Here is a 112863-nt window from a genome sequence, read left to right on the forward strand (position 1 = left end):
GCGGGTGCTCGCCAACGTTACTTGTGGAGACGCTTCAAACCCGCGTTTCCTCTTGCCTTTCATCCGGCGCTGAGCTTGGATGTGAACTCTGACTGGAGAAAAACCATGATCCGCCGAATCCTGCTGCTCGGCCTGCTCCTCAGCCTCGCAGCCTGCGAAACCACCCAGCTCGACCGCGACTTCGACAGCTCCCGCGACTTCGCCGCCTACCGTAGCTGGAGCTGGTCGCAACCCGCCTTCGAATACCGCCCCGACGACCCACGCATCAAGAGCGACCTCACCGAGCAACGCATCCGCGAAGCCGTCGCCCAGCAGCTCGACCAGCGCGGCCTGCGTCCGGCCCAGGGCAACGCCAGGGGCGACGTCACGGTGCGCGCCTACCTGATCGTCGACGATCGCCAGGACCAGATCACCACCAACTACGGCGGCGGTTACTGGGGCGGCTACTGGGGAGGATACTGGGGCGGCCCGGCGATGGCCGAGACGCGCACCGTGAATTACAAGGTTGCCACCCTCCAGGTCGACCTGTTCGACGGCAAGGACGGCAAACTGGTCTGGCGCGGCAGCGGCGAGCAGATCATGCGCACCAGCCCGCCGAGCCCGGCCGAGCGCGAGCAGGCGATCCGCGAGACGGTGCAGAAAGTCATGTCGCAATACCCGCCGCGCTGACATGCAGCTCAGCCACCGCCCGGCGGAGACCGGTGACCTGGAGACGGTCGCCGGCTTCCCCCAGGACCGCGACGAACTCTTCTATTGCTACCCCAAGGCGATCTGGCCGTTCAGCGTCGCCCAACTGGCCGCCGCCATCGCCGAACGTCGCGGCAGCACCGTGGCCGTGCACGACGGACAGGTGGTCGGCTTCGCCAACTTCTACCAGTGGCAGCACGGCGACTTCTGCGCCCTCGGCAACATGATGGTGGCGCCCGCCGCGCGCGGCCTGGGCGTGGCCCGCTACCTGATCGGGGTCATGGAAAACCTCGCCCGCGAACAGTACAAAGCGCGCCTGATGAAAATTTCCTGCTTCAACGCCAACGCCGCCGGACTGCTGCTCTATACCCAGCTCGGCTACCAGCCGCGCGCCATCGCCGAACGCCACGATCCGGACGGCCGGCGCGTGGCGCTGATCCAGATGGACAAGCCCCTTGAACCCTGACACCCACGCCCAGCGCGTCCTCATCATCGTCTCCAGCGGCCCGAGCACCCCGGCCCGCTGCGCCGCGCCCTTCCACACCGCCACCCTGCTGGCCTGCATGGACGCCGAGGTGACCCTGTTCCTCAGCGGCGAAGGCGTGCAGTTGGCCCGCCGCGCCGTCGCCGACCAGTTGCGCGCGCTGGACGGCGGCGAGCCGCTGCGCCACTTCATCCGCCAGGCCCGCGAGGCCGGCGCGCGCCTGCTGATGTGCCGCCAACCCGGGGTGAACATCGACGAAAGCGAACTGATCGAGGAACTCGACGAAATCTCCAGCGGCGGCGAACTGGCACGGCTGATCCTCGAATCCGAGCGGGTGCTGACCCTATGAGCGCGAACCTGCACGGCCTGGAATTCCCCGACGGGCTGTTCTACGCCCCGGACTACAACCTGTGGCTGCGCGAGGAAGTCGACGGCAGCCTGACCCTGGGCCTGAGCGCCTACGGCTGCGCGTTGTATGGCGAAATCTTCGCCTTCACCCCCAAGCGCGACGGCTGGCACATCGAACGCGACCGCAGCTTCGGCGTGGTCGAGTTCGCCAAGGCTGCCTCCTCGGCCCGCAGCCCGTTGGCCGGGACCCTGCTGGCGAGCAACCCGGCGGTGGTCAAGCGCCCGGCGCTGATCAACCGGGATTGCTACGGCGAGGGCTGGATGGTGCGGCTGCAACCGGACGACTGGGCCTCGGCGCGGGGAGCGTTTCTCCAGGGAGACGCGGCGCGGGAGGCATTCGCCGAGCGCATGCGCCTGGATGGGTTCGATCTGCAGCATCCAGGGGTGCAGGCGCTGGACTTCTGAGACTCCCGGGTTTTACCCGCACCCCGCTCGCGGAAGGCGGATAACGCCGCTGGCGTTATTCGCCCTACCCCAGCTCCCCATCGCCGCCAATCTCCCGCATATCCCCGGAGTCCGCCATGTCCTCACCCCAACCGCCCCGCTTCGACGGCCAACGCTGGAGCAACGCCGACGACGACCGCATCGAGGTGCTGCCCGCCGACCCCGCCTGGCCACAACGCTTCGCCGCCGAAGCCGAGGCCATCCGCACGGCACTGGCGCTGCCCGGGCTGGGCATCGAGCATGTCGGCAGCACCGCGGTGCCCGGGCTCGACGCCAAGCCGATCATCGACATCCTCCTGCTGCCGCCGCCCGGCCACGATCCGCAGCGGCTGGTAGCCCCGCTGGAGGGCCTCGGCTACCAGTTCTGGCGCGAGAACCCGAACACCCAGCGGATGTTCTTCGTCAAAGGCATGCCGCCCTTCGGCCATGGCCGCACCCACCATGTCCATGTCATGCCCCTGGCCCAGGCCGACCGCTACCTGCTGTTCCGCGACTGGCTGCGCAACCACCCCGACGACGCCCACCTCTACGCCGAAACCAAGCACGCCCTGGCCCGCCGCTACCCCACCGACCGCGAGGCCTATACCCGTGGCAAGGACGAGGTCGTCGCAAGGATTCTCGGCCGGGCGCTGGCGGCGACGCGGCACCCAATGATACAGAGTGGCCTGGTAAGGGGAGAACGCGAAATGCACGCCAGGGAACTGCGTGAAACGCTGGTCGCCGGCGCGGAATCGACGCCAGGCGGCCCCGCCGATACAGCCTATTTCGAGTTGCTGCGCAGCCGGGTAAGCAAGCCCCAGGACTGAGGCGGATAGCGTGCTTCGCTCACTACTGCGACTGTGCGAGCACGGCTTCCACCAACCTCTCGATCACCTCCCCCACCCTCCCCGGCTCGCCAACCTCCACCCAGCGCAAATGCGCGAACCGCGGATCCTCGCGCAGGCCGGTGTATTTGCGGCGGTTGCCTGCGAAGGTGGTCCATGACCAGAGCAGGATCGAATCCCTGGAGCAGAACGCCATCCGCAGCGATTCACGGTTGCCGTGGGACAGGCGGGTGCGCAGCAGGCCCCGGGCCAGGGTGCGGCGAAGGACCCGGGAGAACACCGTCCAGCGCCCGAAATTCAGCCATACCACATGGGTGGCGCGGCCCCAGAGCAACTCGCGGACGGCGCTGTAGTTGCCGTCGGCGACCCAGCGCGGCGCCGTCGTCGCCCGCTCCACTGCGTGCTCGAAGCGTTCGTGGGGCACGGCTTGCCAGCCGGGGCCCCAGTAGAGTCGGTCGAGTTCGACATGCGTACAACCCAGCCTGGCGGCCAGCGCGGCGGAGAAGGTCGACTTCCCGGCCCCGCTGGTGCCGACCACCACCACACGCAGCGGCGCGCCTCGCCCGGCCTCGACGCAGGTCATGCCTTGACCGCGACCAGCGTGTAGCACATCGGGATCGCCAGCGGTCCGTCCTCGTAGAGGTCGTAGAGTTCCTCGCGATTCGAGTGCGGGTACTCCTTGAAGTGACTCAGGCGCAGGCCGGCGCCGAGCAGCCCGCCGAGGATGTCGCCGAGCGGGTGGACGTACCAGTAGCTGGCGATGCCGGTATCGCTGCCGCTGCCTTCGTAGACGATGGCCTCCCGGGATACGTGGGGCGTGTCGGTGAAGTAGTCGTTGCGCAGTTCGAACGGTCGCTCCGACTCGGGTTCGAGCATCTCCAGGAACGGGTGGGTCTCATAGATCGCCAATTGCCCGCCCGGCTTCAGCAGGCCGCTCACCGAGGCGAAGAAGCGCGCGATGTCGGGCATCCAGTTGAGCACACCGATGGTGATCAGCAGCAGGTCGAACTGACCGTTCAGCTCGGCCGGCAGCTCGTAGGCATTGGCTTCGACGAAACGCGGCTGATGCGGCGAGCGCTCGGCCAGTTGCCGCGCCTGGGCGAGGAAGGCGGCGGACTGGTCGATCCCCACCGCCCGCGCGACGCCGAAGGCGTACAGCGAAAGCACTTCCCGGCCGTTGTTGCAGCCGACCTGGACCGCCGCCTTGCCGGCCAGGTCCAGATTGCGCAGCACGCCAGCCAGGGTCTCGTCCAGGCAACTGAAGCCGGTTTCCTGTACCGCCAGCGACAATTCCTGCCAGCCGCTGCCACGCAGGTGACTGTCGGCGGACGCGTCCCAGGCGCGTCGGTTGCTTTCCACCGCGTGTTCAAGATCCGTCATGCGAAAACCTCAGAAGTGTTCCCAGGAAGGCCAGCCGAGTCGCGAACCCGCAGCCCACTCAATCGCGGAATTGCAGCCCGATATGGGCTCGGCAGTCGCGTCGTTCCAGGCTGCCTTCCTGGAAAGCGCCGCAGGCGCGGTTTCTCAGAGGCAGCGTCTGTTCCACCACGGTCACCCGGCACCTCGTTCGCCGGTTGGCGCTGCTCGGCGGGTCGCGGCGCCTGACGCCGGCCGTTCAGGTTGTCGGCCCCGCCTGGCGGGATGCGCCGGCGCGTCGCGGCGATCCGCCTGCATGCTCAATAGAGACCGATGGCGCTGCCTCGCTCGAACAGCGGCACCTGGTTGGCCAGGATCATGTTGTAGCTGAGCATGAACGGCACCCCGCCGCCGCTTTCGGCGATCTGGCTTACCCAGCCGATGGGGTTGTTGAACAGCGATTCGTCGGGGCTGAGCACGCCGACGGCGGCGCTGTCCGGGTCGCCGTCCCAGATCACGTCGCCCCAGTGCCAGCCGAGGCCACGCACGTACTGCGCGCCGATCAGCGCGCCGAGGGCGAAGACCGCCTCGTCGTCGAGGCTGCGCCCCTGCTCCCTCGCATCGCGCACGTAGTCGGTGATGGCGGCGACGATCTGCGCCGGCGTCTCGTCCGCGGCGACGCCAAGCAAGGCGAGCCCCTGTGCCTGCAGCTCCGCCAGTTGCTGTTGCAGGTCCGTTGAAAGCGGATTGATCTCGGCCATCCCTGTTCTCCCGAGGCAAGCGTGCGCACCCGTCCGTCGGGCGCGCCATGAAGCGCGTTATCTTACGGCTTCGCGGCGATGAAAGCGCCCTCCCCAGCCAAACGTAGCGCAGCCGCTAATCGCCTCTTCCCGGAAATGCTGCCTTCGGCTCTACTGGCGAATTTGTGCCATCCATACCCGAGACAGCCCCATGACGCTGATCGCCGCCGCCCAGAGCTGCGCCCACCCCGCCGACCTGCCACGCAACCTCGACGACCACCTGCGCCTGATGCGTATCGCCCAGGCACGGGGCGTGCGCCTGCTGGTGTTTCCCGAACTGTCGCTCACCGGCTACGAACCCACCGCTGCCGCCGCCCTCGCCCAGCCGGCGGACACGCCCCTGCTGCAACCGCTGCGCCAGCTCGCCGAGCAGGCACGGATGACCACGGTGGTCGGCCTGCCGCTGCGCTCGCCGAAGCATGCCAAGCCGCTGATCGCCGCCCTGATCCTCGGCGCCGACGGCAGCCTCGGCGTCTATGCCAAGCAGCACCTGCACGCGGGCGAGGAACGCCACTTCTCAGCCGGCGACGGCGGCCCCCTGCTGGAGATCGACGGCCTGCCGATGGCGTTGGCGGTCTGCGCCGACTTCAGCCAACCCAGCCACCCGGCCCACGCCGCCCGTGCCGGCGCTCGCCTCTACATCGCCAGCGCGCTGATCGGAGAAAACGGCTACCCGGCCGACTCGGCCCTGCTGGCCGGTTATGCCCGCGAGCACGGAATGGGCGTGCTGCTGGCCAACCATGGCGGGCCGACGGGTGGCTGGAAGGCGGCGGGCAGGAGTGCGTTTTGGAATGAGCGGGGAGCGCTGGTCAGGGAGACGACGGGGACGGGTGAGACGCTGCTTCTGCTGGAACGGACCGAGATAGACGCTTGATCCTGTGAGACACGATGGCCGCCGAAAGCGAGCGGAGAATTGGCGGAAGGCAGTGGGAGTCGAACCCACCCAGGAACGGCTGCCGTCCCCCACCGGATTTGAAGTCCGGCCACGCCACCGGGCGTGATTGCCTTCCTCTTTGATTTGCAAGAGGTTTTCCTCGAGACGGGAGCTTATCAGGCCGGGGTCCGAAGAAGAAATGCCGGATGTCATGGAAAGTCGTTCGCACGGCCGGGCGAGCAGAGCGTAGCCCAGCCTCGGAGCACTTCACAGGCGTTTCAGGCAATGGCAGTAGACGAAGTGCTGGACCCGGCCGGCGGGAGTGACGTGGTGTTCGTCGCGGTGCTCGGTGAGCTGGAAGGCGGAGCCGAACTCGGCGTGCAGTTCGTCGGCGTCGTAGCGCATGACTGGCAGGCCGCTGCATTCGGTCGGGCCGTCGGCGGCGAAGGTGGCGACGATCACATGGCCGCCGTGGCGGACCGCCTTCATCACCTGGCGCACATAGGCGCGGCGGGCTTCGGCAGTGGTAAGGAAGTGGAACACGGCGCGGTCGTGCCAGACATCGTAGGTGGCTTCCGGCAGGTCGACGCCGGTGATGTCGCCGGCGATCCAGCGCACCTCTTCGCCGCGCGCGCCGAGGCGGTTGCGGGCGACGCGCAGGGCGGCGTCGGAAAGGTCGAGCACCGTCAGGTCGCCGAAGCCTTCGGCGAGCAGGCCGTCGACCAGGGTCGAGGCGCCGCCGCCGACATCGATGATCGCCGCCTCGCGGGGCGCGCCGATGCGTCGGATCAGGTCGAGGGACAGCGTCGCCTCGGCCTGGAACCAGCTCACCGCGTCGGACGGCTTGCTCTCGTATACCCGTTGCCAGTGCTCTCGTTCGGACATGACGACCTTCTCCGTGTTGCGCTGCGACCCATTACCCACCAAGGGCGTTAACGGCACATTAACGCCATAGGCGCTGTTGCGACAGGGCCGCTCCTCAACCGTAGGCACCGCGCAGCGACATCACGCCGCGCCTTCGCGCCGCCTGGCGGATCAGCAGTTCGCCCACGGCCAGGGCCAGCGCCACGCCGCCGACGATCTTGCCGGCGTAGGCCCAGTCCATCGGCGCGCCGGGGGTGACGACGAACAGGCCGATGCCGGCCAGCACATGCAGCGCGACGAACAGCGCCCAGAGACTGGCCAGGCGGTCGCCCAGCGGCATCCGGTAAGGCCGTGGGCGCGGGTCGGCGCGGCGCAGGCGGACGAAGGCCAGGCACATCAGCACGTAGGGCATCATGAAGACCATGGCGAAGATCGACAGCAGGGTCCAGAACAGTTCCTCGGCAGTGTGCGCCACCAGGCCGTAGAGCAGCAGCAGGACGATGCTCACCGCCGAGGCCAGCACCGCCGAGCCGATCGGCGTGCCGTGGCGCGAATGGACCACGCCGAACAGCGCCGGCAGCTCGCCGGCCTTGGCCGCTTCCACCGCGGCACGGTTGGTGCCCATGCTCCAGGTGACCATGTTGGTGAAGAGGGTGAACAGGACGAAGGCGCCGACCAGGTCGGCGAGCATCCCGCCGGCGCCGTCGTGGCCGTAGATGTTGTAGAGGGTGTGGGCGAATATCCGGGTGACGTCGGTTTCCTCGGCCGGTACCGCGGCCAGCACGCCGAGGGTGCCGAAGATGTTGAAGGCGCCGACGATCAGCCCGGAGATCAGCACCGCGCGCGGGATGTCGCGGCGCGCGTTGCGCATCTCCGCGGCGCTGCAACAGGCCAGCTCGGTCCCCATGATGCCGTAGACCATCACTCCCAGCGCGGCCATCTGGCCCGGCGAGGACGGGACGATGGAGTCCAGGCTGAAGTCGTTGGCGAAGCCATGGTTCCAGCCGAAGTGCAGGCCGCCGACGCCCAGGGCGAGCACCGCGAGCAGCTTGAGCAGCGCGCCGAGGTTCGGCAGCCACTTGCCCAGGCGCAGCGCGACCACGTTGAACGCCGCGGTGAGCAGCGCCAGGGCGATGCCGATGGCGATCTTGCCCCAGAGGCTCAGCTCGGGGAAATAGAAGGCGCCGAGCATGCTGCCGAACAAGGTGTAGACCGAAGGCATCCACAGTGCGTTGTTGACCCAGTACATCCATGACACCCGGGCCCCCCAGCGAAAGCCGAAGGCGCTACGCACCCAGTGGTAGACGCCGCCGTTGGCGGGGAAGGCGGTGCCCAGCTCGGAGGTCATCATGGCCATCGGCAGGAACAGCAGGAGCAGAACGTAGAGCCACCAGAACAGGCTCGACGGACCGAGGGAGGAAGCCAGGGCGATCTGGTCCATGAAGAGCATCGCCGAGACCGTGTAGAGCACCACATCGCGCAACCGCAGGACCTTGTTCTTGTTGTCGTCCATTGGGGTTCTCCTGAATGTTCGGGTGGGGCGCCGACGGCGCCCCGGCGCTTACCGGTGACCGGCGCGGACAAGGTCCTCCACGGTTTCCTCGATGCTCTCGCGCAGCACCCGGACCACGGTATCGACCTGTTCGCGGGTGAGGATCAGCGGCGGCGACATCACGTTCAGGTGGACGATCGGACGAACCAGCAGGCCGCGCTTCTGCGCCCGCAGGTGGACCCACTCGCCGATGTTCAGGCTTTCCGGAAACAGCGCCTTGCTGGCCTTGTCGGCGACGAACTCGACACAGGCCATGAAGCGCATCCCGCGCACGTCGCCGACGATGGGCAGGTCGCGGAGGCTTTGCAGGCGCTCCTCGAAGTAGCGGCCGACCTCGTCGGCGTGGGCGAGCAGGCCCTCGCGCTCGATGATCTCGATGTTCTTCAGCGCCGCCGCGCAGGCCACCGGGTGGCCGGAGTAGGTGAAACCATGGCTGAAGCAGCGGCCCTTGTCCGGCTCGGCGATCACCTCCCAGATGCGCCGGGAGAAGATGCACGCGCCCAGCGGCTGGTAGCCGGAGGTGAGGCCCTTGGCGGTGAGGATGATGTCCGGCTGTACGCCGAACACCGCCTGGCTGGCGAAGAAGTGGCCGAGGCGGCCGAAGGAGGTCACCACTTCGTCGGAGATGTACAGCACGTCGTAGCGCTGGCACAGCTCCCACATCCGCCGGTGGTAGCCTGCAGGCGGGACGATCACGCCGCCGGAGCCGAACACCGGCTCGGAGATGAACGCCCCCACCCGGTCGGCGCCCAGTTCGAGGATCTTGCGTTCGAACTCCTCCACCAGGCCGTCGAGGAACTCGGCTTCGCCCAGCCCTTCCGGAGCGCGGTAGTAGTAGGGACAGGCAAGGTGGTGGATGCGCTCGTCAAGGAAGTCGAACTCGGCCGGCCGGTCGGCGCTCTTGCCGCCCAGCGACATGCCGAGGAAGGTCGAGCCGTGGTAGGCGTTGATCCGCGTGATGACGTGCTTCTTGGCGCGCTTGCCGCGGCAGTTCTGATAGTAGTGCATGAGGCGGATCGCGGTGTCCACGGCGGTGGAACCGCCGGTGGTGAGGAACACGTGGTCGAGGTCGCCGGGGGCCAGCTCGGCGAGCTTGCGGCAGAGTTCGATGGCGCGCGGGTTGGCCATGTCGCAGAAGGGATTGGAATAGGCCAGCAGGCGGGTCTGCTCGGCCACGGTGCGAGCCATTTCCTCGCGCCCCAGGCCGATGTTGGTGCACCACATGCCGCCCACCGCGTCGAGGTAGCGGTTGCCGGCGGTGTCGTAGATATAGGCGCCGTCGCCGGCGGCGATGTTCAGCGAGCCGTTGACGCGGTGGTCATCGAACACGTGGTAGCCGTGCATGTAGTGGGCCTGGTCGGCACGGACCAGGTCGGCGTCGCCGAGGGGGGACGTGGCGTGCAGTCTTGCGTTCATCGGGCTGTCGCTCTTCTCGGATGGATGCTCCGAGGGTGCAAGAGCACCGCGCGGCGGGCCATACCCCATTTTGGGGTAAGCGCTGGGTGCGGCCGACGCGGCTTGCTATCCTGCGGCGACAACGACAAGAACGAGCCGTACCGTCCATGCAGGCCATCGCCCCGAACGCCCTCGACCGCTGGCACGAACACCTGGCGCTGGCGATCCGGCGCCTGCGCCAACCCGACTTCCTCGCCGCTCTGGTCGACGCCATCCACCAACTGGTGCCGATCGAGTCGAGCATGATCAGCCTGGAACGCAAGGGCCACGCGCCCACCCTGCTCTACGAGCGCGGCATCGCCGAGCGCTTCCGCGAGGCGATCATCCGCCGCTACTTCTCCCGCGGCTACCTGCTCGACCCTTTCTGCCTGGCGGTGGAGGAAGGCCTTCCGGAAGGCTTCTACACCCTCGGCGAGATCGCCCCCGACGACTTCTTCCAGAGCGCCTACTACCAGACCTACTACCTCGGCGCCGGAGCGGTGGAGGACGTCTACTACATCCTCGACCTCGGCCCCACCGAGAAGCTCTCGATCTGTCTCTACAACGGCCTTTCGGCGAGCCGCTACAGCGACGCCCAGGTCGCCGCCCTCGCCGGCCTGGCGCCGCCGGTGCTGGAGCTGGCCCGGCAGTTCTGCGCCGGGCGCGCCGACCTCTCGCCGAACCCGCAGGCCGACCTCGCCCCGCGCCTTCAGGAAGTGCTGCGCGGCTTCGGTCGCGGCGTGCTCACCGACCGCGAACGCGAGGCCTGCCACCTGCTGCTCAGCGGCCACTCGGCGAAATCCAGCGCGCGGCTGATGGACATCTCCCCGGAGACCGTGCGCATGCACCGGAAGAATCTCTACACCAAGCTGGAAGTCGGCTCGCAGTCGGAACTGTTCGCGCTGTTCATCGAGTGCCTGAGCCAGGGGCAGCGCGTCGGCCCCTGAGACTCAGGGCGAGACGCCGCCGAGCAACTGTTCGGCCAGCGCCGAGCCCTCGCGCAGGCGACGGTCGTTGCCGATGCGGCGGGTCAGGCCGATGCGGTCGAAGTGCTCGAGGATCTGGATGCTGCGCTTGCGGCCGATGCCCAGGCGGTCGCGGAATTCCGCCGGGCGGATCAGCCCGGCGGGGTCGCGGACCTGCACGGCGATCTCGGCCAATTGACGCAGGGTGGCTTCCGGGTAGAACAGGTCGCGCACCACCTGCTGCAACTGGCCCAGGCGCGCCAGCTTGCGCAGCAGGTTGCGCATGGCGGCTTCGTCCTGGCGCAGCTCGCGGGCCAGGTCGCGAACCCAGGGCGGGTCGTAGCGGCCGGCTTCGAGCAGCGGCCAGAGGCGCGCGCGCAGTTGCTCCTCGCTATCGCTCAGGCGCACTTCGTGGCCGGGCAGGTGCAGCCAGGGCCCGCTGCTGTGCACGTCGCCGCCGGCCAGGGCGGCCTCGAGCAAGGCGATGAACACCGGCCGCTCCAGCTGCGGCAGGGCGTAGCGACGCAGGCGGTCGCGGTCGGGACCGAGTTCGTCCGGTAGCTCTTCGTGGAAGCGCCGCAGGCCGGCGAGCAGTTGCTCGACCAGGGCGAACCAGCGCTCCCCGGCGAACAACCGGGGGCCGAGGCGGGTCTGCACCTCGACCACCTCTTCCGGCAGCCGCCAGTGCTCGCGCGGGCGGTTGAAGGATTGCACCAGGCGTTGCGGGTCTAGGCCGTTCTCGGCAGCGCCGAGCAAGGTCGGCAGCGCCTCCTCCAGGCTTTCCTGGCGCAGCGCCTGGAGCTGTGCCAGACGTGCCGGCGTTCGTCGGTTGCGCGCCGGCGCGGCGCCGTCGAGCACCCGCCCACCGCCAAGGGTGCGCTGCGCCGACTGGTCGCGCAGCACCAGGCGGTCGCCGTGCAGGGCCTGGATCGGCGCGTTCAGCACCAGTTGGGCGAAGGCGCGGTGGCCAGGCTCCAGTTGTTCGCCTTCGAGCAGGGCCAGGCGTCCGGTGACGTCCTGGGTGCCCAGGTGCAGGTGCACCGGGGTCCAGTGGGTGAAGTCGCGGAGTTCGTCGGGCAACAGGCGGAAGTCGATGTCGACCCGCGTGGTCGGCGCGTGCAGCGCTGCCTGCAGCAGCCAGTCGCCGCGCTGGATCTGTTCCAGCGCAAGGCGCTCGCCGGCGATGTTCAAGGCCACGCGCTGGCCGGCCCAGGCCTGTTGCGCGGGCCGGTTCTGCGCGTGCAGGCCGCGCACCCGCACCGGCCGTCCGGCGTTGCCGAGGAGCAGTTCGTCGCCCACCGCGACCTGTCCGGAGAAGGCCGTGCCGGTGACCACGATGCCGCTGCCGGCGACGCTGAAGGCCCGGTCCACCGCCAGGCGGAAGTATCCCTCGCGGCTACGCTCGCGGACTTCGCCGGCGAGCCCGCCGAGTGCTTCGCGCAACGCCGCGACGCCCTCCCCGGTGCTGCTGGAGAGCGGGAAGATCGGCGAGCGCGCCAGCGGGCCGGAGGCCAGCAGGTGTTCGACCTGGGTCCGCACCTGCTGCACCCGCTGCGGCTCGACCCGGTCGATCTTGGTCAGCGCCACCAGCGCCCGGCGGATACCGAGCAGTTCGACGATCGCCAGGTGCTCGCGGGTCTGCGGCATCAGGCCGTCGTCGGCGGCCACCACCAGCAGCACGCAATCGATGCCGCTGGCGCCGGCCAGCATGTTGTGGACGAAGCGCTCGTGACCGGGCACGTCGATGAAGCCGGTGGGGCTGCCGTCGCCAAGGTCGGCGTAGAGGTAGCCCAGGTCGATGGTGATCCCGCGTTGGCGCTCGGCCGGGCGGCGGTCGCCCTCGATGCCGGTGAGGGCACGCAGCAGCGAGGTCTTGCCGTGGTCGATGTGCCCGGCGGTGCCGACGATCACGACAGCTCGCTCCGCAGTCGCGGCAACTGGGCGAGGAACGCCGGCTCGTCGTCGAGCTGGCGCAGGTCGAGCCAGAGGGCGTCGTCGTCGAGCCGACCGATCACCGGCAGCGGCAGCCCGCGCAGGGCTTCCTCGAGGTTGCGCAGGGCGCGTCCGCGCAGGCGCCTGGGCTGCCGCGGACGCAGGCACAGCGCAGCGCTGGCCAGCCGCGCCACCGGCTGCGCGCCGCTGCCGATCATGCCCAGGGCGTCGACCGCGGCGACCTCCCAGCCCTCGCCGAGCGCCTCGCCCAGCGCCGGCGCCAGACGCTCGGCCTGGGCGCGGATCTCCGCCGCCGGGCGGCTGAGCAGGCGCAGGGTGGTCAGGCGTTCGGCGAGGCGGTCCGGATCGCGGTACAGGCCGAGCACCGCCTCGAGGGCGGCGAGGGTCAGCTTGTCGACGCGCAGGGCGCGCTTGAGCGGGTTCTTCTTGATCCGCCCGATCAGTTCGCGGTTGCCGAGGATCAGCCCGGCCTGGGGCCCGCCGAGCAATTTGTCGCCGCTGAAGGTAACGATGTCGGCGCCGTCGGCCAGGGCTTCCTGCACCGTCGGTTCCTTGGGCAGGCCCCAGCGGGTCAGGTCCACCAGGGTGCCGCTGCCGAGGTCTTCCAGCAGCGGCAGGCCGTGGCCATGGGCGATGGCCGCCAGTTGCGCGGTGGGCACGCTGGCGGTGAAGCCCTGGACGCTGTAGTTGCTGGTATGCACGCGCATCAGCAGGCCGCTGCGCGGGCCGATGGCGGCTTCGTAGTCCCTGGCGTGGGTGCGGTTGGTGGTGCCCACCTCGTGCAAGCGCACGCCGGCGCGGGCCATGATGTCGGGAATGCGGAAGGCGCCGCCGATCTCGATCAGCTCGCCGCGCGAGATGATCCCTTCCTTGCGCGCCCCCAGGCTGTTCAGCGCCAGCAGCACCGCTGCCGCGTTGTTGTTGACCACGGTGACCGCCTCGGCGCCAGTGAGTTCGCGGATCAGCCCGGCGATCAGGTCGTCGCGGTCGCCGCGCTTGCCGCTGGCCAGGTCGAACTCCAGGTTCAGCGGGTAGCGCGCGGCCAGGGTGATCGCCTCGATGGCTTCGTCCGGCAGCAGGGCGCGGCCGAGGTTGGTATGCAACACCGTGCCGGTCAGGTTGAACACCCGCCGTACGCGGCTGGCATGCTGCGCGGCGAGGCGTTCGCCGGCGCGCCCGGCGAGCACCGCCTCGCTCAGTTCGATCTCGGCGAGGGCACCGCGTCGGGCCGGCTCGCGCAGTTCGTCGAGCAGGTCGCGGAGGGTCGCCAGCAACGCCTCGCGGCCGTAGCGCTGGTGCAGGGGAGCGGCCGCCGCGCTGCGCAGCAGGCGGTCGACCGAAGGCAAGCGAACGGAACTCATGGAGAAACCTTATCCACAGGGTAGGGTCACCGACACGCCCATCATAGACGCGTCGGCGCATGCCCGCAGCGTCTTCGGCTATTCGCCGCCGGGGGCCAGCAACAGGTTCGGCGAACGCCGCAGGTAGCCGTCCTCGGCCAGGCGCATGTCCAGCGCCAGGCTGGCCAGGTCATCGGCAAGGGCATCGGCGTGGCGGTCGAACTCCAGGTAGAACTGCTTCAGGTAGCCCTGGCAACTGGGGCAGGTCTCGGCGCGCAGCACGGCCTTTTCCGCCGGCTGCCCGTCATGCTCCAGGGACAGGTAGGTCAGGTGCTTGCTTTCCTCGCAGTGGCTGCACTTGATTCGCACGTAGTGCCATTCGCAGGCGCACAGCGAGCAGCTCAGGTAGCGCAGACCGGTTTCCTTGCCGCCCTGGCGGATCATCCCGGCCATCGGCGGCGAGCCGCAGGCGGGGCACAAGGTCCGGCTCTCGGTCTCGACCACCGCGCCCTCCTCCAGTCCCAGCAGCCAATGGCTCCAGGCTACTTGCAGGGCGGCGCCGAGGAACGGCACCAGGGCCGCCGGCAGGAGGTCGAACTGACCGCTGAGCAAGGCGATGGCCCAGGCCTTGCGCTGGCCTTCGTCGGCTTCGCGCAATTGTTCGAGTGCCGCGCCGACGGCGGCGTTGGCCGGTGCCGGGTAGCCCGCGAGCAGGGCATCCAGCCAGGGCAGCCAGGCGCCTTCGCGCACCAGCAGGTCGTAGGCCAGCGGCGGCATGCCGTGCTCGCGGCTCTTGCGCAGGCGCTCGGGGTCGAGCGGGGCCAGCGCCGGCGGGTTGTCCAGCAGCGCCTGCTGGAGCCGGCAGAGACCGGCGACCAGGCGCAGGTAGTCGCCCATCGGGTGCCCCTCGGCCAGTTGCAGCAGGCGCTCGCCGCGGAGGGCGAACAGGTCGCGCGACGGCTGGTGCAGGTGCGGGGGAATGTTGGCGGCGGCTTCGATCTGCCCCGGCTGAAGAATGGTGCGTGACACGGGAACTCCTCGGGTCTGCGCCGGCGGGCCGGTGGGCCGCGCCGCAACGATCGGGCGCCCGGAGGGGCGCGGAATGAATGCAAAGGCCCCATCGCTGGGGCCTCCGGTCGGGCGATGGCGACACTATACGAGTCAGTGCTCCTCGCCCTTGCCGACTTCCTTCAGCCAGCCGTTATGGTGCTTGCGCGCCCAGGCGCGGCTGACCTTGCCGTAGAGCATCGCGCCCATCGAGCCCTTGACCCAGATGCCGGCGTAGATGTGCACGATGATGCTGGCGATCAGGACGAAGGCGGCGAAAGCGTGCAGGAGCGCCGACAGGCGTATCGCCTCGATGCCGAACCAGGCACTGAAGTACTGGCGCCAGATCACGATGCCGGTGACCAGCAGGGTCAGCATGCTCAGCAGCAGCACCCAGAACAGCAGCTTCTGCCCGGCGTTGTAGCGGCCGACTTCCGGGAGGTTCTCCTCGCGGTTGCTGACCACGTCGCGCCACTGCTTGAGCCACTGGATATCGCTCTTCTGCACCCGGTTGTGGTGAGCGAAGCGCACCACCAGGCCGAGGAAGAAGACGAACATCGCCAGCCCCAGGAAGGGGTGCAGGATACGCGTCCAGGGACCGCCGCCGAACAGGTTGGTCAGCCAGAACAGCGCCGGGTGGAACAGCGCCAGCCCGGACAGCCCGGCCATGAAGAACAGGATCGCCACGGCCCAGTGGTTGCTGCGCTCGTTGGCGTTGTAGCGCTGGATTTCATTTTTCATTTCCGACTCCTCGAGAGCGCCGCCGCTGCCGCCGGGTCGCGGAGGACCGGCGGCAACGCCCGCGCGCAGGCTCAACGACGCTCGTGCGGGTCAAAGGTGTGTACCGACGGATCGACCTGGTGCACCGGTGCCTCGGCTTGCCCGTGGTCTTCCTCGTCGTCCGCGCGGTTGGGACCGACGCGCACGTAGTGGAAGAACCCGGCGAGCACCGTGGCGCCCATGGCCAGCAGCGCCAGCGGCTTGGTCACGCCCTTCCACAGGCTGACCAGCGGGCTGACGCTCGGCTGTTCGGCCAGGCCGGCATAGAGCGACGGCTTGTCGGCGTGGTGCAGCACGTACATCACGTGGGTGCCGCCCACCCCTTCGGGGTCGTACAGGCCGGCGTTCTCGTAACCGCGGCTCTTCAGGTCGACGATGCGTTCGGCGGCGTGTTCCTTCATGTCCTCCTTGCTGCCGAAGACGATGGCGCCGGTCGGGCAGGTCTTCACGCAGGCCGGCTCCATGCCCACCGAGACGCGGTCGGAACACAGGCTGCACTTGTAGGCCTTGTGGTCCTTCTGCGAGATCCGTGGGATGTCGAACGGGCAACCGGTGATGCAATAGCCACAACCGATGCACTTGTCCTGGTTGAAGTCGACGATGCCGTTGGCGTATTTCACGATCGCCCCCGGGCTCGGGCAGGCCTTCAGGCAGCCCGGCTCGGCGCAGTGCATGCAGCCGTCCTTGCGGATCAGCCACTCGAGGTTGCCGGCCTCGTTCTCGTACTCGGTGAAACGCATCACCGTCCACGAGTCGGCCGTCAGGTCCATGGGGTTGTCGTAGGTGCCGTGGTTGTGGCCGACCTCGTCGCGCAGCTCGTTCCATTCCGAGCAGGCGACCTGGCAGGCCTTGCAACCGATGCACTTGGACACGTCGATCAGTTTCGCCACTTCCTCCTGGTTCCGCACCGAGGGCATCGGCGTGGTGGTCGCGGAGCGGGCGTGGATGTCCTGACTACTCATGTTTCACCTCACGCCTTTTCCACGTTGACCAGGAACGACTTGAACTCCGGCGTCTGGGTATTCCCGTCGCCCACGAAGGGGGTCAGGGTGTTGGCCAGGAAGCCGTTGCGCGCCATGCCGGCGAAGCCCCAGTGGATCGGGATGCCGACGTGGTGCACGGTCTTGCCATCCACCTGCAGCGGGCGGATGCGCTTGGTCACCACCGCCACCGCCTTGATGTAGCCGCGGTTGGAGGAGACCTTGACCTTGTCGCCGGCATTGATGCCCAGCTCCTTGGCCAGCGCCTCGCCGATCTCGACGAACTGCTCGGGCTGGGTGATCGCATTCAGCCGGCAGTGCTTGGTCCAGTAGTGGAAGTGCTCGGTGAGCCGGTAGGTGGTCGCCGCGTAGGGGAACTCGTCGGCCGTGCCGAACAGTTCCATGTCGTTCTTGAACACCCGTGCCGCCGGGTTGCTGATCGCCTTGCGGTTGTCGCGGTGCAAGGGGTTCACCCCGATCGGCGTTTCGAACGGCTCGTAGTGCTCGGGGAACGGGCCTTCGGCCATCTTGTCGACGGCGAACAGGCGGGCCACCCCTTCGGGGTTCATGATGAACGGGTTCATCCCGGCTTCCGGCGGTACGTCGGCCTTGTAGTCGGGCACGTCGGTGCCGCCCCAGGACTTGCCGTTCCACCACACCAGGCGCTTCTTCTCCGGGTCCCACGGCTTGCCGCTGACGTCGGCCGAGGCGCGGTTGTAGAGAATCCGCCGGTTCGCCGGCCAGGCCCAGGCCCAGCCGAGGGTCTGGCCCATGCCGTAGGGGTCGCTGTTGTCGCGGCGGCCCATCTGGTTGCCCTGCTGGGTCCAGGAGCCGGCGAAGATCCAGCAGCCGCTCGCCGTGCTGCCGTCGTCGCGCAGCAGGGCGAAGCCCGGCAACTGCTCGCCGGCCTTGGCCAGGATCATGCCGTTGGCCGGGTCGACCAGGTCGCTCAGGGCCTTGCCGTTGAACTCCCGGGCCAGTTCGTCCGGGCCCGGTTCGTCGGGCTTGAGGTAGGACCAGTCGAGACCGAGGATCGGCTCGGGGAAGGCCCCGCCGTCCTTGCGGTACATCTCGCGCAGGCGGTGGAACAGCCCGGCCATGATGGCGATGTCCGGACGCGCCTGGCCCGGCGGCTCGGCGCCCTTCCAGTGCCACTGCAACCAGCGGCCGCTGTTGACGATCGAGCCGTCTTCCTCGGCGAAGCAGGAGGTGGGCAGGCGGAACACCGTGGTCTTGATGCTGGCGGTGTCGACGTCGTTGTACTCGCCGACGTTGCGCCAGAACTCCGAGGTCTCGGTCACCAGCGGGTCCATCACCACCATCCACTTCAGGCGCGCCAGCGCGGCGCCGACCTTGGCCTTGTTGGGGAACGAGGCGATGGGGTTGAAGCCCTGGCAGAAGTAACCGTTGACCTTGCCCTGGTACATCATGTCGAAGTAGCGCAGCACGTCGTAGCCGGCGCCCGGCATGTCGAGCTTGGGCAGCCAGTCGTAGCACCAGTTGTTTTCCTTGGTCGCCGACTTGCCGAACCAGGCTTTCATCAGGCTGACGTGGAACTTGCCGTAGTTCTGCCAGTAGGACAGCTGTCCCGGGCGCAGCGGCTTGGCCGTGCGCTTGGCGATGTAGGCGTCGTAGTCCTGCTCGGCGTCCATCGCCAGGGTCAGGTAGCCCGGAAGCGAGTTGGACAGCAGGCCGAGGTCGGTCAGGCCCTGGATGTTGGAGTGGCCGCGCAGGGCGTTCATGCCGCCGCCGGGCATGCCGATGTTGCCCAGCAGCAGCTGGACCATCGCGCCGGTGCGGATCATCTGCGCGCCTACCGAGTGCTGGGTCCAGCCCAGGGCGTACATGATGGTCATGACCTTGCCCGGCTTGGAGGTCTCGGCGATTTCCGCCCAGACCTTGAGCATCATGTCCTTCGGCGTACCGCAGATGTTGCTCACCACGTCCGGGGTGTAGCGGCTGTAGTGCTGCTTGAGCAGGTTGAACACGCAGCGCGGGTGGGTCAGGGTCGGATCGACCTTGGCATAGCCGTCCTCACCGATCTCGTAGCCCCAGGAGGACTTGTCCGGGTAGGTCCGCTTCTCGGCGTCGTAGCCGTTGAACAGGCCGTCCTCGAAGCTGAAGCCTTCCTTCACGATAAACGAGACATCGGTGTAGTTGCGCACGTATTCGTGCTGGATCTTGTCGTTTTCCAGCAGGTAGTTGATCAGGCCGCCGAGGAAGGCGATGTCGGTGCCGGTCCGGATCGGCGCGTAGTAGTCGGCGACCGAGGCGGAACGGGTGAAACGCGGATCGACCACCAGCAGCCGCGCCTTGTTGTGCGCCTTGGCTTCGGTGACCCATTTGAATCCGCACGGGTGGGCTTCGGCGGCGTTGCCGCCCATGATCAGCACCAGATCGGCATTCTTGATGTCGGTCCAGTGGTTGGTCATGGCTCCACGGCCAAACGTCGGGGCAAGACTTGCCACCGTCGGGCCGTGTCAGACACGCGCCTGGTTGTCGAATCCCAGGATGCCGAGGGAGCGCATCACCTTGTGGGTGATGTAGCCGGCCTCGTTGGACGAGGCGGACGCGGCGAGGAAGCCGGTGGTCAACCAGCGGTTGACGGTCTGGCCCTGCTCGTTCTTCTCGACGAAGTTGGCGTCGCGGTCTTCCTTCATCAGCTTGGCGATGCGCTCGAGGGCTTCGTCCCACTCGATGCGCTTCCACTCGCTGGAGCCGGCCTCGCGCACTTCCGGATACTTCAGGCGGTTCGGGCTGTGGATGTAGTCCAGCAGGCCGGCGCCTTTCGGGCAGAGGGTGCCGCGGTTGACCGGATGGTCGGCGTCGCCCTCGATATGGATGATGTTCTGCGCGACGTTCTTGGCGCCGTCGCCCTGGCTGTACATGATCAGGCCGCAACCGACCGAACAGTAGGTACAGGTGTTGCGGGTCTCGACCGTGTGCGCCAGCTTGAAGTGGCGGACCTGGTCGGCGAAGGCCTCCGTGGGGGCCATCCCGAGCGCCGCAAGGCTCGATCCTCCAAGGCCTATACCGCAGACCTTGAAGAATTGCCGACGGTTCATATCCATCGTGCATCTCCTGCATCAGGCAAAGGACACCCGGGACATGGCCGGATGTCTCTGGTTAAAAGATAGCCAGCCTGGCGAGGTACGCCAGCCGGGCATGGCTACGGGGCAGCGAACCCTACACGAACGCTGGGTTTTTCTGCCTTGACCGGAGTCATTACACGGCGGCGCAAACCTTGTCCAGCAAGGTGCGCGGAATCGGGACAGGTCCGAACGCCGCGAGGCGCGCGAACAGGAGGTGATATCCAGGTGCCATTAGACCAAAGACTAATGCCGGGTCGCCTAGGGCTGCGGCGACCCGGCGAGCGGATCAGAGTCCGACGTTCCTGAGGCGATTGGCATGCTGCCGATAGACCTGGGTCGGGTCGCTCTCGAACAGGCTGACCAGGCCGAGCAACTGGTTGACTTCGTCCAGATGGTCCATCCGGTAGTTGTCCTTCACCACGCTGCCCAGGTGGCTGGAGCATTGGCCGACCAGACCGTCGTTGGCCTCGCCGAACAGCAGCCCGGTCACCGCCAGGCCGGCGGAGCTCGGGTCGAGCGCATTGGTCAGGGAGCCGGTGCCGCTCATCGAGTAGTAGCGCACCCCGGCTACCGTCTCCGCGCCCTGGCCACAGGCGCTGGCCGGGATCGCCTGCGGGAAGCGCTGGTTGAACCGCGCGGTGCCGGGAGTGTTGAGACTGTTCAGGGCAGCCAGCGCGTCGCCCTTGACCCACTCGCCGCCGTCGACGATGTCGACCACCGAGAACAGCGCCTCCACCGCCGAGGCGATCACCTCGGTGCCGATCGGCCCGAGGAACTCGCTGAAGCCGGTCACCGCGTCGGCTACCGGCGTGCCCTTGTGCGGCGTGCCCATGGTGGTGACCGAGGCCACCAGTTGCGGCGCCACCCCGGCGACGTAGCGCACGGTCATGCCGCCCTGGCTGTGGCCGATCAGGTTGACTTTCTCCGCGCCGGTCAGGGCCAGGACTTCCTCCACCTGCGCCAGTAGCTGTTCGCCGCGCACCTCGTTGCTGTTCACCGGCGACTGCGAGGTGGCGAAGACCTTCGCGCCGTCCTTCTCCAGGGCCGGCACGATAGCGTGCCAGTAGTCCACCGGGCCGACGCTCTTGAAGCCGAACAGACCGTGGGACAGCACGATGGGATAGCGCGTGCGGGTGTAGTCGGTCGCAGCGTGCACGGGAAGGCTGGCGGCCAGCGCTACCAGCGCCGCCGCGAGGAACGTCTTGTTCTTGTTCATCGTCGAGACTCCGTTCGGATTGGACAGGCAGTTGGCAAGGCACGTGCTGAGCGGGCCGGAACCCCAGCCTGACAGCGCCGCCAAAGGCGTCGAGCCGTGCTTAAGTTGGGCTCCCGGCGCACGCCATTACCCCGGGTAACAGCGCCGCCGTTCCCATTCCGCCCGCCGCGCCGCAAGTGCTGTCGGAGAGCTTTCGACGCCTGTCACCCGGGGCCACAGCGGTGCAGCGCAGCGAGCACCTATCCGATCAGCCAGTCCGCCGGCTTGACCGAAATGCCTGGCGGTTCCGGCAAGCGGGCCGCATTCGGCGGCGGCGCAACTTCCTATGGTGAAGCGTCCCTGGCTACCGGAACCGCGCCATGCGCAACCCCTACCCGCCGCTCGCCGCCGCGCCCTATCCGCACCTGCTGGCCCCGCTGGACCTGGGCTTCACCCGTCTGCGCAACCGCGTGGTGATGGGTTCGATGCACACCGGGCTGGAGGATCGTCTGTGGGACTTCGGCAAGCTCGCTGCCTACTACCGCGAGCGCGCCCGGGGCGGCGTCGGGCTGATCGTCACCGGCGGCTTCGCGCCCTGCCGCGAAGGTTGGCTGCTGCCCTTCGGCAGCAGCCTCACCAGCGCCCTGGAGGTGCCCGCCCATCGTCGCCTGACCCAGGCGGTGCATGCCGAGGGCGGCAAGATCCTGCTGCAGATCCTCCACGCCGGGCGCTATGGCTACCACCCGATGGCGGTGTCCGCCTCGCCGTTGAAGTCGCCGATCAGTTGGTTCACCCCGCGCGAACTCTCCGAGCGCGGCATCCGCAAGACCATCCGCGCCTTCGTCCGTTGCGCGCGGCTGGCCAAGGCCGCCGCCTACGACGGCGTGGAAGTGATGGGCAGCGAAGGCTACCTGCTCAACCAGTTCCTCTGCCCGCGCACCAACCGCCGCGACGACCAGTGGGGTGGCCCGCTGGAAAACCGCATGCGCCTGGCGCTGGAGATCGTCCGCGGCATCCGGCGGATCGTCGGCCAACGCTTCATCCTCTGCTATCGCCTGTCGCTGCTCGACCTGGTCGAGGGCGGCAATACCTGGGACGAAGTACGGCGCATCGCCCTGGCCCTGGAGGAAGCCGGAATCACCCTGCTCAACACCGGCATCGGCTGGCACGAGTCGCGCGTGCCGACCATCGTCACCTCGGTGCCGCGCGCGGCCTTCGCCGAGGTCAGCGCACGGCTGCGCCACGAGCTGAAGGTGCCGGTGATCGCCAGTAACCGGATCAACACCCCCGAGGTCGCCGAATCCCTGCTCGCCACCGGCAAGGCCGACCTGGTGTCGATGGCCCGGCCGCTGCTGGCCGACCCGCAGTTCGTGGCCAAGGCCGGCGCCGGCCGGGCCGAGGAGATCAACACCTGCATCGCCTGCAATCAGGCCTGCCTCGATCATGCCTTCGCCAACCGCCGCGCCACCTGCCTGGTCAACCCGCGGGCGGCCTTCGAGACCGAATTGCGCTACCGCAAGGCGCGCACGCAGAAGCGCATCGCGGTGATCGGCGCCGGCCCCGCCGGGCTCTCCGCCGCCTGCGTGGCCGCCGAGCGCGGGCATCGGGTCAGCCTGTTCGAGGCGAGCGGGGAAATCGGCGGGCAGTTCAACCTGGCCAAGCGGATTCCCGGCAAGGAAGAGTTCCGCGAAACCCTGCGCTACTTCCGCGTGCGCCTGGAACGCCTCGGCGTCGACCTGCGCCTCGGCCACCGGGTGCGTCAGGGCGAGCTGGACGGTCAGTTCGACGACGTGGTGGTGGCCACCGGCATCCAGCCACGCCGGCCAAGGATCGACGGCATCGGCGGACCGACCGTACTCAGCTACGTGGACGTGCTGCGCGGCGCGCCGGTGGGCGCGCGGGTCGCCATCGTCGGCGCCGGCGGCATCGGCTTCGACGTCGCCGCCTTCCTCGTCGCCGCACCCAGCGACGGCCAGCCGCGGGCGCTCGGCGAATGGCTCGCGGAATGGGGCGTGGACCTCGACAACAGCCAGCCCGGCGGCCTCCGCGAACCCGCTCCGACGCAGCCGGCGCGCCAGGTCTGGCTGCTCCAGCGCAAGCCCGGCGCCCCCGGCGCGCAGCTCGGCAAGACCAGCGGCTGGGTGCACCGCGCGCACCTCAGGCACAACGCCGTGCGCATGCTCGGCGGGGTGGAGTACCTGAAGATCGACGAACGCGGCTTGTTGATCCGCGTCGACGGCGAGGAACGCTGGCTGGAGGTGGACAACGTGGTGATCTGCGCCGGCCAGGATCCGCTGCGCGAGTTGCAGATCAGCCAGGCGGCGGAAAGCCTGCGCTTCCACCTGATCGGCGGGGCGCGAGTGGCGGGGGAACTGGATGCCAAGCGGGCGATTCGCGAGGGGGCCATGCTGGCGGCGCGCTTGTAGGGGGATAACGCCGTTGGCGGCATGGCGGCCGTAGGGCGAACAACCGCTCGCGATTACCCGCCGGGCGGAATCCGAGGGCGTGCGATGAGGCCCCGCGTTTTCCTCCCCCGCCCCCGCCTGGTGCATACTGTGCGACTCCCCGTACCACTCCGGCCCGTCCCTCGCCATGCGCGGGACGCGCTCGCCGTCATCGTTCCAGGAGTCTTGCATGCCCACTCCCCCCTGGTGGCTGTTCGTCCTGCCCCTGCTCGCCGGCGCCTGCCTGCCGCTGCAGGCGGGGATCAACGGCCAGTTGGCCAAGCAGGTGTCCAGCGTCCTCGCCGCGGCACTGATCTCGTTCTTCGTCGGCACCCTCGGGTTGCTCGCCCTGACCCTCTCGCAGCGCGAGTTTCCCGGCCTGGCGGCATTGCGCGGGCTGAGCTGGTGGCACTGGTGCGGCGGTTTCCTCGGCATGTTCTTCATCTTCATCGCCGCCTTCGCCGCGCCGCGCATCGGCGCGCTGATGTTCATGGTGCTGGTGCTCGCCGGCCAGTTGGGCATGGCCGTGAGCCTCGACCACTTCGGTTGGGCCGGCTTCCGCGAGGCACCGATCAGCGCGCTGAAACTGGGCGGGTTGGCACTGATCGGCGCCGGCATCTGGATGATCCGCAAGGGCTGAGTGCGTCTTGCCGCGGACGCGTCGGCCGGCCTATAGTCGGCCTCGGCGTTCTCCACGCCTCCCGTCCGCGGAAAGGGCAGCGCCCAGGCGATCCACCCCACGCATCGCGCATGCGACTCCAGGCCTGCTGGCGGACAAGGCTGCAGAGGAGATCGTATGTCCTTTTCCCGCACTCTCGGCGACGGCCGGATCAATCTCGAACAGCAACGCAAGCGCGCCAAGGAGCTGTTGCGCCAGTGGCGCCGCGACCCGGCCAGCCGTACAGGGCTTCCGGGGCAGGAGCCGCGCCTGGCCGACGCCCAGTGGCAGGTGGCGCGCGAACTGGGCTTCGCCAGTTGGCCGCGACTCAAGGCGCATGTCGACGCCATCGCCTTCGCCAGCCGCCACCCCGATCTGGTCGGCGGCGATGAGGCCGCGACCCTGCACCTGCGCTGCGGCAACGACATCGCCCACGGCCTGAAGCTCGCCGGCTTTCGCGGCGACTTCCGGATGTTCGCCGACCCGCTGACCATGGGACCGGTGCCGAACCTGCCGTTGCCCGAGTTCCTCGCCCTGCGCAGCGACTACCTGAGCCGCGCCTTCGACCTCGACCCGGCCGACGCCCAGGCCCGCCAGCGCCAGGAATACGCTGGGCTCGAGCGGCTCGGCGAATACTCGCGGGTGGCCCTCTGGTGCGAGGCGGACGCCTACGACCAGTTGTTCCTGGTCCGGGTGCTGGCCGGGATGCAGACGCCGCCGGAGCACCTGGAACTGATCGAGATCGACCGCGTGCCAGGCGTCGAGCGCTTCGTCGGCATCGGCCAACTGGCGCCTGAGCTGCTCGCCTGGCTATGGACTCGGCGTCGCCCGCTGGACGCCGAAGCCCTGACGCTGGCCCGCGCGGCCTGGGAAGCCTACCGCGATCCGGCGCCACTGCGCTGGGCGCAACTGGCCGCAGCGCCGACCCCGGCGCTACCGTTGCTGGGGCCGGCGCTGCGTCGGCAACTGCATGAACTGCCGGCCCTGCGCGACGGCCTGTCGCTGAGCGAACGGCTGACCCTGGAGATCGTCCGCGACGGCGGGCGGCCGAGCGCCGGCCAGGTCTTCGCCGAGCTGACCGCACGGCGCGAGCCGCTGCCCTATCTCGGCGACCTGATGTTCCGCGTCCTGCTCCGCGCGCTGCTGGAAGAGCCCGGTGCGCTGCTGCGCACGCCGGCGCCGGAACTGCCCTGGGAACGCCAGCCGCTGGCGCTGACCGCTGCGGGCCGCGAGGTCCTGGCCGGGCGGCGCTACCGCCTCGACCTCGGCGCCCCCGAACGCTGGGTCGGCGGCGTACGCCTGCGCGCCGGCACCGCGCACTGGGCTCTGGACGAGCAGGACCGGCCGGTATGGCGGGAGGACCCACGGCACTGACGCTCATCGCCCGGACGAGCGCAACGGGCGCGCAGCCACTATCATTGCGCGCCCGTTTTCCCCGCCCCCGCCCGCCGATGAAGAAGATCCCGCTCGCCGCCGCCGACCCCGACCGCCTGGATACCTGGGTGAAATACCGCGAAGGCCTGTGCGGCGAGTGCAACGCGACCTGCTGCACGCTGCCGGTGGAAGTGCGCATCGACGACCTGATCCGCATGCGACTGGTCGACGAGTTCGAGCGCGAGGAGCCGGCCAAGCGAATCGCCAAGCGACTGGAAAAGGATGGCGTGATCGAGCACTTCAACCACAAGCGCGAGATCTTCACCCTTACCCGCATGGCCAACGGCGTCTGCCTGTACCTCGACCGCAAGACCCGCCTGTGCACCATCTATGCCCGCCGCCCGGACACCTGCCGCAACCACCCGCGCATCGGCCCGCGTCCCGGCCACTGCGCCTACCGGCCGAAGTAGCCTCAGCCAGGCGGCGCGACGCCCTGGCATAGCTGGTACTGTCCCACCGGCGGCCGGCAGCGCAAGCGCTGGCGCACCTCGTCGGGCAAGGCGCCGAACGAACGCGAGCGGATCGCCAGCAGGGCGTCGCGACGCAACCAGCCGGCCAGTTCGCTGTCCTCCGCCCGTTGTGCCCGCCCGCCGCTGTAGAACACTGCCGAGTACGGCCGCTTCGGCCAGAACACCAGCGGCCGCTCGCGCCAGCCGGCGTCGCTGGCCAGCAGCGCGGCGGTGGACTTCTGCTCGGCGCGCGAGCCCAGCAGCAGGGAGCCGAGGAACAGCGCGAACAGCAATGGGGTCAGCGCCAGGCAGGCCAGCCCGCCACGCCGCAGCCAGGCGCTGCGCGCCAGCGGCGCGCGCAACAGGTCGGCGGCGAGCAACGCCAGGGCCGGCAGGCCGGGCAGCACGTAGGTCCAGAGGACGTTGCCGGCGAAGGTGAAGAACAGGCACGGCGCCAGTCCCCAGAACAGCCAGTAGCGCCTGCGCGAGGCGACGCCATCGACCACCTCCCCGCGCTGGCGCCAGCCCAGCCAGAGCAGCAGCGGCAACCAGAGGCTCCAGGGAAACGCGGCGGCCAGCAGGAACAGCCAGACGCTGCCGTAGGGATAGGCGTGGGCATTGCCGTAGCGGTCGCCGTCCCAGCCGGCGGTGACGAAGCGCTGCCAATGCTCGCCGAGCAGGAAGTACTCGAGGAAGCCCGGCGTCTTCAACTCCGCCAGCAGGTACCAGGGCGCCGCCACCAGGAGCATCAGCAGGCTTCCGCGGATCCATGGCAGGCCCCGCCAGAGCGCGCGCCAGCGCCACTCCAGCAAGGCCCACAGGCCGATCGGCAGTCCGGCGAGGATCAGCGTCAGCGGCCCTTTCGCCAGCAGCCCGAGGCCGAGGCCGAGGAACATCAGCCAGCCCTCGCGGCGCCGGATTCCCTCCGCGCCATGCAGGCCCAGCCAGAAGCCGCGCATGGTCAGGACCAGGGCCAGGGCCAGGGCCATGTCGGTCATCACCGCCCCGGAGGCGACGAAGAACAGCGCCGAACTGCCCAGCAGGACGCAGGCGATCCGCGCCTGCCGACGATCTTCGCGGGCCTGCCAGTCCCATACCAGCCACAGCACCAGTACGCCCAGCAGCCAGTGCGGCAGGCGGCTGGCGAACTCGTTGGCACCGAGCAGAAGCTGGCCGCCGGCGCTGAGCCAGAAGGCCAGCGGCGGCTTGCCCCAGAACGGCACGCCGACGTCGTACCAGGGCGTGATCCAGTCACCCAGTTCGGCCATCTTCCGCGCCACCTCGCCATAGCGGGCCTCGGTGGTGTCCATCAGCGGATAGCTGCCCAGGCTCAGCAGGCGGATGGCGAAGGCCAGGGCGAGCAGGAACCAGGCCAGCGGCCAGCCGCGCAGCGCCCTCACGGATTGGCCCCGCCGACCTGCGCCGGCAGGTAGCGGTCGATCAGGTAGAGCGGGCGGCGCCGCGCTTCCATGGTCATCCGCCCGAGGTATTCGCTGCACACGCCGATGGCCAGCAGTTGCAGGCCGCCGATCAGGAACAGCGCGGCGATCACCGGCCAGTGTTCGTGGATCTCCTGCTGGCCGAAGATCCCGGCGAGCAGGGTCGCCAGGGCCGCCAACAGGCTGAGCAGGCCGAGGTAGCCGGCGACCTTCAGCGGCGCGGTGGAAAACCCGGTGATGCCCTCCAGGGCGAAGTTCCACAGCCGCCAGTAGCGCCACTTGCTGTGGCCGGCGACGCGAGCGGCGCGGCTATAGGCGATATCGACCTGGCGGAAACCGACCCAGGCGAACAGTCCCTTCATGAAGCGATTGCCTTCCGGCAGCTCGCAAAGGGCATCGACCACCCGCCGGTCGAGCAGGCGGAAGTCGCCGACGTCGCGCGGGATCGGCACCTCGCTGAGGCGGTTGATCAGCCGGTAGAAGGCGCTCGCCGAGGCGCGCTTCAGCCAGCTTTCGCCGGCCCGGCTGCGGCGGCGCATGTTGACCATTTCGGCGCCGCCGATCCAGGCGTCGAGCATCTGCGGGATCAGTTCCGGGGGATCCTGCAGGTCGGCATCGATGACGATCACCGCGGCGCCGCGCGACAGCTTGAGCCCGGCGCTCATCGCCTGTTCCTTGCCGAAGTTGCGGGTGAAGCGGGCCACGCCCACCCGGCGGTCGGCGGCCTGTAGCTGGGCGAGGATCGTCGCGCTGCGGTCGGTGCTGCCGTCGTCGACATAGAGCACCTCGCAATCGTCGCCAAGGTCGCCGAGCACGGCGCCGAGGCGCTGGTGGAAGGCCGGCAGCACCGCCTCCTCGTTGAACACCGGCACTACCACGCTGAGCAGGCAGGGGGCCTCGAGCTTCGACGCCAGGGAAGGTTCGATCATCATGAGAAGGTCCAGAGTCGATGAAGGTGATAGGTCGCCAACAGCAGTGCGCCGGTCGCGGCGAGCTGGGCCAGGCGGTAGTCGAGTCCGGCGAGGTCGCCGAGCAGCAACACCAGGACGGCGTTGCCGAGTACGCAAAGCAGGCTGACGGCGAAGAAGCGCGGCAGCGAACGGAACACCGGGCCACGGTGGCGGAAAGTCTTCCGGCGATGCCCCAGGTAGGCAGCCAGAGCCCCGCAGCTTGCTCCCGTCGCGGCGGCCACGGCGGCGCCAACGGCGAAGCCCTCGACCAGGAGGGTCAGCACCAGGTAATGAACGGCGGTGGCACCGGCGCCGACCGAGACGAAACGCCCCAGGAGCATGCATGGCTTCCTCTGGAAACAACCGACGCCGGCATTCTAGGAAGGTGCGCAAAGCCCCGCGGTTAGCGCTGCGCAAGCTTCCTGACAGGTTTTCGCAGGGTTCCCCGCGGCAGGCCTGGAAGCCGCGTCGGACAAGGAATACACGGCAGGCAGAGGTCTGTTACCGGATATGAAAAACGGGTTTTCCGCAGGCCTCGCCGCCGTCGCTATACTGCCCGGCCGAACCGGAGGACCCCATGAGCCTGTTGCGCGATGCCTGGCGCCACGCCCCGACCCACCACAGGGTCTGGGCGCTGGCCGGGCCGATGATTCTGTCGAACGTTTCCGTTCCCCTGGTGCACCTGGTGGACAGCACGGTGGTCGGCCACCTGCCGCACGCCTACCAGCTCGGCGCGGTAGCCGTGGGCGGCAGCCTGTACACCCTGATGGTCGGCGTGCTCGGCTTCCTGCGCATGGGCACCACCGGCTTCGCCGCCCAGGCCGCCGGCCGCGACGATGGCGGCGCGCTGCGCCTGATCCTCGCCCAGGGCCTGGGCATGGCGCTGCTCCTGGCCCTGCTGCTCGGCGCGCTGGCCCTGCCCCTGAGCGGCTGGGCCCTGCAACTGATGCAACCGTCGGCGGAACTGACCGGCGAGGCCCGCGCCTTCTTCCATACCCGCCTGCTCGGCCTGCCGGCGGCCCTGGCCAGCTACGCACTGGTCGGCTGGTTCCTCGGCACGCAGAACGCACGGGCGCCATTGGCGATCCTGTTGACCACCAACCTGAGCAACATCGCCCTGGTGCTCTGGTTCGTCCACGGCCTCGACTGGGGCGTGCAAGGCGCGGCCCGCGCCTCGGTGCTGGCGGAATGGAGCGGCGCCCTGCTCGGCCTGGCCCTGACCCGCCGCGACCTGGCCCGGCGCCCCGGGCGGGCGCAGTGGCAACGCCTGCGCCACTGGCTGTCCTGGCTACCGCTGCTGATGGTCAACCGGGATATCTTCATCCGCAGCCTGGCCCTGCAACTGGTGTTCTTCCTGCTCACCGTACAGGGCACCCGCCTCGGCGACGCCACGGTAGCCGCCAACGCCCTGCTGCTCAACGGCCTGCTCCTGACGTCCTACGCCCTCGACGGTCTCGCCCACGCGGTGGAGGCGCTCTGCGGCCACGCCATCGGCGCCCGCGACCGAACCGCCCTGCGCCGCGCGCTGGTGGTGGCCGGTGGTTGGTCGCTGCTGGCAAGCCTGGCGTTCGCCGCGCTGTTCGCCCTGTTCGGCCACCTGTTCATCGACCTGCAGAGCGACATCGCCGGCGTCCGCGAAGTCGCCTACGCCTATCTGCCGTACCTGGCCTGCCTGCCGCTGCTGGGGATGTGGAGCTATCTGCTCGACGGCCTGTTCATCGGCGCCACCCGCGCCCGCGAGATGCGTAACGCGATGCTCGTCGCGGTGGCCGCCAGCCTGCCCCTCGGCTGGCTGTTGCAGGGGCTGGGCAACCACGGGCTATGGCTGGCGTTCCTCGCCTTCATGCTGCTGCGCGGGCTGGTCCTGGCCGCCTACGGCTGGCGCCTGACCCGCCGCGATGGCTGGTTCGCCGCTCAGGGCGCCGACAGCGGGCGATAGGCGAGCATCAGCGGGACGTCGCCAGCGTGCGCGACCTGTACCAGTTCGCTGGCCAGGCGCCCGCCGGGAAACACCAGCACCAGGTCCGGCGCGGCATCGCCGAGGACGGCCTCGCCATACTCGCGCAGGGCGTTGTCGCTGCCACTGCGCTCCGGATAATCGTAGGCGCGCGAATCCGCGCCACGCTCGCGGCACCAGCGCTCGGCCTCGTCCGGCAGGCCGCTGCCGGCATGCAGCAGGTGGCCGAGCAGCGCCACCGGTTGCAGGCCGTGGCACTGGTCGAGCGCCAGGCGCAGGCGTTCGGCGTCCTTGAAATGGCGTCCGGCGCAGATCAGGAGGCGCATGCCGATCCCTCCCCTTGCCCTGGCTCGTCCGGCCGCTTCGCCATCGGATCGATGCCGCTGCGTTCGAGCAGCGGATAGGCCAGGGCGGTGACATGATGGTGGATGCGTCGGTAGTCGCGGAGAATGCGCTGGAACACGTCACCGGACTCCACCCAGGCACCGCGATCGTCGCGCAGGCGACGGAAGCGCTCGCGACTGGCATCGGCCTCCAGTCGCTGCAGCAACTTCTTGCGCGCCACCAGGCGCAGCGCGGCGTCCAGGTCTTCGCGAAGGAACGCGCTGATCGCCAGGTGCAGGCTCTCCTCGATCGCCGCCTGCAACGGCAGCATGCGGCCCAGCTCGAACTCGCTGCCGGCGCGACTGCGCCCGGCCCAGCGCATCGCCAGGGGCAGCAGGCTGTTGGCGACGAGATCGCCGATGTGCTCGATGTTGATGGCGAACAGGAGGATTTCCTGGGCACGATCGGCGTCGCTGTCGCCGAGGCCGTCCTGGCCGAGGTCTGCCAGGTAGGCGCGGATCGCCGCACTCAACTGGTCGAGGGCCTGGTCCTGGCGACGGATTTCCGCCGCCACCTTCGCCTCCGGTCGCTGCAACAGGCCGCTGGTGGCGCGCAGCATCAGACTGGCCATGTCGGCCAGCCGCAGGACTTCGCGAGTAGCGTTGGCCAGGCCGATGTTGGCCACCTCCAGCCCGGCTTCGTCGAGGTAGCGCGGCATGCCCGGCTCGTCGGACTGTGCCTCTTCCGGCAACAGGCGCGCGAGCAGCGCCGCAAGCGGTCCGGTGAAACCGATCGCCAGCAGTGCCAAGGCCAGGTTGAAAGCACTGTGGAACCAGACCGCCGCCGCACCGCCGAGTGCGTTGGCCGGTTGCGCCAGCGCCGTCAGCCAGGGCAGCACCAGCAGGCAACCGAGCAGGCGCACCAGCAGGTTGCCCAACGGCAAGCGCCGCGCCACCCGGCTACCGGCCACCCCTAGCGCCGGCAAGGCGCCGCCGAGGTTGGCACCGAGCACCAGGGCCAGGGCGATGGGCAACGAGACCAGTCCGGCCTGGGCCAGGGACGCCACCAGCAGTACCACCGCGACACTGGAATGACAGGCCCAGGTCAGCAGCGCGGCGAGCAGCAGGGCGATCAGCGGATCGCCTTCGAGGCCGTGGATCACCGCGACAAAGGCTGGCGAGGCCTCGATCTGCTGCAGGGAATGGCCGAGCAACGCCAGCGCCAGAAGCATCAGACCGAGTCCGATCAGGCACTGGCCAAGGCTCTCCAGGCGCGGACCGTCGCCCAGGCGGAACAGCAGCAGGCCGGACAGCAGGGCCAGCGGCGCCAGCAACGAGGTGTCGAAGCTGAGCAGTTGCACCACCAGAGTGGTGCCGACGTTGGCGCCGAGCATCACTGCCAGCGCCGGCGCCAGGCCCAGGGTGCCACTGGCGGTGAAGGACGCTGCCATCAGACTGGTGGCGGTGCTGCTCTGCAGCAGGCCGGTGATGCCGAGCCCGGCGAGCAGGGCCAGCCAGCGGTTGCCCAGGTGGCGGCCGAGCCAGTTGCGCAGCGCAGTGCCGAAACCGCGCAGCACGCCGCTGGAGACCATGTGCGTGCCCCACAACAGGAGGGCCACGGCACCGGCCAGGTTGATCAGGAGGATGGTTCCCAGCATGGCGGAACTCCCGGTTCGGAATGGATCGTGAAGGGAACGGGCTCATTGACCCATGGCCAGCCTGAGCGAGGCACGGTTGAGCGCGCTCGAGCAGTCCAGCAGGTATTTCACTTCGACCTGGCTCAGGCGGCCGCTGGCGTATGCGCGCACGCTGATCACCATCAGCAGGTGCGCGGCCTTCGCCAGCAGCCGTGCTGCCAGGCCACAGAGCGCGCGGCGAGACGCGCCCAGGCATTTGCGTACGACGTTCATGGCTGCTTCCTCGGTGGAGGAGCGCGCCGCAGCGCGGCACGCCCTTGGGCTCAGAAACGCAAGGTCGCTCCCGAGACCAGCCATCGCTCGCGCTCGCCGCGCAGGTGGCCGCCGACCAGCAGGTCGAGGTCCAGCCGTTCGCCCAGGTGCAGCCTCGGTCCGGCCTGCCAGCCGCTGTCGCCGGCCGACTCGCCGAAGCGTTCGGCGATCAGGGTCAACGGCTGGCCGACGCGGTATTCCATGCCCATACCCCAGTTCCAGCGATGCCGGCGCTCGCCCTCGGCGTAGGCATGCCCCAGGCCGACCCCGGCGTTCAGGCGCAGGGCCTCGAACGGCTGGTAGCTCAGCGGCAGGTTGAAGCCGGCGCCTTCGAAGGCGTGCCGGCGGTCCAGGTAGAGATCCGCCGAGAGCGCCAGGGCCAACGCCAGGCCGAGGTCGTCGCGGGCCAGCAGCGGTGTCTTCAGCTCGGGGCTGAGGCGGCTGTGCCGATCGCCCGCGTCGCCCTCGCGCACCAGCGCCGCGCCGAGCTGCACCGATGGTAGGGCGGAGAAGGTGCAGGCGGGCGACAGCACCGACTGGTAGCGGTTGCCGTGGTGCCGTTCGCGCTGGTGCCAGGCGTCCAGGTTGCATTCGCCGACGGGGTCGATCTCGCCGTCGTCGACCCGGTAGGCGCCGCCCGCGGCGCGAGCCTCGGACAGCAGCGCCAGCAGCAGGACGCAGGCGAGCGCGGCGGCGACGAAGCCCAGGCGCCAGGACAGGGCGCGTCGCAGCGCGGCCGGCAGCGGTTGGAAAAGGGGCGCCCGCGGGCGCCGGTCGTGCAGGGTCATGATGCGTCTCTCCATGCGTGGGTCCGGTGTGCGTTGCGCGGCGCGGCGAGGCTTGCCGACGCGCCGGGAAAGGCCGGGACGAAGCCCGGCCGATCGCTCAGAACCACTGGCCGAAGCGGCGGATGTAGAGGGTCTTCATGGTCTGCGCGGTGACGCAGTAGCAGAGCAGCGTGCCCACCAGCCAGGGGAAGTACTCCCACGGCAGCGGCTGCAGGCCGACCATCGCTCCCAGCGGCGAGAACGGCACGTAGATGCCCAGCGCCATCACCAGCCCGGTCATCAGCATCACCGGCAGCGCCGCGGTGCTCTGGATGAAGGGAATCTTCTGGGTACGCAGCATGTGCACCACCAGGGTCTGCGAGAGCAGGCCCTCGATGAACCAGCCGGACTGGAACAGCGACTGCATTTCCGGGCTGTTGGCGGCGAACACGAACCACATCAGCGCGTAGGTGGTGATGTCGAAGATCGACGAGGTCGGGCCGATCCAGACCATGAAGCGGCCGATGTTCTTCGAGTCCCACTTGCGCGGCTTGGCGAGGAACTCCTTGTCCATCTTGTCCCACGGCAGCGACAGCTGGGAGATGTCGTACATCAGGTTCTGCAGCAGCAGGTGGATCGCCAGCATCGGCAGGAAGGGGATGAAGGCGCTGGCCACCAGTACCGAGAACACGTTGCCGAAGTTGGAGCTGGCAGTCATGTTCAGGTACTTCATGATGTTGCCGAAGGTCTCGCGGCCCTTGATAACGCCCTCCTCCAGGACCATCAGGCTTTTTTCCAGGAGGATGATGTCGGCCGATTCCTTGGCGATGTCGGTGCCGCTGTCCACCGAGATGCCGACATCGGCATCTCGCAGCGCGGGGGCGTCGTTGATGCCGTCGCCGAGGAAGCCGACGGTGTGTCCGTTGCCCTGCAGGGCCTTGAGCACCCGCGACTTCTGCAGCGGCGTCAGCTTGGCGAACACCGTGCGCTCCTCGGCCAGGCGTTGCAGGGTGGCATCGTCCATCAGGTCGATGTCGCGACCGAGCAGCGGCTCGCCGACGTCCAGGCCGACCTCGCGGCAGATCTTCGCGCTGACCACCGGGTTGTCACCGGTGAGCACCTTCACCGCCACGCCGTTCTCGCGCAACGCGGCGATGGCCGGGCCGGCGGTTTCCTTCGGCGGATCGAGGAAGGTCAGCAGGCCGGCGATCACCAGATCGCGCTCGTCGCTGGCGCCGTACTGGGCCTGGGACTCCGTGCGCGAGAGGCTGCGGGTGCCGAGCAGGAGCACGCGGAAGCCGTCGCGGTTGTATTGCTCGGCCAGCGCCAGCAGGGCCCGGCGGCGTTCCTCGTCGAGCGGCAGGTCGACGCCGTCCTGGTGCACGCGGGTGGCGATCTCGAGCATTTCCTCGACCGCGCCCTTGCACACCAGCAGGTGTTCGCCGTCCTTGCCCTCGAGGATCACCGAGAGACGCCGACGGACGAAATCGAAGGGCAGTTCGTCGACCTTGCGCCAGGCATCCGACGGCGTGATGCGCGGGTTCTGTTCGACGAAGGCGACCACCGCGCGGTCCATCAGGTTCTTCATCCCGGACTGGTGGAAGCTGTTCAGCCAGGCCATTTGCAGGACCCGGTCGCAGCGCCGGCCGGCAACGTCGACGTGATGCTCGAGGATGATCCGGTCCTGGGTCAGGGTGCCGGTCTTGTCGGTGCAGAGTACGTCCATGGCGCCGAAGTTCTGGATCGCGTTAAGGCGCTTGACCACCACCTTGCGCCGCGACATCGCCACCGCGCCCTTGGCCAGGTTGGCGCTGACGATCATCGGCAGCATTTCCGGGGTCAGGCCGACCGCCACGGCGAGAGCGAACATGAACGCCTCGGTCCAGTCGCCCTTGGTGAAGCCGTTGATCAGCAGCACGATCGGCACCATCACCAGCATGAAGCGGATCAGCAGCCAACTGACGCTGTTCACCCCACGGTCGAAGGCGGTCTGCGCCCGCGAACCGACGATGGAACGGGCCAGCGAACCGAAATAGGTGCGCGCACCGGTGGCGACCACCACCGCGGTGGCCGTGCCGCTGACCACGTTGGTGCCCATGAAGCAGATGTTCGGCAGTTCGAGCAGGTCCTGCTGGTCGGCGGCGATCCGCTTGGCGGACTTCTCGCGGACCGCGCCGAGGGTGTCGTATTTCTCCACCGGCAGCGCCTCGCCGGTGAGTACGGCCTGGCTGATGAACAGGTCGCGCGATTCGATCAGGCGGATGTCGGCGGGGATCATGTCGCCGGCGGACAGGCGCACGATGTCGCCGACCACCAGTTCGCCCATGGGGATTTCCCGCAGCTCGCCGCGCATCCCGCGCTCGTCGCGGCGCAGCACGGTGGCGGTGTTCCGCACCATGGCCTTGAGCGCCTCGGCGGCCTTGCCCGAGCGGTATTCCTGCCAGAAGCGCATCAGGCCGCTGACCAGGACCATGCAGAGGACGATGATGACGCCGGTGAGATCGGTTTCCTCACCGTCCTGCAGCGGCAGCCAGAAGTCGGTGAAGAAGCTGATCGCGGAGAGCGTCATCAGCACGTAGATGAAGGGGTTGTTGAACGCTTGCAGCAGTTGCACCAGGACGTGTGGCGGACGGTCGTGGGCCACTTCGTTGGGGCCGTCGGCGTGCAGCCGGGCGGCGGCCTCGGCCTGGTCGAGGCCGTCCTGGCGACCGCGGACGTTGGTGAGGGTGGTTTCCAGGCTGTTCTGCGCTTCGCGGGCGGCGCGCATGGACAGTCGGTCGTTGCGGCGCTCGGTATCGAGCTGGGTATTGCGTTGGGTCGCTACGCTCATGACTCGGTCTCCTGTCGCGAGCTGCGCGACGGCGACACGAGTCGGTTGCCGGTCAGGTGACAGGCAAAGGCGTGCCGGGTCGCGATGTTCGCGATCGGTGGGAAGAATGTTCGGCTTGTCCGGGTGAGGCCCACTGCGCGCGGCCGCTCAGGCGGCACGCAGCAGGCCGACTTGGTGGTTCGTCCATGGCAGGCTCCTTGTGCGAAGGGTTAGGCAGGAGAAAGCGTCAGCCGCGCATCGGGCGGCGTCCGCTCACAGGGTTCTCTTCGACCTGCGTCTCCAGGCGGCGATACTCCAGGCGACCGCCGGCCGGGTCGACACGCCAGGCGAGGCTCGCGGGATGGCCGTGGCCGGGAAGGATCGCGCCGGGGGATTGCGCGGCGCGCACGCGCATCTTCGCCACGAAGGCGGATACGCCGGGGGATACCGAATTCTCGAAGTTCATGACTCACCTGTACCCGGCGTGCCGGACACGGGTGAGAAGCAGTGGGTCAGCCCAGGATGCCGCTCAACCGACCGACCCGTTGCGGGTTCCGTCGTGCGTTGGTTTGGGTCATCGCACCAGCCGGCATCTGCTGGGCCGGGCGACGACTACTGGGAATACTGTCCATGGCTCTCTTCGTAGGGGGAAAGAAAGTGCCCGGCTCTGCGGGCGGGGGTTTTATAGACCTCTTGCCAGACGAGGTCAACCGAAAAAGCCGTTTCGTTCAGGCTTCTATGGAACATCGGAAAATTCCCGCAGGAGTCCGGCGAAAAGACATCGGCCAAAAGCGCTCAGGCGGAGATCAGTCCCGCCAGCCGTCGCGCCAGCGCCGGCACTTCGGAGGCCGGGTCGAGGCGCAGGCGAAAACGGGTCTGCAGGATGTCCAGCAGTTCCTCGACGTCGCGCAGTTGGCGCTGCAGCGTCTCGCCGTTGCCGGCGCGCTGGCCGAACAGCCCGTCGGCCAGGGTCAGGCGCAGGTCGCCCTCGGTTATGGCGGCCTTCAGGCCCTGGCGGAACACGCTGTGCGGGTGGGTAGAGGTGTACCAGTTGCGCGGGATGTAATCGATCCACAACTGCGGGCGCAGGTCGAAGCGGTACAGCGGCAGCCAGCCGCTGCGACCGCGCACGGCGCTTTCGTAGAGACCGGCGTGCGGGTCGACCAGGCGCACGCAATGCACCTGTCCGGCGTCCGCCTCGTCGCCCGGCAAAGGCAGTGCTCGCGGCGGATTGGCCGAGCCGAAGCCGACATCCACCAGGAACTCGCCCTCCGCCAGGTACAGACGCAGCATCAGATGCGATTGCTGGGTCAGCGGCGCGTCCTCCGGGAGCCCCCAGCGTACCCGTGCCACCAGCAGTTCCAGCTCGTAGCCGAGGGCCAGCAGCAGGCGGGCGAACAGCGAGTTGAGTTCGAAGCAATAACCGCCGCGGCTGCCCTCGACGACCTTGGCGAAAACCTTGTCGGCGTCGATCTCGATGGGGCGGTCGAGCAGCACGTCGAGGTTCTCGAAGGCGACCCGGCGCAGATGCGCGTCGATCAGTCGGTCGAGATTCGCCAGGCTCGGCGGACCGGGATCGTCGATGCCGATATGGTGCAGGTAGGCATGGGTCTGCTCGGGCGTCAGCGGGGTCATGGCGGGCTCCGGAAAATGGCCAGCTCGATTCTAGACGCATTCTCGGGGAATACCGGAAGCGCCGTCAGGCACATTGGCCCGGGGTCTGCTTGACTGTGCCCATCCCACCCCGAGGAACGCCGCCATGGCCCAGGCAATCGTCGCCTACCTGCACTACCTGTCGATCTTCCTGCTGTTCGCCCTGCTGGTGTTGCAGCACCGCCTGCTGCGCCTGCCGCTGGACCTGGAGCGCGCCCGCAGCCTGGCGGCGATCGACCGCGGCTACGGCCTCTGCGCCCTGGCGGTACTGGCCAGCGGGCTGGCGCGGGTGCTGTGGTACGGCAAGGGTGTCGACTACTACCTGCACAATGGCCTGTTCCACGCCAAGGTCGGGCTATTCGTCCTCGCTGCCCTGGTCTCGCTGTTGCCGACCGTTACCTTCCTTGGCTGGCGCGGCGCCCTCAAGGCCGGCGAAGTGCCGGCGGTGACGCCGGCCCGGGGCCGGCGGGTGGTCCTGGCGGTGCGCCTGCAACTGCTCCTGCTGCTGGTCATTCCGTTGCTGGCTACGCTGATGGCGCGCGGCTTCGGCATGCGCGGCTGAGCCCTCAGTTCTGCATGGCCCGGCCATGCACGTCCATCGCCGCCTGGCGCAGCGCCTCGGAGCGGGTCGGATGCGGATGGCAGGTCAGCGCGAGGTCCTCCGCCGAGGCGCTGAACTCCATGGCCACGCAGGCTTCGCCGATCATCTCGCTGACGCCCGGCCCGATCATGTGCACGCCGAGCACCTGGTCGCTGCGGGCATCGGAAAGGATCTTGATGAAGCCTTCGCTCTCGTGGTTGATCTTCGCCCGGCTGTTGGCGCTGAACGGGAAGCGTCCGACCTTGTACTCGCGCCTCGCCGCCTGCAACTGCTCCTCGCCGAGGCCGACGCTGGCCACTTCCGGCTGGGTGTAGATGACCGACGGAATCACCTCGGCGTTCATCTCCGCCGCATGCCCGGCGATCCGCTCGATGCAGACGATCGCCTCTTCCTCGGCCTTGTGCGCCAGCATCGGTCCCGAGGTCACGTCGCCGATCACCCAGACGCCCGGCGCCGCGCTGCGCTGTCCCTGGTTCTCCAGCATGCCACGACGATCGCTGGCCAGGCCGACCGTCTCCAGCCCCAGTCCTTCGGTATAGGGGCGCCGGCCGATGGCCACCAGCACGTAGTCCGCCTGCAGCGATTCCGTAGCGCCGCCGGCGGCCGGTTGCAGGTCGAGTTCGACGCCCTGCTCGCCACTGCGCGCGGCGACCACGCGGGTGCCGAGGCGAAACCGCATGCCCTGGCGGGTCAGGGCGCGCTGCAGGGTCCTTGCGGTTTCCCCATCCAGCCCCGGGCAGATCCGCTCGAGGTACTCCAGCACCGTGACCTGTGCGCCCAGCCGGCGCCAGACCGAACCAAGCTCCAGGCCGATCACGCCGGCGCCGATCACCACCAGGTGGCGAGGCACTTCGGCCAACTCCAGGGCGCCGGTGGAGTCGAGGATGCGCTGGTTGTCCACCGGCACGCCGGGCAGCGGCGCCGGTTCCGAACCGGTGGCGATGACGATATCGCGCGCCTCCAGTTGCGCGTGGCCGCCGTCGGCAAGGGCCACGCCGACCCGGCCCTCGCCTTGCAAGCGCGCCCAGCCCTTGATCCACTGCACCTTGTGCTTGCGGAAGAGGAATTCGACGCCACGGGTCAGGGCGGCGACGCTCTCGTCCTTCTGCTTCATCATCTGCGCCAGGTCCAGTTCCGGGCTGACCCGGATGCCGAGCCGGGCGAACTCGCCGCCGCTCGCCGCGGCGTATAGCTCCGAGGCGTGCAGCAGGGCCTTGGACGGCATGCAGCCGACGTTCAGGCAAGTCCCGCCGAGGGTTTCGCGACCCTCCACGCAGGCCACCTTCAGGCCTAGCTGGCCGGCGCGAATGGCAGCGTTGTAGCCCCCCGGACCGGCGCCAATCACGATCACGTCATAGCTTTCCATCATCCTGCTCCTCGGTTGTCCCGCCACGGCCCCCTCAGCGTAGGCGACGCCGGCGCAAATAGAGGAAACGCCGCGTAGAGGGACCGAAAGCGATTGTATTTCACTCTTCATACAAAGCTTATATGATGGCCGTAATTTTCCTGCAACCCTTTCCCACCACGACAGGAGCACCACCATGGAACAGCCCAGCCGCGAAGACCGCCTGAACGCCTGGATCGCCACCGAGCGGGCCGCCCGCGCCCGCCTCGGCGCCAGCGGAACCCTGGAGCTGGCGCAAGTCGCCGCGCTCTCCCCGCAGGAGTTCTTCGACCGCATCGGCAGCGGCGAGCTGCCCTGCCCGCCCTACGGCGAACTGGTCGACTTCGTTCCCATCGAGTGGTCCGAAGGGCGCTTCCTGTTCCAGGGCACCCCGGACCGCCGCCACTACAATCCGCTGGGTAGCGTGCACGGCGGCTACGCCGCGTCGCTGCTGGATTCCTGCATGGGCTGCGCGATCCATACCCGGCTCCAGGCCGGCCAGGGCTATACCACCACCGACCTGCGGATCAGCTACCTGCGCGCGCTGACCGACAAGGTCGGTCCGGTACGCGCCGAAGGCCGGGTGGTGCACCTCGGCCGCTCGACGGCGGTCGCCGAGGGCCGGTTGTACGATGTCGACGACCGTCTCTACGCCGTCGGCTCGACCACCTGCCTGGTCCTGCACATGGCCGGATGAACGCGGCTTCGCCAGGGAAGGCCGCCAGGCGTTAAGATGACGACCTGCATTCCAAGGTATCGAAGCCATGCGTTATCCCGAAGACCACAAGCAGAAGACCCGCCGGCGTATCGTCGAGGAGGCTGCCCGGCTGTTCCGCCAGGACGGCGTCGGCGCCACCGGGCTGCAACCGCTGATGAAGGCCCTGGGCCTGACCCATGGCGGCTTCTACGCGCACTTCAAGTCCAAGGACGACCTGGTGGAAACCGCGTTGCGGCATTCCGCGGCGCAACTCGACGAAATCACCGCGCCCCTGGCGGAGGCGGAACGACCGCTGGCGCTGCTGATAGAGCAGTACCTGTCGCCGCGTCACCGCGATAACCCCGGCGCCGGCTGCCCGTTGCCGACCCTGTCGGCGGAACTCGGCCAGCGCGGCACGCCGAGCCCGACCACCGACAGCATCGTGCGCAAGCGCCTGGCGATGATCGAAGCGGCCCTGGAGGGCGAGGACGCAGGCGAGCGCGCCGTGCTGCTGCTCGCTTCGCTGGTCGGCGCGCTGCAACTGTCGCGCAGCGTGCAGGATGAGGCGCTGTCGCAACGGATACTGGAAGCGACGCGCAAGAAGCTGCTGGAGCAGATGGAGCGCTAGGGCCTCAGCCGAGGTAGCGCTCGGCCGGCCGCTGCCGCGACAGATTGGGCGCGAGCCTGGCCCGCGCCGTCATCAGCGCCTGCCAATCGGCCGCATCCGGCAACGACGGGATGGTCACCGCTTCACGCCGATCGAAACCGACCAGCGCCGCCTCCACCAGGTCCTCGACCTCCATCACCATCTCCGCGGGAATCCCGGCGATTCCGGTGCCGCTGCGCTCCCAGATCTCGGTACGGGTGACGCCGGGCAGCACCGCCTGGACGTAAACGCCGCTGCCGGCCAGCTCGTGCTGCAGCGACTGGCTCAGGCTCAGCACGTAGGCCTTGGTCGCGCTATAGACGGCATTGAACAACTCCGGCGCCAGCGCCACCACCGAACCAAGGTTGACGATGGCGCCGCCGCCACGCCGGCGGAACCCCTCCGCCGCGCCGGCAGCCAGGCGGGTCAGGGCCACCACGTTGAGGGCGATCATCCGCTCCGCCCGGTCCATGTCGGCATCGGCCAGCGGACCGTTCATCGCCACGCCGGCGTTGTTCACCAGCAACGCGATCGAGGCGTCGTCGCGCAACCGTCGCTCGACCCGCAACCTATCGTCGCGCTCGGACAGGTCGGCGCGCAGGATCTCCACCCTGACCCCGTGGGCTTGGCGAAGTCGATCCGCCAGGGCTTCCAGGCGTTGCCGGTCGCGCGCCACCAGCAACAGGTCGTGGCCACGGCGGGCCAAGTGCTCGGCGTAGGTCGCGCCGATTCCGGAAGAGGCGCCGGTGACCAGGGCGACGCCATTGCCAATCTGTTCGTTCATGTGGGTTCTCGCTGGAAAAAAGCCTGACCGCTGACAGCGGCTGTTTATATTACACACTTAATATTATGACCATAATTAAAACCGTCAAGCCTTTATCCGTTCCAACGAGCAGGGAGGGATGAGGAAAACCTTCATGCAACCGTCACGGAAAACGCCAATAAAAGGTCAGGACCCACACCACCCCGACATGCCCTACCATGGCGTTGTCCATCGCGGGAGGATCATGCGTCATGTATCACGGTGAAAGACTCAATGCCTGGACCCACCTGATCGGTGCGGTCGCCGCCTGTACCGGCGCCGTATGGCTGACGGTCCAGGCGAGCCTCAACGGCAGTCCGTGGAAGATCGTCGGGGTCGGCGTCTACGGCGTCACCCTGACGCTGCTCTACAGCATCTCGACCGCCTACCACAGCGTGCGCGGGCGAGCGAAGGTGGTGATGCGCAAGCTCGACCACCTGTCCATCTACCTGCTGATCGCCGGCAGCTACACGCCTTTCTGCCTGGTCACGCTGCGCGGTCCCTGGGGCTGGACGCTGTTCGGCATCGTCTGGGGCCTGGCGGTACTCGGCATGCTCCAGGAGATCAAGCCACGCTCCGAGGCGCGAGTGCTGTCGGTGGTGATCTACGCGGTGATGGGCTGGATCGTGCTGATCGCGGTGAAACCGCTGCTCGCCGCCCTCGGCAGCGCCGGCTTCACCTGGCTGGCGGCCGGCGGCGTGCTCTATACCGTAGGGATCGTCTTCTATGCCTATGACCACCGCTTCCGCCACTGGCATGGCATCTGGCACCTGTTCGTGATCGCCGGCAGCCTCCTCCACTTCGTGGCGATCTGGCGCTACGTACTCTAGGCGCGGTCCGGCGCGAAGCAGCGGGAGCTGGTCGCGCCGGAGGCTCAGCCCTTCTTCGTCCGCGACAGCGCGATGCACGCCACCACGATCAGCACGCCGCCGGCGATGGTCAGCGCGTCCGGCACCTCGCTCCAGAACAGCCAGCCCCAGCCGGCGTTGAAGACGATGCCGATATAGCGGGTCACCGCAACGATGGTCGCGCTCTCGTGACTGAAGGCGCGGGTTAGGAACACCTGGCCGAGTAGCGATACCACCCCGATGGCCAGCAGCAGCCCCCACTCGCGCAGCGTCGCCGGCACCACGAAGTCGTTCCACATCAGCGGGATGGCCACCAGGGTGGCCACCGCCAGGAAGTAGAAGACGATCTCGTAGGTATGGTGCCGCGCGCTCAGTTGGCGGATCGCCACCGAGGCACCGGCGGCGAACACCGCACTGAGCAGGCCGACCACGGCGTATACCGAGTAGCTGGAATAGCTGAACGGCTTGACGATCATCAGCGCGCCGAGCACCACCACCAGCAACAGCCAATAGACCGCCCGGGGAATCCGCTCGCCGAGGAACAGCGCGGAGAAGAGGATGACGAAGAACGGCGACATGTGCGCCAGGATGCTCGCGTCCGCCAGCGGGATATGGGCGATGGCGTAGAAATAGCAGACCAGGTACAGCGCCCCCATCACCCCGCGCACCAGCAGCATCGGCACGCCCTGGCGCGACAGGGCGACACCGGCCTGGCGCATCAGCAGGTAGATCAGCAGGGTACCGATGGCGCTGCGGAAGAACACGATCTCGGCAGCCGGCAGGGTGGCGCTGGCTTCCTTGACCAGGGCGTTCATCACGCTGAAGGTGAAGGACGCCAGCACCGCCAGCAGCACCCCGCTCTTCAGCAGGTCGAGCACCATTGGCGATAGATGGCGTCCGCCGCCGGACGGCTGTCGATCGGATACAGGCTTGGATGGCACTGGCTCGCTCCTTGGCAATCGATGAATCGGGACACGGCGTTCTCGTAGCTCGCCAACAGGCTGCGCGCCTGCGGCATGGCCAGGTCGAAGTGGGCGGCCAGCGCGACGATCAGCGCCAGCTTGCGATAGTCCTCCAGCGGCACCCGCGGGAGCCGCCAGAGTCCATCCTCGTCGCGACTGACGCGGCGGAACGGCACGGCGGAAAAGTCGAAGTGGCGACCCTGCTCGTCGGCCGGAGAGAACGGATCGACCAGCAACGCCGCGTAGCGCACGAACAGCAGGTATTCCTGGCGCTCGGCGCCGGCCTCGGCGAAGCCGTCGATGGCCGCGCGCGGCAGCATCGTCTCGTGCACCGGGTAGTTGTCGTCGTTGAGGAACCGCAGCAGGTTCAACGGCTCGGCGCCCATCCGCCGCAACAGTTCGCTCAGCTCGCACCACAGCCGCCGCATGGCGCCAATGGCCCCGGGGGTGATAGGTCCCTCCGGGTAGAGCTTGTACATGAAACCGGGCGGCCCCTGCTCGGAAAGTATCCGGGCGAGGGCGAACTCGCCGAGAAAGAACGGACTGTGCACGTAGGTGGTGACGTTGCGGCCCTCCGCCGCTTCCGGCGTCGCCAGGGGTACCACCTCCACCCCGCTGCCGGCCAGGACTCGCCGCCAGGTCTCCCGCGCCGGGCAGTCCGGCCGGCTGGAACCCAGGTAGACCCTGCGCTTGACCGCCTTGGTCAGGGCCCGCAGCGGTTGTGTCTCGTCGATCACCTTGGTCGCCGCGTAGTAGCTGGACAGGCTCAGCACGGTCGCCTGGCACCCCGCCGGCAGGGCGCTGCGCACCAGCAGGTTGGCGCCGATGAAGGCGGACACCAGCAGCAGCGTGCGCACCCCGCCGAGTCGCTCCCAGGGCAACCCGCGGACCACGTCCAGGTAACTGTCGGCCGGCACGCAGAGCACCAGGGTCTGCCAATCGTCGCGAAGCTCAGCGGGGTCCTGGTGGAAGACGTCCAGCGCGGCGTTGCCGGACAGCCAGCGATGCTGCCCCTGCCCTTCCAGTTGCAGGCAGGCGCCGCGCGCCAGGGCCTCGGCGATCCGCTGGCTGCGCCGGCCGGGATGGTTCAGCGCGCCGAGGCGACCGGCACCGTGGCGGCGCAGGTCCAGCGCGACCTGGATCGCCACCGCGCCCAGACCGACCAGCAGGACGTTGCCCAGGCTCTCATCAGCGGCGTTCATCGACCGGCCTTCTCCAGGATCAGGGTGTCGTACAGCGGCTGGCTGACCCGCTCCGCGCAAACCCGCCAGCCCTCCAGTTCGGCCGGCTCAACCGGGTAGTTGAACAGTCCCTTGATGCCGCTGCCGTGACGCAGCAGGACCTTGGCGTCGGCGCGCATGACCTGGCGGATCTGCGCCAGTACCGCGCTTTTCTGCTGCACCAGCGAAGCGATCAGGAAATGCGTGGCATCGCGGGAAAACGCCAGTTCCGCCGGCGGCAGCGAGGAAAACTGCATGCGCGCCTCCAGCCCCTGGCAGCGGGCGATCTCGCGGGCATAGCCCAGGGCCTCCTCGTCGATGTCCAGGCAGCACAAATGTGCGCCGACCTCCCGCGCCAGCACCAGGGCCGAGGTCGGCAGGGCACCGGAGCCGACGAACAGGACCCGTGCATCAGCATCTATCCCGGCGCTGTCGAGTTCGCCGCGGATGGATTCCAGCAGGCTACCCAGGTAGCGGCCCATCTCGCCGGGTTCATGCAGCACGCCCTGGCAAAGGTGCTTCTCCAGTTCGCAGAGGGCCTGCACCGCCGCGTCGCGCAGGCGCAGGCCGAGCGCCTGCAACGCAGGGTCGTCCGAATCGGCCTGCCACTGCGCCCGGCTGCAATCCTCCCCGATCAGTCCGCTCAGACGGTCGAGCTTGCGCCTGAGGATCTCGTAGCAGCCGCAACACTCGCGGGCATAGACGGTGAGCAGGCGAATCTCGCATTCCAGTTCGCGGAGGGTTTCCAGCAGCGGTGTGCGTCCTTGCATGGCATGGCTTCCTGGCGGCGGTAGAGGGCTCAGTAGTTCAGGGTCAGGCTCATGGTCAGGTTGCGCGGCTCGCCGGGGGCGACCCAGACGTTGTTATAGGAACGCTCGTAGTAGCGACGATCGAAGAGGTTGTTGACGTTCACCCCGAGGGTCGCATTGCTCGCCAGCGGATAGTGCGCGAGCAGGTCGACGGTGGTGTAGGCCGGCAGTTCGAAGCCGCTGTCGCTGCTGTCGCCGGCGCGCTCGCCGACATAGTTGACCGCCGCGCCGGCGTCAGCGCCGTGCAGCCAGCCTTCGCGGAACTCGTAGACGCCCATCAGGCTGCCGCTGTGCTTCGGCACGTTGAGCAGGCGGCTGCCACGGGCGATGTTCTCGTCCTTGGTCACTTCGGCGTCGATATAGGCGTAGGCGCCGATCAGCCGCAACTGCTCGGTGAGTTGGCCGCTGAACTGCAGGTCGAAGCCCTGGCTGCGCGCCTCGCCGGCGGTCTGCTGGTAACCGGGATTGCTCGGGTCGGCGGTGAGCACGTTCTTCTTTTTCAGGTGGAACGCGGCGAGGGTCAAGCCCAGCCGGCCATCGAGCAGGTCGAGCTTCACCCCCGCCTCGTAGCCGCGCCCCTCCTCCGGGTCGAAGGCCTTGCCGGCCATGTCGGTACCGCCATTGGGCTTGAAGGATTTCGAGGCGTTGGCGAACAGGCCGACCTCCGGGGTCGCCTGGTACAGCACGCCGATGCGCGGGGTGGCGGCACGCTGGGTCTGCTGCGAGCTGGTGTCGCGGAAGCGGCCATTGTTCAGGCGCGTGGCGTTCATGTCCTGGCGGTAGCGGTCGAAGCGCACGCCGAGCAGGCCGCGCCATTTCTCGTTGAACTCGATCTGGTCCTGCAGGTTGAGGGCCATCGCGTCGACTTCCTCGTGGTTGCGGTCGTCGCGTCCGAAGGGTGGTTTCGGCTGGCCGTAGACCGGCCGGCGGATGTCGATGGCATAGGGGTTGCGCGACGGGATGCTACGCAGGATCAGTTCGTCGTTGTGGTAGCGCTCGTACTCCAGGCCCATCAGCAACTGGTGGCGGATCGAGCCGGTATGGAGATCGCCGAGCAGGTCGAGCTGGGTGATGCTGTCGTGCCACTCGAAGTCGCGGTAGCGGTACTCCCGGCGCAGGGTGTAGCCGTCGGCGGCGAGGCTGGAGTTCTCCGAGGCGTAGCCGTCCAGGTGGCCATGCTTGTAGTGGCTGGCCAGGCGCAGGCTCCACTGCTCGTTGAAGTGATGGCGCAGGGTGGCCTGGAGGGTTTCGTTGTTGTTGTCGATCTTGCCGTCGTCCGGTTCGCCGAAGAACCGCGAGCGCGGCAGGCTGCCCAGGTGGTTGTGCGGCGCCACGGTGCCGCGGTCGAAGACCTGGCGGTTGCGCACCACCTCGGCTTCCACCAGCAACGAGGTGTCCGGGTCCAGTTGCCAGCTGAACGATGGCGCCACCAGCAGGCGCTGGCCGTCGGCGTAGTCGCGGAAGCCCTTGCTGTCCTCCACCGCCAGGTTCATCCGGTAGAGCAGGTCGCCCTCTTCGTCCAGCGGCGTGTTCAGGTCCAGGGTCGAGCGGTAGCGGTCCCAACTGCCGGCGCTGGCATGCAAGCGGGCGAAGCGCTCGGCCTGGGGCTTCTTGGTCACCAGGTTCACCGTGCCGCCGGGATCGCCGCGCCCGTACAGGCTGGAGGCCGGTCCCTTGAGGATTTCCACGCGCTCGATGGTGGCGCTGTCCGGGGCGTTCATATAGCCGCGGTTGGCGCTGAAGCCGTCGCGGTAGAACTCCGAAGTGGTGAAGCCACGGACGTTGTACTCGAACATCGTCAGGCCGCCGAAGTTGTTCTGCCGCGAGACCCCGCCGGCGAAGTCCAGCGCCCGTTCGATACGAGCGCTGTCAAGGTCGTCGAGCACCTGGCGCGGCACCACGCTGATGGCTTGCGGGATGTCCTCGATACGGGTGTCGGTGCGCGTCGCGCTGGCCGACCGATTGGCCCGGTAGCCCTGCACCGGGCCCGCCGCGCGCTCCGCTTCGGCGGTGACAGTGAGGACCTCAAGCTCCGCGGGACTTTCCGTTTCCGCCCAGAGCGCCGGGCTGCTGCAACCGAGGCCGACACCGAGGACAAGCGACACACTGACTCTCATGGGAAATCGCACCAGAAAAGAAATGATATACTATAACGCTACCAGTTCGATTCCGGCCTCGCAATACAATGCCCGGCTCTATCTCGCGTCTCGCCGCCAGGCTGTGATACTCATCCCTCTTTTCCGACGACCAGCCCAGCCATGCCCAACTCCATCTCCAATTCCTCCCGCCTGCACAGCATCGACGCCCTGCGCGGCCTGGTGATGCTGTTCATGCTGCTCGACCATGTCCGCGAGACCTTTTTCCTGCACCGCCAGGTCGGCGACCCGATGGACGTCGCCAGCACCGAGCCGGCGCTGTTCCTCAGCCGCACCCTGGCGCACCTGTGCGCGCCGGTGTTCGTCTTCCTCACCGGCCTGTCGGCATTCCTCTACGGCGAGAAGCACCAGGGACGCCGGGCGGTCTCGGCGTTCCTGTTCAAGCGCGGGTTGTTCCTGGTGGCGCTGGAACTGACCCTGGTGAACTTCGCCTGGACCTTCCAGTTGCCGCCGACGGTGATCTACCTCCAGGTGATCTGGGCGATCGGCCTGAGCATGCTCGCCCTGGCCGCCCTGCTCTGGTTGCCGCGCCCTCTGCTCGCGGCGCTCGGCGTGCTGCTGGTGGCCGGCCACAACCTGCTCGATCCGCTGCATTTCGCTCCCGGCTCGGCCTGGCACCTGCCGTGGGCGGTGCTCCACGACCGCGGCTGGATCGAAGCGGGCGACGCCCTGCGCCTGCGCACCTCCTACCCCCTGCTGCCGTGGATCGGTGTGATCGCCCTGGGCTATGCCGCAGGCAACTGGTTCAGCGGCGCCACGCCGGCAACCACGCGCCGACGCTACCTGCTGGCGGGCGGTGGCGGGCTGCTGCTCGGCTTCATCCTGCTGCGCCTGCTCAACGGCTATGGCGAGAAACCCTGGGCCTTCGGCGAGACGCCGGCGATCACCCTGATGGGCTTCTTCAACGTCACCAAGTATCCGCCGTCGCTGCTGTTCCTCGCCCTCACCCTGGGAATCGGCCTGCTGCTCCTGGCCTGGTTCGAACGCCTGGACTGGAGCGGTCGCGGCAAGGCCCTGGTGGCGTTCGGCGGAGCGCCGATGTTCTTCTACCTGCTGCATCTCTACCTACTGAAGCTGCTGTACCTGCTGGCGCTGGCGATCTGGGGCGCCAATCGGGGCGACTACTTCGGTTTCTCCTCGGTGCCTGCGCTATGGCTGTGCAGCATCCTGCTGGCCGTGGCGCTGTACCCGGCGGTGCACTGGTTCGCTGGTTTCAAGGCGCGGCGGCGGGATATCGCCTGGTTGAAGTACTTCTGAGGCGCGGAGCATCCAGGAGCCGCTGGAAACGTCCGGCCCTTCCCCCCCCACGGGTAGGACGAATGATGCGGAGCGTTATCCGCCGGACACAGCAGGCAACCACGCCGACGTCCACCGCCGGCAGGGAAGTAGAAATGAAGGGTTGCGCGGAACTCCCAGATAACGGAAACGAAACGGCCGGCGGGCGCCTCGCGCCCGCCGGCCATTGCCTGGTTCGCTTCCCGTCGCCGACGGGCTAGCCAGTCAGGACAGGTACGCCGAGCGGGTCAGCCCCAGGCGCAGCGCATCCAGGTACTGGTTGCGCTCGCGGGCGGTGAGCTTGGCCCCGGCGACCTTGTCGCGGTAGAGGGTCATCAGTTCCTCCGGCGACAGGTGCACGTAGCGCAGCATGTCCTCGATGGTGTCGTGGGTCTCGATGCCGGCGTGATAGATGCCGCCGTCTGCGCGCTGGTAGACGTTCACCGAGTCGGTGTCGCCGAACAGGTTGTGCATGTCGCCGAGGATCTCCTGGTAGGCGCCGACCAGGAACACCCCGATCAGGTAGTCCTCGCCCTCCTTCACCTCGTGCACCGGCAGGCTGGTCTCGATGCTCTGCTCGTCGACGTACTGGGTGATCTTGCCGTCGGAGTCGCAGGTCAGGTCCTGCAGTACCGCGCGCCGATCCGGCTCCTCGCCCAGGCGGTGCAGCGGCAGGATCGGCAGCACCTGGCCGATGGCCCAGGTATCCGGCAGGCTCTGGAACACCGAGAAGTTGCAGATGTACTTGTCGGCGAGCTTGTCGTTGAGTTCGTCGAGGACCTGCCGGTGGGAGCGCTGGCGGGCCTTGAGCTGGTTGTGCAGGCGCCGGCAGATAGCGAAGTAGCACTGCTCGGCGAGGGCTTTCTGCGCCAGGCTGATCTTGCCGTCGGCATACTGCGCGGCGGCGTCGCCGATGTAGTGGGTGGCGCGCCAGTAGGTCTCGGTGACCATCTCGGCATCGGTCGGGCCGAGCAGTTCGGCCAGCCAGCGGACGATCTCCGGCTGCTCGTCGAGATCGACGATCTTCGGCACGTCGTCGTTGTGCCGCTCGACGTCGGTGACCTGGGTGATCAGCACCGCATGGTGCGCGGTCAGCGCCCGGCCGCTCTCCGAGAAGATGTGCGGATGCGGCAGGCCCTGGGCGTCGCAGAACTCCTTGAGCATGCCGACCACCACGCCGGCATAGTCATCGATGTCGTAGTTGATCGAGCTGGCGTTGCGCGAATGGGTGCCGTCGTAGTCGACGCCAAGGCCACCGCCGACGTCGATGTGATCCACCGGCAGGCCGAGCGCGCGCAGCTCGCCGTAGTAGCGGATGGCTTCCTTGAAGCCGTGCTGGTAGTCGGCCAGGTTGGCGATCTGCGAGCCCATGTGGAAATGCAGCAGGCGCACGCCCTGGTCGAGACCGGCCTGGCGGAAGCGCTCGACCACCGACAGCAGCTGGGCGGCGGAAAGGCCGAACTTGGCCTTCTCGCCACCGGTGTCTGCCCACTTCGACGAAGCCAGCGAGGACAGCCGCACACGCAGGCCGACCTGGGGCTGCACGCCGACGTTGGCGGCCTCCTCGATCACCAGCTGCACCTCGGATTCCTTCTCGATCACGATGAACACGTTGTGCCCGAGCTTCTGCCCCATCAGCGCCAGCTTGATGAACTCGCGGTCCTTGTAGCCGTTGCAGACGATGGTGCCGCCCTTCGGGGCCAGCGCCAGCACCGCCATGAGTTCCGGCTTGGAGCCTGCCTCCAGGCCGATGGAGACGTTCTCGGTGGCGATGATGTTCTCCACCACCGCTTCCTGCTGGTTGACCTTGATCGGATACAGCGCGGTATAGCGGCTCTGGTATTCGAGGCGCTCGATGTTCGCGTCGAAGGCGCCGGTGAGCTTGCGCACGCGGTCCTGCAGGATATCCGGGAAGCGCACCAGCAGCGGCAGGCTCAGGCCCGCCTCGCGCAACTGGCCGACCAGCTCGTAGAGATCGATGGGCGTCGAGTCGGCGCCCTGCGGACGCACTTCGACATTGCCGCCATCGTTGATGGCGAAATAACCCGCACCCCAGTGGCGGATGCCGTATACGCCGCGGCTGTCGGCCACGGTCCAGTTGCTGCCATCGTCTTTGCGAGTCCGTCGAGCGGCCATGCGCGGTGATCTCCTCAATGTTCGGGGTCGGGCGGGCGCCGGGATCTCCGGATGGCCCTGGGCCGGCACGCCTGTGGTGGAGGCTAGCCGGAGGATGTGACGTTGCCGTGTTGACCGCCACACTGGGCGGTAGTTTAGGAAAGCCGAGGAAATCCGCTCATGCGGGTATCCGCAGTCTCCCATCTAGGGAAAGGGCTGGCGCGGCCTTCGCGGTGCCGGACCTGCCCGCTCTCTGCAGGGGAGAACGCGGTCAGCCGCCGGACTTCTTCGCCTTGAAACCGCGCTTGAGGAGTTCGTCGATCAGCAGTTCGACATGCTCGCCCTGGATCTCCACCACGCCGTCCTTGAGACTGCCGCCGGTGCCGCAGCGCCGCTTCAGCGCGCTGGCCAGCTCCTTGAGCGCATCGCCGGCGAGCGGCAGGCCACTGATGGTGGTCACCGTCTTGCCGCCGCGGCCCTTGGTCTCGCGGCGCACGCGCGCGATCCCGTCGCCGACAGGCGCTACGGCCTGCCCGCAGATGCAGGCGTCTTTGGGTTGCTGGCAGTCCGGGCAATGCCGGCCGCCATCCGTGGAATACACCAGCCCGCCGAGGGCGGACAGGGACGAAGCTTTTTTGACCACCGGGCGTTTCCCCCAGAATGGCCTCGACGGGCCAGGTCAATAACGATGGCCGGCGGGAGCCGACCGCGACGCCCCACTCAGGCAGGGGCTGCGCAGGGGCGGCATGGGGACCGCCCGAAAAGGTCGCGCAATTTAGCAGCATTGCGAGCAAATGCTAAGAGCGAAAATGCGCCATTGATCGGTGAAATGGCGACATCCGCGGCTCAGGCATCCAGGTACAGGCGCAACGCCTGCAGGGAATCGGGGCAGTACGGCAGGCTGCGAGCCTCTTCCAGCGCCAGTTCGGGACGGATGAAGCGTGCTTCGGAGATTTCCTCCGCCTGCAGGCGCAAGGGCGCATCGGAGACAGCGGAAAACACCGCGCACCAGAGCCGGTTGCCCGGTTCGTCGAAGAAGAAGCGGCCATGTTCGCGCAGAACCGCGTCGCGGATTCCCAGCTCTTCCTCCAGTTCGCGGGCGGCGGAGTCGGCGTAGGGCTCGCCGGCCTGGACCATGCCGCCGGCGGCGAGGTCCCAGTACCCCGGATAGACCGCCTTGCTCAGGGTCCGGCGCTGCACGCACAGCTCGCCGGCGGAGTTGAACAGCAGGATGAAGGTGCCGCGACCGATCAGCCCGCGCTCGCGCAGCTCCGCGCGCGGCAGGCTACCGAGCGGGCGGTCCTGCTCGTCGACCCAGGCGATGAGTTCGGCGTCGGAGGCGGCCCGGTGGGCCACCTCTTCGGCGCTGATCGGCGCGGCCATGGGTCAGCCCTGGGAAAGCAGCTGGCGCAGGTCGATCACCGCGGCGTTGGCGCGGGAAATGTAGTTGGCCATCACCAGCGAGTGGTTGGCCAGGATGCCGTAGCCGCTGCCGTTCAGCACCATCGGGCTCCACAACGGCTCCTGCGCGGCCTCCAGCTCGCGGATGATCTGCCGCACGCTGACCGTGGCGTTCTTCTTCGCCAGCACGTCGGCGAAGTCGACCTCGATGGCGCGCAGCAGGTGCGACAGCGCCCAGGCCTGGCCACGGGCCTCGTAGAAGACGTTGTCGATCTGCAGCCAGGGGGTTTCCTGGACCACTTCCTCGACCTTGGGCGCCTCGCCCGGCTGTACTTCTTCGGGGTTCTTGATGTTGGTGTTCAGCTTGACCCGGCCGACACTCGCCGACAGGCGCTGGGACAGCGAGCCCAGGCGGGTGGCGACGTCGCCCAGCCAGTTGTTCAGGTTGTCGGCGCGGGCATAGAACTGCGCGTTGGGCTGGTTCGGGTCGGACAGGCGGGCCAGGTAGCGGTCCAGCGACTTGATGCCTTCCTGGTACTCCGACTCGGACGCCGGCAGCGCCCAGCTCTTGTTGTCGAAGTTGAAGCGCGGCTCGGCGCGAGCCAGGTCGGCGTCCTCGGTGGACTGCGACTGCGAACGGGCGAAGTCCTTGCGCAGCGCCCGGCTGATGTCACGCACCTGGACCAGCACGCCATACTCCCAGCTGGGCATGTTGTCCATCCAGATGCCCGGCGGGAAGATGTCGTTGGAGATGTAGCCGCCCGGCTTGGTCAGCAGGGTGTCGACCACTTCCTTGAGGGTCTCCACCGTGGTGTAGCCGGTGACCATCTGCCGCCCGGCGCGCTCGGCGGCGGCCTGGGCGTCCTGCTGCACGGGGAACAGGTCGGGTTCCTGGCTCCAGTACCAGCCGACCAGCATCGCCACCAGCAGGTAGACGCCCAGCAGGCCTCCCACCACGCGCACCAGCCAGGGGCCGCCGAAGTAGGTACGCACATCATCCACGGAATTGTCCACGCGATCGCGCATGGTCCCACGACGCTTCTTCCAGTCCAGCATGGCAAGGGTCCTTAAAACAGCTCGATAGATGGGGGATTGGACCATGGCGAACGCGTTCCGTGCCAAGCGCCAACCCTTCCAGGACGCCGAAAACCTCGGCATCGTCGGCTTTCAGCGTAGTGGAAGCCGGTTTTGTGCCGGAATGCTCAGTGAGAATTTTCCGAAACAGGCATAAGCATGCCGTAGTCCGTCGCACAAAGGCACCCACCAACAGGTGGGGATGACATTTGGAAAAGAAAAGGCTCCTCTCGTCAGCCGCCCAACGGCCGCTGGCTTTCATGGCGATAGGTGATAGCATAGAGCCATCATTCGCAGCGACGCTCTGCCGCGAAGACCACGAAAGAAGCGCGTCATGATGACCGAGCACGATGACCCGACCCTGGACCGCCTGAAGCACCACTTCGCCCAGCGAGTGATCAACCAGGCGCGCCAGGTTCTGGAGGTCTGGCAACGCCTGACCCGCGCGGAGTGGAACAGCGACGGCATGGAAGAACTGGCCGACGCCACCCTGCGCCTGCAGCGCTACGCCGAACGCTTCGAGCAAGCCGAGCATGCCCAGCTGGCCGGTGCCATCGACCGTACCCTGGACGTCGTCGAGGCCAACCGCGGCCGGCTTTCCAGCGAGTCGATCAGCGAACTCAACCAGTTGATGCAGCGCCTGTCGCGCACCGGCCTGCGGCATGGCGACCAGCTCGAGCACACCGTCCTGCCGCCATTGCGCAAACCGGTCTACCTGGCACTGAAGGACCGCGAACGCGCCGAGCGCCTGGCCCAGCAACTGGAGTTCTTCGGTCTGCAGGCGCTGAGCTGCGAGACCGCCGACGCCTTCCGCGCCAGCATGCGCGAACGCTACCCGGCGGCGATCGTCATGGAAGTCGACTTCGCCGGCCCCGACATGGGCCTGCGACTGGCCAGCGAGGCCCAGGCCGGCCTCGAACACAAGCTGCCGGTGCTGTTCTTCAGCGACAGCGAGACCGACACCCCGACCCGCCTGGCCGCAGCCCGCGCCGGCGGCCAGGAATTCTTCACCGGCACCCTGGACGCCTCCAGCGTGCTGGAAAAGATCGAGACCCTCAGCCGCCTGAGCTTCTACGAACCCTACCGGGTACTGATCGTCGACGACTCCCGGGCCCAGGCGCTGCACACCGAGATGGTCCTCAACAGCGCCGGGATCATCACCCGCGCGCTCACCGAGCCGCTGTCGGTGATGGCTGAGCTGAGCGACTTCCAGCCCGACCTGATCATCCTCGACATGTACATGCCCGAGTGCCTGGGCACCGAGTTGGCCAAGGTGATCCGCCAGCACGAACGCCACGTCAGCGTGCCGATCATCTACCTGTCCGCCGAGGACGACCTGGACAAGCAGCTGGACGCCATGAGCGAAGGCGGCGACGACTTCCTCACCAAGCCGATCCGCCCGCGCCACCTGATCGCCACCGTGCGCACCCGCGCCAGCCGCGCGCGCAGCCTGAAGGCGCGGATGGTGCGCGACAGCCTGACCGGCCTGTACAACCACACCCATACCCTGCAACTGCTCGAGGACGCCCGCCTGCGCGCGCGTCGCGATGGCCGTCCGCTGAGCTTCGCGATGCTCGACATCGACCACTTCAAGCAGGTCAACGACCGTTTCGGCCACCCCATGGGCGACCGGGTGATCAAGGGCCTGGCGCTGTTTCTCAAGCAGCGCCTGCGCAAGACCGACCACATCGGCCGCTATGGCGGCGAGGAGTTCGCCGTGGTCCTTCCGGACACCGATCTGGACGCCGCGCGCCTGGTGCTCGACGAGATTCGCCAGCGCTTCGCCGAGATCCACTACCCGGCGCAACCGACCGACCTGCGCTGCACCTTCAGTTGCGGCATCGCCGAGCTGACCCCGGACCTCGATATCAAGAGCATGGCCAAGCAGGCCGACGAAGCGCTGTACCGGGCCAAGCACGGCGGACGCAACCGGATCGAGGTATATCGTCCCGACGCCCGGTAATGGCTCTTTGTCATCACCTGGTAACCAAACGGAAATAACCTGCGGTCTCGCCGCTCCGTAGTCGGACGAGACCCGCCATGCGCCTCAAGCAACTCACCAATCTCAACACCCTGCTCCTGCTCACCGTCTGCCTCGCCCTGGGAATCACCCTGTGGTGGTCGCAACGCGCCATGGAGCGCCCGTTCCAGTTGCTCGACCAGTACCTGGAGCTGTCGCAGCGCTTCGACGAACAGGTCGCGCGCAACGTCCGCCAGTACCTCGGCAGCGGCGACGCCGTACGCCAGCAGGCCGCGCTGCAGGCCCTGGAAAGCCTCGCCGAGGCCTTGCCGGAGCTACCGCCGGACCTCGCCAGGACCCTCGCGCCAAGCCTCGCGGAGTTGCGCGAATTCAGCGCCGGCGACCTGCTCGCCGCCGGCAAGCTCGCCGGCGACCCGCAGGGCCTGCTGCTACAGGCCGAGCGCGACCTCGCCGGCAACCTGGAACAATGGTCCGCCTACCTGGATGCCGCGACGGAGCAGCCCCAGGCCGGCGCCTACCGCACCCCGCTGCTGCTCGCCAGCCTGCACCTGACCCGCCTCAGCCTGGCCCGCGCCAAGCTGGTGGAAAGCGCCAACCCGGCCCTGGCCGGCGACGTCGAGCGCGAACTGGCCAACCTGCGCGAGCAGGCCGGGCGGATCGAGGCCTTGCCGTTGCTCGGCGTGCTCGACGAACAGCGCTCGGCCAGCGACGACTTCGCCGCCATGATGGGGCTGGCCGGCGACGCCGAGGCTGGCGCCGGCAATGCCGAAGACCGCGGCGTGGCGCTGCGGCGCGAACTCGCCAGCCTGCTGCAACGCTATCCGGACGAGTTGCGCCGCACCCGCGACCTGATCGAGCGTCGCCAGCAACTGTCCGCCGACACCGGCGCCAAACTGGACGCGGTGCGCCAGGCCCTGGCCACCCTGGAACCGCAGGTGCGCGGCGAGCGCCAGCGCCTGCAAAGCCAGGTACGCCTGATCCAGGGTGGGATGATCGCCCTGATCCTGCTCATCGCCCTCGCCATCGACAGCCTGCAAAGGCGCCTGGCACGGGTCCTCGGGCAACTGGTGCCGGCGCTCTCGGCCTGGGCCGACGGCGACTTCTCACGCCCCATATCCCTGCGTACCCGCACCGAGGACCTGCGCAACCTGGAGGATTCGCTGAACCGCCTGCGCAGCTTCCTCGCCGAGCTGGTCGGCGCGATCCACCGCCGCGCCGAACAGGTCGCCGGCAGCAGCCAGACCCTGGCCGAGGTCAGCAGCGGCCTGCATGCCGGGGTCGAGCGCCAGGCCGGCGATACCGGGCAGATCCGCGACGCCCTCGGCGACATGGAAGCGGCGATCCAGCAGGTCGCCGGAGACGCCAGCCAGACCGCCGACGCCAGTCGCAGCGCAGGCCAGGCAGTGGAGCACGGCCAGCGGGTGATCGGCGAGAGCCTGGGCGGCCTGCGCGAGCTGGTCGACGAGGTGCAGGGCAACGCCCAGTCGATCGAGCGCCTGGCCGAGGAGTCGGCGACCATTGGCAGCGTGCTGACGGTGATCCGCTCGATCGCCGAACAGACCAACCTGCTCGCCCTCAATGCCGCCATCGAGGCCGCCCGCGCCGGCGACCAGGGCCGCGGCTTCGCCGTGGTCGCCGAGGAAGTCCGCTCGCTGGCCCAGCGCACCGCCGGCGCCACCGAGGAGATCCAGCAGCTCATCGGCCGCCTGCAACAGGCCGCGCGGCAATCGGTGGAGGCCATGCGCAGCCAGGTCGAGCATGCCGAACGCACCGCCGAACAGGCCGGCGCGGCGGAGGGCGCACTGGACGAAGTGGTCGCCGCGATCCATACCATCGGCGTGATGGCCGAACGCATCGCCGAAGGCTCGACCCAGCAGAGCCAGGCGGTCGGCGAGATTCGCTCGCACAGCGAACGCATCCACGCTCTGGGCGGGGAAAATCTGCGGCTGATCGGCCATAGCCGCGAACAGGGCGAGCAACTGCGGCAACTGGGCGGCGACCTGCGCACCACGGTGCAGGCCTTCCGCCTGTGACCCTGCGGCGACGTGCCGCAAGGCGCCAGAGGAACCGTCTGGCTTCGCACCGGTCGGATACCGCTCAGCGGAACCGGGGCAGGACCTGATCAGCCGCACGGGGCTCGATCGGGCCCGGCTTTCCGCTATCATTCCGGCTTTTGATCCGACGAGATATCCATGCGCCGCCTGCTGACCCTGATCCTCCTGCTGGTCGCCCTGCCCGCCGGCGCGGGCCTGTTCGACAGCCGTCCCGGCGCCTCCCTCGGCGGCGGCCTCGATGGCGGCGACTTCCTCAAGGTCGACCAGGCGTTCAAGCCCAGCGTCGAGCGCAGCGACGCGCAGCACGTGCTGCTGCGCTTCGTCAACGCCGAGGGCTACTACCTCTACCGCCACCGCTTCCAGTTCAAGGTCGAGCCAGCCCAGGTCAGCCTCGGCCAGGTGCAACTGCCGGCGGGCAAGCAGCACCACGACGAGTACTTCGGCGATACCGAGGTCTACTACAACATCGTCGACCTGGAGATTCCCCTGAACAACCCGGCCCGGCAGCCCTATACCCTGGTGGTGACCTACCAGGGCTGCGCCGACAAGGGCCTCTGCTACCCCCCGGAAACCAGGCGCTTCGACATCGACGGCGGTGCCGCGACGCCAGCCGCGAGCGACGCGGCCGGCAAGGGCCCGCTCGAGCACAAGGGCAAGCGCAGCCTGCTGTTCTTCTTCCTCGCCGGCCTGACCCTGACCTTCACCCCCTGCGTGCTGCCGATGCTGCCGATCCTCTCCGGAGTGGTCCTGCGCGGCCGGCCGGGCGGTGGTCGCGGCTTCGTCCTGTCGCTCGCCTACGTGCTGCCGATGGCGCTCTGCTTCGCCCTGCTCGGCGCGCTGATGGGCATGTTCGGCGCCAGCCTCAATCTCCAGGCGCAATTGCAGTCGCCCTGGGTACTGGTGCCATTCGCGGCGTTCTTCGCGCTGTTCGCCGTGGCCATGTTCGGCTTCTTCGAGCTGCGCCTGCCCGGCTTCATCCGCGAACCGCTCGACCGCCTGGCCGGCGATGCGCGCGGCGGCTCGATCCTCGGCGCGGCCACCCTCGGCGTGCTTTCCAGCCTGCTGGTCTCGCCCTGCGTCTCCGCCCCGCTGGCCGCCTCGCTGCTCTATATCAGCGCCAGCGGCGATGCCTGGGGGGGCGGCCTGCAACTGTTCGCCCTCGGCCTGGGCATGGGTACGCCGCTGGTGGTCTTCGGCGCCGGCGGCGGCGCCCTGCTGCCCAAGAGCGGAGCCTGGATGAACGGCGTGCGCAACGCCTTCGGCGTGCTGTTGCTGGCGGTCGCCGTGTGGCTGCTGGAGCGGGTGGTGTCCGGCCCGGTGGCGCTGATGCTCTGGGGCATGCTCGCCGGCGGCGCCGGCCTGGCCCTGGGCGCCCTCGAATTCACCCCGAAGAGCGCCGCACGCCGCCTGCTGCAACTGCTTGGCCTGATGTTCCTGACCTACGCGGTGGCCGCCTGGATCGGCGCCCTGCAGGGCGAGTCGGACCCGATCCATCCGCTGGGCCGCTCGGTGCCGTCGATCCACGCCGGGCCACCGAGCACGCCCGGCGAATGGCAGAACCTGACCACCCCGGCGCAGCTGGACGCCGCCCTGGCCGAGGCACGCCAGGCCGGCAAGCCGGTGCTGCTGGACTGGTATGCGGACTGGTGCATCAGTTGCAAGGTCATCGAGCGCCAGGTTCTCACCGATCCCACGGTGCAGGCACGACTGCCGGCCTACCGCCTGCTGCGCTTCGACATCACCGAAAGCAACCCGGCCCAGCGCGGCCTGCTGGACCGCTACAACCTGTTCGGTCCGCCGGCGATCCTGTTCTTCGCCCCGGGCGGTGACGAATGGAGCGACTTGCGCGTCATCGGAGAGATCGACGCCGCCGGGCTCGCCGAACGACTGCGCCGGGCCGCTACCCGGCAGTGACATGCGCTGACATACTTCTGCCGCAATTGCCGGTCAACATGCGGCGATCTACTGCAATCTAACAGTGACTGGACAGTCATACGGAAATTCCGGCATAGTGCCCGCTTGCCGTTTGCAGCCTGTACAGGACAATCAACAAGACAATGGCGACCCTCCTCGTATTGCACGGGCCGAATCTGAACCTGCTGGGCACCCGCGAGCCCGGCACCTACGGTTCGACCACCCTCGGGCAGATCAACCAGGACCTCGAGCGCCGCGCCCGCGAAGCCGGCCACCACCTGCTGCATCTGCAAAGCAACGCCGAATACGAACTGATCGACCGGATCCATGCCGCGCGCGACGAAGGCGTGGACTTCATCATCATCAATCCGGCGGCATTCACCCATACCAGCGTCGCGTTACGTGACGCGCTGCTTGCGGTGAGCATCCCATTCATCGAAGTGCACCTGTCGAACGTGCACAAACGTGAACCTTTCCGGCATCACTCCTACTTCTCCGACGTGGCGGTAGGGGTGATCTGCGGTCTCGGCGCCACAGGCTACCGCCTGGCCCTGGAATCCGCCCTTGAACAACTTCAACGCCCCTGACCTCACTGGGAGTGCTAGCGCTAATGGACATTCGTAAAGTCAAGAAACTGATCGAGCTGCTGGAAGAGTCCGGTATCGACGAGCTGGAAATCCGCGAAGGCGAAGAGTCGGTACGCATCAGCCGCCACAGCAAGACCGCCGCCCAGCCGGTGTACGCACAGGCTCCGGCCTTCGCCGCTCCGGTCGCCGCGCCGGCGCCGGCAGCCGCCGCTCCGGCCGCCGCTGCCGCGGAAAGCGCCCCGGCCGCTCCGAAGCTGAACGGCAACGTGGTTCGCTCGCCGATGGTCGGCACCTTCTACCGCGCCGCCTCGCCGACCTCGGCCAACTTCGTCGAAGTCGGCCAGAGCGTGAAGAAAGGCGACATCCTGTGCATCGTCGAAGCCATGAAGATGATGAACCACATCGAAGCCGAAATTAGCGGCACCATCGAGTCGATCCTGGTGGAGAACGGCCAGCCGGTTGAGTTCGACCAGCCGCTATTCACCATCGTCTAAGCCGCGGGGAACCTGCGATGTTGGAAAAAGTGCTGATCGCCAACCGCGGCGAAATCGCCTTGCGCATCCTTCGCGCATGCAAGGAGCTGGGGATCAAGACGGTGGCGGTACACTCCACCGCCGACCGCGAGTTGATGCACCTGTCGCTCGCCGACGAATCGGTGTGCATCGGTCCGGCCCCGGCCACCCAGTCGTACCTGCAGATCCCGGCGATCATCGCCGCGGCCGAGGTCACCGGCGCCACCGCGATCCACCCCGGCTACGGCTTCCTCGCCGAGAACGCCGACTTCGCCGAGCAGATCGAACGCTCCGGCTTCACCTTCGTCGGCCCGACCGCCGAGGTGATCCGCCTGATGGGCGACAAGGTCTCGGCCAAGGACGCCATGAAGCGCGCCGGCGTCCCCACCGTGCCGGGCTCCGACGGCCCGCTGCCGGAAGATGAAGAGACCGCCCTGGCGATCGCCCGCGAGGTCGGCTACCCGGTGATCATCAAGGCCGCCGGCGGCGGCGGTGGGCGCGGCATGCGCGTGGTCTACGACGAATCCGAGCTGATCAAGTCGGCCAAGCTGACCCGCACCGAGGCCGGCGCGGCGTTCGGCAACCCGATGGTCTACCTGGAGAAGTTCCTGACCAACCCGCGCCACGTGGAAGTCCAGGTGCTTTCCGACGGCCAGGGCAACGCCATCCACCTCGGCGACCGCGACTGCTCCCTGCAGCGCCGCCACCAGAAGGTAATCGAAGAGGCGCCGGCCCCCGGCATCGACGAGAAGGCCCGCCAGGAAGTCTTCGCCCGCTGCGTCCAGGCCTGCATCGAGATCGGCTACCGCGGCGCCGGCACCTTCGAGTTCCTCTACGAGAACGGCCGCTTCTACTTCATCGAGATGAACACTCGCGTGCAGGTGGAGCACCCGGTATCGGAGATGGTCACCGGTGTCGACATCGTCAAGGAGATGCTGCGCATCGCCTCCGGCGAGAAGCTCTCGATCCGCCAGGAGGACGTGGTCATCCGCGGCCATGCGCTGGAATGCCGGATCAACGCCGAAGACCCGAAGACCTTCATGCCCAGCCCGGGCAAGGTCAAGCACTTCCACGCCCCCGGCGGCAACGGCGTGCGCGTCGACTCGCACCTCTACAGCGGCTACAGCGTACCGCCGAACTACGACTCGCTGGTCGGCAAGGTCATCACCTACGGTGCCGACCGCGACGAGGCGCTGGCGCGGATGCGCAATGCCCTGGACGAGTTGATCGTCGACGGTATCAAGACCAATACCGAACTGCACAAGGACCTGGTGCGCGACGCCGCCTTCTGCAAGGGCGGGGTGAACATCCACTACCTGGAGAAGAAACTGGGTATGGACAAGCACTGATCCGTCAGTCGCTGCGCACAAGGGCTGCCTCCGGGCGGCCCTTGTCGTTTCCGCCTGCCGGCCGCCCCAACGGTGCTATCCTCGTCGCCCCTCCACCACCGGACTCCTGCATGGAACGCATCCGCCGCTGGTACCGCCAATCGCTGGCCGCCGCGACCGAGGCCGCGACCTGCTTCGCCCTGGGCTTCAGGGAAAGCCTGCAACCCGCCGCACTCTTCCGCTCCGCGAGCCTGTGCATTCTCGTCAGCGTGCTGTGCACCTGGCTGTTCGTGCATTTCTTCGAACCGATCATCCGCCTCTGCGGCTGGGCCGCGCTGTACACGGCATTCAGCGTGGCCAACTTCGCCCTGATCCCCAGCGGCTCGCTGATCGAGGCCGGCAGCGGTGGCCCGTACTTCGATCCGCTGGCGGCCTTCAACGGCCTGGCAGGACTGGCGCAACTGGCGTTCTATTTCGTCGGCTATGCCGCGCTGTTCTTCGTCGCCCTGTACGCCGCCAGCATCGTCTTCGGCATCCGCCTGGGCCTGCGCATCGGCCTGCTCGGACAACTGAAGGAACAGGTCCGCCAACGCTACCCGCGACTGGCACCTGCCTCCGGCGAAAGGATCTCGCTGTGGCGTGCCGCCGGCTTCCGCCTAGCACCCTGGCTGGGCGTTTCCGGATCGATCCTGGTCGGCCTGCTGGTTCCGCTCTACAACGGTGTACTCCTGCTGCTGGCGCTGGCCTACCTGAACATCCGCTTCCTGCTGCCCGCCACGCTGGCCGGGCTGGCCGATGCCGGCGAGCAGCTCGCCGTGCTTCGTGCTCGCCGCGGCAGCCTGTTGCTGTTCGGCCTGCTGATACTGCTCCTGGCGCTGGTGCCGCTGCTCAACCTGCTGCTGCCGGCGGTGCTCGGCGGCGGTACCTGCCACCTGGCCAATCGCGGCCTGGCGCAACTGCGCGGCGAGGCCACGGCAGAGAGTGGCAGCGCCGGCTAGCCTCAAGTAAGCTTGCGCGGTGGAAAACGGGTCGCCCCTGGGCGGCCCGTTTCGTTTACAGCCGCAACAGAGGTCGCCCCATGCCCTGGTTACAAGTTCGCCTGGCCATCACCCCGGAACAGGCCGAAACCTACGAAGACGCCCTGCTCGAAGTCGGCGCCGTCTCCGTGACCTTCATGGACGCCGAAGACCAGCCGATCTTCGAGCCGGACCTCGGCACCACCCCGCTGTGGTCGCGCACCCACCTGCTGGCGCTGTTCGAAGCGGACACCGACGAGACCGCCCTGCTCGCCCACCTCGCCTTGCTTACCGGCGGCGACCTGCCCGAGCACCATGTCGAGGAAATCGCCGACCAGGATTGGGAACGCAGCTGGATGGACAACTTCCAGCCGATGCGTTTCGGCCGCCGCCTGTGGATCGTGCCGAGCTGGCACGCCGCCCCCGAGCCGGACGCGGTCAACCTGCTGCTCGATCCGGGCCTGGCCTTCGGCACCGGCACCCACCCGACCACCGCGCTGTGCCTGGAATGGCTCGACGGCCAGGAACTGGCCGGCCGGCAGGTGCTCGACTTCGGTTGCGGCTCGGGAATCCTCGCCATCGCCGCGCTGCTGCTCGGCGCCGAACGGGCGGTCGGCAGCGACATCGATCCACAGGCCCTGGAAGCCTCGCGCGACAATGCCTCGCGCAACGGTATCGAGCCCGCGCGGTTCCCTGTCTACCTGCCGGCGGACCTGCCGCAGCGACAGGCCGACGTGCTGGTCGCCAATATCCTCGCCGGCCCGCTGGTTTCCCTCGCCCCGCAACTGACCGGCCTGGTACGTCCCGGCGGCCTGCTGGCGCTGTCCGGCATCCTCGCCGAGCAGGCCGAGGAGGTCCGCGCGGCCTACTCCGCACACTTCGATCTCGACCCGACCGCCGAGCGCGAAGGCTGGATCCGCATCAGCGGCCGCCGCCGCGCCGATTGATGGCGCACCGCCAGCCACCACTGATCCCGCCCCACTGCCTTCGTGCAAGAAGCTTGGGGTAGACTAGCCGCCGGATTTTTCCTACGGATCGCCGCATGAGCGAAAGCGTCATCACCCAATGTCCCCATTGCAGCACCAGTTTCCGCGTCAACGACGCGCAACTGGGCGCCGCCAATGGCGCGGTCCGCTGCGGCACCTGCCTGAAAGTCTTCAACGCCCTGCAACACCAGGTCGGTGGCGCGCCGCGCGCGAACGCTCCTTCGGCAGCCGAAGCGAAGCCGGCCGCCGCTCCGCCACCCGCGCCCAGCGTCGCGGCCGCCACCTCGGCCGCGCCCCCGGCAGCGCGCCCGCGCGACGAAACCCTGTGGATCCATGACGACCTCGATCTGGACAGCCTCAACCTCGACGAGGAACTGGCCAAGCTCGACGAATTCGAGCTGAACCAGGAGTTCTCCAGCATCGAGAAGGCCCCGCGACCGGCGGAGAGCCTGCTGGCGCGCCGCGACGACGAACGCGATCCACACGACGAACGCTGGGCCGAGGCGCTGATCGCCGATGCCGAACCAGCCCAGCCGGCGCGCGGCAATCCGCGCCAGGAACCGAGCCTCGGCGAACCGCTGGCGGAAGAGCGGGTATCCTTCGTGCCGCTGCGCCGCGCCGAGGATCCGCCGGAACTTCGCCTCAGCCTCGATGACGACGATGACGACGAGCCCCGCCTCGGCAAGCGCCGCCACGGACTGAGCGCCCTGGATGAAGACGACGAGGAAAGCGCCGAGGAACAGTCCGTCGCGCCCCTGGGCAGCGCCCGCAAGCCGGACGAGGCGCCGGTCGAGAGTCTCGACCAGTTGCGCGACGAGCCGCTGCAACTGGCCTGGGAGAAGCCCCGGCGCCAATGGCCGCGGCGTCTCGGTTGGCTGCTGCTGATCCTGCTGGCGCTGGGTGGTCTCGCCGCTCAGTACGTCGCCTACCATTTCGACGAGCTGGCGCGCCAGGACGCCTATCGCCCCTGGTTCGCCCAGCTCTGCCCGGAAATCGGCTGCACCCTTCCCTCCAAGGTCGACGTGGAGCAGATCAGGAGCAGCAACCTGGTGGTCCGCAGCCATCCCGAATTCAGCGGCGCGCTGGTGGTCGACGCGATCATCTACAACCGCGCCAGCTTCTCGCAGCCGTTCCCGCTGCTGGAACTGCGCTTCGCCGACCTCAACGGCCACCTCATCGCCAATCGCCGCTTCAAGCCCGGCGAGTACCTCGGCGGCGAGCTGGCCGGACGAACGGAAATGCCACCGCAGGTACCGATCCACGTGTCGCTGGACATCCTCGACCCGGGTCCGAAGGCGGTGAACTACAGCCTGAGCTTCCATTCCCCGGAGTGACCGGAAAGACCTCGCCGGTCGCCGCCGGGCCGCTACGCCCACCCGCTCGCGCGGAGCGCCAGGCGCAAGTGCCGCTCGTCTTCCAACTGTAAGAACTAAGGAATCGGCTGTTCAGAATTTATCCAAAACAGCCTTTATCCGGTCATCCAGAGCGGGTATCATGCCCTCCCTTTTTTCGCAGCACCGCAAGACAGGGAAGCCCCATGTCGGTGGTACGCATCGGCCCATATACACTGCCCAACAGACTGATCCTCGCGCCGATGGCCGGGGTGACCGATCGTCCGTTCCGTCAGCTTTGCCGTCGCCTTGGCGCCGGGATGGTGGTATCGGAGATGGTGACCAGCGACGTCCGCCTGTGGAACAGCCGCAAGTCGCGCCTGCGCCTGATCCACGATGGCGAGGACGAGCCGCGCTCTGTGCAGATCGCCGGCGGCGATCCGGCCATGCTGGCCGAGGCCGCGCAGCGCAATGTGGAACTCGGTGCGCAGATCATCGACATCAACATGGGCTGCCCGGCGAAGAAGGTATGCAACAAGGCAGCGGGGTCCGCCCTGCTGCGGGACGAGGCGCTGGTCGCCGAGATCCTCGATGCCGTGGTCAGGGCGGTCGACGTACCGGTCACCCTGAAGATCCGGACCGGCTGGGACCGGGACAACCGTAACGGCGTCAGCGTCGCGAGGCTCGCCGAACAGGCGGGGATCCAGGCTCTTGCGGTACATGGCCGGACCCGCGCCGACCTGTACACCGGGGAGGCGGAGTACGAGACCATCGCGGCGATCAAGCAGGCCGTGTCGATACCGGTGTTCGCCAATGGCGACATCGATTCGCCGGAGAAGGCCAGGAAAGTCATCGAGCAGACCGGGGTGGATGCCCTGCTGATCGGTCGGGCCGCCCAGGGAAGACCGTGGATTTTCCGCGAGATCGACCATTACCTGCGGACCGGCGAGCACCTGCCGGCGGCGCCGCTTCCCGAAGTGCAGAGCATCCTGCTCGAACACCTCGCGGAGCTGCACCTTTTTTATGGGGAAGAAATGGGTGTGCGGATCGCCCGCAAGCATGTGGGGTGGTATCTCGCGACTCTGCCGGGCGCAAGGGAATTCCGCGCCCAGTTCAATCGTTTGCAGGACACGGATGCGCAGTGCGCCAGCGTCAGGCAGTTCTTCGCCGAGCGCCAGAACAACGGAACAGGGGTGGCCGCATGACAACGATGACGACCGAGACTTTAGTGAGTGGAACAACGCCCGTGAGCGACAACGCCAACCTGAAACAGCACCTCACCACGCCGACGCAAGAAGGGCAGACCCTGCGCGACAGCGTGGAGAAGGCATTGCACAACTACTTCGCCCACCTCGAAGGGCAGCCGGTCACGGACGTTTACAACATGGTGCTCTGCGAAGTCGAAGCGCCGCTGCTGGAAACCGTCATGAACCACGTCAAGGGGAACCAGACCAAGGCCTCCGAGCTGCTCGGCCTGAACCGCGGGACCCTGCGCAAGAAACTCAAGCAATACGACCTTCTTTAAGAGCGGCGGCGGGCTCCGGCCAAGGGCGCGCGTCCCGGCCGGCACCCGCGGCCGGAAGCCAGCCCTCAGGACCCTTGCAATGACCGACCAAACCACCCGCCTGCCCATCCGCCGCGCGCTGATCAGCGTTTCCGACAAGACCGGCGTCGTCGACTTCGCCCGTGAGCTGGTCGCCCTCGGCGTGGAAATCCTTTCCACCGGCGGCACCTACAAGCTGCTCCGGGACAACGGCATCTCTGCCGTGGAAGTGGCCGACTACACCGGCTTCCCGGAAATGATGGACGGTCGGGTGAAGACCCTGCACCCGAAGGTGCACGGCGGTATCCTCGGTCGCCGCGACCTGGACGGCGCGGTCATGGAGCAGCACGGCATCAAGCCGATCGACCTGGTGGCGGTCAACCTGTATCCCTTCGAGGCCACGGTGGCCAGGCCCGACTGCGACCTGCCTACCGCCATCGAGAACATCGATATCGGCGGGCCGACCATGGTCCGTTCGGCGGCGAAGAACCACAAGGATGTCGCCATCGTGGTCAATGCCGGCGACTACGCCGCCGTGATCGAATCCCTCAAGGCCGGCGGCCTGACCTACGCCCAGCGTTTCGACCTGGCCCTCAAGGCGTTCGAGCACACCTCCGCCTACGACGGCATGATCGCCAACTACCTGGGTACCATCGACCAGACCCGCGATACCCTAGGCACCGCCGACCGCGGCGCCTTCCCGCGCACCTTCAACAGCCAGTTCGTCAAGGCCCAGGAAATGCGCTACGGCGAGAACCCGCACCAGAGCGCGGCGTTCTACGTCGAGGCGAAGAAGGGCGAGGCCAGCGTCTCCACCGCCATCCAGTTGCAGGGCAAGGAACTGTCGTTCAACAACGTCGCCGACACCGACGCCGCCCTGGAATGCGTGAAGAGCTTCCTCAAGCCGGCCTGCGTGATCGTCAAGCATGCCAACCCCTGCGGCGTCGCCGTGGTGCCGGAAGACGAAGGCGGCATCCGCAAGGCCTACGACCTGGCCTACGCCACCGATAGCGAATCGGCGTTCGGCGGCATCATCGCCTTCAACCGCGAGCTGGACGGCGAAACCGCCAAGGCCATCGTCGAGCGCCAGTTCGTCGAGGTGATCATCGCACCGAAGATTTCCGCCGCCGCCCGCGAGGTGGTCGCCGCCAAGGCCAACGTACGCCTGCTCGAATGCGGCGAATGGCCAGCCGAGCGCGCCCCGGGCTGGGACTTCAAGCGGGTCAACGGCGGCCTGCTGGTACAGAGCCGCGACATCGGCATGATCAAGGCCGAGGACCTGAAGATCGTCACTCGCCGCGCGCCCACCGAGCAGGAGATCCACGACCTGATCTTCGCCTGGAAGGTGGCCAAGTTCGTCAAGTCCAACGCCATCGTCTACGCCAGGAACCGCCAGACCGTCGGCGTCGGCGCCGGCCAGATGAGCCGGGTCAACTCCGCACGGATCGCCGCGATCAAGGCCGAGCACGCCGGCCTGGAAGTGAAAGGCGCGGTGATGGCCTCGGACGCCTTCTTCCCGTTCCGCGACGGCATCGACAACGCGGCCAAGGCCGGCATCACCGCGGTGATCCAGCCGGGCGGCTCGATGCGCGACAACGAAGTGATCGCGGCGGCCGACGAGGCGGATATCGCGATGGTGTTCACTGGCATGCGCCATTTCCGCCATTGAGTATCACGGCGGCTGAGCGCGATGCGGTCAGCCGCCCTACCCACGAATTTCACGCAGGGCGGATAACGCGGCGCGTTACCCGCCGTTGCGCCAGGAGAACCCCATGAACGTACTCATCATCGGCAGCGGCGGTCGTGAACATGCCCTGGCCTGGAAAGTCGCCCAGGACCCGCGCGTGGCGAAGGTCTTCGTCGCCCCGGGCAACGCCGGCACCGCCACCGAAGCCAAGTGCGAGAACGTCGCCATCGACGTGCTGGCCCTGGAGCAACTGGCCGACTTCGCCGCGAAGAACGTCCAGTTGACCATCGTCGGCCCCGAGGCGCCGCTGGTGGCAGGCGTGGTCGACCTGTTCCGCGAGCGCGGCCTGGATATCTTCGGCCCGACCGCCGGCGCCGCCCAGCTGGAAGGCTCGAAGGCCTTCACCAAGGACTTCCTCGCCCGCCACCGGATCCCCACCGCCGCCTATCGCAACTTCACCGAGGTCGAGCCGGCCCTGGCCTACCTGCGCGAGCAGGGCGCGCCCATCGTCATCAAGGCCGATGGCCTGGCCGCGGGCAAGGGCGTGATCGTCGCCATGAACCTGGACGAAGCCGAAGCCGCCGTGCGCGACATGCTCGCCGGCAATGCCTTCGGCGACGCCGGCTCGCGCGTGGTGATCGAGGAGTTCCTCGATGGCGAGGAGGCCAGCTTCATCGTCATGGTCGACGGCCAGAACGTGCTGCCGATGGCCACCAGCCAGGACCACAAGCGCGTCGGCGATGGCGACAGCGGGCCGAACACCGGCGGCATGGGCGCCTACTCGCCGGCCCCGGTGGTCACCGCCGAGGTCCACCAGCGGGTGCTGGACGAAGTGATCTACCCGACGGTGCGCGGCATGGCCGAGGAAGGCAACGTCTATACCGGCTTCCTCTATGCCGGCCTGATGATCGACAAGAGCGGCGCGCCCAAGGTCATCGAATTCAACTGCCGCTTCGGCGATCCGGAAACCCAGCCGATCATGGTCCGCCTGGAGTCCTCCCTGGTCCTGCTGGTCGAGGCCGCCCTGGCCAAGGCGCTGGACAAGGTCGAGGCGACCTGGGACCCGCGTCCGACCGTTGGCGTGGTACTGGCCGCCGGCGGCTATCCGGGCGACTACGCCAAGGGCGAGGTCATCGAAGGCCTGGCCGAGGCCGCCGCGCTGGACGGCAAGGTGTTCCACGCCGGCACCGCGCTGAAGGATGGCCAGGTGGTCACCTCCGGCGGCCGCGTGCTCTGCGCCACCGCCATCGGCGAGAGCGTGTCCGCCGCCCAGCAACAGGCCTATCGCCTGGCCGAGAAGATCCGCTGGAACGGCTGCTTCTACCGCAAGGACATCGGCTACCGTGCCATCGCCCGCGAGCGCGGCGAGTCCTGACCGGGCCCGAGGCCGCGGGCGCCGCACGGCGCTTCCGCGGCCTATGCCGTTGCCACGGCCACTTGGCTATAATCCGGCCATTCACCTTCGAAGGGACTTCGCCGTGGTACGGCTTCGGATCGCCATAGGACTACTCGTCAGCTTCCTGCTGCTTCTGCTCGGTCCGATGTCGCCGGCGGTCGCGGACGACGCCGGCGTTTCCAGCGTTCCCCTGCAAACCACCGCCACTACTCCCAGCGCCAACCAGAACTGGCGCCTGCTGCGCGACGAGAGCGCGCAACTGCGGATCGCCGACGTCCTCCAGCGCAAGGAGCAGTTCCGCCCGCTGGCCAAGCGCTCCTTCATCTTCCCCGCCAGCCCCCAGGCGGTCTGGCTGCAGGTCCAGCTTCCCGCGCAGAAGGTGCCGAGCTGGCTGTGGATCTTCGCCCCGCGGGTGCAGTATCTGGACTACTACCTGGTGCAGGACGGCCAACTGGTGCGGGACCAGCACACCGGCGAGTCGCGACCGTTCCAGGAGCGCCCGCTGCCCTCGCGCTCCTACCTGTTCTCGCTGCCGGTCGACGGCAAGCCGATGACCCTGTACGTGCGGATGACCTCCAACCATCCACTGATGGCCTGGTTCGACCAGATCGACGAAGCCGGCCTGGTCGGCCTGGAGAAGCCCGCCTACGCCTTCGGCATGCTGCTCGGCGGCATGCTCCTGCTGCTGATGTACAACCTGATCCGCTTCGCCTACTCGCGCAGCGCCAGCAGCCTGTGGCTGGCGGCGGTGCACGCGGCGCTGGCGGTCTGCGCCGCGGCGAACCTGGGGCTGGTGGCGTTCTGGCTGCCGGGACTCAAGTTCAACCAGTCGCTGACCGCCGACCTCGGCGCCCTCGGCGCCGCGGTGAGCCTGCTGTGGTTCGCCTGCAGCTTCTTCCGCGGCACTGCGGAAAGCCGCCTGAACCGCCTCCTGCAAGGCGAGGCGCTGTTGATCCTGGCGGTCGGCGCGATCATCGCCTTCACCCAGCAACTCTGGTTCAGCTGGCTGATCTACCTGCTGGTGATCCTCAGTTCGCTCAGCGTCCCGCTGGTCGCGGCCTGGCACTGGTATCGCGGCTACCAGCCGGCGCGCCTGATCGTTGCCGGGATGATCGTGTTCAACGCCGGCTTCATGGTGTTCCTGCCGGTGCTGTTCGGCACCAAGCAACTCGATCCGGGCTGGCTGGTGCTCGGCGTGTTCAGCTTCGCCACCCTCGCCGGGCTGGTCCTGAGCGTCTCGCTCACCGAACGCCAGCGGCTGATCCAGCAGCTCAACCTGCAACAGCGCACCAGCGAGGCGGCGCACACCGCGGAATTGCAGACCAAGGCCGAGTTCCTGGCCAAGATCAGCCACGAGATCCGCACGCCCATGAACGGCGTGCTGGGGATGACCGAACTGCTCCTCGGCACCCCGTTGTCGGCGAAGCAGCGCGACTACGTGCAGACCATCCACAGCGCCGGCAACGAGCTGCTCACGCTGATCAACGAGATCCTCGACATCTCCAAGCTGGAGTCCGGACAGATCGAGCTGGACGAAGTGCAGTTCGACCTCAACGCGCTGATCGAGGACTGCCTGGATATCTTCCGGGTCAAGGCCGAGCAGCAGCGCATCGAGCTGATCAGCTTCACCCAGCCGCAGGTGCCGCGGGTCATCGGCGGCGATCCGACGCGCCTGCGCCAGGTGGTCCTGAGCCTGCTGGACAACGCGTTCAAGCAGACCGAGGAAGGCGAGATCCTGCTGGTGGTGGCCCTCGACGACCAGGGCGAGACACCGCGCCTGCGCATCGCCGTGCAGGACAGCGGCCACCCGTTCGACGCCAAGGAGCGCGAGGCGCTGCTCACCGCCGAGCTGCACAGCGGCGACTTCCTTTCCGCCAGCAAGCTCGGCAGCCACCTCGGCCTGATCATCGCCCGCCAACTGGTGCGGCTGATGGGCGGGGAGTTCGGCATCCAGTCCGGCAGCAGCCAGGGCACCACCCTGTCGCTGACCCTGCCGCTCGACCCGCAGCAGTTGGAGAACCCCACCGCCGACCTCGACGGCCCGCTGCAGGGCGCCCGGCTGCTGGTGGTGGACGACAACGAAACCTGCCGCAAGGTGCTGGTGCAGCAGTGCAGCGGCTGGGGCCTGAACGTCAGCGCGGTGTCGTCCGGCAAGGAGGCGCTGGCCCAGTTGCGCACCAAGGCGCACCTGCGCGAGTACTTCGACGTGGTCCTGCTCGACCAGGACATGCCCGGCATGACCGGCATGCAACTGGCGGCGAAGATCAAGGAAGACCCCAACCTCAACCACGACATCCTGCTGATCATGCTCACCGGGATCAGCAACGCGCCGAGCAAGATCATCGCCCGCAACGCCGGGATCAAGCGCATCCTGGCCAAGCCGGTGGCCGGCTACACGCTGAAGGCGACCCTCGCCGACGAACTCGCCCAGCGCGGCGTCAGCGGCGTCACCAACTACCTGCAACCGGCCAAGGAAGCGCAGGCGCCGAGCCTGCCGAGCGATTTCCGGATCCTCGTCGCCGAGGACAACAGCATCTCCACCAAGGTCATCCGCGGCATGTTGAACAAGCTCAACCTCCAGCCGGACACCGCCAGCAACGGCCAGGAGGCGCTCAGCGCGATGAAGGCGACCCAGTACGACCTGGTGCTGATGGACTGCGAGATGCCGGTTCTGGACGGCTTCTCCGCCACCGAGCAGCTCCGCGCCTGGGAAGCCCACGAACAGCGCCCGCATACCCCGGTGGTGGCGCTCACCGCGCACATCCTCAGCGAACACAAGGAACGCGCGCGGCTGGTCGGCATGGACGGGCACATGGCCAAGCCGGTGGAGCTGTCGCAATTGCGTGAGCTGATCGCCTACTGGGTCGGCGAACGCGATCGCCGCCGCCAGGGCGACGCCCTGCCCTCCTGAGGGCAGCGACGTGCTCCGGCGCTGCACCCGGCCTCCGCCACGGCGGATAACCGCACGCGGTTATTCGCCCTACGCCCCGGTGGCCCCAACTCCCGCAGGGCGCATGACGCCAACGGCGTTATCCGCCGACACAGCCACTTCCGCCACGGCGGATAACCGCACGCGGTTATTCGCCCTACGCCCCGGTGGTCCCGACTCCCGTAGGGCGCATGACGCCAACGGCGTTATCCGCCGACACCCGGCCTCGTTGTCACATGCCACGCGAACCGGCATATTGCCAACCCGCCGGACATCGCGCCGGCCCGTCGCACGCTATGCTCATGCCCACCCCCGGACCGGAAGCGCCTCCATGCATTTGCTGTTCAGCGTCTACCTGAAGATGCTGGTGCTCTATAGCCCCTTCTTCGTGCTGTCCTGCTTCATCAGCCTCAGCCGCGGCTTCGGCCCGCGCGACCGCAAGCGCATGGCCTGGCGGGTGGCCCTGGCGGCGCTGATCGCCAGCGTCGCGCTGTACCTGTTCGGCCGCTACATCTTCATCCTCTTCGGTATCACCGCCGACGCCTTCCGCATCGGCGCCGGCAGCGTGCTATTCATCTCCGCGCTGGGCATGGCCCAGGGCCGCGCGGCGGTGCAGAGCGACAACGTGCAGCAGGACGTGACCATCGTCCCACTGACCATTCCTCTCACCGTCGGCCCCGGCACCATCGGCGCGCTGCTGGTGATGGGCGTCGGCCAGGGCTGGGAGGCCAAGCTGATCTCCCTGGTGGCGATCTTCCTCGCCTGCCTGACCCTCGGCACCACGCTCTATCTTTCCGACCGCATCGAACGCCTGCTTGGCGACCAGGGCCTGCAGATCGTCAGTCGCCTGATGGGGCTGTTCGTCTGCGCGCTGGCGGCGCAGATCATCGTCACCGGCCTGAAGGGTTCGCTGTTCCCAGGCTGAGCGCACCAGCCTGAGGCGGACACCCTGGATGCCGCGCCCTGACGCACCGCAGTGGTGCCCGGGCGAAGCGGCGGCGCTCCCATGGACGCGCCGCCGGCGGTAGGGAGGGAGGTCAGCGCGACGCCTCCCCATCCGGAGCCCACGACCCCTTCTCCGTCGATATCCGGCGAAAACCCGCTGAAAACGCCGCCTTCACCGGCATAGCCAGGCCTGCTTGGCATGCTTCCCCGGCGACTCGCGGCGCCTTTTCGCCGACCGATACCGGCCAGCGCCAAGAAGAGGCACAGCCTTTGCTCTGGAGCCTCGACGAAGAGATCCAGGCCGCAGTGCGCACCCCGCCGTCCACCGGACGGATGCCCGACGACAAGCACGACGCCTCCTGAAAACTGCCGCCCCGACCGCTGGTGAATGGAGAACAACACCAATGAAACGTCGCAGTCTGCTCAAGGCCTTCACGCTGTCCGCGTCCATCGCTTCCATGGGCCTGTCCTGGTCCATCCAGGCCGCCGAAACCATCAAGGTCGGCATCCTTCACTCGCTGTCCGGGACCATGGCGATCTCCGAGACCTCGCTGAAGGACATGGTCCTGATGACCATCGACGAGATCAACGCCAAGGGCGGGGTCAACGGCAGGAAGCTGGAGGCGGTGGTGGTCGATCCCGCGTCGAACTGGCCGCTGTTCGCGGAAAAGGCCCGCCAGTTGCTGACCCAGGACAAGGTCGCGGTGGTCTTCGGTTGCTGGACCTCGGTGTCGCGCAAATCGGTGTTGCCGGTGTTCGAGGAACTCAACGGATTGCTGTTCTACCCGGTCCAGTACGAGGGCGAGGAACTCTCGCCGAACGTCTTCTATACCGGCGCGGCGCCGAACCAGCAGGCGATCCCGGCGGTGGAGTACCTGATGAGCGAGGACGGCGGCGGTGCCAGGCGCTTCTTCCTGCTCGGCACCGACTATGTCTACCCGCGCACCACCAACAAGATCCTGCGCGCCTTCCTGCACAGCAAGGGCGTGGACGACAAGGACATCCAGGAGGTCTACACGCCATTCGGCCACAGCGACTACCAGACCATCGTCGCCGACATCAAGAAGTTCGCCGCAGGCGGCAAGACCGCGGTGGTCTCCACCGTCAACGGCGACTCCAACGTGCCCTTCTACAAGGAACTGGCCAACCAGGGCCTGGAAGCCACCGAGGTGCCGGTGGTGGCCTTCTCCGTAGGCGAGGAAGAACTGCGCGGCATCGACACCAAGCCGCTGGTCGGCAACCTGGCGGCATGGAACTACTTCGAGTCGGTGAGCAATCCGGTCAACGAGAAGTTCGTCGCCGACTGGAAAGCCTACGCCAAGGCGAAGAACCTGCCGAACTACGCCACCGCGGTGACCAACGACCCCATGGAAGCCACCTACGTCGGCATCCATATGTGGGCGCAGGCCGTGGAAAAGGCCGGCAGCACCGAGGTCGACAAGGTTCGCGAGGCGATGGCCGGGCAAAGCTTCAAGGCGCCATCCGGCTACACGCTGGTCATGGACAAGAGCAACCACCACCTGCACAAGCCGGTGATGATCGGCGAGATCCAGGACGACGGCCAGTTCGAAGTGGTCTGGAAGACCCCCGAACCGCTTCGCGCGCAACCCTGGAGCCCGTTCATCCCGGGCAACGAGAAGAAGCCGGAGCATGCGCTGAAGAGCAACTGAGTTCTGCCGTGAAGAACCCTGCCCCCCTGACCAGGCGTTCCCCTGAACGGAACGGGAACGCCCCGGTCGCGCGCCGAACGGCCCCCTCGCCCTTCAGGGAGAGGGCGGGGGAGAGGGGCAACGACCGGCCACACTGCACGTCGCCCAGGAACCCCAGCATGCCCCTTGCCCTCCTCACCCGCCCGCTCCAGGCCTGTGTCCTGGTCCTGGCCGCCCTTCTCGCGGTGACGGCCTACGCCGGACCGGCGCAGGACTTCGCCGCTGCCGACAACGGCGGTCGCGCCCACCTGCTCGAACACTGGGCGGCGACGCCCGACGCCGATCGCCTGGCCTTTCTCGAAGCACTGCGCCACAACCGCATTGCGCTGGACAGCCGCCAGCAGCCATTCATCCTCGGCGCCGACCAGCGTTTCCAGGCCGCCGAAGGCGACGCCCTGCCGGACGGCGAGCCGAAGCCGCTGCGCCTGAACAATCGCCTGCGCGGCCTGCTCAACACCGCCCTGGCCAGCCACCAGTTGGTGGCCAACGAAGTGCCGCTGCGGCTGGCCGCCGCGCAGCAGTTGCAGAAAACCGCCAAGGCCGCGCAACGGCCGCTGCTCGAAGCGCGCCTGCGGATCGAGAGCGACGCTGGCGTGAAGGAAGCCCTCGGCCTGGCCCTGGCCAACCTGCAACTCGGCGATCCCGACCCGGCGCTACGCCTTTCCGCCGTGCGCCTGCTCGGCGAGTCCGGCGATCCGCTGGCGCGAACCCGTCTGGAGAACCTGCTCGACCCGACGGTAGAACCGGAGGAAGGCGTGCGCATCGCCGCCGCCACCAGCCTGGCCCAGGTCAAGCGCCGGCTGCTGGTCGGCGACCTGCTCGGCCAGGCCTTCAGCGGCCTGTCGCTGGGCTCGATCCTGCTGCTCGCGGCGCTCGGCCTGGCGATCACCTACGGCCTGCTCGGGGTGATCAACATGGCCCACGGCGAAATGCTCATGCTCGGCGCCTATTCCACCTACGTGGTGCAACTGCTGTTCCAGCGCCTGGCGCCGGAATGGCTAGCGCTCTACCCGTTGCTGGCGCTACCGGTGGCGTTCTGCGTCAGCGCCGCCATCGGCATGGCCCTGGAGCGCACGGTGATCCGCCATCTCTACGGCCGGCCGCTGGAAACCCTGCTCGCCACCTGGGGCATCAGCCTGGTGCTGATCCAGCTGGTGCGGATGCTGTTCGGCGCGCAGAACGTCGAGGTAGCCAACCCGGCCTGGCTGTCCGGCGGCATCCAGGTGCTGCCGAACCTGGTGCTGCCGTGGAACCGCATCGTCATCATCGGCTTCGCCCTGTTCGTGCTGCTCCTCACCTGGCTGCTGCTGAACCGCACGCGGCTCGGCCTGAACGTCCGCGCGGTGACCCAGAACCGCAACATGGCGGCCTGCTGCGGGGTGCCCACAGGGCGCGTGGACATGCTCGCCTTCGGTCTCGGCTCGGGCATCGCCGGGCTCGGCGGGGTAGCCCTGTCGCAGGTCGGCAACGTCGGCCCGGACCTCGGCCAGGGCTACATCATCGACTCCTTCCTGGTGGTGGTGCTCGGCGGCGTCGGCCAGCTCGCCGGCAGCGTCCTCGCCGCCTTCGGCCTCGGCGTGGCGAACAAGATCCTCGAACCGCAGATCGGCGCGGTGCTGGGCAAGATCCTGATCCTCGCGCTGATCGTCCTGTTCATCCAGAAACGCCCGCAGGGACTGTTCGCCCTGAAAGGGAGGGTCATCGATTGAACCAGCCACTCACCGTCACCCTCGCCCGCCGGGCCGGCGGCCGCGTCACCGCTATCGCGCTCGGCGCAGCCTTCGCCACGCTGCTGGCCATGCCGCTGCTGCACCTGCTGCCGGCGGACAGCGCGCTGCACCTCTCGGCCTACAGCCTGACCCTGACCGGCAAGATCCTCTGCTACGCCATCGTCGCCCTCGCCCTCGACCTGGTCTGGGGCTACGCCGGCCTGCTGTCCCTCGGCCACGGGCTGTTCTTCGCCCTCGGCGGCTACGCCATGGGCATGTACCTGATGCGCCAGGCCTCCGGCGACAGCCTGCCGGCGTTCATGACCTTCCTTTCCTGGAACGAACTGCCCTGGTACTGGGCCGGCACCCAGCACTTCCTCTGGGCGCTGTGCCTGGTGGTGCTGGTGCCCGGCGCGCTGGCCTTCGCCTTCGGCTACTTCGCCTTCCGCTCGCGGATCCGCGGCGTGTACTTCTCGATCATGACCCAGGCCCTGACCTTCGCCGGCATGCTGCTGTTCTTCCGCAACGAGACCGGTTTCGGCGGCAACAACGGCTTCACCGACTTCCGCAGCATTCTCGGCTTCCCGATCACCGCGCCGGGCACCCGCGCCGCCCTGTTCCTCGCCACCGTCGCGCTGCTCGCGGCCAGCCTGCTGCTCGGCTGGCGCCTGGCGCGGAGCAAGTTCGGCCGGGTCCTCACCGCGCTGCGCGACGCCGAGAACCGCCTGATGTTCTGCGGCTACGACCCGCGCGGCTACAAACTCTTCGTCTGGACCCTGAGCGCGGTGCTCTGCGGCCTCGCCGGCGCGCTGTTCGTGCCGCAGGTGGGGATCATCAACCCCAGCGAGATGTCGCCGACCAACTCCATCGAAGCCGCCGTCTGGGTCGCCCTCGGCGGACGCGGCACCCTGCTCGGCCCGCTGCTCGGCGCCGGCGTGGTGAACGGCGCGAAGAGCTGGTTCACCGTGGCCTTCCCGGAATACTGGCTGTTCTTCCTCGGCGCGCTGTTCATCGTCGTCACCCTGTACCTGCCGCGCGGCCTGCTCGGCCTGCTGCGCAAGGAGAAGGAGCAATGAGGACCACCCCGCACCTGATGCTCGAACCGGCCTTCCACCCCGGCCTCGATACCGCCGGCAGCGGCCGCGACGCCATCGGCCTGGGCGCCGCCACCAGCGGCCGACTGGACGCGCGCCACGGCACCATCCTCAGCCTGGAAGACATCAACGTCAGCTTCGACGGCTTCAAGGCCCTGCGCGACCTGACCCTGTACATCGGCGTCGGCGAATTGCGCTGCATCATCGGCCCCAACGGCGCCGGCAAGACCACCCTGATGGACGTGATCACCGGCAAGACCCGCCCGCAGAGCGGTACCGCGTATTTCGGCGACACCCTCGACCTGACCCGCATGAGCGAGGTGCAGATCGCCCAGGCCGGGATCGGCCGCAAGTTCCAGAAGCCCACGGTGTTCGAGGCCCTGAGCGTGTTCGAGAACCTCGAACTGGCGCAGAGGGCCGACAAGTCGGTGTGGGCCAGCCTGCGCGCGCGGCTCGACGGCACGCAGAGGGAACGCATCGAGGAGGTGCTCGCCACCATCCGCCTGCTGGAGTCGCGGCAGCGTCCGGCGGGTTTGCTGTCCCACGGCCAGAAGCAGTTCCTCGAGATCGGCATGCTGCTGGTGCAGGAACCGCAGTTGCTGCTGCTCGACGAGCCGGTGGCGGGCATGACCGATGCCGAGACCGAATTCACCGCCGAGCTGTTCAAGTCCCTGGCGCGCAAGCACTCGCTGATGGTGGTGGAGCACGACATGGGTTTCGTCGGCAGCATCGCCGACCATGTCACCGTGCTGCACCAGGGCCACGTGCTGGCCGAAGGCTCGCTGGCGGAGGTACAGGCCGACGAACAGGTGATCGAGGTCTACCTCGGTCGCTGACGCCAGCCATCCGCTCGGCGGGTAGCGCCTGCCAAGTGGCGCCCGTCGCGTAGGGCGAATGACCGCTCGCGGTTATCCGCCGAGCGAGGCTGGGGAATCGCAGTGAAGAACCATCACGGGACAAATGGAAGAGAACCATGCTGCAAGTCGACAAGCTGCACCAGTACTACGGCGGTAGCCATATCCTCCGTGGCCTGAGCTTCGAGGCGAAGGTGGGCGAGGTGACCTGCCTGCTCGGTCGCAACGGGGTGGGCAAGACCACCCTGCTGCGCTGCCTGATGGGCCTGGTCCCTGCCCGCGAGGGCCAGGTCGCCTGGGAAGGCCGTTCGCTCACCGGACTCAGGCCGCACCAGCGGGTCCGCGCCGGGATCGCCTACGTGCCGCAGGGACGGGAAATCTTCCCCCGGCTGACGGTGGAAGAGAACCTGCTGATGGGACTGTCCCGTTTCAGCGCCAGGGACGCCCGGACGGTGCCGGACTTCATCTACGAGCTGTTCCCGGTCCTGCGCGAAATGAAACAGCGCCGCGGCGGCGACCTCTCCGGCGGCCAGCAGCAGCAACTGGCGATCGGCCGCGCCCTGGCCAGCCAGCCGCGACTGCTGATCCTCGACGAACCCACGGAAGGCATCCAGCCTTCGGTGATCAAGGAGATCGGCACGGTCGTCCGCAGCCTGGCGGCGCGCGGCGACATGGCGATCCTGCTGGTCGAGCAGTTCTACGACTTCGCCGCCGAACTGGCCGACCAATACCTGGTGATGGCGCGCGGCGAGATCGTCCAGCAGGGCCGCGGCCGCGACATGGAGAGCGAGGGCGTGCGCGGGCTGGTGGCGATTTGAACGGACTGGGACACACTGCCGCTGGCGCAACCGGGGCCTGCGCTGGCAATCTCTATGCCCTCGTCTTTCCGCAGGAGGTCGAAATGACCGTCACTCTGCGCCCGGCCGTCCAGGCCGACGCGGGCTTCGCCGCGCTCTGCGTCGCCGCCGCCTATGCCCCGTGGATCGCGGTGATCGGCCGCAAGCCCTGGCCGATGACCCAGGACTACCACGAGGTGATCGCCAGCGACCGGGTCCTCATCGCCGAGCACGACGGCCAGCCGGTCGGCCTGCTGGTGACCCGGGAAACCGCCGACGGCTTCCTCGTCGACAACCTCGCCGTGCTTCCCGAATGCAAGGGCCAGGGCATCGGCCGACAGCTGCTGGAACGCGCCGAGCGCGACGCGACGAGCCTCGGCTACCGCTCGCTGTACCTCTACACCAACGAGCGGATGACGGAAAACATCGCGCTCTACGCCAGGGTCGGCTACCTCGAATACGAACGCCGCCAGGAAGAGGGATTCCGCCGCGTGTTCATGCGCAAGGCCCTGGCCTGACCCGACCGATGACCGCCGCCCTCCCCGACCTGAGCTTCCACCCCGCCTGGCACGCCCAGCTGGAGCTGGCCTACGCCCGCGCCGGCGACGCCACACGCCCGGTGACGCGGCGCCACGCCGGACCGCTGCGGGTGCAGAAGCACCTCTACGCCGAAGGCCCGGAAGTCTGCCAGCACATCCTCGTGCATCCGCCCGGCGGCATCGCCGGCGGCGACAGCCTGGCCTTCGACGTGCGCCTCGGCGAACGCGCCTGGGCCCAGCTCACCAGCCCCGGCGCGGCCAAGTGGTACCGCGCCGCCTGCCCGTCGCGGCAGACCCTGGAGATCCACCTGGAGCCCGGCGCCACCCTGGAATGGCTGCCGCAGGAAAGCATCGTCTTCGCCGGCGCCCAGGCCGAACTGGAAACCCGTATCCAACTGCGCGGCGACGCCCGCCTGTTCTACTGGGACATGGTCGCCCTCGGCCGCCCGGCCAGCGGCGAGCGCTTCGCCAGCGGCCATTTCGTCGCGGCCCTGGACATCCGCCGCGACGACCGCCTGCTCTGGCACGAGCGCCAGCGCATCGACGGCGGCGACCGCCTGCTCGACTCGCCGATCGGCCTCGCCGGGCACCCGGTGCTGGCGACCCTGGTCGCCAGCGGCGAGATCGACACCGACCTGCTGCAACGCTGCCGCGCGCTCCCCTGCGCCGGCCGCGGCAACCTCAGCCAGTTGCCCGGCGGCCTGCTGGTGGCGCGCTGCCTGGCCGACGAGGCGCTGCACGCGCGAGCCTGGCTGATCGAACTCTGGCGCCTGCTGCGGCCGGCGCTGCTCGGCCGCGAGGCCGTTCCCCCACGCATCTGGAGTACCTGAGATGGACTTGTCCCCCCGCGAGAAAGACAAGCTGCTGATCTTCACCGCCGGCCTGCTCGCCGAGCGCCGGCTGGCACGCGGTCTCAAGCTGAACTACCCGGAGGCGGTGGCGCTGATCTCCGCCGCCCTGCTGGAGGGCGCGCGCGACGGCCGCAGCGTCGCCGAACTGATGCACTACGGCACCACCCTGCTGAGCCGCGAGCAGGTGATGGAGGGCGTGCCGGAGATGATCCCGGACATCCAGGTGGAGGCCACCTTCCCCGACGGCACCAAGCTGGTGACCGTCCACCAGCCCATCGCCTGAGGCCGCCCATGAGCGCTTCGATCCGCGACGCCGGCGTCGCCGACCTGCCCGGCATCCTCGCCATCTACAACGACGCCGTGGGCAATACCACGGCGATCTGGAACGAAACCCCGGTGGACCTGGCCAACCGCCAGGCCTGGTTCGACACCCGCGCCCGCCAGGGCTACCCGATCCTGGTGGCGAGCGACGCCGCCGGCGAAGTGCTCGGCTACGCCGCCTACGGCGACTGGCGACCCTTCGAGGGCTTCCGCGGCACCGTCGAGCACTCCGTCTACGTGCGCGACGACCAGCGCGGCAAAGGCCTCGGCGTGCAACTGCTACAGGCGCTGATCGAACGTGCGCGGGCCCAGGGACTGCACGTCATGGTGGCCGCCATCGAAAGCGGCAATGCCGCCTCGATCGGCCTGCACCGGCGTCTCGGCTTCGAGATCAGCGGGCAGATGCCGCAGGTGGGCCAGAAGTTCGGCCGCTGGCTCGACCTGACCTTCATGCAACTGAACCTCGACCCGACGCGCAGCGCGCCCTGAGCCCCAAGGAGCCCCCATGATCCCCGGTGAATACGACATCCAGCCCGGCGATATCGAACTCAACGCCGGCCGCCGCACCCTCGCCCTGAGCGTGGCGAACACCGGTGACCGGCCGATCCAGGTCGGCTCGCACTACCACTTCTTCGAGGTCAACGACGCCCTCGCCTTCGACCGTCCGGCCACCCGTGGCATGCGCCTGAACATCGCCGCCGGCACCGCGGTGCGCTTCGAACCGGGGCAGAGCCGCGAGGTGGAGCTGGTGGAAATCGGCGGCGGACGGCGGGTATACGGCTTCGCCGGGCGGGTGATGGGGGACCTCTAGGGCCCATTCCCAACTGGCCAGGTCCGAGGAAAGACAGCGAACACCGACGATCGCCAAAGGAGCGTTCGATGAAAATCAGCAGACAAGCCTACGCCGACATGTTCGGCCCCACCGTCGGCGACCGCGTGCGCCTGGCCGACACCGACCTGTGGCTCGAGGTGGAACGGGACTTCACCGTCTATGGCGAGGAAGTGAAGTTCGGCGGCGGCAAGGTCATCCGCGACGGCATGGGCCAGAGCCAGCTGGGCGCGGCGCAGGTGGTCGACACGGTGATCACCAACGCGCTGATCCTCGACCACTGGGGCGTAGTCAAGGCCGACGTCGGTCTCAAGGACGGGCGCATCCAGGCCATCGGCAAGGCCGGCAACCCGGACATCCAGCCCGGGGTGAACATCGCCATCGGCGCCGGCACCGAGGTGATCGCCGGCGAGGGCATGATCCTCACCGCCGGCGGCATCGACACGCACATCCACTTCATCTGCCCGCAGCAGATCGAAGAGGCGCTGATGAGCGGCGTCACCACCATGATCGGCGGCGGCACCGGCCCCGCCGCCGGGACCAACGCCACCACCTGCACCTCCGGTCCCTGGCACATGGCGCGGATGCTCCAGGCCGCCGACGCCTTCCCGATGAACATCGGCTTCACCGGCAAGGGCAACGCCAGCCTGCCGCTGCCGCTGGAGGAGCAGGTACTCGCCGGCGCCATCGGCCTGAAGCTGCACGAGGACTGGGGCAGCACCCCGGCGGCGATCGACAACTGCCTGGAGGTGGCCGAGCGCCACGACATCCAGGTGGCGATCCACACCGACACCCTCAACGAATCCGGCTTCGTCGAGACCACCCTCGGCGCCTTCAAGGGCCGCACCATCCACACCTACCACACCGAGGGCGCCGGCGGCGGCCACGCACCGGACATCATCAAGGCCTGCGGCTTCGCCAACGTGCTGCCCAGCTCGACCAACCCGACACGGCCGTTCACCCGCAATACCATCGACGAGCACCTGGACATGCTGATGGTCTGCCACCACCTCGACCCGGCCATCGCCGAGGACGTGGCCTTCGCCGAGTCGCGCATCCGCCGCGAGACCATCGCCGCCGAGGACATCCTCCACGACCTCGGCGCGTTCAGCATGATCAGCTCCGACAGCCAGGCCATGGGCCCGGGTCGGCGAAGTGATCACGCGCACCTGGCAGACCGCCGACAAGATGAAGCGCCAGCGCGGCCGCCTCGACGGCGACGGTGCGCGCAACGACAACTTCCGCGCCAGGCGCTACATCGCCAAGTACACCATCAACCCGGCGATCACCCACGGCATCAGCCATGAAGTGGGCTCCGTCGAAGCCGGCAAGTGGGCCGACCTGGTGCTCTGGCGCCCGGCCTTCTTCGGCGTCAAGCCGAGCCTGATCCTCAAGGGCGGGGCCATCGCCGCCAGCCTGATGGGCGACATCAACGGCTCGATCCCCACGCCGCAGCCGGTGCACTACCGGCCGATGTTCGCCAGCTACGCCGGCAGCCGTCACGCGACCAGCCTGACCTTCGTCAGCCAGGCCGCCTTCGCCGCCGGCGTACCGCAGCAGCTCGGCCTGCGCAAGGCCATCGGCGTGGTCAGCGGCTGTCGTGGTGTGCAGAAGACCGACCTGATCCACAACGGCTACCTGCCGACCATCGAGGTCGACGCACAGAACTACCAGGTACGCGCCGACGGCCAGTTGCTCTGGTGCGAACCGGCGGACGTGCTGCCGATGGCACAGCGCTATTTCCTGTTCTGATTCCCACGCGACGGGGCCCGGCGCCACGCCGGGACGTCGACCGCTCCGTTCGGACAGCTTGGCTTGCCGGCGCTAGCGGCGACAATGGCGCCTCCCCGCAGCCGCCGGCAGTCCGTCCATGTCCTCCCGCCAATCGTCCCGCAACGCTTCCACCCCGTATCTGGCCAAGGCCTTCCAGGCGACGGCCATCGTCGTGGTCAGCTACTTCCTCTACTGGACCTACCAGCTCTACCAGTACGGCGAGATTCCCATCAGCAAGAAGGACGTGATGCTGCGCCAAGCCATCCTCGCGCGCTTTCCGGCGGACTACGAGGTGGAGATCAAGGGCGCCGACCTGCTCGGCTTCGGCGAGAAATTCCTGGTCGCCTACGGCAATCGGCGCTTCGTCGGCAAGGCCTTCGCCATGGACGACCAGGTCATCGAGCGCCTGGAGCGGAACCAGGGACGGACCAACCTGCCGCTGGTGAAGGTGTTCTACATCGCCGAACCCGGCCTCCTCTCCTCGCTGCTCAACCTCTCCCCGTTCCTGGATATCCAGAAGAACATGGTCGAGCTGAGCCTCCGGGAATACCGGAAGATCCAGTTGGTCCCCTTCGATCCGGACGCGAAGCGGAAACCGCGCGAGCAGTTCGAAACCGATTATGCCTTCCCCCAGCTGTTCAGCCTCAGCCAACTGGAAGTCGCCGACTACGACGGCGACGGCCGCGACGAACTGCACCTGGGCTACCTGTCCTACGCCGGCGGTTCGGGAGGGACGCGCTGGTCGGTGATCTACGACCTGAAGGACGGCGCGCTGACCGCCCATTCCGGCTATCCGGAAATGCTCGACATCGACGTCGCCCGGTTCATCCAGGCGGTCAACCTGTACGCCGGCCTCGACGGCACCCTGCCGCGCGACCAGCGTCAGCTGGAAGACGTGGTCGGCCGAGGCAGCGAGCGCTTCGCGCTGACCGCCGCGGAGCGCCAGGCACTGGTCGCCGACCCGCCGCAGCGGGACGACTACGCCAGGGTCCTGATGAGCCTTTCGCCGCGCTCGCCCTACGCCCCCGATCGCTTCATCGACCTCGGCGATGGCAGCCGACTGAGCCTGGCCCCGCGCCATACCGACGATTACTCGACCTTCCTCGACATCGGCGGGAAGAAAATCTTCGTCGAAGCCTTCTACGTCGACGACGACGCCTGCCACTGGTGCGAGCATCGCTGGCGAGTGATGGCTTTCCATTACGACGACGGTCGCTGGATCTCGGACCGCACCATCAACGGTGACAGCTTCAACGGGCAGTGGCTGCGCAACGCGGAGCCGCTGGGCCTCAACGACGTTTTCGGCACCTACCGCGACCAGGGCCCGGCGGGCCTGGCCTGGTCCTTCATCGACCCGCGCTGGACCGCCTCCAGCCAGCATGACATGGACGATCCGCTGGGCGTGGGGATGCGCACCCTGTCGCCGGTGGAGCAATGGGTGAAGGAACGCTATCGGGAAAACTGAGGCAGGCCTTCAGCGCAACTGGCTGTCCTTGCTGCCGCGGCGGTTGTAGCCGCTGAACTTCGCCTGTTCCCTGTCGTGCTCGGCCTGGCAGTTGACGCACAGGCGCACGCCGGGAATCGCCCGGCGCCGCGCCTCGGGGATCGCCGCGTCGCACTCTTCGCAATGGGTCAGGCTCTCGCCACGGGGCAACTGGCTGCGCGCACGAGCGATGGCATCCTCGATCGTGCTGTCGATCTGTTCCTGCACCGCACCGTCGTTCGCCCACCCGCTGGCCATGACTGACTCCTCTGGCTGAAACCCTGGAACCTCCAGATATGGGCGTTCGCCCGCGGCTTTGCAAGGGCGGCGCGACCATCGGCCTGGCGTGGCACAATCGCCAGCCAAGCCTGAAGGTACACCGCATGATGGGACCGTTCCGCCGCCTCGCCCACCTGATCGACCAGGGCCGCCAGCTCGACGCCGCGCTCGCCGGCGATCCGTTCGCCCTGCCGGCGCCGGAGGACCGCTATAGCGTCCGGCAACTGCACGGCCTGTATCCGCGCCGTCATCCCGGTCTCTACGCACCGCTGCTCGGCAGCCTGGCGCTGCTGCTCGGTGCCGCGCCGCTGGGTCTTGCCGCGCTGCGCCTGGCATTGCCGGAGGCTCCTTTGCGGCCGCTGGGCTGGCTCTCCGCCCTGCCGCTGCTGGCGGCCTGGCTGTGGCTGATCGCCCTGCTCTCCCGCGGCGCCAGCCTCGGCCCGCGCCTGGCCCGCGACGCCAGCCTGCTGCTGGTCGGCGCCGGGCTCCTGCTGCGCCTGGCCAGCGGCGAGACGTCGGGCCTGGTGGCGCTCGGCGGCGGCGCCTGTGCCTGGCTGCTGTTCAACAGCCGCGCGATGCAACGCTACATGGAACTGGTCTACGCCCAGCGCCTGTACCGCGCCCAGTCGGCCAACCGCCCCGGTTCGGCGCAGCGGCGCCTGGCCAACCAGGCCGCCTACCGCGAACGCAAGCGACGCGAGCGCTCCGGGCGATCCTGAACCAGACTGTCGCCCTGCGACCTTCTGCGCATTGGCGGGCGCCGCCACCAGCGCGTAGGGTAACGCGCTCTCTCTCCTCGGCCTCAAGGACGACCCGGACATGAAGATCGACTCAGCCTCCAGCTCTCCGAGCCTGGCCCAGCGGCAGCTGATGACCCGCACTCCCGACCAGGATTTCCAGCGCGACTTCCAGGCCGCCTACGCGCGCCTCGCGGTCGCCGCCGAAGGCAGCGCGGAGCAGGCCGGGGCGCTGGCCGACACCCTCGGCGCCACCCAGCTGGAATACAGCCGGGTGCGCGGCGTCAGCCTGGAAGACCAGTTGCGCTTCGCCCATGTGCTCAACCGCGCCTGCGAAAACGGCGCGCAACTGGACGCCCGCGGCTTCCTCGCCCGCCTGGGCGCCGACGACCTGCAGGCGCTGCAGCGCAACATGGGCCTGGCCGAGCCGATCCGGGTCGAGGCGCTGAGCGAGGAAGGCGCGCGCAACCTGCTGCTGCCGGAAGGCTACAGCGTCGACCTGGACGGCGACGGCATCACCGAGGTGGGCGCCGCGAAGATCCGCCACTTCCCCCCGCGCGACGCACCGCAGGCCTTCCTCGACCAGTGGCTGGCGCTCACCGCCGGCATGGACGGCGCCGCCTATTCGAACGCCCGCGACGGGTTGCAATGGGCTTTCGACATCCGCGCCATGGCCGGCCAGCCCCTGGCCACCGACCAGTTGGCCAGCTACCACACGGCGGTGGACGACTACCTGGGCATGCTCGCCGAGCACCGCCACGCCCTGGTTCCCGGCCAGTATGAACGCGACCTGCCGCTGTACCAGGCGCTGCGCCAGCGCCTGGCCTGAGGTCGCCTACTCTTTGACTTCCATGTAGTCGCGGGCCCAGGCCTGGTACTCCTCGGGGAAGGTGTACTTCTTCGACAACTCCGAGGCGGTCAGGTCCGAGGCCACCGCCCCGCGCTCCTCGCGCAGGCAGTCGTAGGTCGCCTTGATCGCGGCGAAATAGGCGGCGTGGCCGTTGACCACGACACGCACACCGAGCCGCGCCAGGCGGGCGTCGTCGCGCAGTTGCGGATTACCGTAGGTGACCAGCATCAGCGGGATGTGCAGGTGCTCGGCGATCGCCTCGAGGTGGGCGAAGTCGCGCACGCCGACCAGGCAGATGCCATCGGCGCCGGCTTCCTGGTAGGCCAGGGTGCGCTGGATCACCGCATCGACGTCGATCAGTTCGGCGTTGGTCCGGGCAATGATGGTCAACGCCGGGTCGACCCTCGCCTCCAGGGCCGCGCGAATCTTGCCGACGCCTTCCTCGACGCAGATCAGGTCGGTGGACTTGCGCCCGAACTGCGCCGGCAGCAGGGTGTCCTCGATGGTCAGCGCAGCGATTCCGGCGCGCTCCAGTTCGACCACCGTACGCATTACGTTCAGCGCGTTGCCGTAGCCGTGGTCGGCGTCGGCGATCACCGGCAGGCGCGCCACCCGGCCGATGCGGGTGGCCTGCTCGACGAATTCGCTGAGGGTGATCAGGGCGAAGTCCGGCGCCGCCAGGACCTGCAGGGAAGCCACCGAACCGCCGAGGATGCCGCACTCGAAGCCGAGGTCGGCGGCGATGCGCGCCGACATGGGATCGAACACGGAAGCGGTGTGGTAGCAACGGGAGGAGTCCAACAGCGCGCGAAACATCGCACGCAACTCATGGTGTGAGGCTCTATGCATGACGAAATCCAGGACAACACGGCAAGACGGAGTGGGAAAGCAGCGCCAACATAGCACCATGCGCGGGCCCCTTGGCAAATCCGTATACAAAGGTCGGGGCGGCCCGCACGGACGTACCAGGACGCTTCCTGCCGATCGCCGGCGGTGAAATCCGCGACGCTCTCGCATACACTGCGCGGCCGTTTTTTTCCCGGACCGTTTCGCGCCATGAACCCGAGCACCGCCGCCCGCGCCCTGGGCATCGATTTTGGCACCTCCAACTCCACCGTCGGCTGGTGGCGGCCGGAGGTCGAACCGCTGATCGAGCTGGAGGACGGCAAGATCACCCTGCCCTCGGTGGTGTTCTTCAACGTCGAGGAGCGCCGCCCGGTCTACGGCCGCCAGGCGCTCGGCGAGTACCTGGAGGGCTACGAGGGCCGGCTGATGCGCTCGCTGAAGAGCCTGCTGGGCTCCAAGCTGCTGAAGAGCGAGACCACCGTGCTCGGCAGCGCCCTGCCGTTCAAGGACCTGCTCGGCCTGTTCATCGGCCAGCTCAAGGCGCGCGGCGAGGCCGCCGCCGGGCAAGCCTTCGACGCGGTGGTGCTGGGTCGCCCGGTGTTCTTCGTCGACGACGACCCGGAGGCCGACCGCGAGGCCCAGGACACCCTGGTGCAGGTGGCCAACAAGCTCGGCTTCAAGGAGGTTTCCTTCCAGTACGAACCGATCGCCGCGGCCTTCGACTACGAGCGCGGCATCCAGCGCGAGGAACTGGTCCTGATCGTCGACATCGGCGGCGGCACCTCGGACTTCTCCCTGGTGCGCCTGGCGCCGGAGCGGCGCAACCTGGCCGAGCGCCAGGACGACATCCTGGCCACCGGCGGCGTGCACATCGGCGGTACCGACTTCGACAAGCAGCTCAGCCTGGAAGGCGTGATGCCGCTGTTCGGCTACGGCAGCCGGATGAAGAGCGACGCCTTCATGCCCACCAGCTACCACCTGAACCTGGCCACTTGGCACACCATCAACGCGGTGTACGCGCAGAAGTCGCAATTGGCGCTGAAGAACATGCGCTACGACATCGTCGACAGCACCGGCATCGACCGCCTCTTCAGGCTCATCGAGGAACGCGCCGGGCACTGGCTGGCGATGCAGGTGGAAGACAGCAAGATCCGCCTGACCGAAACCGAGCGCCTGCACCTCTCGCTGGAGCGCATCGAGGCCGGGCTCGGCGTGGAGCTGACCCGTGGGCTGTTCGAGAACGCCGTCGACGGACTGCTGGAGCGCGTGCGCAACAGCGTCGCGCAACTGCTGGCCTCGGCCGGGGTCGACCCGGACCGGGTCGACACGGTGTTCTTCACCGGCGGTTCGAGCGGCATTCCGGCGCTGCGCCGGAGCGTCTCGGCGATGCTGCCCAACGCCCGTCATGTCGAGGGCAACCTGTTCGGCAGCATCGGCAGCGGCCTGGCCATCGAGGCGAAGAAGCGCTATGGCTGAGCCGCCCTGGTCGTGCCCCTGCCCTATAGGGGGATAAGGTCACACCGGGCCCGCCATGGCGGATAACCGCGAGCGGTTATCCGCCCTACGCCAGGACCACGCCACACCCGTCCGCAGGGCGGATAACGCCACAGGCGTTATCCGCCGCCACACCGAGCCCGACGAGGGTGGGGCTCACTTCTTCAGGCAGGTGCTCATGAACGCCTTGCGTTCGTCGCCCTTGAGCGCCTTGGCGGTGGCGTCGGCGTTGCAGGTCTTCATCTTCTCCTGCTGGGTCGCCGCCTTGGCGCTGCCGCCGGCCTTCAGGCAACTGCTCATGAATGCCTTGCGCTCGTCGCCTTTGAGCGACTTGGCGCTGGCGTCGGCGTTGCAGCTCTTCATCTTCTCCTGCTGCGCGGTGGCCTTGCCGCCGGCAGGCGCGCCGGCCTTCAGGCAGCCGCTCATGAACGCCTTGCGTTCGTCGCCCTTGAGCGCCTTGGTGGTGGCCTCGGCGTTGCAGGCGGTCATCTTCTCCTGCTGCGCGGTGGCAGCGAAACCATGGGCCGAGACGGCCATGGCCAATACGAACATCGGGATACGCAGGATATTCATCGAACTCTCCTTGAAGGGCTGCACGTTCGCATGCAGGTGCGCTGAAGTCTAGCGACTGCGGCGGGCTTTGCAGGGGCTGGGAACGCGTCCTGTGCGCTTGCGACAAGCGTCATGTTTCGCGGCTAGACTGACGCTTCGCACGAGGAGGAGTTCCATGCAACAGGTCATCGCGGTGAGCCTCTGCGCCACCCACGCGTTCAGCAAGCAAGTGCGTCCCGCCATCCGCCTCCTGAAAGGCCTCGGCGTCGAGGGCGACGCCCACCACGGCGTCACCGTGAAGCACCGCTCGCGGGTGCGGCAGGACCCGACCCAGCCGAACCTACGCCAGGTCCACCTGATCCACGAGGAACTGCACGACGAGCTACGCGCCAGCGGCTTCGCCATCGGCCCAGGGACCATGGGCGAGAACATCACCACCCGTGGCGTCGACCTGCTCGGCCTGCCCACCGGCACCCGCCTGCGCCTGGGGGAAAGCGCCCTGGTCGAGCTGACCGGCCTGCGCAATCCCTGCTCGCAGCTGGACAACTACCAGCCCGGACTGACCGCCGCCGTGCTCGGCCGCGACGAACAGGGCAACCTGATTCGCAAGGCCGGGGTGATGGCGATCGTCCTGGAGGACGGCGAGGTTCGCCCCGGCGACGCCATCGATATCCAGCTGCCACCCTTGCCGCACCGGGCCCTGGAGAAGGTCTGAGGCAATCCGCCGCGATTCCGGGCGAACTCTGCGCGAGGGCCTGCGTTCCAATGTTGGCAAGCACCGCTCAACCACAAGGAGTCACAGCATGTACAAGCAGTCACTGGCGGCACTGTTCGTGATGGCAACCCTGGCCGGCTGCGCGTCGACCAAGGTGCAGAACCCGGTCAACTACATCACCTTCCGCAACGAACCGCTGGTCAAGGATGTCGAGAAAGGCATGAGCCAGCAGGAAGTCCTGCGCATCGGCGGCACGCCTTCCGGCACCCAGAAGCGCCTGATGAAACCGGGGAGCTGCAACAGCTACATCCTCAACAAGGACGGCCAGCAGCAGCCGTTCTACGTCAGTTTCGACGGCAGCGGCAAGGTCGACGGCTCGGGCTTCCTGAGCTGCTCCGAGCTGGACCGCCACGAGCGCGACGCCCGCCCCTGACGGCTCGACGCCCCGCTTCCTTACGGAGGCGGGGCGTCTGCGTTCAGGCCCGGGACAGGGCCTCGATCAGTTCGGCCTTGCGCATCGTCGAACGACCGCGGATGTCGCGCTTGCGCGCCAGCTGCATCAATTCCTCGCGGGTCATCTCGCTCACCGAGGTGCTGCCCTGACGTTTGCCACGGCTCGCCGAGCCGCGGTTGGCCGGTCTCCCTGAGCGGGCCTGGGCGGCGCGATGGGCCGAGTCCTTGCGGTCGGCGCGCTTGGCCGTCTCGCTCTTGGCGCGGCCGGAACCGCCCTTGCGCTCGCCGCCGCCGGACTGCTTGTTCACCGTCGCCCAGGCGCGCGCCTCGGCTTCCGATTCGCTCACACCCTTGGCCTTGTAGCTCTCCTCGATGTGCTCGGCCTTGCGCTGCTGCTTGTCGCTGTACTTGCTCTTGTCGCCACGGGGCATGGGGATATCTCCCTTTGCGATGGGTTCACTGTTGGGACCGGGAGGCGACGGCGGACGTTCAGAGAAAGTGCACACCGGCACAAACCCCTTGACCTTGCCCCAGGGGCAATCCGTAGTCTGCCGCTATCCCGCAGCAGGAACCGGAAATGCTCACCATCGGCCAACTGGCGCGAATCTTCGAGATCTCCACCAAGACGCTTCGCCACTACGATGCCATCGGACTGTTCGTCCCCGCGCGCACCGGTAGCGACAACGGCTACCGCTACTACCAGCCGGAACAGATCGAGCAGCTCTCGCGCATACTCGCGCTGCGCCGGCTGGACGTTCCGCTGGAAGCCATCGACCGCCTGAAACGCGATGGCGCGCTGGACGACCCGCAACGCCTGCGGCATTTCCTGCAACGACACCAGCACACCCTGCGCGAAGAGATCAGCGCCCGCCAGCGCCTGCTGGCGGAACTCGACCGAACCCTGGCGACGCTCGCCCACTGGAGGATCCGCAACATGCATGCACGAATCGTCGAACGTCCCGCCTTCAGCGTGGTGGGCATGGAATACTTCGGCAGCGCCCCCGGCGACACCATCGGCCAGCTCTGGGAACGCTTCATCCCGCGCGAGCACGAGATCGCTGGCAAGCACGATCCCGAGGTCTCCTATGGCATCTGCGCGCAGCAGCCCAACGGTGAATTCCACTACGTCGCCGGCTTCGAGGTGCAGGAAGGCTGGCCGGTGCCGGAGGGCATGGTGCGCTTCCAGGTGCCGGCGCAGAAGTACGCGGTGTTCACCCACAAGGGCACGGCGCCGCAGATCGCCGAGAGCTTCCAGGCGATCTACAGCCACCTGCTCGCCGAACGCGGCCTGGAGCCCAAGGCGGGGGTCGACTTCGAATACTACGACCAGCGTTTCCGCGGACCGCTGGATCCGAACTCGCAAGTCGACCTGTATATCCCCATCTACTGACTCAGCGCTTGCCGGCCGGCGCCTTGGCCGGCTGGCGCATGCGTTGCAGCAGGGCGGTGCACTGGTTGTCGTCGCTCTTGCTCGGCGCCACCAGAGCCAGCAGGCTGGCCGCCGGGCCCACCGCCACGCCGAGGGCGATCATTCCCGCGCCGCGCGCCACCAGCGGCCCAGCGTGGACCCCGGCGTCGGGCTTGGCGAAGGTGCCGCGCACGTACAGCGGCGAGCGCAGCGAGAAGATCCGCAGGCCCTTGCTGTGCGGGGTGACATCGAGGTCGAGCTTCTCGTTGGCGAAGTTCACCGTGCCGTCGACGTTGACCAGCGCGTTCTCGGTGTCGAAGACGAACAGCCGGCTGGTCATCAGGCCCTTCTGCAGGCCGAAGTCGGCGGCCGCGCAGTTGATCTTCACCTCGTCGTCGCCGAACAGCTTGGTCACCAGGTAGTTTCCGACATTGAGGCCGGCGATTTCGGTCAGGCCCTTGCTGATCGCGCCGTCGTTGATCAGCATCTTCAATTCGCCATCGGCGCCGCCGAGGATCTTCGCCACCGAATTGCCATTGCCGCTGAGACTGGCGTCGCCGTTCAGCTCGCCGAAGCTGGTCTGCATCGGCGCGAAGCCGGGGAACAACTGCTTCAGCTTGAAGCCCCGCGCGCTCATCTTCACTCGGCTCTGCATCGGCTGCTTGCCGCCGTCCAGGCGGATGTCCGACTCCAGCTTGCCGCCGGCCACGCCGAAGCGCAGGGGCTCCAGGCGCAGCAGGCCGTCGTTGAGCACCAGATGGGTATAGAGGTCGCTGATCGGCAACTGGTCGCTGTGGACGATACGCTTGCCGGTGAATTCCACGTCGGCGTCCATGTCGCGCCAGCGCTCGGTACGGAATTCCTCCACCGGCAGCACCTTGTCGCCCGGCTGGCGGCTGGTCTGCCCGCGCTTCTGTTTCTCGGCATTGCTGTCGGCGCCGATCAGCGGGCCGAGGTCGGCGAAGCGCAGTTGCTCGGAGGTCAGCTTTCCGGACAGCTTCGGCCTAGGCTGGCGAGCGACGAAGGTCAGGCTGCCGTGCAGGTCGCTGGCGCCGACCTTGCCGTTGAAGTTCTCGTAGCGGAACAGTGCGCCGCCCTCCTCCTTGAGCCGCGCCAGCAGGTGTCCGTCGGTGGAGTAGGCCGGAGTGTCCGGCAGGGTGATGCCGGTCAGCGGATAGAGATTGGCCATGCTGGTCCCGGACAGCTTCAGGCGCAGGTCGAGGGCGCCGAGGTTGAGCGGGTCGGTCAGGGTGCCGACCACCGCGGCACGGGTGCTGCCGGCACTGACCTCGGCCTGTAGCGGGAAGGGCTTGCTCGCATCCTGCAACGCCAGCATCCCGCCGACCTTGCCCGAGCCGGCCAGAGCCTGGCCCTTGTAGGTGCCCTTGACCTTCCAGCCGAACACATAGTCCTGGGCGTTCGCCGCATCGCCCGTGGCCAGCGCCTTGCCGGCCAACTGGCCGAACGGCACCGGCTTGCCGAGCGGGTCGACCAGCACTTCCAGGCGGGTCTTCAAACGCTGGTCGTCGAGGCTGACGCTACCCTTGTCGAAACCGATCTCGCGGATGTCCAGTTGCCAGGCGGACGGCTCGTCGCTGTCGCTGGCAGGCAGGTCGAAATCCCAGTTGGCGCGGCCGTCGGCCAGGCGCAGGAGGTCGGCGCGCGGCTGGGTCAGCTTGATCTGTGGAATGCGGATGGTCTGCCAGAGCAACGGCAACGGCGCGAGGCGGAATTCGATGCGTTCCAGGCTGGCGAACTCGCTCGCCTTGGTCTTGCCCGCCGTCCACTCCGGGTTGCCGAGGGTGATGTCCTCGGCGCTGAAGCGCGGCCAGGGGATCCAGGCGCGCCAGCCTTCCTCGCCCTCCTCGCGGCGCCAGGCCACGGCGAGGTTGCCGTTGATGGCGAACGGGCGGTTCAGCGCCGCCGAGACCTTTTCGTTGAGGGTGGGCTTGATCAGGTTCCAGTCGAAGGTGGCGATGAACACCACCAACGCCGCCAGCAGCAGGACCAGGCTGGCGAGGCTCCAGGTCAGGATCTTTCGGCCGCGCGTCATGCACAACTCCTTTTCGCCGCGTCGGTTGTCGGGCAGGCGCGGCAGCGCGCCTCGCTCAGCCCGTCAGTGTGCAGGCTGGCCCATGGACTCGCCAGCGCGAATACGCCGGCCCGTTCCGTTAGGACCGGCGAAACGCCGGCATTGCTCCCCGTCCCACGCATTTCAGGCAAAAGGCCAGTTCGGCGGCGGGTCGATAAAACTTTTTCGACCGCGCGGGACTCACACCTTAGGTAAGCAGAAAAAGCCGGCCGCAGAGCCGGCCCTTTTCACCGGATCAGCCTCAAGGAGAAAACCGATGACCACCGTTCAACTGACGGACGTCCAGACCCTTCGCGACCGTGCCCGCAAGAACATCCAGGAAGGCGCGGTCACCGAAGGCTATTCGGCCGATCGCCAGACCGTCCTGCGCCTGCTCAACGAAGCGCTCGCCACCGAGCTGGTCTGCTTCCTGCGCTACAAGCGCCACTACTTCATGGCCACCGGCCTTAAGGCGAGCATCGCCGCCGCCGAGTTCCTCGAGCACGCCAACCAGGAAATGCAGCATGCCGACCAGTTGGCCGAGCGCATCATGCAACTGGGCGGCGAGCCGGACTTCAATCCGCGCGGCCTGGAGGAGCGCTCCCATGCCGAATACGTCGAAGGCAAGACCCTGAAGGACATGGTCACCGAGAACCTGATCGCCGAGCGCATCGCCATCGACAGCTATCGCGAGATCATCACCTACCTCGGTAACGACGACCCCACCACCCGACGCATTTTCGAGGAAATCCTGGCCCAGGAAGAAGAACACGCGGACGACATGGCCGACATCCTCGACGACCTCGCCTGACTCCAGAGCAAGACCCGTCCGAGAGCCGGCGCCCGCAGCGCCGGCTTTTCTTTTCGCCTTATTTATCCAATTTATCGATTAAATAGAGAAAAGCTAACTATCCTTTACGAAATCTTCGACATCACAAAAATAATAAACTAACTTACTGATAAGTAATAAGAAAACACATAATCACCCATGTCGATAGACACTATCATCGCACTTCGTTTTTAAATCGATTTATCCGAACTGAAAATGACTCCAACGCAATCGACAACCCACTCGGAGTCACCGTCATGAAAGCTTCCCTGATCCTCGGCCTCGCCCTCGCCACCCTGACCGCCAACGCCGCCTTCGCCGCCGATGGCTCCAGCCGCACCATCGACCGGCTGCACCAGGACATGTCCAGCGTCGAACTGCGCATCGCCGACAACGGCAGCGAGCAGACCATCGACCGCCTGCACAAGGACATGACCAAGGCCGAAGCCCGCCTGGCCGACAACGGCAGCGAACAGACCGTGGACCGCCTGCATCGCAGCATGAGCCGTTTCGACCTGCGCACCGCCTGACCGCTCGTTACGCCGCAAGGCGCGAGAAAAGCCCGGCTCGATGCGGGGCTTTCCTATTTTCCCATCCCTGTCGCGCTGGGCGCATGGCCCGAGGCAAGCCGCACTCTCCCGCCTCAGACTCCGCTGAACCAGTTGTAGCCCTGGTCCTCCCAGTAACCTCCGGGATTGCTGTTGCTGACGAAGATCTCCACCACGTGCTTGGCGTTCTTGAAGCCGAGCTTGGTGGGAATCCGCAGGCGCAGCGGATAGCCGTTCTCCTCCGGCAGCGCCTGCCCGGACATCTCCAGCGCCAGCAGGGTCTGCGGATGCAGCGCGCTGGGCATGTCGAGGCTGGAGTAGTAGCGGTCGGCGCACTTGAAGCCGACGTACTTCGCCGAGGTGTCGGCGCCGACCAGCTCCAGAAAGGTGCGCAGCGGCACTCCGCTCCACTGGCCGATCGCGCTCCAGCCCTCGATGCAGATCAGTTGCGTGACCTGGCTGGCCTGCGGCAGCCGGCGCAGTTGCTCCAGGCTCCAGGGGCGCTTGTCGCGGACCCGCCCGGAAACCTGCAGGCGGTATTCCGGCAGGTCGATCTCCGGCACGTTGTAGGCCGGGTAGAACGCGTTGAAGGGGAACGGCGAGGCCACCTGCGACGGATCGAAGGTCGGCGCCAGCCGCGTACGGCTGAACAGCCAGGCCTGGACCCGGTCGTTCCAGCGCGACATGGCCCAGAGTACCTTGTCGACCGAATCGCCATCCTGTAGCCGGCACCCCGAGAGCATCGCCAGGGCGCCCAGGGACAGGCCGCCGCGCAACAGCAGGCGGCGTTGCAAATCGACCATCTGCCGCTCGCTGGGCGGGTCGATCGCGATCTTCGCGCGCTTCTTCTCCGGCCCCTTCATCCTCCGCTCCTCCGTCCGCGCCGCCACTCGCGTCCGATGATCATCGGCACCAGGGTGCGCGGCACCAACAGCACCAGCAGCAGGTGCACGACGACGAACCCGACGACCCCGGCCATGGCCAGGAAATGCACCCAGCGCGCCCCCTGGAAGCCACCGAACAGCGCGGTCAGCCCGTGCAGTTGCACCGGTTTCCAGATCGCCAGCCCGGACAGCACCAGCAGCGCACCGAGCCCCAGGACCAGCCAGTACAGCAGGCGCTGCACCGCGTTGTAGCGGCCCGGCTCATGCACCAGGCGCAGGCCGAGGGCGAGGCGCAGGTCGCGCCAGACGCCGGCCGCGCTCAAAGGCAGGAAGTCGCGACGAAAATGCCCGCTGGACAGTCCGTAGGCGAGGTAGCACAGGCCGTTGCCGAGCAGCAGCCACATGGCGGCGAGATGCCAGGCGATGGAACCGCCGAGCCAGCCGCCGAGGGTAGCCCAGGCGGGAAAACGGAAATCCAGCAGCGGCGAAGCGTTGTAGATGCCCCAGCCGCTGCCGATCAGGCAGGCCATGGCATAGGCATTGAGCCAGTGGCAGAGTCTCACCGGCCAGGCGTGCAACGCACGGTTCATGGCTTTTCTCCCAGGAAACCCGGCCGGGACGGACGCGCCGTCCCGGCGAAACCTCACATCGGCGGGGTCACGCCGTCCTTGCCGACCGAGATGGCCAGGGCGGTGAGGCTGCCGTCGGCGCCCTTCTGCGGGAACAGCACGACCTTGGCGCCAGGCTTGAGCAGGCTGCGCTCGCCCGGCTCCAGGCTGACGATGGGCACGTCGTCCGGCACCACCACAGTCTTCTCACCATCGCCGTATTTCACCGTCATGCGCCGGCCCTGGCTGACCACCAGGTTGCCGACCGTACCGTTGGTCATGGTCGAGGCGCTGCCATCGGCGTTCTCCCAGGGCCGGTGGCCTTCGCCGCTGCCGCGCAGGCTGGGGGCGAAGACATGCACCTCGAGGGCCTTCAGGGTGCCGTCGGGCTGCGGCACGGCGGCGGTACCGATGAAGCTGTCGGGCTGGATGTCCTCCGGCTTCGCCAGCGACACGGCGCGGATCGCGGTCTTGTCGGTGAGCCTGACCGTCAGTTGCTGGCCGTTGCGGGCCTTCAGTTGCAGGTGGTCGTCGGCGGCCTGCTGGATGGTGCCGCGCAGCGGCTGCAGCATGCCCGCAGTCGGTTGCGCGGCGAAGCTGGCGGCACTGGCCAGGAGCAGGCCGAAGAGCAGCGCGGGGGAAGCCTTGAGTCGAAGCATCGGTCGATCCTCGGTGGGGTTGAGCCTCGATGGTCGCCCCGCCGGCGGTACCCGGAGATGACTTTCGCATGACAAAAATGTCACCGAGTCCGCGCCGCGCGCTGGCTAGAATGGCGGCGAACGAGGGGGAACGAGACATGCGCATCCTGGTGATCGAAGACGATACGAAGACCGGCGAGTACCTGAAGAAGGGCCTCGGCGAGTCGGGCTATGCGGTCGACTGGTCGCAGCACGGCGCCGACGGTCTCTACCTGGCGCTGGAGAACCGCTACGACCTAGTGGTCCTCGACGTGATGCTGCCCGGCCTGGACGGTTGGCAGATCATGGAAGTGCTGCGCAAGAAGCACGATGTGCCGGTGCTCTTCCTCACCGCCCGCGACCAGTTGCAGGACCGTATCCGCGGCCTCGAACTGGGTGCCGACGACTACCTGGTGAAACCCTTCTCCTTCACCGAGTTGCTGCTGCGTATCCGTACCCTGCTGCGCCGCGGCGTGGTCCGCGAGGCAGAGCAGGTGCAACTGGCCGACCTGCACCTGGACGTGCTGCGGCGCAAGGTCAGCCGCCAGGGGCAGGTGATCGCCCTGACCAACAAGGAGTTCGCCCTCCTGCACCTGCTGATGCGCCGGGAAGGCGAGGTGCTGTCGCGCACCCTGATCGCCTCGGAGGTCTGGGACATGAACTTCGACAGCGACACCAACGTCGTCGACGTGGCGATCAAGCGCCTGCGCGCCAAGGTCGACAATCCCTTCCCGAACAAGCTGATCCATACCGTGCGCGGCATCGGCTACGTCTGCGAGGAGCGCCCGTGCCCGCCCGCCGCTCCCTGACCCTCTACGCGGCGCTGCTGTTCGCCGCGGTGGCGGCGCTGGTGGTCAGCGCGGTCGGCTTCTACCTGTACCGCTCGGTGGAAGAGGCGATGCTGCGGCGCAGCGACGTGATGGTCGCCGGCCGGGTCGAGCACTTCCGCAACCTGTTGCGCGACAACCTCACCCTGGCCGAGCTGAAGGCGCGCCCACGTCTGTTCGAGAACATGCTCGGCAACGAGCAGGACATCCTGCTCCTCGGCCAGCCCGGCGAGGCGCCGATCGTCGCGGTCAACCCGCGCCACGAACGCCTGCCGTCGCTACGGGTGGTCGCCGCCGGCCAGGCGTTGAATCCGTCCGTCGTGCACGCCGCACTGACCCACGACGGCATCCCGATGCGCGTGCTCGCCGCCGAGGTCCTGGTCGGCGGCCGCGAGCCGTTGCAGATCACCGCCGCGCACCTGCTGCTGGGCGAGACGCGGATGCTCGCCCAGTACCGCGACCGGGTCATCGCCGCCGTGCTGCTGGCGTTCCTCGGCACCGCCCTGCTCGGCTGGCTGGTCCTGCGCCACGGCCTGCGCCCGCTGCGCACGCTGGCGGCGAAGGCGGCGGAGATCCATCCGACCAGCCTGGATACCCGCCTCGACGTCGCCGCCGCGCCTGCCGAGTTGCAGCAGGTGGCACAGTCGTTCAACGCCATGCTCGAACGCCTAGACGACGGCTACCAGCGCCTGCAGCAGTTCTCCGCCGACCTCGCCCATGAGATCCGCACGCCCATCGGTTCGCTGATGGGCCACGGCCAGGTGGCCCTGCGCCAGCCGCGCAGCAACGAGGAGTACCAGGCGCTGATCGCCTCCAACCAGGAAGAGCTGGAGCGCATCGCGCGGATGGTCGAGAGCATCCTGTTCCTCGCTCGCGCCGACGACGTGCGGGCAGCGGTGGAGCGCAGCCGCCTGGACCTGGGCGAAGAGCTGCGGCGCCAGGCGGAGTATTTCGAAGGGCTGGCCGAGGAACGTGGGCTGAGCCTCGACATCCAGATCAGCGGCCAGCTACGCGCCGATCCGCAACTGTTCCGCCGGGCGCTGAGCAACCTGCTGGCCAACGCCATCCGCTACGCCAGCGCCGAGAGCCTGATCGAAGTGCGCGGCCTGCGCCGCTCGGGGGAATTCCTGCTGAGCGTGGAGAACGCCTGCGACAGGCTGCCGGCCGAGCCGCTGTCGCGCCTGTTCGACCGCTTCTACCGTGGCGACGCCGCGCGCAGCGACGCCCAGTCCAGCGGTCTCGGCCTGGCCATCGTCCAGGCGATCATGCGCCTGCACGGCGGCCGCGCCGAAGCGAGCGCCCCGGCTCCGGGACGCATCCGCTTCGAGCTGGCGTTCCCGGCTCAGGACTGAGCGGGCTTCTCGCCGGCGTCCGGCTCACCGTCGGAGCGGCCGATATTCGCCGGCGCCTCCACCACCAACTCCTCCGGCACTTCCTCGACGCGCGGGTCGAGGGTGGCGGCCATCGGGCTGACCGTGTCCGGCATCGCCACGTGTTGCAGCGGCGCCTCGTCGACCCGGTGTTCGCCGGTGACGCGCTTGGGCTGCACCCAGAACACCAGCAGCACCGCGTAGCCGGACACCAGCATGTAGAACAGCCCCGGACCGAAGTGGCGCATCAGCGCGCCGGCCACCAGCGGGCCGATACAGGCGCCGACCCCGTAGGTGGTCAGCAGCATCGCCGACAACGCGACCCGGCGCGGCTGCTCGACGTGGTCGTTGGCCAGCGCCACCGCCAGCGGGTAGAGGGTGAACAGCAGCATGCCGGTAACGAACCCGTTGGCCAGCAGCAGCCAGTACGGCAGCGTCACCAGCCCCCACATCGGGATCGAGGCCAGGCACAGCAGCACCGCATTGCCGCGGATCAGCCAACTGCGGTCGAGGCGGTCGGACAGCCAGCCCAGCGGCCACTGCGCACAGAAACCGGCGACGATGCACATGCCGACGAAGAAACTCGATTGCGAGGCATCCAGGCCGTTGCGGTTGGCGTAGACCGGCGCCAGGCCGTAGAAGGCGCCGACCATCAGGCCGGCGATGAAGATGGTGCCCAGCGCCTGCGGCACGCGTTGCCAGAAGAAACGCACTTCCAGCGGCGCGGCGACCAGCTTGGCCGGGTGCACGCGACGGGTCATGGCCAGCGGGATCAGGCACGAGGCGAAGCAGATGGCGACCAGCAGCAACGGCTTGTAGTCGAGGGTCGGGCTCAGCGCCAGCAGGCCCTGGCCGAGCACCAGGCCAAGGTCGACGGCGACCATGTAGCCGGCGAACACCTTGCCGCGCTGGTGGCTCTCGGCCTGCTCGTTGAGCCAGCTCTCGATCACCATGTACTGGTTCATCATCACCGCACCGGTGATGAAGCGCAGCAGCAGCCAGACTTCCAGCTGATCGACCAGGGCATGCAGCAGCACGGTCACGGTGGCAATCCCGGCGCAAGCCACGTAGGAGCGGATATGGCCGAAGCTGGCGATCAGCTTGTGTCCGAATTTTCCACCGCAGACCAGGCCGAAATAGTAGGACGCCATCAGCCCGCCGACCCACAGGTCGCCTGCGCCTTCCTGGGTCAGGCGCAGGCCGATGTAGGTGGTGAACAGGCCGGAGCCGGCCAGCATGAGCAGGGTGGCGGTGTAGAGCGCGGGAAAGGTGACGAGCGGGCTGAACATGACGGTTCCTGGACGGACGGGCCCCACGGCCGGCATCCGCCGAGCATTGATAGGTTCGGGAAGGATCGACGCTGCTGGCCGATCGCGGGCGCAGGCCGTCCTGCGTTCGGCGAGACTCCGACGCCGCGCGGCGGCCGGAAGCCACGTCGCGGCGCACAGGGCGGCATTATCCCCGCTCCGGAGCGGCCCCGCCACGGGCGCCGCGAGCGTTCCGTCGGCTCAGCTGCGCCCCGCCGGGAGCGGCTCGCGCGGCGGCAGCCGATATACCCAGATGCGCCGCAAGACAGTGAGGAATTGCCGTCCCAGGCGTCCGCTGTTGTAGGTCTGCCCGTAGCGCCGGGCGATTTCGCGGACCTCGCGGGACAGCGCGGCGTAGCGACGCGCCGGCAGGTCCGGGTAGAGATGATGCTCGATCTGGTGGCTGAGGTTGCCGGTCAGGATGTGGAACAGCGGCCCGCCCTCCAGGTTGCTGGAGCCGCGCAACTGGCGCAGGTACCAGTGGCCACGGGTCTCCCCCTCCAGCACCGAGGGCGGGAAGACCACCGCCTTCTCGGTGAAGTGGCCGCAGAAGATCACCGTGAAGGTCCACAGGTTGCGCAGCACGTTGGCCAGCAGGTTGCCGACGAACACCGCGCCAAAGCCGCCGGCGAACAGGCCGAGAAGCGGGAACAGCAGGTAGTCCTTGGTCCACTGGCGACCCAGCTTGGCACGCAGGCGGCGTAGCAGCGGCATGAGTTCGGCCTTGTCCAGGCGCCCCTTGGCGTACTTGTCCAGGCGCAGATGCTGGATCGCCACCGCGTACTGGAACAGCAGCGCCTGCAGCGTCACCCACAGCGGTTGCCAGCGGTAGAACGGCTTCCAGCGCTGCTCCGGGAACAGGCGCACGACCCCGTAGCCGACGTCGTCGTCCTTGCCCAGCACGTTGGTGTAGGTGTGGTGGATATGGTTGTGGGTGTGCCGCCAGAAGTCGGACGGCCCGGCGATGTCCCACTCGTAGGCGCGGCCGGCGAATTCCGGATCGTTCATCCAGTCGTACTGGCCGTGCATGACGTTGTGGCCCAGTTCCATGTTCTCGAGGATCTTGCCCAGGCCGAGAAGCAGGCTGCCGAGCAGCCAGGTCGGCGGCAGCCAGCCGAACATCAGCAGCGCCCTGCCGCTCCAGCAGCAGACGCGCACCGCCGCGCGGACCCGGCGGATGTAGCGCGCGTCGTCCGCGCCGAGATCGGCCAGGGTACGCTGGCGCAGGGCGTCGAGTTCGGCGCCGAAGGCCGCCAGTTGTTCCGGGGTCAGTTCGCGGTCGTCGCGCATCGCAGGGCTCGCAGGTCGGTTCACAGGTCCAGCGCCAGGTCGCCGTGGGCGGCGCTGACGCAGAGGCGGATAGGCTGGCCGGGCTCGCTGCACAGCGCGCCGCTGCGCAGGTCGCGCACGCAGCCGCTGAGCAGGACGCAGGTGCAACTGGCACAGATGCCCTGGCGGCAACCGTGGGCCGGGCGCAGGCCGTGGGCCTCGGCCTGTTCCAGCAGGCTGGCGGCGCTGTCGCCGGAGACTTCCCGCTGCGACCGGGCGAAGCGCAGGCGCACTTCGCGCGGCGCCTCCCCGCTGCGCCAGCGCGGGACGCTGAAGGATTCCGTCTGCAAGCCGGCGAAGCGTGCCCCCAGTTGCTCGCCCACCGCCTCGACGAAAGCCGCCGGCCCGCAGGCCAGGGCCTGGCTGCGCGCCAGGTCGGCTGCCCAGCCGTCCAGGTGGCGCGGCTGGAAATGCCCCTCCAGGCAGCCATCGGCCCGCGCCCCGCGGGTCAGGCTCCAGCGCAACTCCAGGTTCGGGTGGCGCGCCGCCAGCGCCTCCAGCTCGCCGAGCCAGGCGCGCTGGCCGGGATGACGGGCGTAGTGCAGCCACAGCACGGGACCGCGATAGCCGTTCTCCAGCGCCTCGCGGAGCAGGCCGAGCAAGGGCGTCAGGCCGCTGCCGGCGGCCAGCAGGCAGACCGCCTCGGCCTGCATCGGCCAGCGCAGATCGCCTTGCGCGGGCTGCAACTCGACACGCTGGCCGACCGCCAGGTGTTCGCACAACCAGGGCGAGAGCAGCCCGTCCGGGTGACGCTTGACGGCGATTTCCAGGCGCTCGCCGACCACCCGGGTCAGGCTGTAGCTGCGCCCGACCCGCACCCCGTCGCGCTCCGCCAGCAGCTGGATGTGCTGGCCCGGCCGCGCCGGCGGCCAGCCGGGGGCGGTACGCAGGGCCAGGGCGAGCATATCGTCGGCCACCCAGTAGCGTGCCTCGACCCGCGCATAGTGGCGGTTCAGCGACGCCAGCGGATGGGCGTGGCGCAGCAGGCCGTCGACATCGGCCTCGCGCAGCCAGCCACGGGCGGCGAGACGGCGCAGGGGTGCGAGCAAGGGGGTCAGGAGAGCGAGGGGAAGCAAGGCCATCGAGAATATTTCAGTGAACGATCGTTCACAAAACTTTGCCCGTTCCGCGCAATCGAGTCAACAAGCGTTCACTGATGTATCCTTCGACCGCTGCCGTCCCCGGTTCGACCGGGTCGCGGGGCTTTTGCTACAGTCGCCGGTCCGCCAAAGGAAGCCGTATGTCCTCACCCCGCGCCGAACAGAAACAGCAGACCCGCCACGCGCTGATGAGCGCCGCGCGCCACCTGATGGAAAGCGGGCGCGGCTTCGGCAGCCTCAGCCTGCGCGAAGTGACGCGCGCCGCCGGCATCGTCCCGGCCGGCTTCTATCGGCACTTCAGCGACATGGACCAGCTCGGCCTGGCGCTGGTCGCCGAGGTCGACGAGACCTTCCGCGCCACCCTGCGCGCGGTGCGCCGCAACGAGTTCGAACTGGGCGGGCTGATCGACGCCTCGGTGCGCATCTTCCTCGACGCGGTCGGCGCCAACCGCTCGCAGTTCCTCTTCCTCGCCCGCGAGCAATACGGCGGCTCGTTGCCGATCCGCCAGGCCATCGCCAGCCTGCGCCAGCGCATCACCGACGACCTGGCCGCCGACCTGGCGCTGCTGAACAAGATGCCGCACCTCGACGGCGCGGCCCTCGACGTGTTCGCCGACCTGGTGGTGAAGACCGTCTTCGCCACCCTTCCGGAGCTGATCGACCCACCCGCCGCCGACCTGCCGCCGCACCTGATGCCGGCCGCGAAGATCACCCACCAACTGCGTTTCATCATGATCGGCGGCAAGCACTGGCACGGCCTGCCCGACTGACCCCACACCTCCCCAGCGGACCTCCGGCTCGGCGTTCGCCCGCGGACTAGACGCGCGCGCACCTTTCCGGTGCGGCAAAAAAGTCGTTGCGCACCAACCTGGCGCTCTGCAATATTTTGTTACATCCCTATGGCCCCGTTTTCCCGGTACAGGCGTCCCGCATCGACCTGGCAAGGCCCTTGCTGGTGCTTGTTGTGATTCCTTTCCTGTCGCATTGCGGAAACTGCCCATGCTGGTCATTCACCAACGCCTGCCCGCCCGCTCGCCCCGCTGGGACGAAGAACTCCACCTGACCTACGAGGCGCGCAGCAAAAGCCGCCTGCGCTGCTTCGCGGCGAGCGGCGAGGAGGTCGGCCTGTTCCTCGAGCGCGGCCAGCCGCCGCTGGCCGACGGCGACTGCCTGGAGGCCCGCGACGGTCGCCTGGTGCGGGTCGTCGCCCGCTCCGAACGTCTGCTCCACGTCACCTGCGCCAGCCCGCTGGAACTGACCCGCGCCGCCTACCACCTGGGCAACCGTCACGTCGCCCTGCAGGTCGGCGACGGCTGGCTGCGCCTGCTCGACGACTACGTGCTGAAAGCCATGCTCGAACAGCTCGGCGCCACGGTGGAGGCCATCGAGGCGCCGTTCCAGCCGGAGCACGGCGCCTACGGCGGAGGCCACCACCACTCGCACCATGGCGAGGCGGAGTTCAACTACGCGCCGCGCCTGCACCAGTTCGGCGTGCGCCGGTGAACAGCATCTGGGCGCGCCTGCGCCTGGCCAGCTCGCAGTTGCCGATCGGCGGATACAGCTATTCCCAGGGCCTGGAGGCGGCCCTCGACAATGGCTGGGTGCGCGACGCCGAGAGCGCGCGGACCTGGCTGGTCGACCAGTTGCAACTGAACCTGGCGCGCTTCGAGGCGCCGCTGCTGGCCGGCCTGCTGCGCGCCGCGTTGATCGGCGACTGGGCCGCCTGCGATGCGGCCAGCGAGCGCCATAGGGCCAGCCGCGAGACCCGCGAGCTGGCCCAGGAGAGCCGGCAGATGGGCTTTTCCCTGCACCAATTGCTGGAAGCCCTGCCCGAACTCGACGCTCCCGGCCGCGCCTGGCTGGCGCGCCAGGACCCGCCCAATCTCGCCGCCGCCTGGGCGATGGCCGCGCGCGCCTGGCGCCTGGACGCCGAGGAGGCGCTCAGTGCCTGGTTCTGGAGCTGGCTGGAGAACCAGTTGGCGGTGCTGATGAAAACCCTGCCGCTCGGCCAACTGGCCGCGCAGAAACTTGCTTCCAGCCTGCTGCCGGAACTCGACCGCGCCTGCGCCGAGGCGCTGCGACGGCCCGCCGTCGAGGGCAGCGCCGCGTTCGGCCTGGCGCTGGCCAGCATGACCCACGAAACCCAGTACAGCCGTCTGTTCCGTTCCTAGGAGAAACCCCATGACATCCCAACCCCTGCGTGTCGGCATCGGCGGTCCGGTGGGCTCCGGCAAGACCGCCCTGACCCTGGCCCTGTGCCGCGAACTGCGCGAGCGCTACAACCTCGCGGTGGTCACCAACGACATCTATACCCAGGAAGACGCAGAGTTCCTGGTGCGCAACGAGGCCCTCGCCCCCGAGCGGATCATCGGCGTGGAAACCGGCGGCTGCCCGCACACGGCGATCCGCGAGGACGCCTCGATCAACCTGGAGGCGGTGGACCAGCTCAACCGGCGCTTCCCCGGCCTCGAACTGATCCTGGTGGAATCCGGCGGCGACAACCTGTCGGCCACCTTCAGCCCCGAGCTGTCCGACCTGACCCTCTATGTGATCGACGTTTCCGCCGGCGACAAGATCCCGCGCAAGGGCGGCCCCGGCATCTGCAAGTCGGACCTGCTGGTGATCAACAAGATCGACCTGGCGCCGCTGGTCGGCGCCTCCCTCGACGTGATGGACCGGGACGCCCGGCGCATGCGCGGCGACAAGCCGTTCGTGTTCAGCAACCAGAAGACCGGCCAGGGGCTGGACGAAATCATCGCCTTCATCGAGCGCCAGGGCCTGCTGACCGCCGCCTGACGCCACTTCGCAACGACAAGGAACCGCCAATGAAACTGCCCAAGCTGCTCGCCGCCCTCGTCCTGCTCGCCGCGCCGGCGCTGGCCTTCGCCCACCCCGGCCACGGCGAACACGGCCTGGTCGCCGGCCTCGCCCATCCGCTCACCGGTCTCGACCACCTGCTGGCGATGTTCGCCGTCGGCCTCTGGGCCGCCCAGCAACAGGGAGCCGCGCGCCTCGCCCTGCCCTGCACCTTCGTCGGCACCATGCTGGTCGGCGGGCTGCTCGGCTTCGAGGGCCTGCAACTGCCGTTCATGGAGACCGGCATCGCCGCCTCGGTGCTCGCCCTCGGCCTCTGCGTGGCCCTCGCCGTGCGCCCGCCGCTGGCGCTGGCGATGGCCGCCACCGCGCTGTTCGCCCTGGCCCACGGGGTCGCCCACGGCCTGGAGCTGCCGGACCTCTCCAGCCCCTGGCTGTACGCGCTCGGTTTCGTCGCCGCCACCGCCGCGCTGCACGCCGCCGGCTACGCGCTGGTGCGCTTCCTGCCGCAGGCGGCCGCGCCCCTGGTACGTCTCGCCGGGCTGGCCTCGGCGGGCGCCGGGGTCTGGTTGCTGGCCGGCTGAGCCGCCGCGCCTCCCTCAGCGCCTGATCAGCACCCGCCGACCTTGGTGCACGAGGCGCAGGCCATGGGTCTGCGCCAGCATCGCCAGGGCCAGCGGCAGGTCGTCGATGGGAAAGGTGCCGGAGACCCGAAGCGGGTCCAGCGACGGCTCGCACTCGATGCTCTCGCCCCCGTAGCGCATCAGTTCTCCCGCCCACTGCCGCAGCGGCATGTCGTCGGCCACCAGCAGGCCCTGGCGCCAGGCCAGCGCGGCCTCGCTGGCGGACTCGACGGGGCCGATCCGCTGGCGATCGAAGCGCACCCGCTGGCCAGCCTCGATCACCCGGCCATCCGCCGCGCTCGCGGCGCCCTCCGGACGCACCTGGACCGCGCCTTCGTACACCGCCAGCACTGTCTCTGCGCCCTCGCGTCGGACGCTGAAGGCGGTACCCAGCGCGCGCATCAGGCCCTGTTCGGTGCGCACCAGGAACGGCCGCGGCGGCTCGCGCCGATCCGCCGCGGTGCGGAGGTAGATCTCTCCGCGATACAGGCGCAGCAGGCGCTGGCCGGCGTCGTAGCGCACGTCCAGCGCGCTGTCGGTGTTCATCTCGACCTGGCTGCCGTCCTCCAGCACCAGATCGCGCCGCTCGCCGACGACAGTGAGGTAGTCGGCGCCGAAGCCGTCGCGCCAGACCTGGGCGCGCCATCCCCACCAGACCAGCGGTGCGCCGCCGAGCAGCAGGGCCAGGCCGCGCAGGACCGCGCGCCGGCCGCTGCCGGACGGACGCTCGAGCGCACGCCGGGCCAACGCCGGCGGCAGCGAACCGATATTCGCCAGCAGACGCTCGGCACGCCGCCAGGCGCGCTGGTGCTCGGGGCTGCGCGAGCGCCAGGACTCCAGCTCGGCCTGCTGCGCCGGAGCCAGCGGCCCCTCCTGCATCAGCAGCAGCCAGGAGGCGGTCTCCCTGAGCACCTGCGGGGCGATCGCCTCGGCGGCCGGCGGCCCGGAAAGCTCCGTATCGCCCGCCTGCGGCGCCCGGCTGGAAGCGCGGTCATTCATCGGGCATCAGGCTCAGGCAGGTCACGTAGGCCTGGTGGATGAACTTCTTCACCGTCGGCAGCGCGACGCCCAGCGCCTGGGCGATGTCCTTCTGCTTCATGCCGTCCAGCGTCGCCATCAGGAATGCCTGTTTCACCCGCGGTCGCAGGGTGTCGAGCAGCGCGTCGATCTCGTGCAGGGTCTCGACGATCACACTCTGTTGTTCCGGCGACGGCTGCAACGGCTCGGGCAACGTGGCCAGGGCCTCCAGCCAGGCGAGTTCCAGCGATTGGCGACGGCGCCAGCTGACCAGCACGCAGTTGGCGATGCGGGTGAGGTAGGCGCGCGGCTGACGGATCGCGTCACGCTGGCCGCCATCGCGGCTGGCGAGGATGCGCAGGAAAGTGTCGTGGGCCAGGTCGTCGGCCACGCCACGTCCCCAGGAGCGAAGGCGGTAGGCCAGCCAGTTGCGCAACCAGGCATGGTTTTCACGGTAGAGCGTGGCGACGCAGTCGCGGTCCGCTTGCAGGCAGGGGCTTGGCGCATTCATCGGAGGCGCATTCATCGGAATAGTCGGCTGGCTTCAATCGCAAATGAAAACTATTATCACTAATTTTCCGCTGACCACAATGCCGACGCCCTTCCTCGACCGGCCCCGCCGAACCCGAAATATCCCTTTTCCGATCTCGTGCGACAGAGGGAATGAGAGCCCGCAATGACGGGCGCCAACCCTGCGAGCGAAGAAGTCATGTCCCTACAACGCCCTATCCCCAGCCTGGCGCGTCCCTTGTCGCGCCTCTCCCCGCTCACCCTTGCCCTGCGCTGCGCCCTGCTCGGCCTGTCGGCGGTCGGCGCCGGCCTGCTCGGCGGCGGCCTGGCCCACGCGCAGAGCGTCGGCCAGCACAGCGCGGCTACCCGCCTGGACGACGCCACGCCGCGCAGCTACGACATCCCGGCGGGTTCGCTGGGCGCCTCCCTGGGCGCCTTCGCCAGCCAGTCGGGCCTGCTGCTGTCCTTCGACCCCGCGCTGACCCGCGGCCGCACCGCGCCGGCGCTCAAGGGCCGCTACAGCGTACTGGAAGGCTTGCAGCGAGTGCTGTCGAACACCGGCCTGCAGGTCGCGGCGGGAACCTCCGGCGCCTACCTGCTGGTCGAGCCGCGCATGTCCGGAGAAGCCCCGGCCGACCTGTCGCCGGTGGTGGTCTCGGCCGCCGAGCTGGCCGATCCGCAGAAGGAAACCTATACCGCGCCGCGCTCGTCGGTGTACCTCTCCAGCGAAGACATCGACCGCTTCGGCCGGGTTTCCGTGGGTGACCTGCTCCAGGGCATCCCGGGCGTACAGATCGGCGACAGCCGCAACGGTGGCGCGCTGGACGTCAACATCCGCGGCATCCAGGGGCAGAGCCGGGTGGCGGTGCGGGTCGACGGCGCGGAGCAGGCGCTGGACGTCTACCGAGGCTACGCCGGCACCCAGCAGCGCAGCTACATCGATCCCGACCTGGTCAGCAGCGTGACCGTCGACAAGGGTCCCTCGACCCGCTCGGGCGCGATCGGCGGCAGCGTGGAAATGCGCACCATCGGCGTCAAGGACATCCTGGTGGACGGCAAGGACCTCGGCATGCGCTTCACCGGCAACGTCTGGAACAACGGCGTCGCCCCGCAGCACCGCAGCGCCAGTTCGAAGACCGAGAATCTCAGCAGCGTGCCGCACGATGACCGCGGCAGCCTGTTCGGCTCCCAGGCCAAGTCCGGCAGCGCCGCCTTCGCCTACCGCAACGAGCATCTGGACCTGGTCGCCGCCTATGCGCAGCGCAATCAGGGCAACTACTTTTCCGGCAAGAAAGGCCAGGACCGCTATCGCGTCTACAACCGCTACGGTCGCGAGGAAAGCAGCGTAGCCAAGGTCTACAACGCAGGAGAGGAAGTGCTCAACTCGTCGTCGGAGACCGAGTCCTACCTGCTCAAGGCGACCTGGCGCATCGCCGACGAGCACACCCTGGACCTCGGCTATCGTCGCTACGACGGGCGCACCGGGGAGATCATGCCGTCGGACATCTTCCGTTTCGGCACCGCCGGCATCTACCAGTACCCATTGAGCGAAGTGAAGATCGACACCTACACCGCACGCTACCGTTACCTGCCCGAGAACAATCCGCTGGTGGACCTCAGTACCGGCCTGTGGATGACCGAGGCGAAGAGCGACATGCTGACCTCGGTGCTGGCACCGCGCTCCCAGGCCTATCGCTCCGACCGCAACTGGACGCGCCAGGACAACCGGCGCATCGGCGGCGACCTGAACAACGTGGCGCGCTTCGAAACCGACTTCGGCGATTTCAAGCTCGACCTCGGCGGCTCGTTCCAGGTAGAAGACATCCAGCCGCAGAAAAGCGTGGTCACCACCCTCCACGACATCAACGCCAACCGCACCCTGAGGGACGCCACCCGCCAGGAATACGGCCTCAACGGCAAGCTCGAGTTCAAGCCGGTCGAGCGCCTGACACTATGGGGCGGCGGCCGCTACAGCCACTTCAACAGCAAGGACAACGGCATCTCCGCCTCGCCGCGGCGCGAGGATCGCGACATGCGCTTCATCACGGTGAGCAGGCCCGGCTACTACGGCTCGATGATGTGGTTCCCCGACCAGAACGGCCAGTACACCGACGCCACCGATCCGCGCCTCAACAACGGCATCGTCACCAACAACACCAATAATCCGTTCGAAGGCATTCCCTTCGACGAGTTCGGCCCGGCCAACGTGACGGTCCATCCCTCGCGGGTCACCAACGTGGTCACCGGCTACAACTACAGCAAGAAGGGCAGCAGCCGCGGCGGCGGTTTCTCGCCGGCATTCGGGATCAATTTCGAGCTGGCCCCGGATACCTTCGTCTACGCCTCCTACACCGAAGGCCTGCGCCTGCCGTCGCTGTTCGAGACCAGCCAGGGCACTCTCCAGGTCGAGCCGGGCAAGGACCTCAAGCCCGAGCGTTCGCGCAGCTGGGAGATCGGTGCCAGCGCGCTGCGCGACAGCCTGTTGGCCGACGGCGACTCGGCGGCGATCAAGCTGGCCTACTTCAACAACACCATCAAGAACTACATCACCCGCTATTACGATCCGGGCCAGATGGGCCTGATGACCTTCAGCAACACCGACAGCTACCGCACCAGCGGTCTCGAACTGCAATCGCACTACGACGCAGGGCGGGTGTTCGCCGACCTGTCGGCGACCTACTACCTGAAGACCGAGACCTGCGACGCCGCCTTCGCCGCCAGGCTGCGCGCCGGCGCCAACCGCTACCAGCGCACCGAGAACACGCCGAACTGCACACCGGGCAGCTTCATGGGCTCCTATACCAACACGCAGAACCCGCCGCGGCTGGCGACCAACCTGACCGCCGGCCTGCGCTTCTTCGACCAGGCCCTGACCCTGGGCGGGCGCATGACCTATACCTCCGGCCC

The 112863-nt window shown here is 68.1% G+C and carries 105 protein-coding genes, 1 tRNA gene and 2 pseudogenes (1 of these 108 only partly in view); 60 read left to right on the forward strand and 48 right to left on the reverse strand.

All coding sequences use genetic code 11. From position 1 onward, the window contains the following. Positions 1–105 precede the first annotated feature (105 nt). From VQ067_RS26315 to VQ067_RS26335, 5 genes are all read left to right on the forward strand, one after another. Entirely contained in the window at positions 106–669 is a 564-nt protein-coding gene (locus VQ067_RS26315; RefSeq protein ID WP_003095282.1) for a DUF4136 domain-containing protein, read from the forward strand. 1 nt (position 670) lies between these two features. Beyond that, a complete protein-coding gene (locus VQ067_RS26320) occupies positions 671–1153 on the forward strand; it encodes a GNAT family N-acetyltransferase (protein ID WP_003135262.1) in 483 nt (160 codons plus the stop codon). Beyond that, positions 1143–1520: a DsrE family protein gene (locus VQ067_RS26325; RefSeq protein WP_003095286.1), complete on the forward strand. Its 378-nt coding sequence runs from the start codon at positions 1143–1145 to the stop codon at positions 1518–1520. Before VQ067_RS26320 ends, VQ067_RS26325 begins: the two co-directional genes overlap by 11 nt. Continuing rightward, positions 1517–1984, forward strand: coding sequence for a glycine cleavage system protein H (locus VQ067_RS26330; RefSeq protein ID WP_340080945.1), 468 nt, complete (start codon positions 1517–1519; stop codon positions 1982–1984). Before VQ067_RS26325 ends, VQ067_RS26330 begins: the two co-directional genes overlap by 4 nt. 116 nt (positions 1985–2100) lie before the next feature. Continuing rightward, on the forward strand, positions 2101–2829 hold the full coding sequence (locus VQ067_RS26335) for a GrpB family protein (protein WP_004365400.1): 729 nt from the start codon (positions 2101–2103) through the stop codon (positions 2827–2829). A 22-nt stretch (positions 2830–2851) separates the two neighbouring features. Here the strand turns inward: VQ067_RS26335 and VQ067_RS26340 are convergent, their stop codons facing one another. The 3 genes from VQ067_RS26340 to VQ067_RS26350 all read right to left on the reverse strand — a co-directional run bounded on the left by VQ067_RS26340 (position 2852) and on the right by VQ067_RS26350 (position 4892). After that, complete coding sequence (locus tag VQ067_RS26340) at positions 2852–3457, reverse strand: AAA family ATPase (RefSeq protein ID WP_196496113.1); 606 nt, start codon at positions 3455–3457, stop codon at positions 2852–2854. Next, positions 3427–4227, reverse strand: coding sequence for a class I SAM-dependent methyltransferase (locus VQ067_RS26345; protein ID WP_003095295.1), 801 nt, complete (start codon positions 4225–4227; stop codon positions 3427–3429). Before VQ067_RS26345 ends, VQ067_RS26340 begins: the two co-directional genes overlap by 31 nt. Before the next feature lie 296 nt (positions 4228–4523). Then, positions 4524–4892, reverse strand: coding sequence for a hypothetical protein (locus VQ067_RS26350; protein ID WP_074241121.1), 369 nt, complete (start codon positions 4890–4892; stop codon positions 4524–4526). A gap of 262 nt (positions 4893–5154) precedes the next feature. On the opposite strand from VQ067_RS26350, the gene VQ067_RS26355 reads away from it, so the two are divergent. Then, positions 5155–5877 carry a carbon-nitrogen hydrolase family protein gene (locus tag VQ067_RS26355; protein WP_003095301.1) on the forward strand — a complete coding sequence of 241 codons (723 nt, stop codon included), beginning with the start codon at positions 5155–5157 and terminating at the stop codon, positions 5875–5877. 40 nt (positions 5878–5917) lie between these two features. Here VQ067_RS26355 and VQ067_RS26360 read toward each other — a convergent pair. The 4 genes from VQ067_RS26360 to VQ067_RS26375 all read right to left on the reverse strand — a co-directional run bounded on the left by VQ067_RS26360 (position 5918) and on the right by VQ067_RS26375 (position 9709). Then, positions 5918–6013 (reverse strand) — tRNA-Sec (locus tag VQ067_RS26360). Positions 6014–6144: 131 nt separating this feature from the next. Beyond that, on the reverse strand, positions 6145–6762 hold the full coding sequence (locus VQ067_RS26365; RefSeq protein ID WP_003095305.1) for a class I SAM-dependent methyltransferase: 618 nt from the start codon (positions 6760–6762) through the stop codon (positions 6145–6147). Positions 6763–6856: 94 nt separating this feature from the next. Next, positions 6857–8254: an APC family permease gene (locus VQ067_RS26370; RefSeq protein WP_033990051.1), complete on the reverse strand. Its 1398-nt coding sequence runs from the start codon at positions 8252–8254 to the stop codon at positions 6857–6859. Positions 8255–8302: 48 nt separating this feature from the next. Beyond that, entirely contained in the window at positions 8303–9709 is a 1407-nt protein-coding gene (locus VQ067_RS26375) for an aminotransferase (protein ID WP_023092650.1), read from the reverse strand. Between the two features lie 281 nt (positions 9710–9990). On the opposite strand from VQ067_RS26375, the gene VQ067_RS26380 reads away from it, so the two are divergent. Then, positions 9991–10674: a helix-turn-helix transcriptional regulator gene (locus tag VQ067_RS26380; protein WP_010895683.1), complete on the forward strand. Its 684-nt coding sequence runs from the start codon at positions 9991–9993 to the stop codon at positions 10672–10674. Positions 10675–10677: 3 nt separating this feature from the next. Here the strand turns inward: VQ067_RS26380 and selB are convergent, their stop codons facing one another. From selB to lipC, 7 genes are all read right to left on the reverse strand, one after another. After that, positions 10678–12603: a selenocysteine-specific translation elongation factor gene (gene selB / locus VQ067_RS26385; RefSeq protein WP_004365408.1), complete on the reverse strand. Its 1926-nt coding sequence runs from the start codon at positions 12601–12603 to the stop codon at positions 10678–10680. Beyond that, positions 12600–14006 (reverse strand): L-seryl-tRNA(Sec) selenium transferase, encoded by a 1407-nt coding sequence (gene selA, locus VQ067_RS26390; RefSeq protein WP_023092652.1) that lies wholly within the window; start codon positions 14004–14006, stop codon positions 12600–12602. Before selA ends, selB begins: the two co-directional genes overlap by 4 nt. Before the next feature lie 78 nt (positions 14007–14084). Then, a complete protein-coding gene (gene fdhE, locus VQ067_RS26395; RefSeq protein ID WP_023092653.1) occupies positions 14085–15014 on the reverse strand; it encodes a formate dehydrogenase accessory protein FdhE in 930 nt (309 codons plus the stop codon). A gap of 132 nt (positions 15015–15146) precedes the next feature. Continuing rightward, a complete protein-coding gene (locus VQ067_RS26400; protein WP_003095316.1) occupies positions 15147–15773 on the reverse strand; it encodes a formate dehydrogenase subunit gamma in 627 nt (208 codons plus the stop codon). Positions 15774–15844: 71 nt separating this feature from the next. After that, complete coding sequence (gene fdxH / locus VQ067_RS26405) at positions 15845–16774, reverse strand: formate dehydrogenase subunit beta (protein WP_021263671.1); 930 nt, start codon at positions 16772–16774, stop codon at positions 15845–15847. Between the two features lie 8 nt (positions 16775–16782). Continuing rightward, positions 16783–19863, reverse strand: a complete 3081-nt coding sequence (fdnG, locus tag VQ067_RS26410; protein ID WP_079759004.1) for a formate dehydrogenase-N subunit alpha — start codon at positions 19861–19863, stop codon at positions 16783–16785. A 307-nt stretch (positions 19864–20170) separates the two neighbouring features. Continuing rightward, on the reverse strand, positions 20171–21100 hold the full coding sequence (gene lipC, locus VQ067_RS26415; protein ID WP_003095318.1) for a lipase LipC: 930 nt from the start codon (positions 21098–21100) through the stop codon (positions 20171–20173). Between the two features lie 359 nt (positions 21101–21459). On the opposite strand from lipC, the gene VQ067_RS26420 reads away from it, so the two are divergent. From VQ067_RS26420 to VQ067_RS26435, 4 genes are all read left to right on the forward strand, one after another. Further along, positions 21460–23505, forward strand: coding sequence for an NADPH-dependent 2,4-dienoyl-CoA reductase (locus VQ067_RS26420; protein ID WP_033990046.1), 2046 nt, complete (start codon positions 21460–21462; stop codon positions 23503–23505). 208 nt (positions 23506–23713) lie between these two features. After that, the gene (locus VQ067_RS26425) at positions 23714–24163 is read left to right on the forward strand and encodes a DMT family transporter (protein WP_003107883.1); all 450 of its coding nucleotides are present in this window, start codon (positions 23714–23716) and stop codon (positions 24161–24163) included. 156 nt (positions 24164–24319) lie between these two features. Next, the gene (locus tag VQ067_RS26430) at positions 24320–25555 is read left to right on the forward strand and encodes a DUF1835 domain-containing protein (protein ID WP_033990045.1); all 1236 of its coding nucleotides are present in this window, start codon (positions 24320–24322) and stop codon (positions 25553–25555) included. Next, entirely contained in the window at positions 25531–26025 is a 495-nt protein-coding gene (locus VQ067_RS26435) for a YkgJ family cysteine cluster protein (RefSeq protein ID WP_074241119.1), read from the forward strand. The genes VQ067_RS26430 and VQ067_RS26435 overlap by 25 nt, the downstream gene beginning before the upstream one ends. A 2-nt stretch (positions 26026–26027) precedes the next feature. Here VQ067_RS26435 and VQ067_RS26440 read toward each other — a convergent pair whose 3' ends face one another. The 3 genes from VQ067_RS26440 to VQ067_RS26450 are packed head-to-tail and all read right to left on the reverse strand — an operon-like array spanning position 26028 to position 28794. Continuing rightward, positions 26028–27464 (reverse strand): ArnT family glycosyltransferase, encoded by a 1437-nt coding sequence (locus VQ067_RS26440; RefSeq protein ID WP_004365413.1) that lies wholly within the window; start codon positions 27462–27464, stop codon positions 26028–26030. Further along, a complete protein-coding gene (locus VQ067_RS26445; RefSeq protein ID WP_003107470.1) occupies positions 27461–28435 on the reverse strand; it encodes a glycosyltransferase family 2 protein in 975 nt (324 codons plus the stop codon). Before VQ067_RS26445 ends, VQ067_RS26440 begins: the two co-directional genes overlap by 4 nt. Beyond that, on the reverse strand, positions 28432–28794 hold the full coding sequence (locus tag VQ067_RS26450) for a GtrA family protein (protein ID WP_003111807.1): 363 nt from the start codon (positions 28792–28794) through the stop codon (positions 28432–28434). Before VQ067_RS26450 ends, VQ067_RS26445 begins: the two co-directional genes overlap by 4 nt. A 236-nt stretch (positions 28795–29030) precedes the next feature. Here VQ067_RS26450 and VQ067_RS26455 point away from each other — a divergent pair, with 236 nt between their 5' ends. Continuing rightward, the gene (locus VQ067_RS26455) at positions 29031–30392 is read left to right on the forward strand and encodes an MATE family efflux transporter (RefSeq protein ID WP_003111808.1); all 1362 of its coding nucleotides are present in this window, start codon (positions 29031–29033) and stop codon (positions 30390–30392) included. Here VQ067_RS26455 and VQ067_RS26460 read toward each other — a convergent pair. The 7 genes from VQ067_RS26460 to VQ067_RS26490 all read right to left on the reverse strand — a co-directional run bounded on the left by VQ067_RS26460 (position 30368) and on the right by VQ067_RS26490 (position 37893). Beyond that, a complete protein-coding gene (locus VQ067_RS26460) occupies positions 30368–30736 on the reverse strand; it encodes an SLOG family protein (RefSeq protein WP_019485520.1) in 369 nt (122 codons plus the stop codon). The genes VQ067_RS26455 and VQ067_RS26460 overlap by 25 nt on opposite strands. After that, entirely contained in the window at positions 30724–32391 is a 1668-nt protein-coding gene (locus VQ067_RS26465; protein ID WP_009314302.1) for a Na/Pi cotransporter family protein, read from the reverse strand. Before VQ067_RS26465 ends, VQ067_RS26460 begins: the two co-directional genes overlap by 13 nt. Positions 32392–32433: 42 nt before the next feature. Further along, positions 32434–32643, reverse strand: coding sequence for a hypothetical protein (locus VQ067_RS26470; protein WP_003121106.1), 210 nt, complete (start codon positions 32641–32643; stop codon positions 32434–32436). Positions 32644–32693: 50 nt separating this feature from the next. After that, positions 32694–33470: a hypothetical protein gene (locus VQ067_RS26475; protein ID WP_003135296.1), complete on the reverse strand. Its 777-nt coding sequence runs from the start codon at positions 33468–33470 to the stop codon at positions 32694–32696. A 97-nt stretch (positions 33471–33567) separates the two neighbouring features. Then, on the reverse strand, positions 33568–36279 hold the full coding sequence (gene mgtA, locus VQ067_RS26480) for a magnesium-translocating P-type ATPase (protein ID WP_003095335.1): 2712 nt from the start codon (positions 36277–36279) through the stop codon (positions 33568–33570). 226 nt (positions 36280–36505) lie between these two features. After that, positions 36506–36724 carry a hypothetical protein gene (locus VQ067_RS26485; RefSeq protein ID WP_015503722.1) on the reverse strand — a complete coding sequence of 73 codons (219 nt, stop codon included), beginning with the start codon at positions 36722–36724 and terminating at the stop codon, positions 36506–36508. A 329-nt stretch (positions 36725–37053) separates the two neighbouring features. Next, a complete protein-coding gene (locus VQ067_RS26490) occupies positions 37054–37893 on the reverse strand; it encodes an arylamine N-acetyltransferase family protein (RefSeq protein WP_003110506.1) in 840 nt (279 codons plus the stop codon). Between the two features lie 124 nt (positions 37894–38017). Between VQ067_RS26490 and VQ067_RS26495 the strand changes: the two genes are divergently transcribed. Further along, positions 38018–38473 carry a DUF2214 family protein gene (locus VQ067_RS26495; RefSeq protein WP_003104329.1) on the forward strand — a complete coding sequence of 152 codons (456 nt, stop codon included), beginning with the start codon at positions 38018–38020 and terminating at the stop codon, positions 38471–38473. Positions 38474–38477: 4 nt separating this feature from the next. On the opposite strand, the gene lpdA is transcribed toward VQ067_RS26495, so the two are convergent. Then, a complete protein-coding gene (lpdA, locus tag VQ067_RS26500) occupies positions 38478–39881 on the reverse strand; it encodes a dihydrolipoyl dehydrogenase (protein ID WP_004352607.1) in 1404 nt (467 codons plus the stop codon). A 172-nt stretch (positions 39882–40053) separates the two neighbouring features. On the opposite strand from lpdA, the gene VQ067_RS26505 reads away from it, so the two are divergent. Together VQ067_RS26505 and VQ067_RS26510 are read left to right on the forward strand one after the other, a co-directional pair. Further along, positions 40054–40593, forward strand: a complete 540-nt coding sequence (locus VQ067_RS26505; RefSeq protein ID WP_033990040.1) for a PaaI family thioesterase — start codon at positions 40054–40056, stop codon at positions 40591–40593. 67 nt (positions 40594–40660) lie between these two features. Continuing rightward, positions 40661–41221: a TetR/AcrR family transcriptional regulator gene (locus VQ067_RS26510; protein ID WP_023118108.1), complete on the forward strand. Its 561-nt coding sequence runs from the start codon at positions 40661–40663 to the stop codon at positions 41219–41221. A 4-nt stretch (positions 41222–41225) separates the two neighbouring features. On the opposite strand, the gene VQ067_RS26515 is transcribed toward VQ067_RS26510, so the two are convergent. Continuing rightward, the gene (locus VQ067_RS26515) at positions 41226–42023 is read right to left on the reverse strand and encodes an SDR family NAD(P)-dependent oxidoreductase (protein WP_003095350.1); all 798 of its coding nucleotides are present in this window, start codon (positions 42021–42023) and stop codon (positions 41226–41228) included. 230 nt (positions 42024–42253) lie between these two features. Between VQ067_RS26515 and trhA the strand changes: the two genes are divergently transcribed. Beyond that, entirely contained in the window at positions 42254–42871 is a 618-nt protein-coding gene (gene trhA / locus VQ067_RS26520) for a PAQR family membrane homeostasis protein TrhA (protein WP_003095352.1), read from the forward strand. A 44-nt stretch (positions 42872–42915) separates the two neighbouring features. Here trhA and cntI read toward each other — a convergent pair whose 3' ends face one another. From cntI to cntO, 4 genes are read right to left on the reverse strand one after another with little or no spacing between them, the layout of a single operon-like run. Continuing rightward, a complete protein-coding gene (gene cntI, locus VQ067_RS26525) occupies positions 42916–43770 on the reverse strand; it encodes a pseudopaline transport inner membrane protein CntI (protein WP_003104336.1) in 855 nt (284 codons plus the stop codon). Then, positions 43752–45053, reverse strand: a complete 1302-nt coding sequence (gene cntM, locus VQ067_RS26530; RefSeq protein ID WP_003095356.1) for a pseudopaline biosynthesis dehydrogenase CntM — start codon at positions 45051–45053, stop codon at positions 43752–43754. The genes cntI and cntM overlap by 19 nt, the downstream gene beginning before the upstream one ends. Next, the gene (cntL, locus tag VQ067_RS26535; protein ID WP_003135317.1) at positions 45050–45841 is read right to left on the reverse strand and encodes a pseudopaline biosynthesis protein CntL; all 792 of its coding nucleotides are present in this window, start codon (positions 45839–45841) and stop codon (positions 45050–45052) included. The genes cntM and cntL overlap by 4 nt, the downstream gene beginning before the upstream one ends. Before the next feature lie 29 nt (positions 45842–45870). Next, the gene (gene cntO, locus VQ067_RS26540; RefSeq protein ID WP_033990038.1) at positions 45871–47997 is read right to left on the reverse strand and encodes a pseudopaline transport outer membrane protein CntO; all 2127 of its coding nucleotides are present in this window, start codon (positions 47995–47997) and stop codon (positions 45871–45873) included. A 141-nt stretch (positions 47998–48138) separates the two neighbouring features. Between cntO and VQ067_RS26545 the strand changes: the two genes are divergently transcribed. Continuing rightward, entirely contained in the window at positions 48139–49293 is a 1155-nt protein-coding gene (locus tag VQ067_RS26545; RefSeq protein ID WP_003112330.1) for a DUF1624 domain-containing protein, read from the forward strand. Positions 49294–49536: 243 nt separating this feature from the next. On the opposite strand, the gene speA is transcribed toward VQ067_RS26545, so the two are convergent. The 4 genes from speA to VQ067_RS26565 form a co-directional block, all read right to left on the reverse strand. Continuing rightward, positions 49537–51447: an arginine decarboxylase gene (speA, locus tag VQ067_RS26550; RefSeq protein WP_003095365.1), complete on the reverse strand. Its 1911-nt coding sequence runs from the start codon at positions 51445–51447 to the stop codon at positions 49537–49539. A 250-nt stretch (positions 51448–51697) separates the two neighbouring features. Continuing rightward, the gene (locus VQ067_RS26555; protein ID WP_003106225.1) at positions 51698–52069 is read right to left on the reverse strand and encodes a translation initiation factor Sui1; all 372 of its coding nucleotides are present in this window, start codon (positions 52067–52069) and stop codon (positions 51698–51700) included. Between the two features lie 203 nt (positions 52070–52272). After that, positions 52273–52809, reverse strand: coding sequence for an NUDIX hydrolase (locus VQ067_RS26560; RefSeq protein ID WP_003095369.1), 537 nt, complete (start codon positions 52807–52809; stop codon positions 52273–52275). A 3-nt stretch (positions 52810–52812) separates the two neighbouring features. Further along, entirely contained in the window at positions 52813–53883 is a 1071-nt protein-coding gene (locus VQ067_RS26565) for a DUF2333 family protein (RefSeq protein ID WP_003095371.1), read from the reverse strand. A 352-nt stretch (positions 53884–54235) separates the two neighbouring features. On the opposite strand from VQ067_RS26565, the gene gcbA reads away from it, so the two are divergent. From gcbA to VQ067_RS26700, 27 genes and pseudogenes are all read left to right on the forward strand, one after another. Further along, entirely contained in the window at positions 54236–55864 is a 1629-nt protein-coding gene (gene gcbA, locus VQ067_RS26570) for a diguanylate cyclase GcbA (protein WP_003106227.1), read from the forward strand. Between the two features lie 77 nt (positions 55865–55941). Then, on the forward strand, positions 55942–57915 hold the full coding sequence (ctpL, locus tag VQ067_RS26575) for a methyl-accepting chemotaxis protein CtpL (RefSeq protein ID WP_015503725.1): 1974 nt from the start codon (positions 55942–55944) through the stop codon (positions 57913–57915). A gap of 159 nt (positions 57916–58074) precedes the next feature. Beyond that, positions 58075–59850: a protein-disulfide reductase DsbD gene (locus VQ067_RS26580; protein ID WP_023092661.1), complete on the forward strand. Its 1776-nt coding sequence runs from the start codon at positions 58075–58077 to the stop codon at positions 59848–59850. 143 nt (positions 59851–59993) lie between these two features. Beyond that, positions 59994–60437, forward strand: a complete 444-nt coding sequence (gene aroQ, locus VQ067_RS26585) for a type II 3-dehydroquinate dehydratase (protein WP_003095385.1) — start codon at positions 59994–59996, stop codon at positions 60435–60437. A 23-nt stretch (positions 60438–60460) separates the two neighbouring features. Beyond that, positions 60461–60931 carry an acetyl-CoA carboxylase biotin carboxyl carrier protein gene (gene accB / locus VQ067_RS26590; protein ID WP_023092662.1) on the forward strand — a complete coding sequence of 157 codons (471 nt, stop codon included), beginning with the start codon at positions 60461–60463 and terminating at the stop codon, positions 60929–60931. A gap of 17 nt (positions 60932–60948) precedes the next feature. After that, positions 60949–62298 (forward strand): acetyl-CoA carboxylase biotin carboxylase subunit, encoded by a 1350-nt coding sequence (gene accC / locus VQ067_RS26595; protein ID WP_003095391.1) that lies wholly within the window; start codon positions 60949–60951, stop codon positions 62296–62298. A 110-nt stretch (positions 62299–62408) separates the two neighbouring features. Then, the gene (locus VQ067_RS26600) at positions 62409–63275 is read left to right on the forward strand and encodes an EI24 domain-containing protein (protein WP_003112326.1); all 867 of its coding nucleotides are present in this window, start codon (positions 62409–62411) and stop codon (positions 63273–63275) included. Positions 63276–63355: 80 nt separating this feature from the next. Next, entirely contained in the window at positions 63356–64240 is an 885-nt protein-coding gene (gene prmA, locus VQ067_RS26605) for a 50S ribosomal protein L11 methyltransferase (protein WP_033937824.1), read from the forward strand. A gap of 95 nt (positions 64241–64335) precedes the next feature. Next, on the forward strand, positions 64336–65613 hold the full coding sequence (locus VQ067_RS26610) for a DUF3426 domain-containing protein (RefSeq protein ID WP_033990036.1): 1278 nt from the start codon (positions 64336–64338) through the stop codon (positions 65611–65613). 203 nt (positions 65614–65816) lie between these two features. Further along, entirely contained in the window at positions 65817–66815 is a 999-nt protein-coding gene (gene dusB, locus VQ067_RS26615; protein ID WP_003111229.1) for a tRNA dihydrouridine synthase DusB, read from the forward strand. Continuing rightward, positions 66812–67135, forward strand: a complete 324-nt coding sequence (fis, locus tag VQ067_RS26620; protein WP_003121116.1) for a DNA-binding transcriptional regulator Fis — start codon at positions 66812–66814, stop codon at positions 67133–67135. The genes dusB and fis overlap by 4 nt, the downstream gene beginning before the upstream one ends. Before the next feature lie 79 nt (positions 67136–67214). Beyond that, the gene (gene purH / locus VQ067_RS26625) at positions 67215–68822 is read left to right on the forward strand and encodes a bifunctional phosphoribosylaminoimidazolecarboxamide formyltransferase/IMP cyclohydrolase (RefSeq protein WP_003105151.1); all 1608 of its coding nucleotides are present in this window, start codon (positions 67215–67217) and stop codon (positions 68820–68822) included. A gap of 103 nt (positions 68823–68925) precedes the next feature. Beyond that, a complete protein-coding gene (purD, locus tag VQ067_RS26630) occupies positions 68926–70215 on the forward strand; it encodes a phosphoribosylamine--glycine ligase (RefSeq protein ID WP_003121117.1) in 1290 nt (429 codons plus the stop codon). Positions 70216–70318: 103 nt separating this feature from the next. Next, positions 70319–73147, forward strand: coding sequence for a hybrid sensor histidine kinase/response regulator RetS (gene retS, locus VQ067_RS26635; RefSeq protein WP_003111227.1), 2829 nt, complete (start codon positions 70319–70321; stop codon positions 73145–73147). 349 nt (positions 73148–73496) lie between these two features. Further along, positions 73497–74090, forward strand: coding sequence for a MarC family protein (locus tag VQ067_RS26640; protein ID WP_003095417.1), 594 nt, complete (start codon positions 73497–73499; stop codon positions 74088–74090). Between the two features lie 424 nt (positions 74091–74514). Beyond that, the gene (urtA, locus tag VQ067_RS26645) at positions 74515–75780 is read left to right on the forward strand and encodes an urea ABC transporter substrate-binding protein (protein ID WP_033990034.1); all 1266 of its coding nucleotides are present in this window, start codon (positions 74515–74517) and stop codon (positions 75778–75780) included. 158 nt (positions 75781–75938) lie between these two features. Beyond that, a complete protein-coding gene (gene urtB, locus VQ067_RS26650) occupies positions 75939–77528 on the forward strand; it encodes an urea ABC transporter permease subunit UrtB (RefSeq protein ID WP_023096190.1) in 1590 nt (529 codons plus the stop codon). Then, positions 77525–78604, forward strand: coding sequence for an urea ABC transporter permease subunit UrtC (urtC, locus tag VQ067_RS26655; RefSeq protein WP_003105139.1), 1080 nt, complete (start codon positions 77525–77527; stop codon positions 78602–78604). The genes urtB and urtC overlap by 4 nt, the downstream gene beginning before the upstream one ends. Further along, positions 78601–79458, forward strand: a complete 858-nt coding sequence (gene urtD, locus VQ067_RS26660) for an urea ABC transporter ATP-binding protein UrtD (protein ID WP_003105136.1) — start codon at positions 78601–78603, stop codon at positions 79456–79458. Before urtC ends, urtD begins: the two co-directional genes overlap by 4 nt. A gap of 137 nt (positions 79459–79595) precedes the next feature. Further along, positions 79596–80294 (forward strand): urea ABC transporter ATP-binding subunit UrtE, encoded by a 699-nt coding sequence (urtE, locus tag VQ067_RS26665; protein ID WP_003095434.1) that lies wholly within the window; start codon positions 79596–79598, stop codon positions 80292–80294. A gap of 83 nt (positions 80295–80377) precedes the next feature. Then, the gene (locus tag VQ067_RS26670; RefSeq protein WP_003095437.1) at positions 80378–80830 is read left to right on the forward strand and encodes a GNAT family N-acetyltransferase; all 453 of its coding nucleotides are present in this window, start codon (positions 80378–80380) and stop codon (positions 80828–80830) included. Between the two features lie 8 nt (positions 80831–80838). Further along, entirely contained in the window at positions 80839–81681 is an 843-nt protein-coding gene (locus tag VQ067_RS26675) for an urease accessory protein UreD (protein ID WP_003116109.1), read from the forward strand. A 1-nt stretch (position 81682) separates the two neighbouring features. Then, entirely contained in the window at positions 81683–81985 is a 303-nt protein-coding gene (locus tag VQ067_RS26680; RefSeq protein ID WP_003095443.1) for an urease subunit gamma, read from the forward strand. 8 nt (positions 81986–81993) lie between these two features. After that, positions 81994–82512 carry an L-methionine sulfoximine N-acetyltransferase gene (locus VQ067_RS26685; protein ID WP_003095446.1) on the forward strand — a complete coding sequence of 173 codons (519 nt, stop codon included), beginning with the start codon at positions 81994–81996 and terminating at the stop codon, positions 82510–82512. A gap of 16 nt (positions 82513–82528) precedes the next feature. Further along, the gene (locus VQ067_RS26690; protein WP_003095450.1) at positions 82529–82834 is read left to right on the forward strand and encodes an urease subunit beta; all 306 of its coding nucleotides are present in this window, start codon (positions 82529–82531) and stop codon (positions 82832–82834) included. Positions 82835–82902: 68 nt separating this feature from the next. After that, a pseudogene (ureC, locus tag VQ067_RS26695) lies at positions 82903–84604 on the forward strand (urease subunit alpha). Between the two features lie 118 nt (positions 84605–84722). After that, positions 84723–86090 (forward strand): hypothetical protein, encoded by a 1368-nt coding sequence (locus tag VQ067_RS26700; protein WP_033937827.1) that lies wholly within the window; start codon positions 84723–84725, stop codon positions 86088–86090. Positions 86091–86099: 9 nt separating this feature from the next. On the opposite strand, the gene VQ067_RS26705 is transcribed toward VQ067_RS26700, so the two are convergent. Continuing rightward, a complete protein-coding gene (locus tag VQ067_RS26705) occupies positions 86100–86366 on the reverse strand; it encodes a DksA/TraR family C4-type zinc finger protein (protein ID WP_003095462.1) in 267 nt (88 codons plus the stop codon). Between the two features lie 125 nt (positions 86367–86491). Here VQ067_RS26705 and VQ067_RS26710 point away from each other — a divergent pair, with 125 nt between their 5' ends. Together VQ067_RS26710 and VQ067_RS26715 are read left to right on the forward strand one after the other, a co-directional pair. Then, positions 86492–87106 (forward strand): hypothetical protein, encoded by a 615-nt coding sequence (locus VQ067_RS26710; protein WP_003135384.1) that lies wholly within the window; start codon positions 86492–86494, stop codon positions 87104–87106. A gap of 100 nt (positions 87107–87206) precedes the next feature. Next, the gene (locus VQ067_RS26715) at positions 87207–87953 is read left to right on the forward strand and encodes a hypothetical protein (protein WP_033990032.1); all 747 of its coding nucleotides are present in this window, start codon (positions 87207–87209) and stop codon (positions 87951–87953) included. Positions 87954–87959: 6 nt separating this feature from the next. Here the strand turns inward: VQ067_RS26715 and VQ067_RS26720 are convergent, their stop codons facing one another. Next, positions 87960–88823 carry an isocitrate lyase/PEP mutase family protein gene (locus VQ067_RS26720; RefSeq protein ID WP_003121125.1) on the reverse strand — a complete coding sequence of 288 codons (864 nt, stop codon included), beginning with the start codon at positions 88821–88823 and terminating at the stop codon, positions 87960–87962. Positions 88824–89030: 207 nt separating this feature from the next. Between VQ067_RS26720 and VQ067_RS26725 the strand changes: the two genes are divergently transcribed. Further along, entirely contained in the window at positions 89031–90296 is a 1266-nt protein-coding gene (locus VQ067_RS26725) for an Hsp70 family protein (protein WP_003095476.1), read from the forward strand. A 174-nt stretch (positions 90297–90470) separates the two neighbouring features. Here VQ067_RS26725 and VQ067_RS33535 read toward each other — a convergent pair whose 3' ends face one another. After that, the gene (locus VQ067_RS33535; RefSeq protein WP_058133593.1) at positions 90471–90740 is read right to left on the reverse strand and encodes a PsiF family protein; all 270 of its coding nucleotides are present in this window, start codon (positions 90738–90740) and stop codon (positions 90471–90473) included. Continuing rightward, a pseudogene (locus tag VQ067_RS33540) lies at positions 90735–90887 on the reverse strand (PsiF family protein); the annotation flags it as partial. The pseudogene VQ067_RS33540 and the gene VQ067_RS33535, both read right to left, overlap by 6 nt. Positions 90888–91041: 154 nt before the next feature. Between VQ067_RS33540 and VQ067_RS26735 the strand changes: the two are divergent. Both VQ067_RS26735 and osmE read left to right on the forward strand, forming a co-directional pair. After that, a complete protein-coding gene (locus VQ067_RS26735) occupies positions 91042–91581 on the forward strand; it encodes an MOSC domain-containing protein (protein ID WP_003095483.1) in 540 nt (179 codons plus the stop codon). An 88-nt stretch (positions 91582–91669) separates the two neighbouring features. Further along, positions 91670–92014 (forward strand): osmotically-inducible lipoprotein OsmE, encoded by a 345-nt coding sequence (gene osmE, locus VQ067_RS26740; protein ID WP_003095488.1) that lies wholly within the window; start codon positions 91670–91672, stop codon positions 92012–92014. A gap of 43 nt (positions 92015–92057) precedes the next feature. Here the strand turns inward: osmE and VQ067_RS26745 are convergent, their stop codons facing one another. Next, on the reverse strand, positions 92058–92465 hold the full coding sequence (locus tag VQ067_RS26745; protein ID WP_003095492.1) for a Rho termination factor N-terminal domain-containing protein: 408 nt from the start codon (positions 92463–92465) through the stop codon (positions 92058–92060). A 146-nt stretch (positions 92466–92611) separates the two neighbouring features. Here VQ067_RS26745 and brlR point away from each other — a divergent pair, with 146 nt between their 5' ends. Continuing rightward, positions 92612–93424 (forward strand): c-di-GMP-binding multidrug transporter transcriptional regulator BrlR, encoded by an 813-nt coding sequence (brlR, locus tag VQ067_RS26750; RefSeq protein ID WP_003095496.1) that lies wholly within the window; start codon positions 92612–92614, stop codon positions 93422–93424. Position 93425: 1 nt separating this feature from the next. Here brlR and VQ067_RS26755 read toward each other — a convergent pair whose 3' ends face one another. Continuing rightward, positions 93426–95495 (reverse strand): AsmA family protein, encoded by a 2070-nt coding sequence (locus tag VQ067_RS26755; RefSeq protein ID WP_033990031.1) that lies wholly within the window; start codon positions 95493–95495, stop codon positions 93426–93428. A 295-nt stretch (positions 95496–95790) separates the two neighbouring features. Here VQ067_RS26755 and VQ067_RS26760 point away from each other — a divergent pair, with 295 nt between their 5' ends. Continuing rightward, positions 95791–96324 carry a ferritin-like domain-containing protein gene (locus VQ067_RS26760; RefSeq protein ID WP_003095503.1) on the forward strand — a complete coding sequence of 178 codons (534 nt, stop codon included), beginning with the start codon at positions 95791–95793 and terminating at the stop codon, positions 96322–96324. 275 nt (positions 96325–96599) lie between these two features. Further along, positions 96600–96872, forward strand: coding sequence for a hypothetical protein (locus tag VQ067_RS26765; RefSeq protein ID WP_009877165.1), 273 nt, complete (start codon positions 96600–96602; stop codon positions 96870–96872). 113 nt (positions 96873–96985) lie between these two features. Here VQ067_RS26765 and VQ067_RS26770 read toward each other — a convergent pair whose 3' ends face one another. From VQ067_RS26770 to VQ067_RS26780, 3 genes are read right to left on the reverse strand one after another with little or no spacing between them, the layout of a single operon-like run. Beyond that, positions 96986–97753 (reverse strand): molybdopterin-binding protein, encoded by a 768-nt coding sequence (locus VQ067_RS26770; RefSeq protein WP_031636768.1) that lies wholly within the window; start codon positions 97751–97753, stop codon positions 96986–96988. Continuing rightward, on the reverse strand, positions 97750–98364 hold the full coding sequence (locus VQ067_RS26775; RefSeq protein ID WP_031636769.1) for a cytochrome b/b6 domain-containing protein: 615 nt from the start codon (positions 98362–98364) through the stop codon (positions 97750–97752). Before VQ067_RS26775 ends, VQ067_RS26770 begins: the two co-directional genes overlap by 4 nt. Positions 98365–98417: 53 nt before the next feature. Continuing rightward, positions 98418–99041, reverse strand: a complete 624-nt coding sequence (locus tag VQ067_RS26780) for a hypothetical protein (protein ID WP_033990030.1) — start codon at positions 99039–99041, stop codon at positions 98418–98420. A gap of 137 nt (positions 99042–99178) precedes the next feature. On the opposite strand from VQ067_RS26780, the gene VQ067_RS26785 reads away from it, so the two are divergent. Beyond that, positions 99179–99868 carry a heavy metal response regulator transcription factor gene (locus VQ067_RS26785; protein ID WP_003123548.1) on the forward strand — a complete coding sequence of 230 codons (690 nt, stop codon included), beginning with the start codon at positions 99179–99181 and terminating at the stop codon, positions 99866–99868. Then, positions 99847–101238, forward strand: coding sequence for a heavy metal sensor histidine kinase (locus VQ067_RS26790; RefSeq protein ID WP_031636770.1), 1392 nt, complete (start codon positions 99847–99849; stop codon positions 101236–101238). The genes VQ067_RS26785 and VQ067_RS26790 overlap by 22 nt, the downstream gene beginning before the upstream one ends. Here the strand turns inward: VQ067_RS26790 and VQ067_RS26795 are convergent. The 3 genes from VQ067_RS26795 to VQ067_RS26805 all read right to left on the reverse strand — a co-directional run bounded on the left by VQ067_RS26795 (position 101229) and on the right by VQ067_RS26805 (position 104974). Then, on the reverse strand, positions 101229–102545 hold the full coding sequence (locus VQ067_RS26795) for an MFS transporter (RefSeq protein ID WP_003095519.1): 1317 nt from the start codon (positions 102543–102545) through the stop codon (positions 101229–101231). The two genes, VQ067_RS26790 and VQ067_RS26795, sit on opposite strands and share 10 nt — an antisense overlap. A gap of 219 nt (positions 102546–102764) precedes the next feature. After that, positions 102765–103877, reverse strand: coding sequence for a fatty acid desaturase DesB (desB, locus tag VQ067_RS26800; RefSeq protein ID WP_004347735.1), 1113 nt, complete (start codon positions 103875–103877; stop codon positions 102765–102767). Further along, entirely contained in the window at positions 103874–104974 is a 1101-nt protein-coding gene (locus tag VQ067_RS26805; protein ID WP_009878223.1) for a ferredoxin reductase, read from the reverse strand. Before VQ067_RS26805 ends, desB begins: the two co-directional genes overlap by 4 nt. Before the next feature lie 158 nt (positions 104975–105132). Between VQ067_RS26805 and desT the strand changes: the two genes are divergently transcribed. From desT to VQ067_RS26830, 5 genes are all read left to right on the forward strand, one after another. Continuing rightward, on the forward strand, positions 105133–105762 hold the full coding sequence (gene desT / locus VQ067_RS26810; RefSeq protein WP_003095524.1) for a TetR family transcriptional regulator DesT: 630 nt from the start codon (positions 105133–105135) through the stop codon (positions 105760–105762). A gap of 229 nt (positions 105763–105991) precedes the next feature. Then, entirely contained in the window at positions 105992–106495 is a 504-nt protein-coding gene (gene ureE, locus VQ067_RS26815) for an urease accessory protein UreE (protein ID WP_003095526.1), read from the forward strand. Then, the gene (locus tag VQ067_RS26820) at positions 106492–107163 is read left to right on the forward strand and encodes an urease accessory protein UreF (RefSeq protein ID WP_003095528.1); all 672 of its coding nucleotides are present in this window, start codon (positions 106492–106494) and stop codon (positions 107161–107163) included. The genes ureE and VQ067_RS26820 overlap by 4 nt, the downstream gene beginning before the upstream one ends. 10 nt (positions 107164–107173) lie before the next feature. Then, positions 107174–107788, forward strand: coding sequence for an urease accessory protein UreG (gene ureG / locus VQ067_RS26825; protein ID WP_003095530.1), 615 nt, complete (start codon positions 107174–107176; stop codon positions 107786–107788). 29 nt (positions 107789–107817) lie between these two features. Then, positions 107818–108390 carry a HupE/UreJ family protein gene (locus VQ067_RS26830; RefSeq protein ID WP_009314328.1) on the forward strand — a complete coding sequence of 191 codons (573 nt, stop codon included), beginning with the start codon at positions 107818–107820 and terminating at the stop codon, positions 108388–108390. A gap of 15 nt (positions 108391–108405) precedes the next feature. On the opposite strand, the gene VQ067_RS26835 is transcribed toward VQ067_RS26830, so the two are convergent. Together VQ067_RS26835 and VQ067_RS26840 are read right to left on the reverse strand one after the other, a co-directional pair. Next, positions 108406–109428: a FecR family protein gene (locus VQ067_RS26835; protein WP_033990027.1), complete on the reverse strand. Its 1023-nt coding sequence runs from the start codon at positions 109426–109428 to the stop codon at positions 108406–108408. Further along, the gene (locus VQ067_RS26840) at positions 109421–109957 is read right to left on the reverse strand and encodes a sigma-70 family RNA polymerase sigma factor (RefSeq protein WP_003095533.1); all 537 of its coding nucleotides are present in this window, start codon (positions 109955–109957) and stop codon (positions 109421–109423) included. The genes VQ067_RS26835 and VQ067_RS26840 overlap by 8 nt, the downstream gene beginning before the upstream one ends. A 198-nt stretch (positions 109958–110155) precedes the next feature. Between VQ067_RS26840 and VQ067_RS26845 the strand changes: the two genes are divergently transcribed. Continuing rightward, positions 110156–112863 carry the 5' portion of a TonB-dependent receptor gene (locus VQ067_RS26845; protein ID WP_277424053.1) on the forward strand. It continues 229 nt past the right edge of the window, so 2708 of the gene's 2937 nt are visible here — the first part of the coding sequence; the start codon lies at positions 110156–110158; its stop codon lies off the right edge, out of view.

The organism is Pseudomonas sp. KBN12P06040, assembly GCF_037574965.1.
GTDB classification, from domain to species: Bacteria; Pseudomonadota; Gammaproteobacteria; order Pseudomonadales; family Pseudomonadaceae; genus Pseudomonas; species Pseudomonas aeruginosa.

Coding starts and splice junctions, on each gene's coding strand:
- VQ067_RS26315 (WP_003095282.1), top strand. CDS start 106: ATGATCCGCCGAATCCTGCTGCTCGGCCTGCTCCTCAGCCTCGCAGCC.
- VQ067_RS26320 (WP_003135262.1), top strand. CDS start 671: ATGCAGCTCAGCCACCGCCCGGCGGAGACCGGTGACCTGGAGACGGTC.
- VQ067_RS26330 (WP_340080945.1), top strand. CDS start 1,517: ATGAGCGCGAACCTGCACGGCCTGGAATTCCCCGACGGGCTGTTCTAC.
- VQ067_RS26335 (WP_004365400.1), top strand. CDS start 2,101: ATGTCCTCACCCCAACCGCCCCGCTTCGACGGCCAACGCTGGAGCAAC.
- VQ067_RS26345 (WP_003095295.1), bottom strand. CDS start 4,227: ATGACGGATCTTGAACACGCGGTGGAAAGCAACCGACGCGCCTGGGAC.
- VQ067_RS26355 (WP_003095301.1), top strand. CDS start 5,155: ATGACGCTGATCGCCGCCGCCCAGAGCTGCGCCCACCCCGCCGACCTG.
- VQ067_RS26365 (WP_003095305.1), bottom strand. CDS start 6,762: ATGTCCGAACGAGAGCACTGGCAACGGGTATACGAGAGCAAGCCGTCC.
- VQ067_RS26370 (WP_033990051.1), bottom strand. CDS start 8,254: ATGGACGACAACAAGAACAAGGTCCTGCGGTTGCGCGATGTGGTGCTC.
- VQ067_RS26375 (WP_023092650.1), bottom strand. CDS start 9,709: ATGAACGCAAGACTGCACGCCACGTCCCCCCTCGGCGACGCCGACCTG.
- VQ067_RS26380 (WP_010895683.1), top strand. CDS start 9,991: ATGATCAGCCTGGAACGCAAGGGCCACGCGCCCACCCTGCTCTACGAG.
- selA (WP_023092652.1), bottom strand. CDS start 14,006: ATGAGTTCCGTTCGCTTGCCTTCGGTCGACCGCCTGCTGCGCAGCGCG.
- VQ067_RS26400 (WP_003095316.1), bottom strand. CDS start 15,773: ATGAAAAATGAAATCCAGCGCTACAACGCCAACGAGCGCAGCAACCAC.
- fdxH (WP_021263671.1), bottom strand. CDS start 16,774: ATGAGTAGTCAGGACATCCACGCCCGCTCCGCGACCACCACGCCGATG.
- lipC (WP_003095318.1), bottom strand. CDS start 21,100: ATGAACAAGAACAAGACGTTCCTCGCGGCGGCGCTGGTAGCGCTGGCC.
- VQ067_RS26420 (WP_033990046.1), top strand. CDS start 21,460: ATGCGCAACCCCTACCCGCCGCTCGCCGCCGCGCCCTATCCGCACCTG.
- VQ067_RS26425 (WP_003107883.1), top strand. CDS start 23,714: ATGCCCACTCCCCCCTGGTGGCTGTTCGTCCTGCCCCTGCTCGCCGGC.
- VQ067_RS26430 (WP_033990045.1), top strand. CDS start 24,320: ATGTCCTTTTCCCGCACTCTCGGCGACGGCCGGATCAATCTCGAACAG.
- VQ067_RS26435 (WP_074241119.1), top strand. CDS start 25,531: ATGGCGGGAGGACCCACGGCACTGACGCTCATCGCCCGGACGAGCGCA.
- VQ067_RS26445 (WP_003107470.1), bottom strand. CDS start 28,435: ATGATGATCGAACCTTCCCTGGCGTCGAAGCTCGAGGCCCCCTGCCTG.
- VQ067_RS26450 (WP_003111807.1), bottom strand. CDS start 28,794: ATGCTCCTGGGGCGTTTCGTCTCGGTCGGCGCCGGTGCCACCGCCGTT.
- VQ067_RS26455 (WP_003111808.1), top strand. CDS start 29,031: ATGAGCCTGTTGCGCGATGCCTGGCGCCACGCCCCGACCCACCACAGG.
- VQ067_RS26460 (WP_019485520.1), bottom strand. CDS start 30,736: ATGCGCCTCCTGATCTGCGCCGGACGCCATTTCAAGGACGCCGAACGC.
- VQ067_RS26465 (WP_009314302.1), bottom strand. CDS start 32,391: ATGCTGGGAACCATCCTCCTGATCAACCTGGCCGGTGCCGTGGCCCTC.
- VQ067_RS26470 (WP_003121106.1), bottom strand. CDS start 32,643: ATGAACGTCGTACGCAAATGCCTGGGCGCGTCTCGCCGCGCGCTCTGT.
- VQ067_RS26475 (WP_003135296.1), bottom strand. CDS start 33,470: ATGACCCTGCACGACCGGCGCCCGCGGGCGCCCCTTTTCCAACCGCTG.
- mgtA (WP_003095335.1), bottom strand. CDS start 36,279: ATGAGCGTAGCGACCCAACGCAATACCCAGCTCGATACCGAGCGCCGC.
- VQ067_RS26485 (WP_015503722.1), bottom strand. CDS start 36,724: ATGAACTTCGAGAATTCGGTATCCCCCGGCGTATCCGCCTTCGTGGCG.
- VQ067_RS26490 (WP_003110506.1), bottom strand. CDS start 37,893: ATGACCCCGCTGACGCCCGAGCAGACCCATGCCTACCTGCACCATATC.
- VQ067_RS26495 (WP_003104329.1), top strand. CDS start 38,018: ATGGCCCAGGCAATCGTCGCCTACCTGCACTACCTGTCGATCTTCCTG.
- lpdA (WP_004352607.1), bottom strand. CDS start 39,881: ATGATGGAAAGCTATGACGTGATCGTGATTGGCGCCGGTCCGGGGGGC.
- VQ067_RS26505 (WP_033990040.1), top strand. CDS start 40,054: ATGGAACAGCCCAGCCGCGAAGACCGCCTGAACGCCTGGATCGCCACC.
- VQ067_RS26510 (WP_023118108.1), top strand. CDS start 40,661: ATGCGTTATCCCGAAGACCACAAGCAGAAGACCCGCCGGCGTATCGTC.
- VQ067_RS26515 (WP_003095350.1), bottom strand. CDS start 42,023: ATGAACGAACAGATTGGCAATGGCGTCGCCCTGGTCACCGGCGCCTCT.
- trhA (WP_003095352.1), top strand. CDS start 42,254: ATGTATCACGGTGAAAGACTCAATGCCTGGACCCACCTGATCGGTGCG.
- cntI (WP_003104336.1), bottom strand. CDS start 43,770: ATGGTGCTCGACCTGCTGAAGAGCGGGGTGCTGCTGGCGGTGCTGGCG.
- cntM (WP_003095356.1), bottom strand. CDS start 45,053: ATGAACGCCGCTGATGAGAGCCTGGGCAACGTCCTGCTGGTCGGTCTG.
- cntL (WP_003135317.1), bottom strand. CDS start 45,841: ATGCAAGGACGCACACCGCTGCTGGAAACCCTCCGCGAACTGGAATGC.
- cntO (WP_033990038.1), bottom strand. CDS start 47,997: ATGAGAGTCAGTGTGTCGCTTGTCCTCGGTGTCGGCCTCGGTTGCAGC.
- VQ067_RS26545 (WP_003112330.1), top strand. CDS start 48,139: ATGCCCAACTCCATCTCCAATTCCTCCCGCCTGCACAGCATCGACGCC.
- speA (WP_003095365.1), bottom strand. CDS start 51,447: ATGGCCGCTCGACGGACTCGCAAAGACGATGGCAGCAACTGGACCGTG.
- VQ067_RS26560 (WP_003095369.1), bottom strand. CDS start 52,809: ATGGCCGCGCCGATCAGCGCCGAAGAGGTGGCCCACCGGGCCGCCTCC.
- VQ067_RS26565 (WP_003095371.1), bottom strand. CDS start 53,883: ATGCTGGACTGGAAGAAGCGTCGTGGGACCATGCGCGATCGCGTGGAC.
- gcbA (WP_003106227.1), top strand. CDS start 54,236: ATGATGACCGAGCACGATGACCCGACCCTGGACCGCCTGAAGCACCAC.
- ctpL (WP_015503725.1), top strand. CDS start 55,942: ATGCGCCTCAAGCAACTCACCAATCTCAACACCCTGCTCCTGCTCACC.
- VQ067_RS26580 (WP_023092661.1), top strand. CDS start 58,075: ATGCGCCGCCTGCTGACCCTGATCCTCCTGCTGGTCGCCCTGCCCGCC.
- aroQ (WP_003095385.1), top strand. CDS start 59,994: ATGGCGACCCTCCTCGTATTGCACGGGCCGAATCTGAACCTGCTGGGC.
- accB (WP_023092662.1), top strand. CDS start 60,461: ATGGACATTCGTAAAGTCAAGAAACTGATCGAGCTGCTGGAAGAGTCC.
- accC (WP_003095391.1), top strand. CDS start 60,949: ATGTTGGAAAAAGTGCTGATCGCCAACCGCGGCGAAATCGCCTTGCGC.
- VQ067_RS26600 (WP_003112326.1), top strand. CDS start 62,409: ATGGAACGCATCCGCCGCTGGTACCGCCAATCGCTGGCCGCCGCGACC.
- prmA (WP_033937824.1), top strand. CDS start 63,356: ATGCCCTGGTTACAAGTTCGCCTGGCCATCACCCCGGAACAGGCCGAA.
- VQ067_RS26610 (WP_033990036.1), top strand. CDS start 64,336: ATGAGCGAAAGCGTCATCACCCAATGTCCCCATTGCAGCACCAGTTTC.
- dusB (WP_003111229.1), top strand. CDS start 65,817: ATGTCGGTGGTACGCATCGGCCCATATACACTGCCCAACAGACTGATC.
- fis (WP_003121116.1), top strand. CDS start 66,812: ATGACAACGATGACGACCGAGACTTTAGTGAGTGGAACAACGCCCGTG.
- purH (WP_003105151.1), top strand. CDS start 67,215: ATGACCGACCAAACCACCCGCCTGCCCATCCGCCGCGCGCTGATCAGC.
- purD (WP_003121117.1), top strand. CDS start 68,926: ATGAACGTACTCATCATCGGCAGCGGCGGTCGTGAACATGCCCTGGCC.
- VQ067_RS26640 (WP_003095417.1), top strand. CDS start 73,497: ATGCATTTGCTGTTCAGCGTCTACCTGAAGATGCTGGTGCTCTATAGC.
- urtA (WP_033990034.1), top strand. CDS start 74,515: ATGAAACGTCGCAGTCTGCTCAAGGCCTTCACGCTGTCCGCGTCCATC.
- urtB (WP_023096190.1), top strand. CDS start 75,939: ATGCCCCTTGCCCTCCTCACCCGCCCGCTCCAGGCCTGTGTCCTGGTC.
- urtD (WP_003105136.1), top strand. CDS start 78,601: ATGAGGACCACCCCGCACCTGATGCTCGAACCGGCCTTCCACCCCGGC.
- urtE (WP_003095434.1), top strand. CDS start 79,596: ATGCTGCAAGTCGACAAGCTGCACCAGTACTACGGCGGTAGCCATATC.
- VQ067_RS26670 (WP_003095437.1), top strand. CDS start 80,378: ATGACCGTCACTCTGCGCCCGGCCGTCCAGGCCGACGCGGGCTTCGCC.
- VQ067_RS26675 (WP_003116109.1), top strand. CDS start 80,839: ATGACCGCCGCCCTCCCCGACCTGAGCTTCCACCCCGCCTGGCACGCC.
- VQ067_RS26680 (WP_003095443.1), top strand. CDS start 81,683: ATGGACTTGTCCCCCCGCGAGAAAGACAAGCTGCTGATCTTCACCGCC.
- VQ067_RS26685 (WP_003095446.1), top strand. CDS start 81,994: ATGAGCGCTTCGATCCGCGACGCCGGCGTCGCCGACCTGCCCGGCATC.
- VQ067_RS26690 (WP_003095450.1), top strand. CDS start 82,529: ATGATCCCCGGTGAATACGACATCCAGCCCGGCGATATCGAACTCAAC.
- VQ067_RS26700 (WP_033937827.1), top strand. CDS start 84,723: ATGTCCTCCCGCCAATCGTCCCGCAACGCTTCCACCCCGTATCTGGCC.
- VQ067_RS26705 (WP_003095462.1), bottom strand. CDS start 86,366: ATGGCCAGCGGGTGGGCGAACGACGGTGCGGTGCAGGAACAGATCGAC.
- VQ067_RS26710 (WP_003135384.1), top strand. CDS start 86,492: ATGATGGGACCGTTCCGCCGCCTCGCCCACCTGATCGACCAGGGCCGC.
- VQ067_RS26715 (WP_033990032.1), top strand. CDS start 87,207: ATGAAGATCGACTCAGCCTCCAGCTCTCCGAGCCTGGCCCAGCGGCAG.
- VQ067_RS26720 (WP_003121125.1), bottom strand. CDS start 88,823: ATGCATAGAGCCTCACACCATGAGTTGCGTGCGATGTTTCGCGCGCTG.
- VQ067_RS26725 (WP_003095476.1), top strand. CDS start 89,031: ATGAACCCGAGCACCGCCGCCCGCGCCCTGGGCATCGATTTTGGCACC.
- VQ067_RS33535 (WP_058133593.1), bottom strand. CDS start 90,740: ATGAGCGGCTGCCTGAAGGCCGGCGCGCCTGCCGGCGGCAAGGCCACC.
- VQ067_RS26735 (WP_003095483.1), top strand. CDS start 91,042: ATGCAACAGGTCATCGCGGTGAGCCTCTGCGCCACCCACGCGTTCAGC.
- osmE (WP_003095488.1), top strand. CDS start 91,670: ATGTACAAGCAGTCACTGGCGGCACTGTTCGTGATGGCAACCCTGGCC.
- VQ067_RS26745 (WP_003095492.1), bottom strand. CDS start 92,465: ATGCCCCGTGGCGACAAGAGCAAGTACAGCGACAAGCAGCAGCGCAAG.
- brlR (WP_003095496.1), top strand. CDS start 92,612: ATGCTCACCATCGGCCAACTGGCGCGAATCTTCGAGATCTCCACCAAG.
- VQ067_RS26755 (WP_033990031.1), bottom strand. CDS start 95,495: ATGACGCGCGGCCGAAAGATCCTGACCTGGAGCCTCGCCAGCCTGGTC.
- VQ067_RS26760 (WP_003095503.1), top strand. CDS start 95,791: ATGACCACCGTTCAACTGACGGACGTCCAGACCCTTCGCGACCGTGCC.
- VQ067_RS26765 (WP_009877165.1), top strand. CDS start 96,600: ATGAAAGCTTCCCTGATCCTCGGCCTCGCCCTCGCCACCCTGACCGCC.
- VQ067_RS26770 (WP_031636768.1), bottom strand. CDS start 97,753: ATGAAGGGGCCGGAGAAGAAGCGCGCGAAGATCGCGATCGACCCGCCC.
- VQ067_RS26775 (WP_031636769.1), bottom strand. CDS start 98,364: ATGAACCGTGCGTTGCACGCCTGGCCGGTGAGACTCTGCCACTGGCTC.
- VQ067_RS26780 (WP_033990030.1), bottom strand. CDS start 99,041: ATGCTTCGACTCAAGGCTTCCCCCGCGCTGCTCTTCGGCCTGCTCCTG.
- VQ067_RS26785 (WP_003123548.1), top strand. CDS start 99,179: ATGCGCATCCTGGTGATCGAAGACGATACGAAGACCGGCGAGTACCTG.
- VQ067_RS26795 (WP_003095519.1), bottom strand. CDS start 102,545: ATGTTCAGCCCGCTCGTCACCTTTCCCGCGCTCTACACCGCCACCCTG.
- VQ067_RS26805 (WP_009878223.1), bottom strand. CDS start 104,974: ATGGCCTTGCTTCCCCTCGCTCTCCTGACCCCCTTGCTCGCACCCCTG.
- desT (WP_003095524.1), top strand. CDS start 105,133: ATGTCCTCACCCCGCGCCGAACAGAAACAGCAGACCCGCCACGCGCTG.
- ureE (WP_003095526.1), top strand. CDS start 105,992: ATGCTGGTCATTCACCAACGCCTGCCCGCCCGCTCGCCCCGCTGGGAC.
- ureG (WP_003095530.1), top strand. CDS start 107,174: ATGACATCCCAACCCCTGCGTGTCGGCATCGGCGGTCCGGTGGGCTCC.
- VQ067_RS26830 (WP_009314328.1), top strand. CDS start 107,818: ATGAAACTGCCCAAGCTGCTCGCCGCCCTCGTCCTGCTCGCCGCGCCG.
- VQ067_RS26835 (WP_033990027.1), bottom strand. CDS start 109,428: ATGAATGACCGCGCTTCCAGCCGGGCGCCGCAGGCGGGCGATACGGAG.
- VQ067_RS26840 (WP_003095533.1), bottom strand. CDS start 109,957: ATGAATGCGCCAAGCCCCTGCCTGCAAGCGGACCGCGACTGCGTCGCC.